This is a genomic window from Limnohabitans lacus (assembly GCF_030053395.1).
In the GTDB taxonomy this organism is placed as follows: Bacteria; Pseudomonadota; Gammaproteobacteria; order Burkholderiales; family Burkholderiaceae_C; genus Limnohabitans_A; species Limnohabitans_A lacus.
Genome location: NZ_JASGBH010000003.1, coordinates 281,109 through 393,830, shown reverse-complemented (window position 1 = coordinate 393,830; position 112,722 = coordinate 281,109). Strand labels below are relative to the sequence as shown.

Here is a 112,722-nt window from a genome sequence, read left to right as displayed (position 1 = left end):
GTTGAATCCAACCCACGGGCAGCAGCAAGCCCACCACCACCACCGCACCGGGGATGGCATAGCCCAGCCCCACCAGTTGGGTGGCGCTGCGGCTCAGGGCGTCGGCACGGGTGCGCACACTGAAGGCCAAAGCCAGGGCCACGCCCACGGCCAGCAGCGCAGTGAACGCCCCCAGACGCAAACTGGTCCAGGCCCATTGACCAAAGCGTGACCAGGGCAACTCGACAGCTTCGGCCCACATGGCGTGGCACAAAATCAACACGGGCAGGACAAAACCCAGCAGCACGGGCAATGCGCACAGCACCCAAGCCAGCACACGCGCGCTTCCCATCAGCTTGACGGCTTGCGCCTCGGAAGCGCCCTGGCGAGAGCCACGCGCCTGGTTGAAACGCATGCGCTTTTGGGCCCGCTGCTCCAGCTGGAGCAGCGCCACCACCACGACCAGCAGCAAGGTCGCCAGCTGGGCAGCCGCGATGCGGTTGTCCATGGCCAGCCAAGCTTTGTAAATGCCCGCCGTGAAGGTCTGGATGCCGAAGTAACTGGACACGCCAAAGTCGGCCAGGGTTTCCATGAGGGCCAAGGCCACCCCTGCAGCCACCGCAGGACGCGCCAGCGGCAAAGCGATCGCGCGGATGCGCCTGGGCAGGGGCGCACCCAGCAGGCGGGCCGCCTCCATCAAGCCACCGGCCCGCTCCACCAAGGCGGTTCGGGCCAACAAATACACATAGGGGTAAAGCGACAAGGTGAACACCAGCGCCGCGCCCCACACGCTGCGCACATCGGGCCATAGCCGCCCTTGCAGACCCAACAGATCTCGCAAGCTCACTTGCAAGGGGCCGCTGAATTGCAAAAAGTCGGTGTAGGCATAGGCCACCACATAAGCGGGCATGGCCAGTGGCAAAAGCAGCAGCCATTCAAAGGTGCTGCGCCCCGGAAAATCAAACAAAGTGACCAAGGCGGCGGTGCACAGGCCCAGCACCGTCACGCCCACAGCGACCATCAGGCACAAGCCCAGCGACGTCAGCGCATAGTCGGCCAGCACGGTGCGCGCCATCTCTTGCAGGATCTCGGCACTGGCCCCGCCCCACTGCCACCAAGAGCCGAGCACGGCCAAAACCGGCAGCGCCAAAATCAGGGCCAGCACGGCAAAGAGCAAAGAGGGGATACCCGGCAAACCACGGGTCAAAGTGCGAAACATACTGCAAGCTATTGTAGAAGCCACGCCCTGTGCTGCTGGGGCTACTCGCCAACAACCGCCTCGGCTGTGGGCCCAACTTGCCTACAATCCAAACCATGTTTCTCTCACTGAACCACCTCGACATCCAATACCCAGGCCGCAATGCGCCCACCGTGCAAGGCATCCAGCTGGGGTTGAGCAAGGGTCAAATTGGGGTGCTGATTGGGCCTTCGGGCTGTGGCAAGACCACCTTGCTGCGCGCCGTGGCGGGGCTGGAGCCGGTGTCGGGCGGCCAGGTGGTGCTGTCAGGCCGGGTGGTCAGCGAGCCGGGGCACACCGAGCCTGCAGAGCAGCGCCGCATCGGCATGGTGTTTCAAGATTACGCGCTGTTTCCCCATCTGGACGTGGCCCGCAATGTCGGCTTTGGCCTGAACCACTTGCCCCGCGCCGAACGCCAGCGACGCGTGAGCGAGGTGCTGGACCTCGTCGGTCTGAAGGGCAGCGAAAAAAGCTTTCCCCATGAGCTGTCGGGCGGGCAACAACAGCGGGTGGCCTTGGCCCGTGCGTTGGCCCCTCAACCTGATTTGCTCTTGTTGGACGAACCCTTTTCCAACCTCGATGTGGACTTGCGCGAACGGCTGGCCCACGAGGTGCGCAACATCCTCAAAGCGGCCAACGCGACCGCGCTGCTGGTCACGCACGACCAGCTCGAAGCCTTTGCCATCGGCGATGTGATCGGGGTGATGCACCAGGGTCAGCTTCAGCAGTGGGACGACGCCTACAGCCTTTACCACCGACCCAGCACCCGCTTTGTGGCCGAGTTCATCGGCCACGGCGTGTTTGCCCCGGCCACCCTGCAAGAAGTCGGCACCCACGTGGTAGTACACACCCCCGTGGGCGATTTGAGCGATGTGGCCGAATGCGCCCTGCCCAACGCCTTTGAAGGCGGCCAGTGCGATGTGCTGCTGCGGGCCGATGACATCGTGCACGACGACGACGCGCCGGTGAAGGCGGAAATCATCCGCAAAGCATTCAGAGGCTCAGAGTTTCTCTACACCCTGCGCTTGGCCACGGGCCAATTGCTGATGGCCCATGTGCCCAGCCACCACGACCACAAGCTGGGCGAGTGGATCGGCATCCGCGCCGAAGTGGACCATGTGGTGACCTTCCAACGCGCCAGCGTTGAGGCGACCCCAAGACCCTGAGCGGCCAGCGGAGGCCGCAAGGTCTCAGGCCTTGTAGGTCTGGATGTCGAATTCCCGTCCCAGATACAGCTCACGCACTTGGGGGTCTTGCGCCACGGCTTCGGGGCTGCCATCGGCCACCAGGCGGCCTTGCATGAGCACCAACACCCGGTCGGCCACGCCAAAAACAGCGTCCATATTGTGTTCGGTGTAGAGCACGGTGGCGCCCGAATCGGCCACTTGGCGCACCAGCGCCATCATGACCGAACGCTCTTCGGGCGCCAGGCCGGCGGCGGGCTCGTCCAGCAATAGCAAGCGCGGAGCGTCCTGCATGTCGGGCCATCCGGCGAGCGCCATGGCCAGCTCCAAGCGTTTTTTGGCACCATAGGGCAAGTCGGCCACCAGGGCGTGACGAAGTGCTTGCAAGTCCATGGATTCGAGCAACGCTTGGGCCGCCTGTGGGCCGCGTTGATCGAGCCGGTCCCACCACGACAGCTGCCCCGCGCAGCGCACCAACTGCAGGTTTTGCAGCACCGTCAGGGCCTCAAACGTTTGCGCCACCTGGAAGGTGCGGGCCACGCCCCTTTGCAGCCGGGCTGCGGGAGGCAAATCCAACAAAGCATGCCCCGCCCAAGTGACTTGGCCGCTTTGCGGCTGTTGTTGCCCCGCCAGGCAGGCAAAGCAGGTTGACTTGCCCGCGCCGTTGGGGCCGATCAAGGCCACACACTCGCCTGCCGCCAGCTCAAAGCTGACGCCATCCAAGGCGCGTACCCCGCCAAAGTGGCGCTTGAGATCCTGCACTTGCAAAGCACTCATGCGGACCTCCTGCGCCAAAATTGGGCTGCTTGCTGCAAACCACCGGCCAGGCCACTGGGGGCCAAGACCATGACCAGCATGATCACCACGCCGAGCACACCGCGCCAATACGTCAGCCCTTGGCCAAGTTCCGCACCGCCCCACACCAACATCGCACTGCCCAGCACCGCGCCCCACAACTGGTGCACGCCGCCCAACAAAATCACCAACAAAGCATCCACCGACGTGGCCACCGAAGCCACCGAGGGGAACACCGCCCCTTTGACTGCAGCCCACAAGCCGCCGGCCAGGCCCGCGAGCGCCGCACTCCAGACAAACACCTGGTAACGCAAAACCGCCACAGGCAGTCCACTGGCGGCCGCCCGCAAGGGGGCATCGCGCAAAGCCTGCAAGGCACTGCCCCGGCTGGACCGGCTGGCCCTGGCCAGCAAGGCCACGGCGACCAGCAACAAGATCGCCAAGGCCAAGCCGAACCAAGGCCTGGCTTCATCCGAGATCAAACGCAAGCCGATCAGGCCGTTGTCGCCCCCCGTGAGCGAGACCCATTGGGTCACGCCCGCCCACACCATCTGCGCCAGCGCCAAGGACAGCATGGCCAAATACACCCCCGACAGGCGCACCACCAACACGCCAAACACGGCTGCAGCCAACAAGGCCACCAGCACCCCGCTGGCCAGCGCCAGCAGCAGGCCCCAACCCCAGCTCAGGTGGGTCAAGGCCGCAGCGTAAGCGCCCAGCGCAAAAAATGCGGCATGGCCAAAGCTGACCAAGCCCCCCAAAGCCATCATCCACTGCAAGCTCAAGCCAAAGAGCGCCATGACCATCACATCCTCGGCCAAGCTTCGGGCGTAGTCGCCCTGCCCGAGTGCCCAGCAAGCGCCCGCCAACAGCAGCGCCCACAGGGCCACACCCAGGCGGCCGCCGGGCGCGTGCGAGAACACCGTCACCGCCTCGCGTTGGTTGGCCTGCACCTGCGCGCCTGCCAGCCCTTGCGGGCGCAGCACCAGCACCACGGCCATGGTCAAAAACACCAGCACCAAGGTGGCCTGCGGCACAAAGCTCACCCCCAGGGCGTGGATCACACCGATCAGCACCGCCGCCGCAAACGCGCCGCCCACGCTGCCCAAACCGCCAGTGACCACCACCACAAAGGTCTCCACCACCACGCTCAAGTCCATTTGCAAGTTGGCCGGCTCGCGCGGCAGTTGCAAGGCACCCGCCAAGCCGGCCAAAGCGCAAGCGAGCATGACCACGCCCAGCATCAAGGGCGCCGGGCTCACGCCCAAGGCGTCGAGCATGTCGCGGTCTTGGGTGGCCGCTTTCACCCGCTGGCCCCACAAGGTGCGCTTGAGCAAGAGGTGAAGCCCCAGCCAGACCAGCGGCCCCAAGAGCAAAGTGAACAGCTGCCAGGTCGGGAAATACGCCTCGCCGATTTCAACCGCCCCCTTGAGGCCGGGAAAACGCGGGGCAAAGACTTCTTCAGGGCCAAAAAACCATTGCATCGCATCGTGCAAGGCCAGGCTCAGCCCAAAGGTGGCCACCAATTGGTAAAGCTCGGGCACCCGCCGCATGCGCCGCAGCAGCAAGACCTCGGCCACCGCCCCCACCAGCGCTGCCACCCAAGCACCCAGCAGCATGGCCCCGGCATAGCCCAGCGCCGAATCACCCAGCTGAGGCCACCAATGGGTGACCGCATGGGCCGACACCAGCGCCCCCAGCATGAAGAAACTGCCATGCGCGAAATTGACGATGCGGGTGACGCCAAAGATCAGCGTCAGCCCCGAGGCCATGAGGAAAAGCGTGGTGGCGTGGCTCAGCCCATTGAGCAGTTGAAGCGCCAAACTGTCCAGACCCAAACCAGCCCCTTTGTTCTCAGACGGTCAACCTATGCCACCCAGTGGGTGAAGTCTTGCGCCTTGACACGAGTGGTCTGGAAGGTGTTGACCAGGGCCGCCTCGTCGGCATAGCCCAGCGCCATGCCGCAGACCACCATCTCGTTTTCACCCGCGCCCACATGGGGCAAGATGATTTTGCTGAAGTTGTTCCAAGCCGCTTGCGGGCAGGTGTGCAGGCCCCGTGCACGGGCGGCCAGCATGACCGACTGCAAGAACATGCCGTAGTCGAGCAAGCTGCCCCGGCCCATCACTTTGTCGATGGTGAAGACCAGACCCACCGGCGCGTCAAAGAATCGGAAATTCTGTTGGTGCTGCGCATGCATGCGGTCTTTGTCGCCCTTGCCGATGCCCAGCACGCCATACAAACCAAAGCCGCACTCACGGCGGCGGTCGATGTAGGGGCTGACCCATTTCTCGGGGTAGTAGTCGTACACCTCGGCGTATTCGGCAGCCAAAGCCGGGTTGGCGCTGATAGCGTCGTGCGCTGCGCAGGTCTTGGCCACCAGTTCATCGCGCTTGGCACCCTGCAAGACATACACCTTCCAAGGCTGGGTGTTGGTGCCGCTGGGCGCGCGGGAGGCCACTTGCAAAACTTCCTCGAGCACGCTGCGCTCCACCGCTTGGGGCAAAAAGGCACGGGCCGAAAAACGGCTCAGGATGGCGGTGTCCACGCTGGCCGCATCGCTCACGCGGGCGCTGACTTGTTGGTCAATGTGGGGAATGCTCATGTCAAGGTCTCCAGATAGGCTTTCAATGCGGGGGGCAAAGGCACGGGACGGCGGGTTTCGCGGTCCACGTACACGTGTACAAAATGGCCTTTGGCCGCACACAGGGGCTCGTCCTGGGCGAACAAGCCCACTTCGTAGCGCACGCTCGAGGTGCCCAACTTGGCCACGCGGATGCCGGCATCGATGGTTTGCGGAAAGGCCAGCGGGGCAAAGTAGTTGCACTGGGTCTCGATGACCAGGCCAATGGTGCTGCCGCCGTGGATGTCGAGCACGCCTTTTTCAATCAGGGTCGCGTTCACCGCGGTGTCGAACCAGCTGTAGTACACGACGTTGTTGACATGACCGTAAACGTCGTTGTCCATCCAGCGGGTGGTGATGGCGCGAAACGCTTTGTAGGCATCGCGGCTTTCGGGCTGAGGTTTGGCAGGCGTGTTCATCGCCTGAGATTGTGCCAGCGTTGCCAGTAGCCCAAGGCCACTTGCCAGGTCTGCATTTGCACCTGCACCGTGGTCTCGATGTCGTGGCCATAACCGCCGCCCATGCACATGACCACCGGCAAGCGCCGCTGCCAGGCCCAGTCCATGACCACACGGTCTCGCGCCTGCATGCCGTCTGCGCTGAGTTTCAAGCGCCCCAGCCGGTCGCCCTCGTGCGGGTCGGCCCCCGCCAGGTAAATCACCAGCTGCGGGTCAAACCGGTCTTCAAGCGTTTGCAAGGCTTGGTGCAAGGCCTCCAAATAAGGGGCATCGGTGCAGCCGTCGGGCAGACCCACGTCCAGATCACTGGGCTCCTTGCGGAAAGGGAAATTCTTTTCGCCGTGCAGGGACAAGGTGAAGACGGTGGGGTCGTTGGCAAAAATCGCGGCAGTTCCGTTGCCCTGGTGCACATCCAGATCGATCACCGCCACATTCATCTTCTGGCGCTCAAGCCGCCAGGCCTCGGTCTGCATCAAGCGGGCCGTGACGGCGATGTCGTTGAACACACAAAAACCGCCCCCCTTGTCGGCAGAGGCGTGGTGGGTGCCCCCGGCCAGATTGCCCGCCACGCCCTGCGCCAGGGCATCTCGGGCTGCGGCCACGCTGGCGCCCACCGAACGGCGGGCCCGCTCGGCCATGGCGGGGCTCCACGGAAAACCAATCTCGCGCTGAACGGCGGGGTCGAGGCTGCCCGTGGCCACGCCCTGGATGTAGTCCGGGGTGTGCACCAGCGCCAGCTCGCCTTCGCTGGCGGCGGGGGCCTCGCGCATCACCACGCCGGGCAGCTCTTGCGTGAGCCGGTCGCGCAGACGGCTGTACTTGCGCATCGGAAAGCGGTGGCCTTCGGGCAAAGGCAAGACAAAGTGATCGGCGTAATAAGCGTGCATGGCGTTCCAAGGACAGCGCCCGATTCTAGAAAACGCTCTCTAAACTGCATGAAAGACGGTCTGTACCCCTTGCAAACCCCGGGACAAACCCTAAAATTCAAACCATGCTGCACTGCAACAAAGTTGTACGGCCCCGGCCAGTTTCGGCGCAGTCCCTTTGAAACTTTTATTGGAGATTCTCATGATGACCGCTGAACAAATCGTCGCCTCGCACAAAGCCAATGTGGAAACCCTGTTTGGTTTGACCGCCAAAGCCTTCGAAGGCGTGGAAAAACTGGTCGAGCTGAACCTGACCGCTGCCAAGGCTGCGTTGGACGAGTCCGCCAACAACACCCAAGCCGCTCTGAGCGTCAAAGACGCCCAAGAGTTGCTGGCCATGCAAGCCAACCTGTTCCAGCCTTTGGCTGAAAAGACCGCCGCTTACAGCCGTCACCTGTATGACATCGCTTCCGGCACCGGTGGCGAATTCACCAAAGCTTTCGAAGCCCAAGCGGCCGCTGCTCAAAAGCAGTTCGCCACTTTGGTGGACAGCGCCGCACAGAACGCCCCAGCCGGCTCCGAGCAAGCTGTGGCCATGATGAAGGGTGCCGTGACCGCTGCCAACACCGCTTTCGAATCCGTTCAAAAAGCCGTCAAGCAAGCCACAGACCTGGCTGAATCCAATTTGGCAGCTGTTTCAGCTGCCGCTCCGAAAGCTGGCAAGAAGAAGTGATTTTTCACAGGCGGCAGGTTTTGCAAGGACTTGTCGCTTGATTTGCAAGTTGTCTCCTCGGATCCTTTTGAATTTCATCTGGGAAACAGGGATCCCTTCAAGGGCTGATCGCAAGATCAGCCCTTTTTTTATGCCTTGGCAAGAGTCGCCTTCGCGGTACGAACCTTGACGGGCTGATCGCTCTGCCCGCTCATCAATACCCGACTTCAAAGGCCGCCAAACGCTCCTTGAGTTTGGGCAACTGCGCCAGCATGGCGACCCGGCCCGCCTCGATGGACCGGCGACGGGCGCTGAAATCGGCGCTTTTGACCCCAGACAGCGCCGGACGGATGACCACATCGGCCTCTTTGAGCGCCAAGGTGTTGATGCTCTTGCCCATGATGGTGAAGGTCTGCATCAGAATCTGAAAGGTGTCGTCCGCTGGATTACCCTCTGGGTCACTGGAGATGTCCACCGCGATCACAAAGTTGGCACCCATCTCGCGGGTCTGGTGCACCGGCACCGGGGCAACCAAACCACCGTCGACGTATTCACGCCCCCCGATGCGCACCGGCTGAAACACCGCCGGCACCGCGCTCGAAGCCCTTACGGCCGAGCCGGTGTTGCCCCTGCGGAAGGTGATGGCTTCGCCGCTGCGCAAATCGGTGGCCACAATGCCCAGCGGGATTTTCATCTGCTCCAGGCTGCGGCCGCCCACCTGGTGGTTGACGTACTTGGCCAGGGCTTCACCCCGCAAAGCGCCCCGGTTGAGCAAAGGCACCATCCAATCGGTGATCTCGGCTTCTTCCATGGTCTCCGCCGCTTTGCGCAGCTCGGGCACAGTTTTGCCACTGGCATACAGCGCCGCCACCAAGCTGCCGGCTGAAGTGCCCACCACATGGCTGGGCCGCAAACCGGCTTCTTCCAAGACCTGGATCACGCCCACATGGGCGAACCCCCTGGCGGCCCCACCACCCAGCGCTAACCCCAAATGCACGGGCTTGCGTGGGGGTGCAGGCTGCACCACCACAGACGGACTGCCCACAGGTGCGCTGATGACGGGCTGACTGGTCGGCACATCCGGGCTGACGGCCACCGGGCTCACGCTGGCGCACCCACTCAAAACCAAGGCGCTCACCAACGCGCCGAGCATGCCCAAACGGCATGTCCAGGCTTTGTTCTTCTTCATGACTTCCCCAAATTCCAAAAAGTTATTGATAATGATTCGCATTTGAGATAAAATTCTCTCACTGAAATTAAAAAAATTGAGAGCATCACCATGCGCCTCCTGACTTCCGCCATCGCCGTGTCTTGCCTGATCGCCTCATCTTTGGCGTTTGCGCAGGACAGAGTGGTCAACATCTATTCCGCCCGCCACTACCCGACCGATGAAGCGCTGTACAGCGACTTCACCAAAGCCACCGGCATCAAGATCAACCGCGTCGATGCCGACGATGCGGGTATTCTCGCTCGCCTGAAAGCCGAAGGCTCGGCCTCCCCTGCGGACGTGATTTTGCTCGTGGACGCCGCCAGACTTTGGCGAGCCGAGGTCGATGGCCTTTTCCTGCCCATCAAATCCAAGCCCCTGGAAGACGCCATTCCCGCCAACTTGCGCGCCAAAGCGGCGGACAACGGGGGCAACGCTTGGTTTGGGCTGTCCACCCGCGCTCGCGTGGTGGTCTATGACAAGCTCAAGTTCAGCAAGGCCGATGTGGACAGCTACGAAAAGCTCGCCGACGCCAAATTCAAGGGCAGTTTGTGCATCCGTTCAGGCTCTCACCCCTACAACCTGAGCCTGTTTGGCGCCATGACCGAGCACCTGGGCCCAGCCAAAACCGAAGCCTGGCTCAAAGGCTTGGTGGACAACATGGCCCGCAGCCCCAAAGGCGGTGACACCGACCAGATCAAGGCTGTGGCCGCAGGCGAGTGCGGTGTGGCGGTGACCAACACCTACTACCTGGCGCGCATGATGCGCTCGGCCAACCCGGCCGACAAAGCCGTGACCGAAAAAATCGGCGTGGTCTTTCCCAACCAAAGCAGCTGGGGCACCCATGTGAACGTGGCCGGTGGCGCTGTGGCCCGTTATGCCAAGAACAGCGACAACGCCATCAAGTTCCTCGAATACCTGGCCAGCCCCAGCGCCCAAAACCACTTTGCCAATGGCAACAACGAGTGGCCGGTGGCCAAGGGCGTGAGCTTTGACAACCCGGCCCTCAAAGCCATGACCGGCGGCAGCTTCAAAAGCGAGCTGATCCCGATCAGCGCCGTCGGCATGAACCAGGTCAAGGTCCAGCAGATGCTCGACCGCGTCGGCTTCAAGTAAACCCCTCATTTTTCAGCAGCCAGCCATTCACCCCGGACCTGCCGGGGGTGATAGCCAGCCATCGCCTTTTTCCTCGAAAACCTCGGTTTTCGACCGCCTTGGATTGGACATCACCATGCACACCACCTCTGCCAAAAACACCTTTTTGCCTCTGGCCGCACTCATGCTGGCGGGCGCCGTCAGCCCCACCGCGCAAGCCCAATCCGAACGGGAGATGGGCACGGTGGTCATCAAGGACACCCGCATCGAAGACGCCAAAAGCGTGCTGCGCGTGCGTGACACCGAAATCGGCAAAGGCCGCCAAGCGCTGCGCGACATTCCACAAACCATCACGGTGATGACCGAGCGGCTGATGAACGACCGCAACCTGGACGACTTCCGCGAAGTGCTCAAAACCACCGCGGGTGTGACCTTTCAGGCGGGCGAGACCGGCGAAGAAGATGTGCGCCTGCGCGGCTTCTCGCTGGGTCAGGCCGGCGACATTTATGTGGATGGCCTTCGCGACGCACCACTGATCGAGCGCGACACCTTCAATCAGGACCGCGTCGAAGTGCTCAAGGGCTCGGCCTCCATGCTGTTTGGCAAGGGCTCCACCGGCGGCGTGGTCAACCAGGTCAACAAAGCCCCCCAACTGATCGAGCAGCACGAGATGAACCTGACCGTGGGCAGCGGCAACCAGAAGCGTTTGACGGGTGATTTCAACTGGGTCACCGGTGAAGATGCGGCTTTTCGCCTGAACGCCATGACGCACCAAGCCGACAACTGGGGCGCCAAGGTGGACAAGAAAGGCATTGCGCCGACTTTCCGCTGGGGCATTGGCCACCGCGATGAATTCAGCGTGGGTCTGTACCACCTGGAAACCAACGGTCGCCCGCTCTACAACCACCCTTGGTTCATCCAGAGTGGCGTCATCGTGCCCACCTTGCCCGCCCGGAACTACTACGGGCTGGCCAGCGACTCCCTGCGCACCGAAAGCACCTACGGCACTTTCAGCCATGTGCACCGCTTGGGCGCCGACAGCCAGATCAAGACCCAGCTGCGTCATGGCCACTACGAACGCGACCTGTGGGCCAGCGCCATCGCGTTTGTCACGCCGATCAGCAGCTTGTCGGACATCACGGCCAGCACCGCGCTCAAGCGCACACCCAAGGGCCGTGTGGGCGTGAGCGATTTGACCCAGTTGCAAAGCGACTACTCGGGCAAGCTGCAAGCTTGGGGCCACACGCATCAACTGATCTCCGGCGTGGACGCTTACCGCGAAGACGCCCAGCGCAACCAAAGCTTTGCCGGTACCGCATCGGGCTTGACCACCACCGTGGGCACGCCCAACGACGGTGCCTGGCGTGCCGACACGCGGGGCAGCGCCTCCATGAACACCTTCAAGGCCCAGGGCTTGGGGGTCTATGCGCAAGACACGGTTGAGCTGGTGCCGCACATCAAATGGGTGGCGGGTTTGCGCTTTGACCATTTCCAGGGCGACTACCGCGACCCCAGCGGGAACCGCTTTGCCATGAGCGAAAACCTCTGGAGCCCGCGCACCGGCTTGATCTTCCAGCCGAACGATCTGAGCAGCTACTACGTCAGCACGGGCACCTCGTACAACACTTCGGGCGACACCTACCAGTTTGCCCTGGGCAGCTTTGCAGAGGGCGGGGCCAATGCCAAACTGGCCAACACCCCGCCCGAGAAAAGCCGCAACCTCGAGTTGGGCGGCAAGTGGGAAATTTTCAACAAAAAAGCCTCGCTGGGCGTGGCCCTGTTCCACTCCGAAAAATACAACGAACGCAACACCGACCCCGACGCCGCAGCGGCGCAAATGCTCTTGTCGGGCAAGCGCCACGCCAGCGGCATGGAGTTCAATCTGGCCGGACGCATCTCGCCGAAATGGGAAATTTTCTACAACCACACCTGGATCCCAAGCGCCCGCATTGACGAGAGCAACATCACCAGCGGAAACGCCCAGCGCCTGGGCGATCGCCCCGCCCTCACCCCCAAGCAAAGCGCCAGCCTGTGGACCAGCTACCTGCTGAGCAGCCAATGGCGCATTGCAGGTGGCCTGAACCACCGAGGCGCGCAATCGCCCGAAGGCAACCGCAACGTGGTGGCCGCCGCCTTCACCACGGTGGATGCCATGGCCGAATACAGCTTCAGCGAGTCCACCACGCTCAAGCTGAACCTGAGCAACCTGAGCAACAAGCGCTACGCCGACACCCTGTACCGCGGCTTTTACGGGCCAGGCGCGCCACGCACGGTGCAGCTGTCGCTGAAAACACTTTTCTAAACCCTGTTCTGAGGCCCCCTCATGCTGCTGCACTTGCCCCACATCTTGAGCTCGCAAGAGCTGGCCACGGCCCGCCAGCAGCTGGGCGATGACGCCCCCTGGACAGACGGCCGCAGCAGCGCGGGCCCGCAAGCCTTGAGCCAGAAAAACAACCAGCAATTGCGCCAGGACAGCGATGCGTCCCACAGGCTGCAAGCCATGGTCCTGCAGGCCTTGCAGCGCGAACCGATGTTTTTGTCGGCTGCACTGCCCAAGCGGATTTTCAATCCCCTCTTCAACCGCTACGGCGGGCAGACCAAGCACTATGGCTCGCACATCGACGGCGCCGTGCTGCGCAGCGCCAACACGGGCGAATGGGTGCGCAGCGACTTGTCGTGCACCCTGTTCTTGTCTGAGCCCAGCGACTACGAGGGCGGCGAACTGGTGATCGAAGACGCCATGAACAACGCGGCGGCGGCGCAGCGCCTCAAATTCGCCGCCGGCGATCTGGTGCTCTACCCCAGCACGCATGTGCACCAGGTGGAGCCGGTCACGCAGGGCGTGCGATTGGCCAGTTTTTTTTGGATCGAAAGCATGGTGCGCAGTGGCGAGCAGCGGCGCATCTTGTTTGATCTGGACATGAACCTGCTCAAGCTGCGCCAGCAACTGGGCGAAACCGAGGAAACCACCGCGCTGACGGGGGTCTACCACAACCTGCTCAGGCAATGGGCCAGCACATGAAGCGCATCGCCAACCTGCAGGACCACGAAGACGCCGCACGGGCCGTGCTGGACGATGGCGCTTGGGCCTACTTCTCTGGCGGGGCGGCCGATGAAATCACGCTGCGTCGCAACCCCAAGGCTTGGCAGCAATGGTCGCTCGCGCCGCGTGTCTTGCAAAACCTGCGGGGTGGGCACACCCATTGCCAACTGCTGGGTCAAACCTGGCCCTTTCCCTTGTTGGTGGCCCCCATGGCCTTGCAATGCTGGGCGCACCCCGATGGCGAAGCGGCCATGGCTTTGGCCGCCGCCAGCCAGCAATGCGGGATGGTGCTCAGCCACCAAACCAGCACCGACTTGCACACCGTCGCGCAGCTGGCCTTGAAAGACCCCGAGCGTGGCCCACTGTGGTTTCAACTCTACGCACACGGCGACCGGGGCGCACTTCTGGACCTGATCCAACAAGTGGAAACTGCGGGCTATGAGGCTCTGGTCCTGACCGTGGATGCGCCGGTCAGCGGCGCGCGTGACCGCGAGCGCCGCCATGCGCATTCACGTCCAGCCCACATCCGAGCGGTGCACGCGCAAGCTGCGGCGTCGGGTGCAGGCTTGTGCCAAGGCCTGGCCGACAGTGCCCCCACTTGGGACGATGTGGCCTGGCTGCAAAGCCACACGCGGCTGCCCATCTTGCTCAAGGGCGTGACCCACCCGCTGGACGCAAAGCAAGCCGCCAGCCTGGGGCTGGGCGGACTGATCGTGAGCAACCATGGCGGGCGCATGCTCGACACCATGCCCGCCACCGCAGATCTCTTGCCCCGCGTGGCCGATGAAGTGCAAGGCCAGATGGCACTGTTGGTCGATGGCGGCATCCGGCGCGGCACCGACATCTTCAAAGCGCTGGCTTTGGGCGCGGATGCGGTGCTGGTCGGTCGCCCTTGCATTTACGGCCTGGCCCATGCCGGGGCGCAAGGCGTGGCCCATGTGCTGCGCCTGCTGCGCGATGAGTTTGAAATTGCCTTGGCTTTGTCGGGCTGCGCCACCTCACAAGCCATCACTCGGCAACACCTGTGGGCCAGCACGCCATGAAACAGCCCGCCAATTCACCGCAGCCCCACTTGGCGGCACCAAAAATCAGCGGCAGTCGACCAGACGTTCCCGTTTACAACAGCCAAAACTTGTTTGCCGCTGGCTCTGTGATCTACATCGACCACCAAGGTGAGAGATACCGCCTGCAACTGACCCGCCAAGGCAAGTTGATCTTGACCAAGTGACAAGCAAAAAAGCCGAACTGCAAGCAGTTCGGCTTTGCCTTTTCGGCCTGAACGATCAGGAGCGGATCAAGTGGTCAAAGGCGCTCAATGCCGCCTTGGCGCCCTCGCCCGCAGCGATCACGATCTGTTTGTACGGCACCGTGGTGCAGTCGCCCGCCGCGAACACGCCCGGCAAATTGGTGTGACCCTTGGCGTCCACCACGATCTCGCCGAATTTGGACAGCTCGACCGTGCCCTTCAAGAACTCGGTGTTGGGCACCAAGCCGATTTGCACGAACACACCGGCCAATTCGACATGGTGCTCGGTGCCGGTCGCGCGGTCACGATAGCGAATGCCATTGACCTTGCTGCCGTCGCCGGTGATCTCGGTGGTCTGGGCGTTGGTGTGCACCGTCACATTGGGCAGGCTGTTGAGCTTGTTCACCAATACGGCGTCGGCTTTCAATTGCTCAGCAAACTCGATCACGGTGACGTGTTCGACGATACCGGCCAGGTCAATCGCCGCTTCGATGCCGGAGTTGCCGCCGCCAATCACCGCTGTGCGCTTGCCCTTGAACAGCGGGCCGTCGCAATGCGGGCAGTAAGCCACGCCCTTGTTTTTGTACTCGGCTTCGCCGGGCACATTCACATTGCGCCAGCGGGCACCGGTCGACAAAATGACCGTTTTGGCCTTGAGGGTCGCGCCGTTTTCCATCTGAATGTGCACCAAACCGTCAGCCCCAGCCGGGGTCAGTTTGTCGGCGCGTTGCAAATTCATGATGTCCACGCCATAGTGGCGCACCTGCGCTTCCAGAGCCGCAGAAAACTTGGGGCCGTCGGTCTCGAGCACCGAGATGTAGTTTTCAATCGCCATGGTGTCGTTGGTCTGACCACCGAAGCGCTCAGCCGCCACACCCACGCGGATGCCTTTGCGGGCCGCGTACACGGCAGCCGCAGCACCTGCAGGGCCACCGCCCACGATCAGCACTTCATAGGGGTCTTTAGCGTCCAACTTGGCCGCTTCGCGGGTGGCCGCGCCCGTGTCGAGCTTGGCCACGATTTCTTCCACGCTCATGCGGCCGGAGCCGAACACCTGACCGTTCAAGAACACCATGGGCACGGCCATGATCTGGCGCTCTTCCACTTCCTTCTGGAAGGCGCCGCCTTCGATCACGACGGTTTTGACCTTGGGGTTGAAAATGGCCATGAGCGACAAGGCCTGCACCACGTCGGGGCAGTTGTGGCAGCTCAGGGACATGTAGACCTCGAAGCTGAAGTCGCCGTCCAAGCCTTTGATCGCGTCAATGACTTCGGGCTCGACCTTGGGTGGGTGGCCACCGGTCCACAGCAACGCCAACACCAACGAGGTGAACTCGTGGCCCAGGGGCAAGCCTGCGAAGCGCACGCCTTGGGTTTCACCCTCGCGGGCCACCACAAAAGACGGTTTGCGAGCGTCATTGCCGGAAGTGTCGAGTGTGACCTTGTCCGACAGGCCCACGATGGTTTCCAACAAACTCTTCATGTCGGTGCCGGTTTCGCTGTCGTCCAGCGAGGCGATCAGTTGGATCGGCTGGCGCAGCAAGCCAAGGTATTGTTGCAATTGGGTTTTGAGGGTGTCGTCGAGCATGGTTTTCTCCTGTTTCAGGCTGCACACATCCAGGGCCTCGCTTGTGGCAGGGCCTCAGAAAAAAGGGTTTGGGGGGAATCGTTGAGGACAACGCACACCAAGCTTGTGGCCTTGTTGCGCTGTGCTCAACGCCCTGCGTGGCAGGGGTTGTAGGAGCTTGCCCTGCAAGCGATCAAGGGGCAATCGCCAGCGGGGCTGGCTCCTACAAAGAGGCTGCTGGCAGGATCAGATCTTGCCGACCAGGTCGATGGAAGGAGCCAAAGTCTTGGCGCCCTCTTTCCACTTGGCGGGGCACACTTGGCCGGGGTTGGCGGCGGTGTACTGGGCAGCGGTCAGCTTGCGCAGGGTTTCGGACACGTCACGTGCGATTTCGTTGGAATGGATTTCCAGAGTCTTGATGGTCAACTCGGGGTTGATGATGAAGGTGCCGCGCAGTGCCAGGCCTTCTTCTTCGATGTGCACGCCAAAAGCGCGTGTCAGGGCGTGTGTAGGGTCACCGACCAATGGGAACTTGGCTTTGCCCACAGCAGGCGAAGTCTCATGCCACACTTTGTGCGAGAAGTGGGTGTCGGTGGTGATGATGTACACCTCGGCACCGGCTTTCTGGAATGCAGCGTAGTTGTCAGCTGCGTCTTCGATTTCTGTAGGGCAGTTGAAGGTAAAAGCAGCGGGCATGAAAATCAGCACGTTCCACTTGCCTTTGAGGCTTTGCTCGGTCACTTCGATGAACTTGCCGTTGTGGAAGGCTTGGGTTTTGAAGGGCTGAACTTGCGTGTTGATCAGGGACATGGTGTTTCCTTAGGTTGGTTGAAAAAAACTATCGAATGAGAAAACTCATTGGGTTGAATCATAAGTCGAATCAGCCGCCTCCCGCGAGACAACGCCATTGGAAGTTTCAATGACGGTCATAGCCACAGAACTTTCTCAACGAGGCCAAACTGACGAACGCAAGGCGGCGATGGCCATCAAAAGCCAAGCCAATATCCAAGCGCTGCCGCCCCAGGGCACGGCAAAGCGCAAGGCATCAAAGCCCCATACGCTGCGGGCATAGATGTTGAAACTGAACATCACCGTCCCGGCCAGCATCAGTCCACCTGAGGCGAGCAACCAACGTGAGGGACCGCGCCAGCCCAGCGCCAAGCCCACCACCACCAAACCCAGCGCGTGAAACTGCTGCAGCTGCAGCGCCGACTGCACCATGGCCGGAATGCCACCCGCAAAGACTGGCAAATGGGCGAAAGCGGCGCTCAAAGCCACGCTCAAACCGGCACTGACGGCCCCGGCAAACACAAAAATTCTGGCGGACATGCGGCAAAGCTCCTAAGCATTGAACTGCCGCATTCTCGCCCAGGCACGCAAGGCCCCTCACACCAAAGGCCGTCGGTATCCGCCCGACTGACCACGCGGCGACAGGACCACTTGCCACAACTGGTTGTCCCGCGCCCTGAACGTGCCTGCACAGCACAGCAGGTAATAGCGCCACATGCGGTAAAACCGCTCGCCGTACGTGGCCGCCAACTGGGGCCACGCTGCTTCAAACCGCTCGTGCCAAGCCATCAAGGTCTTGTCGTAATCGGCTCCCAGGTTGTGCCAGTCTTCCAGCACAAAATCACGCTCGCTGACCTCTGTGATGTCCGATGCCGCCGGCAATGCGCCATTGGGAAAGATGTAGCGCTCGATCCAGGGGTCAATCGCATCGCCGGATCGGTTTTTGCCAATGGTGTGGAGCATCAACAAACCGTCACTGCGCAAGCTGCGGTGGACCAGGTCAAAAAAACTGCGGTAATTTTTAGGGCCCACGTGCTCGAACATGCCCACCGAGGCCACTCGGTCAAATTGCTGTGCGCCCTGCAGATTGAACTTTCGGTAGTCGCTCAACTCAAAGCGCACTGGCAAGTTGCCAGCCTTTTCCGCGCCCCAGCGGGCTTGCTCTTTGGAGACCGTCAGGCCCAAGCACCGCACCCCGTAATGCTGGGCAGCAAACAGCATCAGACTGCCCCAGCCGCAGCCAATGTCGAGCAAGGACATGTCTGGGCGCAGCTGCAGCTTTTGGCAAATCAAATCGAGTTTTGCTTCCTGCGCGGCCTCCAGCGTCCTGGCCGTCGCCCAGTATCCGCAGCTGTAGGCCATGGACGGGTCCAGCATCGCCTCGTAGAGGTCATTGCCCAAGTCGTAAAGAACTTCGGCCACGTGCCAGGCGCGGTGTTCGGACTGCAAGTTCGTCAAACGCGCCTTCAAAGACGCCCAGATCCAGCCCGCCCGCCCCACCTGCTGGTCCAGCCGCGCCGCCAAAACGCGTGCGATGAACTCGTCCACCGCCCCGCAGTCCCACCAGCCGTCCAGGTAACTCTCACCCAGTCCCAAGCTGCCTTGCGTCAGGATGCGGTCAAAAGTGGCCGGGTGGTGCACCTGAATGTCCCAAGACCGGTTGCCGCCCACCGCGATCCCGGCGGTGGCCAGCAGCTGGGTGGCTCGGCGCCAGTTCTCGTCGTCGTGCGCCAAGCGCTGCTCACCCCACACCAAGCTGCTGTCCATGATGGTCTCCTGTCGTGTTGTGCCAAAGCCCATGCTGGCCCTGAGCCAGCCTTCCCACAATCCACCCTTGGATGTAGCGCGGCTCATGGAAAACCGTTAATCGATGAGCGCCCATCTGTCCGTTGGGGGTTCGAATGTGCATAATTGACGTTTACGTAACGTCAACCGAAACAGGAGTGAGACATGGACATTCAAGGCAAGGTTTTCATCGTCACCGGCGGCGCATCGGGCCTGGGTGAAGGCACCGCCCGCATGCTGGCGGCCAACGGCGGCAAGGTCGTCATCGCCGACATGCAAGCCGAAAAAGGCGAAGCCATCGCCAAGGAACTGGGCGGCGCCTTCGTCAAGTGCGATGTGAGCAACGAGGCCGACGGTCAGGCCGTGGTGGCCCAAGCCGTGGCCATGGGCAAGCTGATGGGCCTGGTCAACTGCGCCGGCATCGCCCCCGCCGAAAAAACCGTGGGCAAGAACGGCGCACACAGCCTGGCCGTTTACACCAAGACCATCATGGTCAACCTGGTGGGAACCTTCAACATGATCCGCCTGGCGTCTGAGGCCATGTGCAAAAACGAACCCGAAGCCACCGGCGAGCGCGGCGTGCTGATCAGCACCGCCAGCGTGGCCGCCTACGACGGCCAGATCGGTCAAGCGGCTTACGCCGCATCCAAAGGCGGCGTGGTCGGCATGACCTTGCCCATTGCCCGCGACCTGTCGCGCAACGGCATCCGCAACATGACGATTGCCCCCGGCATCTTCGGCACGCCCATGCTGTTTGGCATGCCCCAAGAAGTGCAAGACGCGCTGGCTGCCGGCGTGCCCTTCCCCAGCCGCCTGGGCACCCCCCAGGACTACGCCAAACTGGCCAAACACATCATCGAAAACGACATGCTCAACGGCGAAGTCATCCGCCTGGACGGCGCGATCCGACTCGCACCGAAGTGATCTGAGCCAATGCCTAACGCGACAGGCCCTTCGGGGCCTGTCGCCGTTTTGAAGCTAGCATGCAGTGAAACGGAGGCCTCATGAACAAAACCCTTTCCTTGAGCTTGATCAGCCTGGCGCTGCTTGGCGCTTGCACCTCGCCATCACCGAACGCCCCCTTGCGCTACAGCGTGCCCGAGCAGCCCGAAGCCGCCAGTGGCGTGACCGCCAAGCCGGGTTGGGCCTATGGCCGTCAGGCGGTGGCGGCGGCCAATCCGCTGGCCACCGATGCGGGTTTGCAAATCTTGCGTGCTGGAGGTTCGGCGCTGGACGCGGCCATTGCCGTGCAGATGGTGCTGGGCTTGGTGGAGCCGCAGTCGAGCGGCATTGCGGGCGGGGCTTTTTTGTTGCACTTTGACGGGCAAAAAGTCACGGCCCACGACGGCCGCGAAACCGCGCCCGCCACCGCCCAGAGCGACCTGTTCTTGGGCGCAGACGGCAAGCCACTGCCATTTGACGAGGCCGTTCTCAGTGGGCGCTCGGTGGGTGTGCCCGGCGCCTTGCGCATGCTCGAAGCGGCGCACCGCCAGCATGGCCAGCTGCCTTGGGCGCAGTTGTTCACACCCGCCATCACTTTGGCCGAGCTTGGCTTCAAGGTCAGCCCGCGACTGCACACGCTGCTGCAAACCGACCCCCACCTGAAAAAAGACCCACTGGCGGCCCGTTTTTTTTACACCGCTGAGGGGCAAGCTTGGCCGGTGGGCCATGTGCTGCGCAACCCCGAATACGCCCATGTGCTGCGCCGCATCACCAACGAAGGCAGCCTTGCCCTGCACGAAGGCCCAGTCGCCCAGGCCATCGTGCAGCGGGTTCAGTCGCCGCCACGCCCGGGCAGCCTGAGCCTGCAAGACCTGCGCGACTACCGGCCCCGCGAGCGCGAGGCGCTGTGCTTTGACCACACGGCCCAGGCGCGGGCCTTGCGCATTTGTGGCTTTCCGCCGCCGTCTTCGGGGCAAATCGCCATCGGGCAGATCTTGGGGATGCTGTCCCGAGCGAGCGCCCAGGGGCCTGAGTTGGCGGGCGGCCTGCCCTCCCCCGACTTTTTGCACCGCTACACCGAGGCATCGCGCTTGGCCTTTGCCGACCGAGCGCAATACGTGGCCGATCCGGACTTTGTGAGTGCCCCCGCTGGCGACTGGCGCAGCCTGCTGGCCCCCGCCTATTTGGCGCAGCGCAGCCAACTCATCGGTGCGCAGTCCATGAAGTTGGCCACACCGGGTCAACCTTCGGGCACCGCCACGTCGTGGGCGCCCATGCCCGCACAAACCGAATACGGCACCAGCCACATCAGCGTGGTCGATGCCAAAGGCCGCGCTGTGGCCATGACCACCACCATTGAAGCGGCCTTTGGCGCACGCCGCATGGTGACGACCGACCCTGCGCGCCCGGGCGGCTTTTTGCTCAACAACCAATTGACCGATTTCAGCTTTGCCCCAGCCGATGCGCAAGGCCGCCTGATCGCCAACCGGGTGGAGCCCGGCAAGCGCCCGCGTTCGTCGATGTCGCCCACCCTGGTGTTTGACCCAGCCACCGGCCAGTTGCTCATGAGCGGCGGCAGCCCTGGCGGGGCCCTGATCATCCACTACACCGCCAAGCTGCTCACAGGCACCTTGCATTGGGGCCTGAACGCCCAACAAGCGGTGAGCCTGCCCAACTTTGGCTCGCTCAATGGCCCCACACTGCTCGAATCCAAAGGCTTTCCGAGCAGCACGGTGGATGCCCTCAAAGCACGCGGCCACGACGTGCGCGAAATGGAAATGACCAGCGGCTTGCAAGCCATTGAGCGCACGCCCAGCGGCTGGTTTGGCGGCGCAGACCCGCGCCGCGAAGGTGTGGTGCTGGGCGACTGACGTTAGCCCAAGGCTCAAGAAAAACGGCAGCCGAGGCTGCCGTTTTTTTGGGGGCGGGCTGTTTGCCCGCATAGATCAGTAAGCCTGACCCAACTGGCCCAGGATGGCTGGGTTTTCCAAGGTGGAGATGTCTTGCGTGATCTCTTCGCCTTTGGCCAGCGAACGCAGCAGGCGGCGCATGATCTTGCCGGAACGGGTCTTGGGCAAGTTCTCACCGAAGCGGATGTCCTTGGGTTTGGCGATCGGGCCGATTTCTTTGGCGATGTGGTCGCGCAATTGCTTGGCGATCGCTTTGCCTTCGTCGGTGTTGGGCAAGGCGCGCTTGAGCACCACAAAAGCGCAAATCGCTTCGCCGGTGGTGTCGTCAGGACGGCCCACCACAGCGGCCTCGGCCACCAGCTCGGTGCAGCTCACCAGTGCCGATTCGATTTCCATCGTGCCCATGCGGTGACCGGAGACGTTCAGCACATCGTCGATGCGGCCGGTGATGGTGAAGTAACCGGTTTTCTCGTCACGGATCGCGCCGTCGCCAGCCAAGTAGTACTTGCCCTTGAAGTCTTCAGGGTAGTAGCTCTTCTTGAAGCGCTCGGGGTCGCCCCAAATGTTGCGGATCATGGATGGCCATGGGCGCTTGACGACCAAAATGCCGCCTTGTCCATTGGGCATGTCGTCGCCGGTTTCGCTCACGATGGCGGCCTGGATGCCAGGGAAAGGCAGTGTGCAAGAACCTGGGACCATGGGGGTCACGCCAGGCAGCGGGGTGATCATGTGGCCACCGGTTTCGGTTTGCCAGAAGGTGTCCACGATGGGGCAACGGCTGCCGCCCACGTGCTGGTGGTACCACTCCCAAGCGGCAGGGTTGATCGGCTCGCCGACCGAACCCAACAAGCGCAGGCTGGAGAGGTTGTAGCTCTTGGGGTGCACAGCGTCGTTGGCTTCTGCGGCCTTGATGAGCGAACGGATGGCCGTGGGCGCGGTGTAGAAGATCGAGACTTTGTGGTCTTGGATCATCTTCCAGAAGCGGCCTGCATCAGGGTAAGTGGGCACGCCTTCGAACACGATCTCGGTGCCGCCCAAGGCCAAGGGGCCGTAGGTGATGTAGGTGTGGCCGGTGACCCAGCCGATGTCGGCCGTACACCAGAACACGTCGTCAGCCTTCAAGTCGAAGGTCCACTTGGTGGTCAGCGCCGCGTGCAGCAGGTAGCCGCCTGTGCTGTGCTGCACACCTTTGGGTTTGCCGGTGGAGCCGGAGGTGTAAAGCAAGAACAGGGGGTGCTCAGCACCGACCCACTCAGGCTCGCAGGTGGTGGCTTGTTGATCGGCCACATCGGCCATCCACAGGTCACGGCCTGCGGTCATGGCGATGTCGGCGCCCGAGCGCTTGACGACCAAAACGTTCTTGATGGCTTCGCAGCCGCCCAGGGCGATGGCTTCGTCCACGATGGATTTGAGGGGCAGCAGCTTGCCGCCGCGCACCTGGTTGTCAGCAGTGATCACGGCCACGGCGCCGGTGTCTTCGATGCGGTCGCGCAGCGACTGGGCGGAGAAGCCGCCGAACACCACCGAGTGGGTCGCGCCGATGCGGGCGCAGGCTTGCATGGCGGCCACGCCTTCGATGGACATGGAGATGTAGATGACCACGCGGTCACCTTTTTTGATACCCAAAGATTTGAGTGCGTTGGCGTACTGGCAGGTTTTGGCCAGCAGCTGGCTGTAGGTGACCTTGGTCACTTCACCGCCGTCGGCTTCAAAAATGATGGCGGTCTTGTCGCCCAAGCCTTTTTCGATGTTGCGGTCCAGGCAGTTGTAGGACACGTTCAAGGTGCCATCTTCAAACCATTTGAAGAAAGGCGCATTGGATTCGTCGAGCACCTTGGTGAAAGGCGTCTTCCAGGTGATCAGCTCTTTGGCCAAACGACCCCAGTAGCCCTGGTAATCGGTTTCGGCTTCTTTGCACAAAGCTTCATAGGCAGCCATGCCTGAAACATTTGCGTTTTTTACAAACGCTTCGCTGGGTTGGTACAGGGCATTGGCACTCATCAGAAATGTCTCCTCAATGACAAAAAACGTGTTTGACTGCCGCAAATGTCGACGGTAGCTCTTACTTAGCACTGACTGACAACAGCCTTGCAAGGTAGAACGTCTTTCCGACGCCAAGGCTACTAAAATCTGAGGTTTACCAACCGCACGGTCATCACGACGGATCCCACATGTCCAAACCGACACAGACTGGCCATCGCGCCTTGCGCCCCCTGCCCAATTTCATCTTTGCCAGCCGCTGGTTGCAGCTGCCTTTGTACCTGGGCCTGATTGCCGCTCAAGCGGTCTACGTCTTCCATTTTTGGGTCGAGCTGGTCCACTTGCTGGAAGCCGCATTTGGCAACCAACACGCCCTGCAAGCCTTGATCAGCAGCATTGGCTACAAAGCCGACACCTCCATCACCAGTCTGAACGAAACCGTCATCATGTTGGTCGTGTTGGGCCTGATCGACGTGGTCATGATCTCCAACCTGCTCATCATGGTGATCGTGGGCGGTTACGAAACCTTTGTCTCGCGCCTGGACCTTGACGGCCACCCCGACCAGCCTGAGTGGCTCAGCCACGTGAATGCCTCGGTGCTCAAAGTCAAGCTGGGCACGGCCATCATCGGCATCAGTTCGATCCACCTGCTCAAGACTTTCATCAACGCGGCCAACTACGACGAAAAAGTGCTGATGTGGCAAACCATCATCCACATCGCCTTTCTCCTGAGTGCGATCGCCATCGCTTGGGCAGACCGCTTGATGTCGCACCACGACAAAGCCGCGCATTGAACGCTTGATTTCCTGATTTATTGACTCTCCACTGGATCACCACACCATGACCACCCTGATCAAACAAGACGACCTGATCGAATCCGTCGCCGCTGCGCTGCAGTACATCAGCTACTACCACCCCGCTGACTTCATCTCGCATTTGGCCAGCGCCTATGAACGCGAGCAAAGCCCCGCAGCCAAAGACGCCATCGCGCAGATCCTGACCAACAGCAAAATGAGCGCCTATGGCCATCGCCCGATCTGCCAGGACACCGGCATCGTGAACGTGTTCCTCGAAGTCGGCATGGACGTGAAGTTCGACGGCTTCACCGGCAGCCTGGAAGACGCCGTCAACGAAGGCGTGCGCCGTGGCTACAACCACCCCGACAACATGCTGCGCGCATCGGTCGTGTCTGATCCGCACTTCAACCGCAAGAACACCAAGGACAACACCCCCGCGGTGATCTTCACCAAGATCGTCCCCGGCCACCATGTGCATGTGACCGTGGCGGCCAAGGGCGGCGGCAGCGAGAACAAGTCCAAAATGATCATGCTCAACCCCGGTGACAGCATCGTCGACTGGGTGCTCAAAACCGTGCCCACCATGGGCGCTGGCTGGTGCCCGCCCGGCATGCTGGGCATTGGCATTGGCGGCACCGCCGAAAAAGCCGTGCTCATGGCCAAGGAAAGCCTGATGGACGACCTGGACATGTACCAACTGCTCGAAAAATCCAGCAAAGGCGAGAAGCTCGACCAGGTTGAAGAAATGCGCCTGGAGCTGTACCACAAGGTCAACGCCTTGGGCATTGGCGCTCAAGGCTTGGGCGGCCTGACCACCGTGCTGGACATCAAGATCAAGATGTACCCCACCCACGCTGCCAGCAAGCCCGTGGCCATGATCCCCAACTGCGCGGCCACACGCCACGCACACTTTGTGCTCGACGGCTCAGGTCCCTCCTACCTCGAAGCGCCCTCTCTGGACCTGTGGCCCAACGTCGGTTGGACAGCCGACACCGAAAAGAGCCAGCGCGTGGACCTGAACACCCTGACGCCCGAGCAAGTGGCCGCATGGAAACCCGGCCAGACTTTGCTGCTCAACGGCAAGATGCTCACAGGCCGCGATGCGGCGCACAAACGCATCCAAGACATGCTGGCCAAGGGCGAGCCCCTGCCCGTGGACTTCAAGAACCGCGTGATCTATTACGTGGGCCCCGTGGACCCCGTGGGCGACGAGGCCGTGGGCCCCGCAGGCCCCACCACCGCCACCCGCATGGACGGTTTCACCGAAATGATGCTGGCCAACACCGGCCTGATCGCCATGATCGGCAAGGCCGAGCGCGGCCCGGTCGCCATCGAAGCCATCAAAAAGCACAAGTCGGCATACCTCATGGCCGTGGGCGGCGCGGCTTACCTCGTGTCCAAAGCCATCAAGCACGCCAAAGTGGTGGGCTTTGCCGACATGGGCATGGAAGCCATTTATGAATTCGATGTGGTCGACATGCCTGTCACGGTGGCGGTCGATGCGGGCGGCACCAGCGCCCACATCACCGGCCCTGCTGAATGGCAAAAGCGCATCGCCACAGGCGAGTTCAAAGGCATTGGCGTGACCGCTGCCTGAATGTGATGCGGCGGTGACCCGCAAGTCAACGCCCTCACCCGATTCATGACCGAATCCCCCATCGGCGTTTTTGACAGCGGCATCGGCGGCCTGAGCGTGCTGCAGGCCCTGCAAGCCGAGCTGCCCCACGAACACTTTGTGTACTGGGCCGACAGCGGTCATGCGCCCTATGGCGAAAAAAGCGATGTGTTTGTGCGCCAGCGCAGCCTGGCCATCGCGCGTCATTTGGTCGAGCAGCACCGCATCAAGGCCTTGGTGGTGGCCTGCAACACGGCCACGGCGGCGGCCATCCACGAGCTGCGTGTGCAATACCCGCGATTGCCTTTGATTGGGGTCGAGCCGGCCTTAAAGCCGGCCGTCGCATTGAGCCAAACCCGGCGCATCGGCGTCATTGGCACCCGGGGCACTTTGGGCAGCGACAAGTTCCACCGCCTGCTCTCCAGTCTGCAGGGGCAAGCCGAATTTGTCGTGCAGCCCTGCAATGGCTTGGCGCTGGCCATTGAAGAAAGCACGCACACGGCTGTCAGCGCACAGTCCTCCGAAAAAATCTCCGCCCTGCTGCGCAACTACACAGGGCAAATGGGCACGTTTGGCTCAGCTGCGGGGCAAATGGACACGCTCGTGTTGGGGTGCACCCATTACGTGTTTGCGCAAAACGAATTGCAAAGCCTGCTGGGCCCGGGGGTGCAACTGGTGTCCACCGGCGAGCCCGTGGCACGCCAAACACGGCGCTTGCTGGAAGCTGCTGGGCAATTGCGCCAGGGGCCATCGCCTTTGGCGGCATCAGCACGTTTGACGCTCATGAGCAATGGCGAATTGAGCGGCTTGCAAGCGGCGGCATCGCGCTGGTTGCAGCTGCCCCATTCGGCCTGTCACAAGGCCGATCCGAGGGTCTGATCAGGTCTCAGCCTGTCCCAGCGCCATTCGGCGTCCACGCGCCACATTCACGGGCATCAGCAAGATCAAACCCAGCACGAACAGCAGCGAGGTTGAACCAATGGCCAAGCGCTGGTTGCCACCGCTGAGCCAGGTGATGAGGCCATAGCTCAAAGGACCCAATATGCTGGCCAGTCGGATGGCAAAAGTCCACAGACCAAAAAACTCACCCAAACGTGCAGGAGGCACCATCAAGCCCGCCATGGCCCGGCCAGATGACTGGCTCGATCCCATGCACACACCGGCGATGGCCGCAGCCCACCAAAACACTTCTTTGGTGCTCGACAAGGCGGCGATCACGCAGGTCAAAATCCAGCCCAGCAGCGTCAAAGCCAGCGCCAGTTTGTGGCCAATGCGGTCTTGCGCATAGCCAAACACAAAGGCTCCCACAAAGGCCGCGATGTTGAGCACGAAGATCAGCACCATGGTCTCTTGCGGCTGAAAGCCAATCACCTGCTCGGCATAAATGGCCGCCAGCGAAATCGCCACCGCCACGCCTCCTTGGTAGGCCACGGCACAAGCCATCAAACGGGTGAAGTCTTCGTAGGGGCGCGCATCTTGCAGCGTCTGCTTGAGCTGCTTCAGGCTTTGGAACAGGCCCACCACGGGCGCATGGGGCTGCAGCGGCGAGTGTTCTTTCATCAAGGCAAAGGTCACGCTGGCGGCCAAGCCATAAACGGCGGCCGTGATGAGCATGGTGATGGGCACAAACTGGCTGCCGCTTTCGCCCCGCGCTTGCGCGGCCAACACATAGGCCAAGCACACGCCCAAGGTCAACATGCCGCCGATGTAACCCAGCGCCCAGCCCCAACCGCTGACGCGCCCCATGGCTTCGGGTTTGGCCAACTCGGGCAAGAAGGAGGCCGTCAAGGACTCCCCGAAAGCGTAAAAGGTGTTGGACAAAATGAGCAGGCCCAAGCCCAAGGCCACCTGCCCTGGCCCCACCAATGCCAAGGCTGCGGTGCTCAACACACAAGCAGCGGTCACGGCCATCAGCAAACGTTTTTTGCCGGCCGTGCGGTCTGCCCAAGCGCCGAGCCCAGGCATGGTGAGCATCACGATGGCGTAGGAGATGCTCAACCCCACCGTCCAGGCCAGTGTGGCCCATGACGCGCCCTGCGCCACACCGCCCACAAAATAGGCGGCGAACACCGCCGTGATGACCACGGTGGTGTAGCCGGAGTTGGCGAAGTCGTACATGGCCCAACCGAAAACCTCTCGAAGTCGAACACCGGGGTTCAGCGCATCACTTGAGAACAGGGCTTTCATGGCGGGGGCTTTCCGTGAAAGTGTCAGTGCAAGTGCCGGGGTCGGCGGTTGCCGCCACCATGGCCGCTGCCGCCCGAACCTTTAGGCGGTTTGCCGATGTCGAGGGAGCTGACCAGGTTGTCAAAGCGCTGGCTGAACAATTTGTCGATTTCCGAGACAACGCCGCCGAGCTCGGCGCCATCAAAGTGCCGCTCCATCATGTTGATCACATCGTGCACCAGCAAATCGCGCTGCGCTTGCATGATGGCGCCGGGGTCCGGACCGACAAACAGCATCACGAAATCGTCACGAGACTCGCCGCCGTTGGCTTCGTCCTCGTCATCGAAATCGGTGTCATAGAAAGTGACCTCGATCTGGGTGCCTGCGGCAGACAGTTCATTGAGGTTCATGCACAGGTCGTCCAGGACCATGCGGAAATCTTCATCGCCGCGCACCGTCCAGCACATGTGCAGGACATGGGTGTTCACATCAAAACGGATGCCAGGCTCTTCCTCGTAGAGGCTCAGCGAACCTTCACTCAAGGTGCGTGCGCCTGCGTAGTGCCAAAGCGGCTTGAGCGCTTCTTGCACGGCTTTGAGGTCGGTGCCGGGTTTGATCGGCACATCACCATGCACGTGGATCTCAAACGGTGCGTTGTCGTGGTTCATGATGATGCTTTGCTAACGGTGGTGCCCCGAGCCGGAATCGAACCGGCACGCCCCTTTTACGGAAGCAACGGATTTTAAGTCCGGTGTGTCTACCAGTTTCACCACCGGGGCTGGGTCTCTATTGTGCCTTGATAAAGCGACTTTTCCGGGTTCAGCCCATCTGTAAATTGAGCATCGCCAAGACGTAAAAAGACACGACAGCGATGTAGCCCACCAGCCAGAACAAAGAGCGGAACTTGGCTTTGTCTTTCAGGTAACAAGCCACGTAAGCCACGCGCGCAGCGGTGAAGAGCAAACACAGCAAATCCACCACCATGGGCTCGACGCCGGTCAACAAGGCCAGCACCACGCCCACGGCAAAAAACGGGAAGGCCTCCAAGCAGTTGGCTTGCGTCGCGTTGGCGCGTGCGCGGTAGCCCGTTTGCTGCGTCATCCATTCGCGGGGGTTGTGGTTGTCATAGCCTTTGGCGCCAGCTTTGGCGATGCCCGCACAAATCACGGGCATCAAGCCTGCTACCAAAATCGCCGCATAAGAAGTGATCATCTTTGTCTCCTTGTGAACATCCATGGCCAACAGGGCCTCAAGCACCAACAAAAAAGCCACTGAATTTCAGTGGCTTGGCATTCAGATCGACAACGAAGTCGAATCCGAAAGAATCAACCGCCTTTTTTGGAGCGCTTGCCAGGGTTCTTCTTGCTGCGGGTGGCAACGCCACGCTCCAAGCTCACGCGCTGGCCGCGGCCGTGGGTGCGCAATGTCACGCCGGGCAATGCTGGCAGTGGAGGTGTGAATTTACGATCTGCTTCGGTAACGATTTTGTTGCCCATCTCTGGCTCCAGGAAAATAATGCAAAGCGTTATTAAGCCACAAGAATGTGCTGATTTTCGGGACTGACAAGCAATCAGCACAATCGCCCTGCCCTAATATCTTTGGGTGTCACCCGCTGGCTGGACAAACCGACCCTGTATGCACCACGATGGGCCTCATTCACCCACCCAGCAGAGGGCACCCCATGAGCACACCCACATTTGAGAGCTTCACAGACCAATCCTTGGACGAAGGCTTTGACGAAATCATTGTCCGAGAATGGGCGCCGCAACTGGAACTGGCCACCCACACCCACCCCTTTGACGTCAGCGCCTACGTGGCCCGAGGCGAGTATTGGTTGACGGTGGGCGATCAGGTCAAACACCTCAAAGCCGGAGACTTCTTCAGGCTGGCACGGGATGTGCCCCACGCTGAGCTCTACGGCGCGGAAGGTGCCACGGTGTGGGTTGCTCGGGCCAATTGATTCAGCCCAATATAGAAGCCGCCACAGCTTGCGCTGTAGCGGCTTTGTTTTTGGAGGCGCGACCCAGAGTCGAACTGGGCTAGACGGATTTGCAATCCGTTGCATAACCGATTTGCTATCGCGCCAAATCTCGAGAAATTTTACAAAAAAGGGAAGCTTTGGGCTTCCCTTTTTGCTGAAAGACGTTGGTACTTCTTTCAATGTTTGGAGCGGGAAACGAGGCTCGAACTCGCGACCTCAACCTTGGCAAGGTTGCGCTCTACCAACTGAGCTATTCCCGCATTTGCAAGACTCAAATTATACATCGCTTGTCTTGTCTTTTGGAGACATGAAAGCCTTAATTTGAATTTTTCTGGAGGCGCGGGCCGGAGTCGAACCGACCTACACGGATTTGCAATCCGGTGCATAACCGCTTTGCTACCGCGCCAGATTTCAAGAGAGCAAACGCCTGAAAAAAACCGACAAAAAAGGGAAGCATTTGCTTCCCTTTTTGGCTGAAAGATGTTGGCACTTCTTTCAATGTTTGGAGCGGGAAACGAGGCTCGAACTCGCGACCTCAACCTTGGCAAGGTTGCGCTCTACCAACTGAGCTATTCCCGCGTAACAGTGAATTCAGCATTGTATGCTTTGTTCGCTGCAATAATAGAATTATAGCGCCATTTCCCACCCCTTTTGGACAGAGGCAGGAAATTTTGCATCAATGTTTCACGGCTTCGGCTTTGGGGCTGGCAGCAACAGCCGTGACCGCTGCAACCTCTTCCTCGCTCAAGGGCACGGGCTTGGCTTCCAGGGCCACGTCCAGCACCTGGTCGATCCACTTGACGGGCACGATCTCCAGACCATTCTTGACGTTCTCAGGAATGTCTTGCAAGTCTTTGACGTTGTCTTCGGGGATCAACACGGTCTTGATGCCACCCCGCAAAGCGGCCAGCAGCTTTTCCTTGAGACCGCCAATGGCGGTGACTTCCCCACGCAGGGTGATCTCGCCGGTCATGGCCACATCGGCGCGAACGGGAATGCCCGTCATGGCAGAGACCATGGCCGTGGTCATGGCCGCACCGGCGCTCGGGCCGTCTTTGGGCGTGGCGCCATCGGGCACGTGGATGTGCAGGTCTTTCTTTTCAAAGACTTCGTCCTTGATGCCAAGCAGTCGTGAACGGCTGCGCACCACGGTGCGAGCCGCTTCCACCGACTCTTTCATCACATCACCCAAAGAACCCGTGCGGGTGATGACACCTTTGCCGGGCATCAAGGCCGCTTCGATGGTCAGCAGATCGCCGCCCACCTCGGTCCAAGCCAAACCGACCACTTGGCCGACCTGGTTCTTTTGCTCAGCGCGGCCGTAGCTGTACTTGCGCACCCCCAAGAATTCATTGAGGTTGTCCACCGTGACTTGAACCTGTGGCTTCATCTGCTTGAGCAACAAGGCCTTGACCACCTTGCGGCAGATCTTGCCCAGCTCTCGCTCGAGCGAACGCACACCGGCTTCGCGGGTGTAGTAACGCACCACATCGCGAACAGCATCTTCGGTCACATTCAACTCTGCGGGCTTGACGCCGTTGTTCTCCAATTGCTTGGGCAACAGGTACTTCATGGCGATGTTGGTCTTTTCGTCTTCGGTATAACCCGACAGGCGAATGACTTCCATGCGGTCCAGCAAAGCCGATGGGATGTTCATCGAGTTGGAGGTCGCCACGAACATCACGTCGCTCAGGTCAAAGTCGACCTCGACGTAATGGTCGCCAAACGTGTGGTTTTGCTCGGGGTCGAGCACTTCCAGCAAAGCACTCGATGGGTCACCCCGGAAATCGGTGCCCAACTTGTCGATCTCGTCCAACAAGAACAAGGGATTCTTGGTTCCGACCTTGTTCAGGTTTTGCAGCACCTTGCCTGGCAAAGCGCCGATGTAGGTGCGGCGATGGCCGCGAATTTCGGCCTCGTCACGCATACCGCCCAAGGCCATGCGCACGTACTTGCGACCCGTGGCTTTGGCGATCGACTGGCCCAGCGAGGTCTTGCCCACGCCGGGAGGCCCCACCAAGCACAAGATGGGGGCTTTGACCTTGTCCACGCGTTGCTGCACAGCAAGGTATTCCAGGATGCGGTCTTTGACTTTGTCCAGACCGTAGTGGTCCTGATTCAAGACGTCTTCGGCATTGCCCAGATCGTGCTTGAGCTTGGTCTTTTTGCTCCATGGCAAGCCCGTCAGAACCTCCAAGTAGTTGCGCACCACCGAGGCTTCGGCCGACATGGGCGACATCAGCTTGAGCTTTTTGAGTTCGCCCTCGGCCTTTTTGCGGGCCTCGGCCGACATCTTGGCGGTCTTGATCTTTTTCTCGATCTCTTCGATGTCCGCACCCTCTTCGCCTTCGCCCAGTTCTTTCTGAATGGCTTTGACCTGTTCGTTCAGGTAGAAGTCGCGCTGGTTCTTCTCCATTTGGCGCTTAACGCGGCCACGGATGCGCTTGTCCACGTTGAGGATGTCCACCTCGTGTTCAAGCTGTGCAAACAGGTTTTCCAAGCGGGCTTTGATGCTGGCCAAATCCAGCACTTGCTGCTTGTTTTCAAGCTTGAGCGGCAGGTGTGCGGCGATGGTGTCGGCCAAGCGGCCTGCATCGTCAATGCTGGAGATCGAAGTCAGGATCTCGGGCGGGATTTTCTTGTTGAGTTTGACGTACTGATCAAACTGCTGCATCACGGCGCGGCGCAGGGCTTCGATCTCGCTGCTGGGCTCGGACTGCTCGGCAGCAGGCTCCACGGGCGTGACCGTGGCCACAAAATGGGCCTCGCCGTCCACGATGGATTTGACCATGGCCCGTTGCTGGCCTTCAACCAGCACCTTGACGGTGCCGTCGGGCAACTTGAGCATTTGCAAAATGGTCGAGACGCAACCGACATCGAACATGTCGTCGATGGCCGGTTCGTCCTTGGCGGCGGTCTTTTGGGCCACCAGCATGATGCGGCGCTCGGCAGCCATGGCCGATTCCAAGGCCTTGATGCTCTTGGGTCGCCCCACAAACAGAGGAATCACCATGTGAGGAAACACGACCACATCGCGCAAAGGCAACATGGGCAGTTCGATCGGGGTGGGCGGCAAAGGTGTGTGTCCAGACATGGTGTCCCTCGGTTCAATTAGCTGCACATGGATGCTGTTCCAGCGATTTCAACCCGTGGCGTGGCAGGGGTATTGATCGCCGGGTCACACATGGGGTTCAGGCCTGTTTGGCCGACTCGCGGTAAACCAAAAGTGGTGGCTTGTTGTCGTCGATGGCGGACTCGTCCACCACGACCTTTTCGACGTTGACCGCATTGGGCAACTCAAACATGGTGTCGATCAGTGCTTGCTCCATGATGGAGCGCAGGCCACGGGCGCCCGTTTTGCGGGCCAGCGCCTTGCGGGCGATGGCGGTCAGGGCATTGGGGCGCACTTCCAGCTCAACGCCTTCCATGGCCAGCAATTTGGTGAACTGCTTGACGACCGCATTCTTGGGCTCAGTCAGGATCTGCACCAAAGCGTCTTCGGTCAACTCGGCCAGCGTGGCCACCACGGGCAGACGACCGACCAACTCAGGAATCAGGCCGAACTTGATCAAATCCTCGGGCTCGACTTCAGTGAACACTTCGGTCAAAGAACGCTGCTTCTTGCTTTTGACAGTGGCGCCAAACCCAATGCCGCCCGATTCGGTGCGGCTTTCGATGACCTTTTCCAGACCGGCGAACGCGCCACCGCAAATGAATAAGATGTTGGTCGTGTCGATTTGCAAAAAGTCTTGGTTGGGGTGCTTGCGGCCGCCTTGTGGGGGGACGCTGGCCATGGTGCCTTCGACCAACTTGAGCAAGGCTTGCTGAACACCCTCACCCGACACGTCGCGCGTGATGGAGGGGTTGTCCGACTTGCGGGTGATCTTGTCGATCTCGTCGATGTAGACAATGCCACGCTGGGCACGCTCAACGTCGTAATTGCAAGTCTGCAACAACTTGGCGACGATGTTCTCGACGTCTTCGCCCACGTATCCAGCTTCGGTCAAGGTGGTGGCATCGGCCATCACAAACGGCACATCCAACATGCGGGCCATGGTCTGGGCCAGCAGCGTTTTGCCCGAACCCGTGGGGCCGATCAGCAAGATATTGCTCTTGGCCAGCTCGACATCGTCTTTCTTGGCGCCGTCTTTGTGCTTGAGGCGTTTGTAGTGGTTGTACACCGCCACGGCCAAACTGCGCTTGGCTTTGTCTTGACCAATCACGTAGTTGTCGAGGTTGGTTTTCAAGTCCAGAGGGGTGGGCAAACCGTCTTTGGCGGCATCGGCCACGGTGGTGGTGGCCAGTTCATCGCGCACGATGTCGTTGCACAAATCAATGCATTCGTCGCAGATGAAAACCGACGGACCTGCGATCAGCTTTTTGACCTCGTGCTGGCTCTTGCCGCAAAAGGAGCAGTACAGGTTTTTTTCAGTGCTTGAGCCTTTTTTATCGGCCATAAAAGTTGCCTCGGAATCCGGATATTCGTCAATGATAACGAAAGAAAAACGGCGCTCACCTCGCAAGGTAAACGCCGTCAGATTGTGCGCCGGTCAAACCGGCTGCCATCAGGAGCGCTTGGAGATCACCTGATCGACCAAACCATAGTCTTTGGCCTCATCGGCAGACAGGTAATAGTCGCGCTCGGTGTCCAACTCGATCTTCGACAGCGGCTGGCCGGTGTTTTCGGCCAAGATCCGGTTCAGATGAGCACGGGTTTTGACGATTTCGCGTGCCGCGATTTCGATCTCGGTGGCCTGACCACGGGCACCGCCCAAGGGCTGGTGGATCATGATCTTGGAGTTGGGCAGCGAAAAACGTTTGCCCTTGGCGCCCGAAGACAACAAGAACGCGCCCATGCTCGCGGCCATGCCGTTGCACAGCGTGGACACATCGGGCTTGATGAAGTTCATGGTGTCGTAAATCGCCATGCCGGCGCTGACCGAACCGCCAGGCGAGTTGATGTACAGCGAGATGTCCTTTTCAGGGTTTTCGCTCTCCAAGAACAGCAACTGGGCCACGATCAGGTTGGCCATGTGGTCGTTGACCTCACCCACCAAAAAGATCACGCGCTCCTTGAGCAGACGCGAATAGATGTCATAGGCGCGCTCGCCACGGCCCGATTGCTCGACGACCATGGGCACCATGCCCAAATTTGTGATGTCCAGTGCGCTCATCTTTTCTCCAAGAATTTCTAAGGTGACTTTAACCCGAGTTTCAAACCCACCAATGAGATGGGGCTTGTCTGCCTGACTGCAAGCCCGGCACAAGCCCCATTCTTCAGTGGTTCAAAGACCGATCAGCCTTGTTGGCCCATCAGCTCTTCGAAAGAGATGGCCTTTTCGCTGACCTTGGCTTGTGCCAAGACGAAATCGGACACATTGCTCTCGATGACCACGGCTTCGACTTCAGCCAAACGCTGGTTGTCACTGTTGTACCAACGCACCACGTCTTCAGGACGCTCGTAGCTGGCGGCCAGCTCTTCGATGTGGGCTTTGATCTGCTCAGGCTTGGCATGCAAGGTGTTGCCACGCACGACTTCGGCCACCACCAGGCCCAAGCGCACGCGCTGCTCGGCTTGAGGACGGAAGATGTCGTCAGGGATAGGGGCCTTGTCAGCGTCCTTGACACCGCGCTGCTTCAAATCGGCGCGGGCGCCTTCTTTCAAGCGCTCGATTTCGGACTGAACGATGGACTGGGGCAGATCCAGTTCGGCCTTGGCCACCAAAGCGTCCATGGCGGCTTGCTTGTTGCGGGCCAGCAGGCGGAATTTCACTTCGCGCTCGAGGTTTTTGCGGATGTCAGCGCGCAGGCCTTCAACGGTGCCATCGGCGATGCCCAAGGACTTGGCCAAGGCTTCGTTGACTTCGGGCAGGTTGGCGGCTTCGAGTTTCTTGACGGTGACCAGGAAGTCGGCGGTTTTGCCAGCGACGTCTTGACCGTGGTAGTCAGCGGGGAAAGCCAAGGGGAAAGTCTTGCTTTCGCCGGACTTCATGCCGCGCACAGCGTCTTCGAATTCTTTAAGCATCTGGCCATCGCCCAAGATGAACTGGAAGTCTTCGGCTTTGCCGCCGGAGAACACTTCACCGTCGATCTTGCCTTCGAAGTCGATGGTGGCGCGGTCGCCGTCTTGCGCAGCGTCAGCTTGTGCGCGCTGAGCGAAGGTGCGGCGCTGCTTGCGCAAGATGTCCACCGTCTTGTCGATGGCCGCGTCAGAGACTTCCGCCGTCAGTTTTTCAACTTCGGTGTCGGCCAGGTTGCCGAGCTTGACTTCGGGGTACACCTCGAAAATGGCTTCGAAATTCAGCTCGCCTTCAGGCGCGCCTTCTTTTTCAGAGATGCGGGGCTGGCCAGCGACACGCACTTGGGCTTCGTTGGCGGCCACAGCAAAAGCCTCACCGACTTTGTCGTTGAGCACTTCGTACTGCACCGAGTAACCGTAGCGCTGGGCCACAACGTTCATGGGCACTTTGCCGGGACGGAAACCGTCCATCTTGACCGTGCGGGCCATTTTCTTCAGGCGTGCATCGACCTCGGACTGGATGGCCGTCACAGGCACAGTCAGGGTGATCTTGCGTTCCAGCTTTTCAAGGGTTTCAACAGTCACTGTCATCGTCGTTCTCGGTTAAATGAATTTCTCTCATGCCACAGGGTTGCCCCAGTGACCCAAAGTCGGTTGGTGCGCGGGGCGGGACTCGAACCCGCACAGTGTTGCCACCGTCAGGACCTAAACCTGGTGCGTCTACCAATTTCGCCACCCGCGCGGATCCAAACAAAAAGGGCGAACAGGTCGGGATGGATGCCACCCGCAGACCTGACCGCCCGTTTGAAATCGGTCAACTTTCTATTTTAGCCGTTCCCAACCCCGTTTTCGGGGCCGGTCGGTGCTGGTTTTCCCCGCTTGGGGTGGGGTTTCAAACGCTGGCCAAGCGATCCGCAGGTCGCGGCACACGGAACCAGGCGGCGTACATGGCCGGCAGCGCCAGCAAAGTCAGCGCCGTGGCCACGATCAAGCCGCCCATGATGGCCACCGCCATCGGGCCCCAAAACACGCTGCGCGACAGCGGGATCATGGCCAGCACCGCTGCGGCGGCCGTCAACACGATGGGACGCAAGCGGCGCACGGCAGACTCCACAATCGCCATCCAGGGCTCCACCCCCGCAGCGCGGTCCTGCTCGATTTGGTCGATCAAGATGACCGAGTTGCGCTGGATCATGCCCATGAGCGCGATCACGCCCAGCAGTGCCACAAAGCCAAACGGCCGGTTCAGCGCCAGCAAAGCCGCCGCCACACCCGCCATGCCCAAGGGTCCGGTCAAAAACACCAGCACCGAACGGCTGAAGCTTTGCAGCTGCAGCATCAAGAGCGTGAAGGTGATGAACAGCATGATGGGCACACCCGCCGCAATGGAGGCGGAGCCTTTGGAGCTTTGCTCCACGGCGCCAGCCACCTCGATGCGGTAATCGGCCTGACCTTGGGCCAGCCACTCGGCCTGGAGCTTTTTCAACTCCGGCTGCAGCTGGGCCGTCACCGTGGCCCCTTGCACGCCCTCAGAGATGTCCGATTGCACCGTGATGGCGTATTGGCGACCTTCGCGCCACATCACGCCCGGCTCCCAGCCCAGCACGGGCTTGGCAATTTGCACCAGCGGAATCGATTTGCCCGAAGCGGTGGGCACGTAGGCCAGACCCAAGTCCGACAAGGCATCGCGCTCTTGAACCGGCTGACGCAAGACGATGTCGATCAATTTGTCGCCATCGCGGTACTGCCCCACCGGCGAGCCCGACAACAAGGTGCGAGAAGCCTGAGCAATGGACTGGCTGGTCACCCCCAAGGCGCGGGCCTTGGCTTGGTCCACTTCCAGGCGAACGGTTTTGACCGACTCGTTCCAGTTGTCATTGACACCCCGTGTGCTGGGGTTGCGGCGCATGACCGCTTTGACTTCTTCGGCCTTTTGGCGCAAAGCCGCTGGCTCGGTCCCGACCACGCGGAACTGCACCGGATAAGGCACAGGTGGCCCGTTGGGCAGCAACTTGACCCGGCCACGCACCTCGGGAAACTCCTGCGCCAGCAAGGCCGGCAGCTTCACGCGCAGGCTTTCACGCGTCTTCAGATCCTTGGGCAAGACGATCAGTTGCGAGACGTTGGTTTGCGGAAAAACCTGGTCCAAAGGCAGGTAAAAACGCGGCACGCCCGAGCCCACCCAAGTGGTCACCGAGCTGACGCCCTCTTCTTGCGCCAGGCGCTTTTCCACCCGTTTGGCCACCTCTTCGCTGGCCACAAAAGGCGAGCCTTCGGGCAACCACAGGTCCACCAAAATTTCGGGGCGGCTGGAGTCAGGGAAGAACTGCTGCTGGACCTTGCCCATGCCCAGGATGCCCAGGGCAAACAAGGCGATGGTGATGCCAATCGTCTTCCAGCGGTGCGTCACGCACCAAGTCACCCATTGGCGGAAGTGCCTGTAAAACGGCGTGTCGAACATTTCGGCCGAGTCATGGTGCGCACCCGCCACCACATGCGCTGGCGGCTTGAGCAGCCAAGCGCCCAGGTAAGGCACAAAGTAAACCGAAGCCACCCAGCTGACGATCAGCGCAATCACCGTGACCGCAAAGATGGCAAAGGTGTATTCGCCCGTGACCGACTTGGCGATGCCAATCGGCAAAAAGCCTGCCGCCGTGATCAAGGTGCCCGTGAGCATGGGCATGGCCGTGAGTTCGTACGCAAAGGTGGCCGAGCGGAACTTGTCGTAGCCCTCTTCCATTTTGCGCACCATCATCTCGACCGCGATGATCGCGTCGTCCACCAGCAGGCCCAGCGCAATGATGAGCGAGCCCAGCGAAATTTTGTGCAGGCCAATGCCAAAGTAATTCATGGCCAAAAAGGTCACCGCCAACACCAGCGGGATGGTGATGCCCACCACCAGCCCCGGGCGGATGTCGAGCGTCCAGCGGCGCCACAACGGGTTGTGCCCTGGGCGCTTGTGCAAGCCCAGCGCCAAGAAGCTCACCGCCAAGACGATCACCACCGCCTCGATCAGCACCTTGATGAACTCGTTGACAGATTTGGACACGGCCGAAGGCTGGTCTTGGATCTGCGTGAGCGTCAAGCCCACGGGCAAGCTGGTTTCAATGTCCTTGATGCTCGCTTGCAAGGCGTGGCCCAAAGCGATGATGTCGCCGCCCTTGGCCATGCTCACGCCCAAGCCAATGACTTCTTGCCCCTCGTGGCGCACCTTGACCGACGGAGGGTCCACATAGCCACGGCTGACCTGGGCAATGTCCGACAAGCGAAGTTGTGACCCCGAAGCACCTCGGATCGGCATGGCGCGCAAATCGTCCAGGTTCTGGAACTGCCCGCCTACGCGCACCTGCACCACATCGCTGGGCGACTGGATGGTGCCGGCGGATTCCACCGCGTTTTGTTGACCCAACTGGGCCAACACAGCGCCCATGTCCAGGTTCATCTGAGCGAGCTTTTTCTGCGAAATCTCGACGAAAACTTTTTCGTCTTGCACGCCAAACAATTCGACCTTGGCCACATCGCGCACACGCAAAAGCGTTTGGCGCACACGGTCAGCCTGCAACTTGACTTCGGCTGGTGTGAACCCTTCGCCGCTCAGGGCGTAAATCACCCCATAGACATCGCCAAAGTCATCGTTGAAAAACGGCCCCACCACGCCCAGGGGCAAGGTGGCGCGCATATCCCCGATTTTTTTGCGCACGGTGTACCAAACCTGGGGCACTTCGCCCGGCTTGGAGTAGTCCTTCAACTCCAAAATGATTTGCGATTCGCCAGGCTTGGAGTAGCTGCGGATCTTGTCGGCGTAAGGCACTTCTTGCAGGGTGCGCTCGAGCTTGTCGGTCACCTGCTCGGCCACTTGCTGGGCCGTGGCCCCGGGCCAATAGGTGCGCACCACCATGGCTCGGAAGGTGAAAGGCGGGTCTTCGTCTTGCCCCAGCTGAAAGTAAGACGACATGCCCAGCACCATGAGCGCCACCATCAGGTAGCGCGTGAGGGCCGGGTGCTCCAGCGCCCAGCGCGAGAGGTTGAATCGGGTATTGGTCTCTTGCATGGGGCTCACCGCTTGGCTGGCTGTTCAGCAGGCTGGGCGGCCGCGCCGTATTCGCTCACCTTTTGACCAGCGGTCAGCACATGCACACCCGCACTCACCACCTTCTGGCCAGGCGTCAGGCCCGACACAATGGCCACTTGGTTCCCTTCGATCGGACCCACTTGCACGGCTTGCGAGCGCACGCTCATGCTGGCCGGATCAAACACCCACACTGCCGTGGCATTCCCATCCTGGCGCAAAGCGCTGGTGGGCAGTTGGATGGCCGCGGCCTGACTGCCTGGCAACTGGCCCGCCAACACGTTGACGGTGGCCCCCAAAGGCAGCTGTTCGGCTTTGTCCAGCGCCAGCTTGACCAGGTAGGTCCGAGTCACCGGATCGGCACTGGCGCCCACCTCGCGCACACGGCCCTGCAAGACTTGACCTGTGCTGCTGAGCACGGCCTGCATGGCCTGCCCAGGCTTGATCGCCAAAACAGCTTGTTCAGACACCGAAAACACCGCATCGCGTGGGCCGTCGTGGGCCAGGCGCACCACGGGCTGGCCTGCGGCCACCACCTGACCGATTTCGGCTTCGATGCCCGTCACGACACCGGCGGTGGTCGCATTGAGCTGGGTGTAATTCGCTTGGTTGGTCTGGGACTGGGCCTGCGCTTTGGCTTGGGTCAGGGTCGCTTCTGCGGCCTTGAGGGTGGCTTCGCGACGCTCCAGTTCTGCGCCACTGATGAAGTTTTGCGCCTTGAGCGATTCGTAGCGCTTGAAATCGGACAGGGCCAAGTCCCGCTGGGTTTGTGCCGCGCTCACTTGGGCCATGGCCGCTTGGGCGCCCAGTTGGTAATCTTGCGCATCGATTTGCGCCAGCACCTGACCGGCATTCACGCGCTGGCCCACCTCGGCTTGGCGCTGGACCAATTTGCCGCCGACCCGAAAGCCCAAACGCGATTCGATGCGGGCGCGCACCTCGGCGGCGTATTCGCCTTGCACGTTCAGCGCCGAGCCGCCCACGGTCAACAACTTGACCGCGCGAATCGGCTCTTGGGCAGCTTCTTGACGGGAACAAGCCGACAAAGCCAAAGCGACACCAACAGCGGCGATGGCGCTCATCGGCCAGCCCGAACGGCCTCTGGTGACGTGGGTGGAGTGGTGATGCATGACTTCGTCCCTGAAAAATTAATGACTGACTGGTTAGTAATCTAATCAAAGCGATGATCTGTGTCAAGCGACAATAGGGATTGACCATGCCCAAAAACGCCCTTTTGACCCGCGACCAACTGCAGCTTTTGCGCGGTGTTTCGCGCTCTTTTTACCTGACGATCCGACTGCTGCCTGCCGCTTTGCAAGGCCCTATCGCGGTGGGCTACCTGCTGGCACGCGCGACCGACACCGTGGCCGACACCACCCACATGCCTGCAGCCGAACGACTGGACTTGCTGCAAGGCTTGGCTGCCAGCTTCGATACCTTGGCAACGCTGCCCACCGCGCTGCAAGACCAAATCAAAACCTTTGCCCAGCGGCAAAGCGACCCGCACGAACAAGCCCTGATGCACGCCCTGCCCGCTTGCCTGCAACTGATGCAAGACCTGAGCACGCCTGACCAGCGCAGCGTGCGCTGGGTGCTGGGCCACATCACACGCGGGCAGGTGCTGGACGTCGAGCGCTTTGGACAAGGGCCAGCAGCATTGATGACCGAAGCAGCCCTGGACGACTACACCTGGCTCGTGGCCGGATGCGTGGGCGAGTTCTGGACCGAGCTGTGCGAGCGCCACCTGCCCGGCTTTGCCACCCAAAGCGCAGACGCCATGCGCCTGGCGGGCCGCGCCTACGGCATGGGCTTGCAACGGCTGAACATCCTGCGCGACGCCGGGGCCGACTTGGTTGCTGGCCGCTGCTACCTGCCCGAAGAACGCCTGAGCCCCTTGGGCCTGAGCCCAGAGCGCCTGATCACGGCCGCACGCACGGGTGACGCGGCCACGCTGCAGCAACTGGCCCCCTTGTGGAGCGATTACCTGCAGCAAACCCACCAGCAACTGAGCGAAGGCGTGCACTACAGCCAGTGCCTGACCAGTCGGCGCCTGCGCTTGGCCTGCGCCCTGCCCGCCTTGATCGGTGCGCGCACCGTGGCCCTGTTGCGCCAAGCCGGCCCACAAGCGCTGACCCAACGCGTGAAAATGCCGCGCCACGAAATGCGTACCTTGCTGTGGCGATTGCTGTGGCGACTGGCATCGCCCGATGCCGTGGCCCGAGAATTTCAGCACCTCTCGCAGTGAGACAATCCCAGCCCATGAGCCCGCAAGACTACGTCCAGCAAAAAGCCGCCGCCTCGGGCAGCAGCTTTTATTACGCCTTCCTCTTTCTGCCGGCCGAGCGCCGCGCCGCCATCACCGCGTTTTATGCCTTTTGCCGCGAAGTGGACGACGTGGTCGATGAAATCAAAGACTCCAGCGTGGCCGCAGCCAAGCTCGGCTGGTGGCAAAAAGAAGTGCAACAAGCCTATGCCGGCCAGCCCAGCCACCCGGTCATGCAGGCGTTGATGCCGCACACCCAGCCCTTTGGCATCGAAAGCCGCCACCTGATGGCCGTGATCGACGGCTGCCAGATGGACCTGAACCAGACCCGCTACTTGGACTTTACGGGCCTCACAACTTACTGCCATTTGGTGGCTGGCGTGGTGGGTGAAGTCGCCGCCCGCATTTTTGGCCAGACCGACGAGGCGACCACGGCTTACGCGCACAAGCTGGGCCTGGCCTTTCAGATGACCAACATCATCCGTGACGTGGGCGAAGACGCCCTGCGCGGACGCATCTACCTGCCGCTGGACGAGCAGCAACGCTTTGGCGTCAAAGCGCAAGACCTGATGCAGCGCGACTATTCAGACCGCTTCACTGCGCTGATGAAGTTCCAAACCGACCGTGCACACGCCCTGTACGACGAAGCCCTGGCACTGTTGCCTGCGGCCGACCGCCGCGCCCAAAAGCCGGGCCTCATGATGGCCAGCATCTACCGCACCTTGCTGCGTGAAATCGAAGCCTCGGGCTACCAAGTGCTGCACCAGCGCATTGCGCTCACGCCGCTGCGCAAGCTGTGGCTGGCGTGGAAGATGCAGGCGCTGGGTCGGTTTTGAAGCGACCTCAGTGGGCACCCTCTGACCCTGAAACTTGAGTCCATCGCCAACAGGGGCTCAAAGGCACGCGCCTACTTCAAGCCTCGCGCCTGAGCCTGCGCTGGCCGAACCAAACAAAGTTTGAGCCAAGCCGACACCGCTGGGTATTGCGCCAGCAGCGCAGCGGCTGGGCGCACCCAGCTGGCGACGCAAGCCACGCACACATCGGCGACGGTGAAACGGTTAGCGGCCAGGTAAGCCTCGCCTTTGGCGTTTTGGGCTTGCAGGTGGGCTTCGAGCACGGCCAACGGCACTTTCAATCGGCTTTCCGCTTTGTCGGCCAACTCGGGTTTGCGCTGGTCTTCGGGCATGGCCATGCGGTGCATCAGCACGGTGAGCGCATCAGATTCCAGCTCGGACACGGTCCAAAAACTCCAGCGCAAGGCCTCGGCCTCTTCGCGGGGCGTGGCAGGCGCAATCGTTTGGCCGTCAGCCTTGCCGTGCACGCGGGCAATGTAGAGCGCGCAAGCCATGCTTTCCCAAACGGTGACTGCGCCTTCGGGGCGCTCGTCGATCAGCGCCGGAATGTGGCCGTTGGGATTGATCGCCAAAAACTCCGGCGTGCGGGTGGCGCCACCGGCATAGGGCGTAGAGACGAGTTCAAACGGCACGTCCAGCTCCAAAGCCGTCCACAAGGGGCGTTGTGCACGGGATGCGCCGATGCCGTAAATTTTCAAAGTCATGTTGGTCTCCTGTTGGGTCGGTCGAAGTGGGCTGTTGCCTGTAGCTTGGCGGTTCAGCGCCAACGCTGTGTCATCCGGAACGAATGTCGGTGCTGAAGCCGCCGACCTACAAATGGTGCTCAAGTGGGTCGAAAGCTTCAGCTGCCACTTGGGTGGTTTCAGCGCAGGCACTTGTCGTGGCTGAAGCCAACGATCTACGCCAAGTATTCAGGCCAGCAAGCACACAGTTGGTGCAAGTCTCGCACCTCCAGGTGCGGGCGGGTGTCTCCGTGGCTCCAGTCGTGGCCTTCGCGGTTGAGCCAAGCCACTTGCATGCCTGCGGCCAGCGCCCCCACGCAATCGGCGTGGGCGTCGTCTCCGATGTGCAAGACTTCGTGCGGGGCCACGCCTGCGGCCTGGGCACCGGCCACAAAGACCCGCAAATCCGGCTTGGCCACCCCCATGGACTTGGCGCTGACACTGGCATGAAAGTGCTGGCCAATGCCCACGCGGTGCACATCGGCGTTGCCGTTCGACAGCGCCACCACCGGGTAGCGCTGGCTCCAGAACGTCAAGGCGGGCAGCGCATCGTCAAACAAATCGACCCGCTGGCGTTCGGCAAAAAAGACCTCAAACGCGGGCTCGGCCAAGTGGCCCGGGTCACCGGCTTGCAGCATCAGCGCGCGGATGGCCTCTAGCCGCAAGAATGACAAATCGTGTGCCCGGTCGGCGTGGCGGGCGTTGATCTCGGCGCGCACGGCTTTTTTGACCTCGGCTTGGCCAGACAGCGCCGCTGTGGCGGGCGCGTGCTGCGTCAGCCAGTCGGTCAACACCTGTTCAGCGCGGTGAATGGTGGGCCAGACGGGCCACAAGGTGTCGTCCAGATCGAGGGTAATGGCGCGGATGCGGGAAATATCAAGCATGGTGAGGGAGAATACCCGACATGGCATTCAACAAAGAACCCTCCTTCCAGCATGGTCAGGCCGCCAAAACGGCTGTTCTGTATTGCAACCTGGGCACACCCAGTGCACCCACCGCCCCTGCATTGCGCAAATACTTGGCCGAATTTTTGGGCGACAGCCGCGTGGTCGAGATCCCCAAACCCATCTGGTGGCTGATCCTGCACGGCATCATCTTGCGCGTGCGCCCCAAGAAATCGGCCGCCAAATACGCCAGCATCTGGACCGAAGGCGGCTCGCCCCTCAAAGTTTTCACCGAACAACAGGCCCAGTCATTGGGCACCGCCCTGCATGAGCGCGGCCACAGCGTGACGGTGCGTTACGCCATGCGCTACGGCCAGCCGTCCATCCCCGAGCAACTGGACGCCCTCAAAGCCGAAGGTGTGCAGCGCGTGCTGATCGTGCCTGCTTACCCGCAATACAGCGGCACGACCACGGCCAGCGTGTTTGATGCGGTCTACCGCTGGGGCCTGAAAACCCGGCTGGTGCCGGAGATGCGCTTTGTCAACCGCTACCACGACGACCCGCGCTACATCGCCGCGCTGGCCCAAACGGTGCGCGAACACTGGGCCACCCACGGCCAAGCCGAGAAGCTGGTGATGAGCTTTCACGGCGTGCCCGAACGCACCCTGTACCTGGGCGACCCATACCACTGCGAGTGCATGAAAACCGGCCGCTTGCTGGCCGAGGCGCTGGGCCTGTCCAAAGACCAGTACAAGCTGACTTTCCAGTCGCGCTTTGGCAAAGCCAAGTGGCTGGAGCCCTACACCGAGCCCACGCTGATCGCCCTGGCGCAGCAAGGCGTCAAAAAAGTCGACGTGATCTGCCCGGGCTTCACCGGCGACTGCTTGGAAACGTTGGAAGAAATCCAGCAAGAAGCGCAAGAAGCGTTTTTACACGCCGGCGGCGAAGGCTTCAGCTACATCCCCTGCCTGAACAACCATGCGCAGTGGATCGAGGCGTTGGCCGACATCAGCCTGGGCCACATGCAGGGCTGGGATTTGTCAGCGCCCGACGAAAAGGCACTTCAGGCCAGCCGGGCTCGGGCTTTGGCGGCGGGATCGCAAGTCTGACGTTCAGAGCTGCGCTGACTCACTGAGAGAACGCGCAAGACTGCAGCTGCTGCAGGGTCACAAAGTCCAAGGCACGCAGGTGCGTGGACTCCAAAACCACGGGCGGGGCGAGGCCGACATCAAAGGCCTCTTTCCAGCGCAAAGCGCATAGACACCATCGATCGCCCGGCTTCAGGCCCTTGAACCGGTATTCAGGGCGGGGGGTCATCAAGTCGTTGCCGCGCGACAAGGAATACTTCAGGAATTCATCCGTCATGCGTGCGCAGATGACATGCGAGCCGGTGTCGTCTTCCTGCGTGTTGCAGCACCCGTCCCGAAAATAACCGGTCAGCGGGTCATAAGAGCAGGCCATCAGCGCTTGCCCGAGCACGTTCAAAGCTTCTGTTTGCATGTTGATTTATTCCATAAGGTGGGAGCGGGCTCAGACATTTCATGCCCGGCACAAGTGGCCGTCGGAGAGCCACTCAAGCCGCGCCGTCGTTTTTGACTTTCACAGGCTCTTCAGCCGGAAACGAAGGCTTTGAAAGTGCCTGCGGGTCTGGGAAACACATTTTTTCGCCATCCCATCTTTGGCCGCACCAGCAATAGCCATCGGGGTTGATGATGCAAGTGCCTGTGCCGCAGCAGCGTTCGTCTTCCATGGTTTGCTCTCCTTTGGTCACCGCACAATCGGTCTGGCAATGTCTCACAGACCACGAAACACCGCTGCGTCAAGGGTTAAGTCAGCCCATCAAATAGCCGTGCGCCACCAACGCCGACCTGACCTGCTCTGGGGATTCAAAGCGGATGGCTTGCCAACCGTGCTCATGGGCGGCGTCGATATTGTGTTGCACATCGTCGATGAACACAGGCTGGCCGCGCAATGGCCAACGCGCTTGCGCGGTGGCAAAGATATCGGGCAATGGTTTGATCTGCTGCACATGCGCTGAAAAGATGCCGCCCTCAAACTGACTGAAAAACGGGTTCACCCGCACCAGATGTTCGGCATAGCCTGCAGGCATATTGGACAGGTAATACAGGCGGTGGCCTTGCGCTTTCAGCTCGTGGATCAAGTCCACCGTGCCTTGCATGGGCAGCAGGTGCGTGGGGATGCTGGCGATCAAGTGGCGCACATCGGCCTCGGCCAGCCCGGTGCGCTTGGCGATGCGCTTCGCCAGCGGCTCGGGCTCGATGCGGCCCAAGTCAAACTGCGCCCAGTCGGCGTCGGGGTGAAAGGTCTGAAAAATCTGGCTGGCCCACTCACGGGCCTCGGCTTCATTGCGCACCTGCTCGGGGAAAAACTCTTGCAGCAGCACCAGCGGCTGCCAGCGGAACACCACACCGCCCAGATCGAACACCACGTCTTGGCTCATGACTGCACTTTCATTCAAACCGCCACCACCGAGACACCACGACCCGGCAAGCTGAGAGCCAGCACTTGGCCGATGCGCCAGTCGCGCTCAACCTCGGGCGAGACCACAAACACCGGGCCCAGCGCGGTGTCAAAGCTCAGCTCCACAAAGCTGCCCAGGTAAGACCATTGCTTGAGCTCGGCAGACAAGCTGCCCTGCAAGGTTTCACTGCCCAGCAGTTCGCGCCCAACCAACCAAGCTTCGGGCCGCACCGCTGCACGCACCGCGCCTGGGGCCACCGCATGGCGTGGCAACAAGCGAAGAGGACCCACCTGCACCGAACCATCGGCCAGCGATTGGCCGTCAAACAGCACCGCCTCGCCCATGAAGCCGGCCACAAAAGCCGATGCGGGCCTTTCGTACAGGTCTTGCGGCGTGCCCGCTTGGGCGATGCGTCCGGCCTCCATCACGATGATCTGGTCGCTCACGGCCAGGGCTTCGCTTTGGTCGTGTGTGACGTAGGCCACCGTCAAGCCCAAGCGCTGCTGCAGGTGACGGATTTCGTCCCGCATTGAACGGCGCAGGCGAGCGTCCAGGTTGGACAGTGGTTCGTCAAACAGCAAAACCGCGGGCTCCAACACCAAGGCGCGGGCCAAGGCCACGCGCTGCTGCTGACCGCCCGACAGTTCACTGGGCAAGCGCTCTTCGTAGCCCGCCAGCCCCACCAGAGCCAGGCTTTTTTGGGCCCGCTCCAAGGCTTCGGTTTTGTGCACACCGCTCACGTCCAAGCCATAGCGCACGTTGCCGATCACATTCATGTGGGGGAAGAGCGCGTAGCTTTGGAACACCATGCTCACATTGCGCTCGGACGGGCCCAGGTGCGTCACGTCCACGCCGTCGATCACGATCTGCCCGCCTGTGGGCGCTTCCAGCCCGGCGATCATGCGCAAGGTGGTGGTTTTGCCGCAGCCCGACGGCCCGAGGATGGTGGCGAGGCTCCCCTTGGGCACGACAAAGTCGATGCCCTGCACCACCAGCGGCGAGTCAGCCCCGCCATAGCGTTTGGTGACTTGTTTGAATTGAATGCCCATCGCGTTAAACCTTTGTTTCTTGCTGCAGCGCGGCACGTCGCCCCAGCTGCCGCTGGCCCACCAGCTTTTGAATGCCCCAGGTGATGACCGACATGAGCACCATGAGCACCGTGCAATATGCCAACGCCACGCCATAGTCGCCATTGCCCACGCGGCCAATGATGTAGGTGGTGGCCAACTCATACTGCGCCGTGACCAAAAAAATCACCGCCGACACCGTGGTCATGGAGCGCACAAAGCTGTACACCAGCGCCGCCACCAGCGCGGGCTTGAGCAGCGGCAGCACCACCCGGCGCAACGTGGTGAGCGTGCTGGCCCGCAGCATTTGCGAGGCTTCGTCCAGCGAGCGGTCCAGCTGCTTGAAGGCCGCCGTGCCAGCCCGCACGCCAACGGGCAAGTTGCGGAACACAAAACACAACACGATGACCAAACCAGTGCCCGTCAGTTCCACCGGCGGCACGTTGAAGGCCAGGATGTAGCTCACGCCCAGCACCGTGCCCGGAATGGCAAAAGTGAGCAATGCAGAAAACTCAAACGCCGCCTTGCCCCGGAACTCGGTGCGGGCCAGCAGCCAGGCCATGAGCAAGCCCGAGCCCGCACAAATGGGTGCGGCCATGGCCGAGAGGCTGAGCGTGGTGAACAGCGACTTCCAGGCTGTGCCCGCAAACACCCAGCCAAAGTCACCCATCTGCACGTCGAAGGCCGTCTTGAAATGCGCCAGTGTGAAGGTGAAGTCGCGCCCCCAGGTCTGCACAAAGCCGCCGGCAAAGGCAAACAAATACACCACCACGGTGAACAAGAGCCACGGCCCCGCCACGCCACGGCACACGCGCAGCACCGCTGGCGGCAAAGCCATGGCCACACCCGCATCGCCCTTGCCCGAAACGGTGGTGAAACTGCTGCCCGAGAGCACCCGGCGCTGCACCAAAAACACCGCCAGCGCAAAGCCCGTCAGCACCAGCGCCAGCGCGGCCGCCATGCCGGGGTCCATCGCCGCGCCCACGATGGCAAAGAAGATCTCGGTGGACAGCACCGCGTACTGCCCGCCCACGATGATGGGGTTGCCAAAGTCGGCCATGCTTTCGATGAAGCCCACCAAAAACGCGTTGGCCAAGCCGGGTTTGAGCAAGGGCAGCGTCACCGTCCAGAAGGTCTTCATGCGGCTGGCCCGCAGGGTTTGCGCGGCCTCTTCCATGCTGGGGCTCACACCCTGCACCACACCGCGCATGATCAAGAAGGCTATCGGCGTGAAGGCGAACATCTGCGCCAGCCAGATGCCAAACACGCCATAAAACCAGCGCCCGGGCTCGATGCCCAAGGCCCACTCCAAACCCTGGTTGAACAGACCCGCACGGCCAAACAAAAGAATCAAACCCAAGCCCACCACAAAGGGCGGCGTGATGATGGGCAGCATGGCCAAAATGTTGAGCGGCTTGGCCAAGCGCGTGCCGCCCCGCTCAGCCCACAGGGCCAGAAAAGTGCCCATGATGGTGGTGCCAGTGGCGGTGATGAAGGCCAACCACAAGGTGTTCCAGGCCACGCCGCAGCGCCCTGCCCCCTGCACACAGCCCAGACCCCATATGCGCTCGGTGGCCACGCGGTCCAGCAGGTGCACCATGGCATAGGCTCCGATCTCGTCCACCCAAGCGGCCACCAAAGAGCGCAGCACCGGGTAGACCACAAACAGCGCCAGCAAAGCGCTGCACAGCACCACGGCAGCGGCCACGAACACATCGCCACGAAACGCGCCCAGCCGCGCCAGCGCCGCGCCCAGCAAAACCACCAAGCTGAGCAAGACCACGGCAGCGCCCCAGCCCATGCCGTATTGGCCGGTGGGCAAAGCACCCCACAAGGCTTCCAGCGACTCGAAGGACCAGCCCGTGGCCCCAATGACGAAGCCACTGCCCAGCAAGCCCAACAGGCCTATCAAGCTGCCCAACAGCAGCAGCCCGCCTTGTGCACGGGCAGGCCAAGGCCGCGCTACGGCCAGGCCGCATAGCAACAAACCCACCAACCCCGACCACAACCAAGGCCGCCCATGCTGCGCCGCCTGGACCCAGCCACTGGCCGTTTCGGCCCCGGCCCAGATACCGGGCAGCGCCTCGACCAAAGACATTTGTTGCAGGAAATACCAAGGCAGCAGCGCGAAGCTCAACAAGCCCAGCAGGACCCACGCTTGCAAAGCGCGTTGTAAACGGAGCGCAGGATTCATCTCAAGCAGTCATTCAACGAGGCAGGCTGTTGACGTCTTTTTCCCAGCGCTGGATCAGGCGCTTGCGCTCGGCCGTCTGGCCGTATTTGGCGTAGTCGTAGTGGATCAGCTTGATCTTGCGAAAGTCCGGCACACGCGGGTCGACCTTGGCCTCTTTGTGGGATGGCAGCTGAAACTGCAAGGTGGCCGCCGCCAGCTCTTGGGCCGACGGGGTCAAGGCCCATTCGTAAAACTTCTTGGCGGCCTCCAGGTTGCGGCTGCCGCGCACGATGGACATGGAGCCGATCTCAGCGCCCGTACCGTCGGCTGGGGTGATGGTCTCGATGGGAAAGCCTTGGGCTTTTTCACCGGGGCCGTCGTGCACAAAGCTGATGGACACGGCCGTCTCGCCCCGCGCCACCGCCTTGATAGGGCCGGTGCCAGAGCGGGTATAAGTGCCGATGTTTTTGTGCAGGCCCTTGAGGTACTCAAAGGCTTTGTCTTCGCCCATGAGCTGCACCAGCGTGGCGATCATGGTGTAGGCCGTGCCGCTGGATGCTGGGTTGGCTGACTGGATTTCGCCCTTGTATTCGGGCTTCAGGAGGTCGCCCCAGGTCTTGGGCACGGGCAGTTTTTTCTTGGCCAGCAGCTCGGTGTTGTAGCCAAAGCCCAGTGGGCCAGAGTAAATGCCCACCGTTTTGTAGCCCGATTGCGCGGCTTGCTTTTGGGCCCAGTCGTGCAGCTTGGGCAGCGTGGGCGATTTGTATTCGAGGCTCAGGTTTTGCTCGGCCGCCTGCAGGTGGGGGTCACCGGTGCCACCAAACCAGATGTCGGTTTTGGGGTTCGCTTTTTCTGCGGCCAGCTGGGCAATCGCCTCGCCCGAGCCCTTGGCGGTCATGTTGACCTTGATGCCTTGGCTCTTTTCAAAAGTGACCGCAATCATGCTGCACCAGGCCGCTTGGGCCGAGCAGATGATGTTGACCTCGCGGTTTTGGGCTTGTGCGCCTGTGGCGATCATGGCCACACAAGGGATCCACTTGAAAAAACGCATTCACGACTCCGGAACTGAAATGCCATTGTCCTTGCAAAACGCCCTTCAGTTCAGCGTGGAAATACCCATGCTCAATCGCCCGCGATGAAGCGCTGCACCCACTCCATTTGCTGCAACACATTCAGCGCGGGGGCGTGGCCACAACCGGGCACCTCGATGTGCTTGAGCAAGCCCAAGGCACCCGGGCCACGCCTGCGCATTTCGTTGACCGTCTCGGGCAGGACCAGGTCCGATTGCGCGCCACGCAAAAGCATCACGGGCAGCTTGAGCGCGTCGTAGTGGTTCCAGATCAGGTAGTCGTTGGGATGCGCCGTGAACTGCATCACCATGGCCGGGTCGTAATGCGGCGTGACGCGCCCATCGGGCAAGCGGCGGGTTGATGTTTCGGTCAAGCGACGCCACTGCGCATCGCTGAGCCACCCATAGGGTTTGTAGACCTGGCGCAAAAAGGCTTCGAGTTCGGTCACCGTGGCAAAGGCCGGGGGCGTGCCCGCATAGGCTTTGATGCGGTCGATCGCTGCCTGGGCCAGCTCAGGTGCGTTGTCATTGAGCGTGAGGCTGAGGATGCGGTGCTTCAAAGTGGGTTCCAGCAAGCCCGCCGCGCACAGCGTGCCAATGGCCCCGCCCATGGAGGTGCCGACCCAGTGCACAGCGCGCAGCTGCAGGCTGTCGATCAGTTCGCGGGCGATGCGGGCGTAAAACGCCAAGCAATACTCTTGCTCGGGGGCGCTGCTCCACTGCGACAGGCCTCGGCCCACCGTGTCGGGGCAAATCACGCGCCAGCCGCGAGCACTCAGGTGCGTGGCCAGCTCGTCCATGTCGCGGCCTGTTCGGGCCAGCCCGTGCCAGGCGATCACGGTGCCTTTGTCGGCCTTGCCCCAGTCGGTGTAATGGATTTCAAGCCCAGCGCAGGTGATGTAGTTGGATGTGAACGTCATGTCAGCCTCATGCCTGTTTAGACGATGCCAGGGCCCGCAGTGCGGCGCGGGTGCGCAAGCGGCCCACCACCCCGGTCGGAAAGTAATAGACCGACAGCACAAACAGCAGACCCAGCCAGAGCAGCCAGCGGTCGGGCGAGAGCAATGCCGACAGCAAAGGCAGGGCAGCCGTGGCCTCGCTGCCCAGTCGAAGCAAGTCTTGCAAATAGCTTTGCGCCAGCAAGAACAGCACCGAGCCGATGGCCGCGCCATAGATGGTGCCCATGCCGCCAATCACCACGATCAGCAGCACGTCCATCATGATTTCAAAACTCAGCGAGGTGTCCGGCCCGTTGTAACGCAGCCAAAGCGCCAGCATGGCACCGGCCACACAGGCATACAGCGCCGACAACACACTCGACAGGGTGCGGTACACCACCACGCGGTAACCAATCGCCTCGGCGCGGAATTCATTTTCACGAATGGCTTGCAGCACGCGGCCAAAGGGCGAGTTGACGATGCGCAGCAGCGACAACAGCATTCCCACAGCCAGCACAAACAACAGGTAGTAGCAGAGCAAACGCCCATCCAGCGACACGCCGAGGAAGGGCTCTTCGCTGAACTCGGTGCTGGGCAAGAGCAGCTCGGGCAGCTTGAAGCTCAGGCCATCTTCACCGCCCGTGAAATCGGACAACTGCGAGGCCAGCGTCTGAAAAGCTGCCGCCACGGCCAGCGTGATCATGGCGAAAAAGATGGCCCGCACGCGCAGTGAAAACAGGCCAATGGCCAGAGACAACACCAGCGTGAGGGCCAGCGACAAAGCAAAGCCTGCGGCCAAAGCGCCCCAGGTCGGCCCCCAGGTGTTTGAAGAGATGGCAATGCCATAAGCGCCGATGCCAAAGAACATGGTGTGCGCAAAGCTGACGATGCCGGTGTAGCCCAAGAGCAGGTCAAAGCCCGCCACCAGCACCACAAAAATCAGCACCTTGGCCGCGACCGACAAGGCCTTGACACCGGGGAACAGAAAAGGCGCAAAGGCCAGACCTAGCAAGGTGAGGGCCAGCAAGACGGCCAGCAGGCGGCTGCGCGGCTGGTCGTTGGAAATCAAACGGTTGAACATGTCCGGACTTTCAACGGTTGGCCACGGGGTACACACCCTGCGGACGCCACAGCAGGATGCCTGCCATCAGCGCGATGTTGGAAAACAGCGCCAACTTGGGGGCCAGAAAGCCGGTGTAGTTGGCCATCAGGCCCACCAGCAAAGCCCCGATCAGCGCCCCACCCGTGGAGCCCAGCCCGCCGATGATGATGACGATGAAGATCAACACATTGACCTGTGCGCCCATCTGCGGCACCACGTTTTGCTGGTAAAGGCCCCACATGACGCCGCCCAGCCCGGCCAGCGCGCTGCCCACCACAAACACACCCACAAACAGGCGGCGGATGCGGTAGCCCAGCGACTCGACCATCTCGCGGTCTTGCACACCCGCGCGAATGAGCAGGCCGATCTTGGTGCGGCCCAGCACCCACATTTGCGCGACAAACACGGCCAAGCCCACAGCCACGGCCAACAGGCGGTATTTCTCGATGGCCGCATCGCCCCAAAACACCGATCCTCGCATGGCTTCGGGCAAAGGCAAGGCGATTTGCAGCGGCCCCCAGATGACCTTGATGAGTTCCTCACCAATGATCATGCCGCCCATGGTGATCAGGATCTGCTTGAGGTGCTGGCCATACACGGGCCGCACGATGAAGCGCTCAAACGCCAGGCCCACAGCGGCGGCCACGGCCATGGCGATCAACATGGCCGGCAGCACCGCCACCATGTTGCGCCACCACTCGCCCGAGCCGGTCCAGTCGCCCATGGCGCCCAGCACACTGGTGGCCACAAAAGCGCCCAGCGCGATGAACAGGCCGTGGCCGAAGTTCAGCACGTCCATCAGGCCAAACACCAGCGTCAGGCCCGAGGCCATGATGAAGATGATCATGCCCATGGCCAGGCCCGCCACGGTCAGCGTGAGCCAGGTCGAGCCCGACCCGATCAAGGGCCAAGCCAACAGCGCCAACACAGGCACCAGCAGCAAAGGCCGGGTATCGATGTCTTGCAGGAATTTCATAAAGCCAGTCCCAACAAGGATTGCTGCAATGCCGTGTCTTCGGCGAGCGCCTGCATGCGGCCCGCGTGCACCACACGGCCGTTGTCCATCACGGCCACGGTGTCGCCCAGCTGCTGGGCGAAGTGGATGTTTTGTTCCACCAACAAAATCGTCACGCCGCTGGCCTTGAGTTGCTGGAAGGCCTCGATCATGTTCTGGATGATGGCAGGGGCCAGGCCCTTGCTGGGCTCGTCGATGATCAGCAGGTCACGCGGCTCCACAATGGCCCGCGAGACGGCCAGCATCTGCTTTTGCCCGCCGGACAATTTGCCTGCCGGGTGGTTCCAGAACTTCTCCACCGCGGGGAACAGTTTGAAAATCCACTGCAAACGCGCCTCGTCCATCTGCGCCGCATGCTGTGCGTTGCGGGCGGCCAGCAGCATGTTTTCTTTCACGGTCAGGTCCGAGAAGATGCCCATGTTTTCAGGCACATAGGCGATGTTCTTTTGCGCAATCGCAGGGGTATTCAGCTGCGTGATGTCTTCACCGCCAAAGGTGATGCGCCCTAGCGAAGCCTGCCACAGGCCCATGATGGTGCGCAGCGTGGTGGTCTTGCCCGCGCCGTTGCGGCCCAGCAGCATGGTGAGTTCGCCACGCGGCACCACCAAGTCCACGCCGTGCAGGATGTGGTACGCCCCGATGTGCGTGTGCACGCCTTCGAGGGTTAACAGGTTCTGGCTCATGCGGCCTCCCTGGCTTTGCCCAGATAGGCCTCTTGCACGATGGGCGACGTGATCACCTCGTTCGGCTCGCCATCGGCCACCAAAGCGCCGTTGTGCAGCACGATGATGCGGTCGGCCAACTCGCGCACCACGTCCATCTTGTGCTCCACCAACAAAATGGTTTTGGTCTTGTCCTTTTTGAGCTGCCGGATCAAATCCAGGATCACCGGCGCTTCGTCGTGGCTCATGCCTGCGGTGGGCTCGTCAAACATGTAGACCGAGGGTTCAAGCGCCATGAGCAGCGCCACCTCCAGCTTGCGCTGGTCACCGTGCGGCAGGCTGGCCACCGGAGCATCTTGCTGCGCGGTCATCGACACGGATTGCAAAATCTCCACAGCGCGGTTCGTCAAAGCCGCGTGATCGCTCCAGATGCTCCACAGGTTCAGGCCCCGGCGGTGAGCGCCCTCTTTCGTGGCCTGCACGGCCAAGCGCACGTTCTCGAGCACCGACAGGTTGGGGAACAGATTGGTCAGCTGAAACGCCCGGCCCAAGCCTGCGCGGGTGCGGGCCGAGGCGCTCAGGCCGGTCAACTCGCGACCGTTCAGGTGCACAGCACCTGCCGAGGCAGGCAACTGCCCCGAGATCAGGTTGAAGTACGTCGTTTTGCCCGCCCCGTTGGGGCCGACGATGGCGGTCAGCGTGCCGGGTTCAAAGCGGCAGGAGACCGCATTGACGGCCACATGACCGCCAAACCGCACGGTCAGGTTTTGGGTTTCAAGCATGTGATCAGTTCAAAAAAGGGCGAACCCGTCAATTCAAAAGAACGTGATTTTTGTAGGTCGGGGCTAAAGCCACCGACCTACGCGCCATAGCCACACATTTGTAGGCGCTTGCCCTGCAAGCGATAACTGAACCACCACATGGATTCATCGCCAGCAGGGCTGGCTCCTACCCGCTCACCGTCTGTGGGCGCTAGGCCTGCAAGCGAGCAGCAAACGCCGCATCGCGAGCAGGCAGGCCCTCAAGGTCAACGCTTGTTGCGGATCGGCACGTTCATTTCTTCAGGCTTGATCTCGCGGATCAGCTCGGGCACGCCCCAGGCGAAAGCCGGGTCCACTTTGATCTTGAAGTGGTACATGCTTTGCATGGCTTGGTGGTCTTCCTTGCGGAAGGTCATCTTGCCCTTGGGCGTGTCAAAGCTCATGCCTTCCATGGCGCCGATCAGCTTGTTGGCGCTGGTGTCACCGTTGGTTTTCTTCAATGCTGTGACCAAGGCCATGGCCGACGAGAAGCCGCCAGCGGTGAAGAAGTCTGGCGGCGTCTTGAACTGGGTGTAGTGCATCGACACCATCGCGTCGTTCACCGGGTTCTTGGGCATCCCGAAGTAGTAGTAGGCCGCGCCTTCCATGCCCGGGAACTGCTTGTAAGACACCATCGCAGGCAAGATGTTGCCGCCCGTGGCGATCTCGATGCCGTAGCGCTTCAAGTCCATGTCGGCGATCTTGAAGGGGTTGCCACCGGCCCAGATGATGAAAATGATCTTGCGGCCAGGCTGACCTTTGAGCTTGTCGATCATGCGCTGCGCACCGGCGGTGAAGTCGGTGGTGGCAGGCGGCAGGTACTCTTCGTGCACCAGCTTGGATTTTTTCAGGGCCTCCTTGAAGGCCTTGACGCCGTCACGGCCAAAAGCCGAGTCTTGGGCCATGGTGACGATGCTCACGCCATCCTTGTCCACCGCCACGGCGTTGGCAATCGCGTCCTGGCTGCTGTTGCGGCCGGTACGGAAGATGTATTTGTTCCACTTGTCACCGGTGATGGAGTCGGCCACGGCGGGCTCGACCAGCAAAATCTTTTTGTACTCTTCAGCCACGGGCAGCATGGCCAAAGCCACGGGCGAAGCGGTCGGGCCCACGGCCAGGTCCACTTTGTCGTCGCCGTAAGCAGCGGCCAACAGGTTCTTGCCCAGGTCAGGCTTGCCCTGATCGTCTTTTTCGATCACCACAATCTTGCGACCACCCACGGTCATGGTGCCACCCGTGGCGTAGTCCAAGCCCATCATCAAACCGACTTGGGTCTGCTTGCCATAGGCCTCCAGCGGGCCGGTCTTGCTGTAGATGTGGGCGATTTTGATGTCTTTGCCCTGGGCCATGGCGGCGGGGGCGATGGCGGCACAAACGCTGAGTGCGGCCCAAGAAATGAGGTGTCGACGGATCATGCAGGTCTCCTGAGTAGTGCTAGTGCAAATGTATCTTTGCACAAGCCGTGCCAGGAGGCCAGTCACCGAGGTGATGGGCTAAGTGCTTGTCAGCGCTGGAAATTGAAGAAAGGTCTTGCCATGATGCCCCTGATGAGCGTCCATTTATCAGACATCCAAATGTATTTATTTTAAACAAACGCCCAATATATAGACAATCAATCCAGTCTTTGGTAAAGCTTGGCCCGCGACATGTCCAGCAACTTGGCCGCCGCGACTTTGTTGCCAGAAGTGGCTCGCAAAGCCGCCTGAATGGCTTGGGCTTCCAATTCACGCACCTGCTGATTCAGCGGCCTGAGCAAGGCCTGTTGATCCGCTACTCCGACAGCTCGCTCTGAAGCGCTCACCGCATGGGGCGCCTCAATATGGGCCAAGCCCGAGGCCTGCAAAACCACTGCCGCCGCTTCGTCGTCGATCACCGCGCCTTCGCCTCGCAAGAGCAGCTGCTCGATCACGTTGCGCAGCTCGCGCACATTACCGCGCCAGTGCTGGGCACAAAGCAGCGCCAGGGCCTGCGGCGTGAATTCCGGATGCGGCAGGCCATTGCGCAGGGCCAGCTCCTCGGTCATCACCTCCAGCACCGCAGGGATGTCGCTGGCGCGGTCCCTCAAAGGCGGCACGCGCAAAGGCAGCACGTTCAAGCGGTAATACAGGTCTTCGCGAAAGCGCCCTTCCCTCACCAGCTGCACCAAGTCACGTGAGGTGGCCGCGATAACGCGGGCATCAAAATGCTCCAGCCGGTTGGAACCCAAAGCTTCGAATTCGTTTTCTTGCAAGGCGCGCAAAAGCTTGGCTTGCAGGCCCAAAGGCATGTCGCCAATCTCGTCCAGGAACAAAGTGCCACCATCGGCCAGCTTGAACTTGCCCACCCGGCCCTTGCGGTCCGCACCCGTGTAGGCGCCCGGCGCGACACCAAAAAATTCGGCTTCGAGCAGCGTTTCAGGCACCGCCGCGATGTTGATGCTCACCAAAGGACCCCGTGCGCGCGGCGATGCGGCATGGATGGCGTGGGCCAGCAATTCCTTGCCGGTGCCTGTCTCGCCCAACAGCAAAACAGGGCTGCTGGATTGCGCTGCCCGGCGTGCCTGGCGCTTGAGGTCGGACACCACCGCACTGCTGCCGACGAAGCTGGCAAAGCTGTGTTTGGCCTGCCGCAAGCCCGCGTTGGAGCGGCGCTGCACCGCCAAGGCATCACGGGCTTCGTCAAGCTCGCGCTGCATGAGCGCGAACTTGGCCATCAAGGGCTGGAGGTTCGATTGCGGCTGGTCAAACAAAACCACGCCCAAAGCCCCAATGACCCGGCCCGCATCGTCACGCAAGGGGTAGCGGCTGACCACGAAGGTGCCGGCCTTGTTGGTCAGCAAATCGATCAGGATGGGTTTGCCGGTTGCCAGCACCTGGTGCATCAAGGTGTTTTGAACGACCGCTGAGACGGTTTGCCCCACAAAATCTTCTTCGCGGGTGAAACCCAAGGCGGGCAAAAACCGGCGGTATTGGTCGTTGATCCAAACCACACGGCCAGAACGATCCACCAGCAACATCCCTTCGCTGGCATTGGCAAAAACATCAAAAAGAGAGCGTGCCGCCAGATTCAGGATGCTTTGCGCATCTTTGGGCAGGTCGGTCAGCAGTTCCGAAGGTGAAGATGGCATAGGTTCATTCTAAGGGTGGGGTCTGAGAACGACCGCTTCTGCGACTCGACAGTGCCACACTCACTGAAGAGCATACTTTTGAGCGCACCCCAGAGGCCAGCGCAAGATGGATACGCCAATTGGCGTATATCCCATGATGTAAAAGAAATTAACATCAATTCATGAATTTCGACGATTTCAGAGGCCATGTCTATTTGATCGATGACGATCCATCGATCTGTCGCAGTCTGGCGTTCACACTCAGTTCGTCCAATTATTCTGTCCAGACTTTCGACAGTCCCCAGGCCTTCTTAAAAGACTCCCTGCCGATTTCACCCGCAGTGATTTTGTTGGACATGCGCATGCCCGGTATGACAGGCACCGAGTTGCAAAATACCCTGCTCCAAAGCGGTCGAGAAACGCCCATCATTTTCATCAGCGGGGAAAGTCAACCCTCCGAAATCATCAATGCCATGAAACATGGGGCCATTGATTTTCTGCTCAAGCCCTTCAGCATGGAATCGCTGATGACGGCCATTGAAAATGGCTTGAACAAGGACCGTGCCCGCCAACAGCAATTGGTGCGCGTCATGGACATTCGGCAACGGTTCAGCCGCTTGACTGAAAAAGAGCAAGAGATTTGCCGATGGATGATCAAAGGCTACGGCAACAAGGAAATTGCAGAGCTCAATGGATCGGCCCCCTCCACCGTCAAACTCCATCGCAGCCGCGTGCTCGACAAAATGGGTTGCGAGACCCTGCCTGAGCTGATCGAGTTGTCGATCGATGACAAACGCCGGATCTTCGAAGTCTTCGGCTGAACATCCCCGCTCCAAATGGTGGCAAGGCTCTCATCGATGCCCCCTACGCGCTTGAATTTTTCTTGAATGGCCTGGATTGGCGCAGGATCCTCATGCCATGGGACAAGATGCGCGCCATCCACAGGTTGGGCTCATCAGCCACCCGCAAAGTCGCTGTTCTTGATCAATCATGAAAGCTTCCCTCAAAACAATGCCGCAACTCATGCCCTAAATAGTTGTAGCCCGTCTCCAAGGGGGTGACGATGGTGCACTCTAGGCGCCGGGTATTCCAATAAGCGCAGGCCATCGGGCGCGAGGTGGGCGTGACTGGAATCCCCGTGATGCGTGCGCAGTACTCATACCCGTCTGCCCTCACCAGGTATTTGACTTTGGGCTCAGGGATGGTCCTCTTGGCCAAAGCAGCTGGCATGAAGCGCACCTGATCAACCACTGGCGGCTGCAAGGTTTGGCAAGCGCCCAACCCCAACAAAGCGCAGCAGGCAATTGAACGCACAAGCATTCGAGCGACGAAGGGGTTCCCAGAGGTCTGCAAGTTCATTGACCTGTCATGCAGCGAACAAACAAATGCCCCAGCTGCGAATGCGTGGTGCTGTTGGTGGTCACGATGGTGCAAGAAGCATTCTTGCGATGCCAGTACACACAACCCTCCGGACGCGCAAAAAAACCATCCTTGGGTTGCGCCTGTTCGCAGAAGGTTTGTGCATTCGGCCTGACCAGCCACGACACCACAGGCTCAGAAATGGTCCGTTGCTCTGAGGTGGGTGGCTTGAAAATCGAGAAATCGAGCAAGCTATCCGCTCGTGCTGCGAGACCGAAAAAAGCACCCATGACCGTGAGACCTGCGAAAGTGACCGAAAGGAGCTTGTTTTTCATACCTCAACACCACATCCTTTGTTGAGTCACCAAGAAATGAAACCGACATCCAAAAAGATATCGGAGTATCTTGAATGAAATTCTTCAAAATCAAATAACCCATTTGGCTTACACCCAATGATCAAAACCATCAATTTGTAATTTGGGTCCCCGTGACGATCTTTTATAGTGTCCGCATGCATGTTTCACAAGATTCCCTCGCAGGCCCCTTACAGGGTCTGAAGGTCGTTGAACTCGGCCAACTCATCGCCGGACCCTTTGCGGCCAAGACGCTGGCCGACTTTGGCGCAGACATCATCAAGATCGAGCCGCCAGGCAGCGGCGACCCGCTGCGCCAATGGCGCTTGCTCAAGGATGGCACCTCCATCTGGTGGCAAATCCAGTCGAGGAACAAGCGCTCTGTGGCCTTGGATCTGAAAGAGCCACAAGCCCAGGACATCGTCCGGCAATTGGTGCAAGACGCCGATGTGCTGATTGAAAACTTCCGCCCCGGCGCCATGGAAGGGTGGGGGCTGGGTCCCGACGCCTTGCAGGCCATCAACCCGCGACTGATCATGCTGCGCATCAGCGGCTATGGACAAACCGGCCCCTACCGCGACAAACCTGGATTTGGCGTGGTGGCCGAAGCCATGAGTGGCCTCAGGCACCTGACGGCCGAGCCTGGCCGAGTGCCCGTGCGTGTGGGCATCAGCATTGGCGACACCCTGGCCTCACTGCACGGCGTGATCGGCATCTTGATGGCGCTGCACGAACGCCAGCGCAGCGGCCAAGGCCAGGTGATCGATGTGGCGCTCTACGAAGCTGTCTTCAATTGCATGGAAAGCCTGCTGCCCGAATACAGTGCTTTTGGTGCCATCCGGCAGCCCGCCGGCAGCGCCCTGCCCGGCATTGCCCCCACCAACGCCTACCGCTGTCAGGGCGATGCCTATGTGTTGGTGGCAGGCAACGGCGACAGCATCTATAAACGTTTGATGCATGCCATTGGCCGCGATGATTTGGGCCAAGACCCAGAACTCAAGGACAACGCCGGTCGCGTCAAACGTGTACAGGAAATCGATGGCGCCATCGGCGCCTGGACGGCAGAACGCGACATTCTGGAAGTGCTCAAGGTATTGGACACGGCGGGCGTGCCCGCTGGACGCATTTACAACGTGGCCGATATCGCGGCCGACCCGCACTACCAGGCGCGCGGCATGATCGAAAAAATCGACCTCGACGATGGCACAGAACTGTCACTGCCCGGCATCGTGCCCAAGCTCTCACGCACCCCAGGCGGACACCGGCGCAATGCCCCCAGCATTGGCCAAGACACGGATGCCGTGCTGCAAGAAATGGGACTCAAAGCCGATCAGATCCAAGCGCTGCGCGACAAGGGCATCGTGGCCTGACCTCAAGGTGAGGCGAATTTCAGCGCACGCTCGAAATAGCCCAGCTCCAGGTATTTGCCGGGCTCTGGGGCAACGCCGCCCCACTGCCCCTCGATCTCAGCACGCAGCGCCAAGGCATTGCGAAATCCAGCCATGTCAAACCGGCAATCGCGTGCGAGCCCATATCCAGGCTGGATCAAACCCTCGTAGCTTCGGCTGGCGACCTCCTCGCTCAGGTTCAGTCTCTTGCGAAGCACGGCAATCACCTCTGCGCGGTTAGCGGGGTCAAGGGTCATTCGGCAGCCCTCGATGTAAGCGGCCAAATACCGCTCAAGCGCACCACTGTTTGAATGGGCCCAGGAACGCATGGCAATGGGCGCGATCGCCTGGTAAGGCCCGTAAATGTCTTTGACCAAGCCAAAGCTTCTCGCCCCTTGGCTTTGCGCCAGGTAAGTCCACGGCGGGTTCAGCATGCCCACGGCATGGTCTGGGCTCTGTGAAAACGCTTTGATCCGGCTTTCTGTACCGCCAATGGGCAATAGACGGTAATCGCGCCCATCGATGAGGCCTGCATTTTTCAAGATCTTGCGCGCCACCAGTGCGTAGGCGGTGTTGGGTGCATCCACCACCATCGCCTTGCCGCGCACATCAGCCAGCGTGCGGATCTCAGGGCGAACAAACAGCTCCAGCAAGCCGCTGTCGCCACCCCCGACAATCACCGCATCCACTTTGGCCACCTCGACCATGGCCACGGCATTGTCAGCGGCCGTGTGCGCGATGTCGCTGCGGCCCGCAGCCAGTCCAGCACGTTGTTCAGAAGAGTTGGGCGTGAACTGCAATTCGATGCGGAGGTTGCGCTTGGCGTAGGCACCCTTTTCTTCGGCCATGTAGATGGGAATATTCGTGGCACTGCGAAAGACATTCACGCGAAGCGTGGCAGGGTCATTCGCGGGGGGCTTCGAAGCGGTCCCGGCACAACCGACCAGCCATGCAGAAGTCGCCAGCATCAGAAAAGACGTGAGCTTGAATGTCATCGTGTCGCCTCTTTAAAGAAAAAACCACAGAAAGTATGGAAGGGGCTCGTGCTGATTTCAAGTGATCAAGTAGCCACCATCCACAGGTAACACCACACCCGTCACAAATTTCGCCTCAGGACTGGCCAAAAATAGCACAGGCCCAACCAGGTCATCGGGCGTGCCCCACCGCTTCATAGGCGTTCTGGCCATGATGGGGGCCGAACGCGCCGGATCGTCTTGAAGGGCCTGGGTCAGCGGCGTGGCGATCCAGCCAGGCGCAATCGCATTGACACGAATTCCCTGCTCCGCATAAGCGATGGCCAATGATTTCGTCAGCTGAGCGATGCCGCCTTTGCTGGCGCTGTAAGCCGGCACGAGCCCACCGCCAAAAAAGGACAGCATCGAGGCCGTGTTGACGATGGAGCCACTCTTGTTGGCCAACCCTTGGCGGGCTGCCGCGCAAAGCCGCAGGGTCCCGACGAGGTTGATGTCCAGCACCTCTTCGAAGACCTCCGGCTCATGCTCCTGACCGCGGCGGATGATGCCGGCGCAATTGACCAGCACATCCAAGTCACCGAGCTCAGAGACCAACTGGGTCACTGCAGCCCCGTCACGCACATCCAATTGGACAAACCTCACCGTTGTGGGTAGGCGGCCCATGGCCGCATGAACCTCGGCCTCGGTAGCGCCCGTTGCTGTGACGGTATCGCCTTGCTTAGCAAAAGCCCGTGCGATGGCCTCACCAATGCCGCTGCTTGCGCCTGCGACCAAGACATTGCGTGGTGTCTTCATGATGGAATGCCGAGAGTTGAGCTGATGCTTAATTTACCTGAGCACCAAACCAAGGGGTGTCACATCAGCTCCAAAGAAAAAGCCCGTGAGACGAATCTCACGGGCTTTGCTCTGGCGGAAACGGAGGGATTCGAACCCTCGATGAGGCTCTACACCCCATACTCCCTTAGCAGGGGAGCACCTTCGGCCACTCGGTCACGTTTCCAGTGGGTCAAATTATAGCTTAGGCTTGATCCAGATCGAAGGCTTTGTGCAAAGCACGCACGGCCAATTCCATGTATTTTTCGTCGATCACGACCGAGGTCTTGATTTCGGATGTGGAGATCATCTGGATGTTGATGCCCTCTTCGCTCAAGCTGCGGAACATCTTGCTGGCCACGCCGACATGGCTGCGCATGCCGATGCCAACGATCGACACTTTGCAGATCTTGGCATCGCCAGACACTTCGGTCGCACCCAGGCTGGGCAAGACTTTTTCTTTGAGCAAGTCGATGGTCTTGGCGTAGTCGTTGCGGTGAACGGTGAAGCTGAAGTCGGTCTTGCCGTCTTTGCTCAGGTTCTGGATGATCACGTCCACTTCGATGTTGGCATCGGCCACAGCGCCCAGAATTTGGTAGGCAATGCCAGGCTTGTCGGGCACACCCAACACGGAGATTTTGGCTTCGTCGCGGTTGAAAGCGATGCCGGAAACGACGGCTTGTTCCATTTGTTCGTCTTCCTCAAAAGTGATCAGGGTGCCAGAGGCGGCTTCTTCGTTGATGTCGATGTCCCAGGGCGTGAAGCTCGAGAGCACGCGCATGGGCACTTTGTATTTGCCCGCAAATTCGACCGAGCGGATTTGCAAAACCTTGGAGCCCAGCGATGCCATCTCCAGCATTTCTTCAAAGCTCACGGTCTGCAGGCGACGCGCTTCGGGCACCACGCGGGGGTCGGTGGTGTACACGCCGTCCACGTCGGTGTAGATCAGGCATTCGTCCGCTTTGAGGGCGGCAGCCACGGCGACAGCCGAGGTGTCGGAGCCGCCACGGCCCAAAGTGGTGATGTTGCCTTGCTCGTCCACCCCCTGAAAGCCCGTGATGATCACGACTTTGCCAGCGTTCAGGTCCGCGCGCACACGCACGTCATCGATGGACTCGATGCGGGCTTTGGTGAAAGCGCTGTTGGTCTTGATGGGGACTTGCCAGCCGGCGTAGCTCACCGAAGGCTGGCCTTCGGATTGCAAGGCGATGGCCAACAGGGCCGACGATGCTTGCTCGCCAGTCGAGGCCAACATGTCGAGTTCGCGGCTGTACGAGGTGTCGGGTTTGGCGGGTGCCAATTCTTTGGCCAAGCCGAGCAAGCGATTGGTCTCGCCGCTCATGGCGCTGGGCACCACCACGATCTGGTGACCCGCACGCGCCCATTTGGCCACGCGCTTGGCGACATTGCGGATGCGCTCGGTCGAGCCCATCGAGGTGCCGCCGTATTTGTGAACGATCAAAGCCATGTGAAGTTTTAAAGAGAGGGAATTTGCGCCGAAATCACTTTCAGCAAAACCCTAGATTGTAGCCTTCGGCCTGACACTGAATTGACCCCATATGCCCGCTGGCCCCATTCAGGCGGGCAACCAGATCAATACGGGACCTTGGCGGACAACATGCCCTGACCCCACTTTGATGTTCATTTTGTGCCCTCGGGTCGTGCAAGCGGCCACCTGGCCGAGCAGTTCGTGCAGTTGCGCCGCAGAGGGGGTGGTGCCGTGCACCAAGCGAAGCCAATGGCGCAACACCAATGCCTGCCGAGCGCGGCTGAGGCTTTGAAGAACACGAATTTCAGGCGGATCGCCCACCAGAGCCAGGTCCTGTTCGGCCACTTCGTTGAGCACCTCTTGAGCCTGCGCAGCGTGCGTAGCACTGCGGGCGAAAGTCTCTCTGAACGCCGGTAAAGCTTCTTGCAAGACTGGCAAGACCCGCGCACGGATGCGGTTGCGGGTGAACTGCTCGTCGCGGTTGGTCGGATCCTCCACCCAGGACTGGCCTCTTTGGTGCAAGTACTCACGCAAGTCAGCCCCTGGCACAGCCAGCAAAGGACGATGCCAACTCAAGCCCAAGCGCTGCCAGTGCGCAGGCATGCTGGCCAGCCCCGGCAAGCCAGCCCCGCGCGACAAGGCGATCAGCAAGGTTTCGACCTGGTCGTCGGCATGCTGGGCCACCGCCACATCGCGCACTTCGGGCCATGCGGTGGTGACCGCATCGGCCAAGGACAGGTAACGGGCCTGACGGGCGGCATCTTCGGGGCTTTGGCCTGGGGCATGCCCAGCTTGAACACGGCGCACCTGCAAAGGCACACCCAAGCCATCACACACCCGCTGGCAGTGCCGCTCAAAATCATCGGCGGCCGCTTGCAGGCCATGGTGGATGTGGACCGCCCTCACCTGCCCAGGCCAGCGCTCGGCACAAGCCAAAAGCAAGGCGGTCGAGTCCGCACCGCCACTGAAGGCCACTGCAAAAGGAAGGCCCGGGCTGAAATCAGCCAGGGCCTGTTCGAGGGTTCGAGCCATCTGTGCGAAAGCCTTGTGGCTCGCTTGCCGGTGTTACTTGCCGGCTTTGGTGTCGGTGAAACGACCGTAGCTGTTGAGGCGCTCGTAGCGACGCTCTTGCAACTCTTTGGGCTTGAGGTCAGCCAATTGGCGCCAGGCATCGCCCAAGGCGCGTTTGAGCAAGGCGATCATTTGCTCGTGGTCGCGGTGGGCGCCGCCCACGGGCTCGCTGACGATCTTGTCAACCAAATTCAGCGCTTTCAGGCGGTGGGCCGTGATGCCCAAGGCTTCGGCGGCCAGCTCGGCTTTTTCGCCGGTCTTCCACAGAATCGAGGCGCAGCCTTCGGGGCTGATCACCGAGTACACCGAATACTGGAGCATGAGCACCTGATCTGCCACCGAGATGGCCAATGCACCGCCGGAGCCACCTTCACCAATGATGGTGGTGATGATCGGCACTTCCAGCTGGGCCATCTCGAAAATGTTGCGGCCAATCGCCTCGGACTGGCCGCGCTCTTCAGCGTCGATGCCGGGATAGGCCCCAGGCGTATCCACAAAAGTGAACACGGGCAGTTTGAATTTCTCGGCCGTCTTCATCAGGCGCAAGGCCTTGCGGTAGCCCTCGGGCTTGCTCATGCCAAAGTTGCGCATGGTGCGCTCTTTGGTGTCGCGGCCTTTTTGGTGGCCCAGCACCATGCAAGCCTGGCCGTTGAAGCGGGCCAAACCACCCACGATGGACAGGTCATCGGCAAAGTGACGGTCACCGTGCATCTCGACAAAGTCGGTGAAGATGCCGTTGATGTAGTCCAGCGTGTAGGGGCGCTCAGGGTGACGCGAGATTTTGGTGACTTGCCATGGGGTCAAGTCGCTGTAAATGTCCTTGGTCAGTTGCTGGCTTTTCTTGCTCAGCTGATCGATCTCCAGGGTGATGTCCACCGCTGACTCGCTTTGCACATAGCGCAGCTCTTCGATCTTGGCTTCGAGTTCGGCAACGGGTTGCTCAAAGTCGAGAAATGTTCTTTTGGCCAAGTTTGACTCCTCTGTTCATCAACGGGCGGACAGCACGTCCTGCCCTCAATACGCCACTGGAACCGGGTCCAGCGAGCGCCAAATATACCAAGTTGCCACCGTGCAATACGGGCTCCAGGCCTGGGCCACCTCGCGGGCATCGCTGCGGCTGACCGGCTCGCCCGAGAAATAGTTGCGGCTGATGCCGTTGATCAGACCCACATCGTCAAGTGGCAGCACATTGGGCCGCATGAGGTGGAAGATCAAAAACATCTCGGCCGTCCAGCGACCAATGCCACGGATGGCCACCAACTCCTCAATGATGGCCTCGTCGTCCATCGCTTGCCAGTCTTTCACGTGCACGGTGCCATTGCTGAAATGCAAGGCCAAGTCGACCAGGTATTCCACCTTGCGGGCCGACAGGCCCGCCGCACGCATGTCGTCCACCTTGAGTTTGAGCACGGCGGCGGGCGTGAGCTTTTTGGTCAGCAGCGAGAATTTGTCCCACACGGTTTGGGCGGCTTTGACCGAAATCTGCTGGCCCACGATGGAGCGCGCCAAGGTCACAAAAGCATCGCCCCGCGTTTCCAAGATGGCATTGCCAAACTGGGGGATCAGCTTTTTCATGACCCGGTCTTTTTTGGCCAGGTGCGCGCAGGCCAGCGCCCAGTACTCGGGCGTGACGGGGCTGACCGTTTTGGACGCAACGCTCACTGAGCGGCCTCCCAGGTGGTGCCGGTGGCCGAGTCTTTCAAGACAATGCCCTGCGCCAGCAAATCGTAGCGAATGCGGTCGGCCTCGGCGAAGTTTTTCGCCTTCTTGGCATCGGCCCGTGCCTGAATCTGCGCCTGAATGGCGGCTTCATCCAAGCCCGCGCCGGACTGCAGGTAAGCGGTCGGCTCGGTTTGCAGCAAGCCCAGCAAGCCACCCAAGGCCTTGAGCAGGCCCGCACGCTCGGCTGACTGGCTGCGGTTGACCTCGCTGGCCAACTCAAACAACACCGCCACCGCATCGGGGGTTCCGAAGTCTTCGTCCATGGCCGCTTTGAAGCGTGCAGCCATCGGATCGACCCAGTCGATGCGCACATCGGCCGGTGGCACCGCTTGCAACGCGGTGTACAGGCGCTTCAAGGCCCCCTTGGCGTCGTTCAAGTGCACATCGCTGTAGTTCAGCGGGCTGCGGTAGTGGCTGCGCACCACAAAGAATCGCACCGTCTCGGCATCAAATTCTTTGAGCACATCACGGATGGTGAAAAAGTTGCCCAAACTCTTGGACATTTTTTCGTTGTCCACATTGATGAAGCCGTTGTGCATCCAGGTGCGGGCAAAAGGCTGGCCGTTGGCCCCTTCACTTTGGGCGATTTCGTTTTCGTGGTGTGGGAACTGCAAGTCGGCACCACCACCGTGAATGTCAAAGGTCTCGCCGAGCAATTGGCAAGCCATGGCCGAGCACTCGATGTGCCAGCCGGGGCGGCCTGATCCAAATTCGCTGTCCCATTTACAGTCAGCCGGCTCGGTGGCCTTGGCGCTCTTCCACAACACAAAGTCCAGCGGATCGAGCTTGCCGCCCTCTTCGGCGTTCACGGCCACGCGTTCGCCAGCATTCAACTCGTCAAGCGACTTGCCCGACAACTTGCCGTAGCCAGGGAATTTGCGCACCGCATAGTTCACATCGCCATTGCCCGCGCGATAGGCCAAGCCTTTTTGCTCCAAGGTGCCGATCATCGACAGCATTTGGGGCACAAAGTCGGTGGCGCGGGGTTCGTGCTGGGGGCGCTCGATGCCCAAGGCATCGGCATCCTGGTGCAGCGCGTCGATCATGCGGTCGGTCAGGTGGCGGATGGTTTCACCGTTTTCCAAGGCGCGCTTGATGATCTTGTCGTCGATGTCGGTGATGTTGCGCACGTAAGTGACCTTCAGGCCACTGGCTTTGAGCCAGCGCTGCACCACATCAAAAGCGATCATCGACCGGGCATGGCCCAAGTGGCACAGGTCATACACCGTCATGCCACACACGTACATGCGCACATGGCCAGGCTCGGCGGGCGTGAACTTGGACACCGCACGGGTGAGTGTGTTGTAAATGCGCAGACTCATGACAAATCAGGGAACGTTCGGAAAACAAAAGCCACCATGCTGCGCCTTCGGCGCGCGGTCAAATCAATGCTGGAAATCGGACACATGGATGGCTGTCGTACACGTGGACAGCGGCTTGAACAAGCAAGGCCAAAAACAGGGCCTCCGCTACAATGGCCGTCAGTATAGCCTTGCCAGGCCTCTCTCGGCTGTTTTCAGCTCCCCCTGACCCACTCCTGATTGCTGCATGCGTCCTCTCATTTCTTTGGCTTTGTCTTGCGCCCTGATGGCGTTCAGTGCCGGAGCTTGGGCCGACCTGTACAGCGAGGTCAACCGCCTCATTCAAACCGGCCAATGGGACAAAGCCCAAAAGCAGGCCGAGGCCCGACTGAAAACCGCCCCCACCGATCCGCAGATGCGTTTGCTGCTCAGCCGCATTCAGGACGCGCAAGGCCAAACCCAAGCGGCCATGGAAACGTTGCAGGGCCTGACCCAATCTTTTCCGGAATTGCCCGAGCCGCACAACAACCTGGCGGTTTTGCTGTCCCGGGAAAACCGGCACGCTGAAGCCTTGGCTTCTCTGCAAGCGGCCGTGCAGGCCCGCCCTGACTACGCGATGGCCCTCGAAAACATGGGCGATGTGTATGCCGCATTGGCCAGCCAAGCCTATGGCAAAGCCTTGCAAATCACCCCGAACATGCGCCATATCCAGAACAAACGCGCCGGCATTGACCAAATGCTCAAATCCGCGCCCTGAGCCCGCTTGAAACCATGAACATCTCTCGCTTTTTTGCCGCATGCGCCCTGGCCACAACGGTTTTGACCAGCGCTTTACTGCCCCCCAGCGTTCAGGCCCAGACCCAAAGCGTGAGCAAAGTACGTATCAGCACCTCGGCAGGTGACATCGAGGCCGAGCTTTACGCCGACAAAGCCCCCCGCACCGTGGCCAACTTTTTGCAATACGTCAAAGACAAGCACTACGACGGCACCATTTTTCACCGCGTGATCGCCAGCTTCATGGTCCAAGGCGGCGGCTACGACGCCAAGTACCAGCAAAAGCCCACCCGCGCACCCATCGAACACGAAGGTCGTAAATCCTTGGCAGCGGGCCTGCGCAACAGCACCGGCACATTGGCCATGGCCCGCACGGGCGATCCGCACTCGGCGTCTTCGCAGTTTTTCATCAATGTGGTGGACAACGCTTTTCTGGACCCCACACCGATTCCCGATGGCGATCCGGTGGCCAAATTTGAATACCAAGGCCGCGTGTACGAAAACGTCGCCCGCTCACAACTGGTCAACGCCCCACAGCTGTTTGGCTACACCGTTTTTGGCAAAGTCACGTCCGGCATGGACGTGGTCCAAAAAATCCGCAACACGCCCACGGGCGCAGGCGGACCCTTCCCGAGCGATGTTCCCAAAACACCGATCGTCATCCAATCCATCACTTTGTTGAAATAAGACCATGAGCAATCCTCAAGTTGAACTGCACATCGCCGGCCATGGCGTGATCACCCTCGAACTGGACGCCGAAAAAGCCCCCAAGTCGACCGCCAACTTCTTGGCCTATGTGAACAAAGGCCACTACAACAACACGATTTTTCACCGTGTGATCCCCGGCTTCATGGTCCAAGGCGGCGGCTTTGAGCCCGGCATGGAACAAAAGCCGACCGACGCGGCCATCGAGAACGAAGCCAACAACGGCTTGAAAAACGACAACTACACCGTGGCCATGGCCCGCACCCAAGCGCCCCACTCCGCCACGGCACAGTTCTTCATCAACGTGGCCGACAACGGCTTTTTGAACCACACCGCCCCTTCGCTGCAAGGCTGGGGTTACGCCGTGTTTGGCAAAGTGGTCAAGGGCACCGAAGTGGTCGACCAGATCAAAGGTGTCAAAACCGGCCGCAAAGGCTTCCATGACGACGTGCCCAAAGAAGACGTCATCATCGAAAAGGCTGTCGCGCTGTAAGGCCAGCCCGCCATGCACGCGCTGCCCCCAACGCCGGCCATCGGCCAGCTCAAAGCGCCCGCGTCATGGCAAACCGTGGACCTGATCTCGGACCTGCACCTGCAAGCGTCCGAGACGGCCACCTTTGAGGCCTGGCGCCACCACATGGCCACCACGCCCGCCCAAGCCGTCTTGATGCTGGGTGATTTGTTTGAAGTCTGGGTGGGCGACGACGCTGTAGCCCATGATCCTTTTTGGCAGCAATGCGCCGCGGTTTTGCAACAGACCGCCCCCAACCACCATGTGGGCTTCATGCCGGGTAACCGGGATTTCCTCGTGGGCCCTGCTTTTTTGGCGGCCTGCGGCGTCCACGCGCTGAACGACCCCACCTTGCTGAGCTGGGGCGATCAACGCATCTTGCTGAGCCACGGTGACGCCCTTTGCCTGGGCGACACGGCCTACCAAAGTTTTCGCCAGCAAGTGCGCTCGGCAGCTTGGCAATCTGAATTTTTGGCCAAGCCACTGAACGAGCGCCTGGCTTTGGCCCGCGCCATGCGCACGCAAAGCGAATCGCAAAAACAAAGCGGCATGGATTACGCCGATGCCGACACCGCCCTTTGTGTGCAATGGCTGTCGCAGGCCCAGGCCAATCGGCTGATCCACGGCCACACGCACCGCCCTGCCGACCACCTGCTGGGTGACGGCCTCAAGCGCCAGGTCTTGAGCGACTGGTCATTGGACCATGCGCCCATGCGCGCCCAGATTTTGCGGCTGCATGCGGATGGCAGTTCAGAGCGCATCGACTGGCGCTGAACCACCTCGCACCATGCAAAAGGCCGCTCACTGAGCGGCCTTTTGACTTGTCAAAACGCCTTACGGCATGGGCATCAACGGCGCAAGAGGTTCTTCAGAACGTTTTGCAAACGACGTGCCGTGTTGGCCTCATGCGGACCAGACAAAACCTGGGCCACATCCTGACCCCAAGTTTCAGCGGGGCCTGGCTGGTTGCGCTGGGTCAGCAACTGCAGTTGCAAAGCGCGGCGCTCGTTCAGGTGCTCGGCGGGCGTGGGGACCTCGGCAGCCATCTCCAGACGCAACAAGGCGGTCGCAGCCGGTGCTGCGGCTTGGGCACTGACGGCTTGTGTCCAGGCCTGACGGGTCGCGGCATTGATGGCCTTGCCCAACTCGTGCGCGCTGGGCAGTGCATCGGCTTGGCGGTCTTGCCACGCGCTCATCAGGCGGGTCAAGGTCTCGCCATGGGCTTGGGCGGCCAGCTTGCGCAGCGACATCTCGGCGCGTTCCATGGCCTCGCGCTGGGCGCGGAAAGCGGTATCGCCCAAGCGGGGGGCGCGTTCGCCACGGTCTGCGAAATCGCCACGCGGGAAACGGTCACCACGCTCGCCCGTGCGGGGGCCGCGATCGCCGGTGCGACCAGGACGGTCGCCTGTGCGATCACCTGGACGAGCGTTGCGCTCACCAGGGCGGCCATCGCGGCGACCATCACGCCCTGCCGGGGCTTCGGTTTTCTTCTGACCGGGGCGGTCATCGCCGCGCACGGCCACCACGGGCTTGGCCGATTTGGGGGCGACCACGGGTGCGGGCGCCGCTTGTTCTTCAGCCGATTCGGCCACAACCTCTACCGCATCTGCGGCATCCGCACTTGGTGCATCGCTGGAAGCATCAGTTTCTGCAGAAGCTTGCGCGCTGGCTTCGGGCACTAACGCTTCAGCCGTTTCGACCGCAGCTTGGGCAGCCGGAGCGGCTTCTTGGGCGTTGGCCTTGTCGGCCGCCTCTTGGGCTTGGCCACGCAATGCGGCGTCCAAAGCCGCCATGGCGGCGCGGATCTTGGCCGCATCGCCGCTGGCGTTGGCGGCATCCAAAGCCTTGGAGGCTTCGATCACGGCGCGGTCGCGGGCGCTCAGTGCACCCGCAGCTTGCTGTCGTTCGGCACCTTTGCGCTGGAAGGCTTCGTCCAAAGGCGCACGGAAGACTTCCCACAATTTTTGCTCGGTCTTGCGGTCCAAAGGCACCGCTTGGGCTTCGGTTTGCCAGCGTTGCTGCAAAGCTTTGACCGCATCCACACGCAAGGGGGCAGCGCTCATGTCTTTGGCTTCGGCGATCAAGGCCTGACGGCGCTCGATGCTGGCTTTTTGGGCACCATCCACGCGGGCTGCGGCGGCTTTGATGGTGGCTTTCCATTGCGACTGCATCTCGGCGAAAGACTTTTCGCTCAAGTGACCGGCATTGCGCCATCGCTCGCCAAACTGGTGCAAGGCTCGCAACTGAGCACGCCAATCGCTGCTCTCGGCATTGGCCACGGTCCAGGCTTTGACTTCTTCCATCAAAGCGACGCGTTGGGCGCGGTGAGCAGCCGATTCCTGCTTGATCTGATCCAGCCAGGTCTGCACGGCTTTGTAGGCTTCGTTGCAGGCAGCATCAAAACGCTTCCACAAGCCGTGGTTGGGCAAGCCGCCTTGGTCGGTCTGCTTCCAGCTTTCGCGCAGTTGGCGCAGGTTTTCCTGCATCTTGCGACCACCCATGGCGGGTGTCTTATCCTCACCCAACAAGGCTTCGGCCTTGCTGACCAGTTCCAAACGGATCTGGTCAGCGCGCCAGCGCTGCCAGCCTTCGAGCTCGCCTGCCGCGGTCAATGCGGCGTGCACGCGGGCGTCGAGTGCGGTGTCCAGATTTTTGCCATGGGTCTTGAGTACAGCGCGCAAAGCCACTGCTGCACCAGCGCTGGCTTTGCCGTGGCCTTCGGTGACTTCTTTTTCAACGGCTTCGAGCACTTCGGTCACAGCGGCTGTGGCCTGCTCACGCATGGCTTGACGCTGGGCCGGGTCGATCTTGGGTTTGGCGGCCTTGGGGGCATCGGCAGGTGCTGCGGCTGCGGCTGCGGCTGCGGTTACGGTCTCGCCACGCAGGCGGCGAATCTCATCGGCCCACACCGGCACGGGAGGCAATGGGGCTGCGGCATCGGCTTGCGCAACGGCTGCCAGGGTCAGGGCTGCGGAGAAACCATCCCACACGGCTTGCAGCTGGCTGCGAGCGGTTTCGAGCTGACCCGGATATTTCAGGTCCACGCTGGGCCATACCGCGTTGTGCGTGAGCGCATCGGCCTGGGCTTGCCACTGGGCCACATCGGCATGCAGGCCGGTTTGGCCCGATTGCGCTTCGGTCAAGGGCTTGGTTGACAACACTTCAATGCGCTGGGCCAGCAAGACAGCCGCTTCGCGCTGCACCATCACTTGGTGCTGAAGGTCTTCCACGCCTTTGACCACTTCGGCCAAACGGAGCTTCAAGCTGGCCAAAGGTTCACGCGACAGGGGTGCGCCAGCCTTGGCCGCATCACGCTGCCAAGCCAGGGCATCGGCAATGTTCAGACGAGAGGCTTGCAACATTTGCTCAGCCTTTTGCGCCCAGTCGCTGGCCAGGGCTTCTTGACCATGGGCGCGTTTGATTTCGTCGATTTTTTCCTTGAGGATCTTGGCGACTCCTTTGTCGCGGGAAGACAGTTCGCGGTAGACATCGTGCATGAGGGCTTCCGAGGGTTCGGTCAACAGCCATTCACGCAAACGCGCACCGCGCTCGCCCGAAGTGGCGGCAGAAAAAGCCCCACCGGTCAGTTGGTCAAGGGATGCGAGGTCAAGGGGCTTGGAAGAAGTCACGGTCAAAACGCTTTAAAAAATACAGCACATGCCAAACACGGCATCACGGTCTGACTCAGGAAATGAGCCACACCTTTCAACCGGTATTTTCGCCGGTAATTGACTCGCGCCCTGCGAAGCAGCGCAATCGCCTGCAATCTCTGCGCAAGACCGCCATGCCAAGCCTTGTTTATACCCAATCGAAGCATTCAAATTCAAATGATATTCTTGACGGGTTATGAATTATTCCTAGAATTCTTTCGATTCTCACAAATATCACGCATTTGTTCTGCACCTCTTTCAAAGCATGCAGACAACCGAACGACAAAGCGTCCAGCTTTGTCCCTGACATCAACCCCACCGTGAGGCGGCAAAGCCTGTGCATTGCACAGTCGCCATTTCCATGACTGCAAATGCCCCACTTACACGCCTTTGGCTGGTTCTTCGAACCTTGGTCAAAGACGTGCGCGACGGGTTCATCGAAATCAGCCGCCACAGCCTGGCCCTGGTGGGGCTGGTGGTGGTGGCGGTTACTTTGACCTTCGTGGCCCGCCCCGGCTTGCAATTGACCGTCAATGAGTTGGTGCTGGGCTGGCTTGAAATGCGCCAAGCCGATTCAATGGACCCGCCCACCAACGACGCCGCTTACCGATCGACAGCCACCTCGGTCAAGGGCCTGCCGAAAAACCAACTGGCCATCACGTATTGGCTCAGTCGCCGTTACAGGGTGTCGCCTGAGCCGATTGCCGCTTTGGTCACCGAGGCCTGGGTCGTGGGTGAGCGCAGCCAGATCCCTCCCACGTTGTTGCTGGCCATCATGGCGATCGAATCCAAGTTCAATCCTTTCACGGCGGGCACCCAAGGCGCCATGGGGCTGATGCAAATCGATCCCGCCGCACCACGCCATGATTTCTCCCCTTTTGGCGGAAGACTGGCCGTGTTTGACCCTGTGACCAACCTGCGAGTGGGCGCCCGCCACTTGCAAGATTTGATCCGCCAAAGCGAATCCATTGAAGAAGCCCTTCGGCAATATGCGGCAGCCTCGGGTCAAAGCGATGAAAACCTCTACGTTGAACGCGTGCTCAACGAACAGAAATTACTGGAAAAAATGCTTTGATGCCGTCACCGCGATGCGGTCCTGGCGGTGCTGAGCATGCCGCAAAGTGGCAAAAACTGACCGTCACCAAACCGGTCTCGGCTACACTCAAGGGGTGCGCAACTGGCGATAGGAGTGTTGACCCTCGATGAGGCAGCCCACTCTGACGTGGACCGTGGTGACCCCTTGCATAAGACTCACCCCAAACCACTGGGAAGCGCGCAGCCCCCAAGGCGGCCACGCTGGCCCCGACATGGGTTTTCAGCCGTTCGCCTGGGCAGCCCTTGTCAACAACACCTTTGTTTGAGCCAAGGTTCCATCTCTTTTGAAGGACTGCCATGTACGACCGCAACATTCTGATTGAACAAGCCGACCCCGAAATTTTCGCCGCCATCCAGGCCGAAAACGCGCGTCAGGAACACCACATCGAGCTGATCGCCAGCGAAAACTACGCTTCGCCCGCCGTCATGGCCGCACAAGGCTCGCAGCTCACCAACAAATACGCCGAAGGCTACCCTGGCAAGCGCTACTACGGTGGCTGCGAATTCGTCGACATCGCCGAGCAACTGGCCATAGACCGCATCAAACAGATCTTTGGTGCCGACTGCGCCAACGTGCAGCCGCACTGCGGCGCATCGGCCAACGAAGCCGTCTTCCTGGCGTTCCTCAAACCCGGCGACACCATCATGGGCATGAGCCTGGCCGAAGGCGGTCACCTGACCCACGGCATGCCGCTGAACATGTCGGGCAAATGGTTCAACGTCGTGAGCTACGGCCTCGACAAAAATGAAGCCATCGACTACGACGCGATGGAAGCCAAAGCCCGCGAACACAAGCCCAAGCTGATCGTCGCAGGCGCTTCGGCCTACTCCCTGCACATCGACTGGGCGCGCTTTGCCAAAGTGGCCAAAGAAGTCGGGGCGATCTTCATGGTTGACATGGCCCACTACGCAGGCTTGATTGCGGCTGGCGTGTACCCCAATCCCGTGCCCCACGCGGACGTGGTGACCTCGACAACCCACAAGAGCTTGCGCGGCCCACGCGGCGGCATCATCTTGATGAAGGCCGAGCACGAGAAAGCCATCAACAGCGCCATCTTCCCTGGCCTGCAAGGTGGCCCATTGATGCACGTCATTGCGGCCAAGGCCGTGGCTTTCAAAGAAGCGCTGGCGCCTGAGTTTAAGGCCTACCAAGCCCAGGTGATCAAGAACGCCCAAATCGTGGCCGAGACCCTGACCCAGCGCGGTTTGCGCATTGTGAGCGGCGGCACCCAAAGCCACGTCATGCTGGTGGACCTGCGCGCCAAGGGCATCACCGGCAAGGAAGCCGAAGCCGCTTTGGGCGCTGCCCACATGACGATCAACAAAAACGCGATCCCGAACGACCCCGAAAAGCCGTTCGTCACCAGCGGCGTGCGCATCGGAACTCCCGCCATGACCACCCGTGGCTTCAAGGATGAGGAAGCCCGCATCACGGCCAACCTGATCGCTGACGTGCTGGACAACCCCAAAGACGAAGCCAACATCGCCGCCGTGCGCGCCAAGGTCAACGCCTTGACCGCACGTTTCCCGGTCTACAAGTAATCTGGAAACACAGCGATGAAATGCCCCTTCTGCGGTCACCTCGAAACCCAAGTGGTTGAAACACGGTTGGCCGAAGACGGGGGCTTCATCCGGCGTCGCCGCCAGTGCGGCGCCTGTGAAAAGCGCTTCACGACCTACGAGAAACCTGAAGTCACCTTCCCGGCCATCGTCAAAAAAGACGGTCGGCGCATCGAATACCAACGCGACAAACTGCGCGCCAGCCTGAACTTGGCCCTGCGCAAGCGCCCAGTCAGCACCGAACAGGTGGATGGGGCCATCGAACGCATCGAAGAAAAACTGCTGGCCCTGCCCAGCCGCGAAGTCGCCTCCAACCGCATAGGCGAGTTGGTCATGCGCGAATTGAAAAAGCTCGACAAAGTGGCCTATGTGCGCTTTGCCAGCGTGTATCGCAGCTTTGAAGACATCGACGACTTCAAGACCCTGGTGGACGAAGTTCGCTGATCCGTTCAGCACGTTTGAGGCGTATAAGTCTCGACACGAGGCCTGCCCAGCGGATTGACCACCACTTGCCAACCCTTGGGTGATGCCGGCAAACAAAAGCGCCACGTGCCCGCCATGAATCCGCCATTGACCGTCTGGCTGCGCCCCAGAGCTCCATAAGAAAAATAGGCTTCAGCGGTGTTGCTGACATTCAGGCGTGCAGCGCTCCACAACGCTTGCTTGACCTCCAGCAAGGGCTCATCAGGCTCTCTTCGGGCATTGCCATTGGCATCCACAAACACGAGCCAACCTTGCTGCCAGTTGTCCGACGCGTCGCACTCGACATCGCTAGCACGGGGGCACAGCGTCACGGTTTGTTGCCTTCGCAAAGCTTCAGAGCGCGCCAAAGACATGCTGTTGAAAAAGCTTTCAGCCAAGGACTGCAACCGATGCTGCTGTCGCAAAGAGGCCAGTGATGGCGCGGCCAATGACACCAACACAGCCACAACAGCGAGCACCACCAGCACTTCCAAAAAGCTAAAGCCACGGTGTCGAACGAATGGCGATTTTTTCTTTTTAAACACATTGTTCCTCCCGCAGGAAAGATTAATGCACTGCCCACTACTTGCCAAGACCTGTACAAGGGATGACAGGCCATTCACAATGCGTAAAAAAGATTCAGGGAGGAGGCCCGCATGCGCCGTGCAGGAATGGACGCGTCAACGCCACGACTGGCCCGAGGTTGGACGCTGAGCGAGTTGCTCATCAGCTTGTCACTCATGAGTGTCTTGGCGGCAGTGGCAGTGCCGACTTACCAACAACAGCAACGACAAACCAGACGCAGTGATGCGCAGGTGGCACTGCAGCAACTGCAATTTGAACAAAGCCAGTGGCGCAGCACGCATGAAACTTATGCGCCGTCATTGGCTGACTTAGGACGCGCCCACAACCTCTCTGCGCAAGGGCATTACCAAATCCGCATCAGCCAATCGAGCGCCCAAAGCTACACCCTGGAGGCGCACGCCCAAGGTGGTCAAGCCCATGATCAATCCTGCAGCCCCATGCGTTTGACATGGCAAGACAGTGGCACAGTCATCCTGAGCGCGGGGATCCATCCCAGCAGTGATCCAGACCGTTGCTGGCGGCAATGAAGATGAAAAAATCCCCCCAGCAAAGCGGTGAAACGCTCATGGGCCTGTTGGTGGGCCTGGCCATCGGGCTTACCGTCTTGGCCGCGGGCACCCTGATGCTGGCGCAGCTGATGCAAGGACATCGTCGCAATCTGCAAACCAGCCACCTGCAACAAGATCTCAGGGTGGCCATGGACTGGATGGCGCGTGAACTGAGACACGCCCAATATTCCGCAAAAGCTTGGCAGACCCGCTCGCCCACCCGCTGCATCGATCCTTTTTGCGATGACTCAAAAGACTCCGATGGCTACGAAGACTTCAGTATTTTGAAAGACTGGATCGATTTCTCCTTCGACAGGAACCACAACGGGGAAAAAGACGACAATGAATGCACGGGGTTTCGATTGGCCGACAACGCCGTCATGGTCAAACGATCATGCAAGGACGGTGGTCAATGGCAACCAATGACCAGCCCCCAGAACATCGTCATCACAGACATGCATTGGGAACTGTTGTGCACCTTGACCCAAGGCTGGTTTCACCGATCGGTTCGCCTCTCGGTCTCCGGACACTGGCCAGGAAACGCATCTCAAAAAATCAGCTTGGAGCAGACGATCGAACTTCGAAACGATCTGCCTGCTGTGGTCCAAGAAAAGTTTTGCACATGAAGCCTACTTTGATGCGTGCACAAACTTCAGGCGCTATCACCTTGTTGATGGCCACTGGCTTGGTCTTTCTGGCCGCATTGGCCACTCTTTACAGCAGCCGCAGCGTTTTGATGGACAAGTTGGCAGGCCACAACCATTTGGAGGCACAGCGCTCGCAGATGGCCGCGCAATCTGCCTTGGCTTGGGCGCAATCGGACATCGCGATGCGCTCGCCGCAATGGTTGCAAGTCTTCGCAAGTCCTGCCAACTGCCCCGCGGACAGCAGGACACCTCATTGGCAATGTGTGGGGTTGCAAACGCCGTCACACCCTGAAATGCCAGACCATCTGAACACAGTCACCTTGGTGCGTGATCTGATCATGTCGCCGCATGTTGTCCAAATCAGAGCACGAACTTCGTCCATCTCAAGCAAAAGCCAAGCCTCGGTCCGCGAAAGTTTGTTCATCCCTGTCATCTCGCCAGCACCTGACAATGCCCCCAATGCAGGACTGATCATCAATGGCTGTCTGAGTGAGGCAACTGGTGCCAATATCCAAGTGTGTCCATTGACCTCCAGCAAGGGGAAAATTTGCGTCGACAATGCCGTTGCATCTGCCATCCAAAGCCATTACGTGGTGGATACCAACCGCAACGGCAGCATCTCCACCTCAGAAAAAACCGCCTGCATGGCCTTGAGCAGCCAGAGTTTGCCGGGCGGCGGCAGCCGAAGCGGCCCTAACTCTGCAAGCTCTCGCACGCCCTGCAACAAAGCGGCTTGGCGCAGCGTATTGGGCGACATCAGCGCGCAACAACTGCAAGCATGGTCTGCCGCCCAAGAAGCCAACGGCCTGTCAGCTTGGAGCACCCCGCAGCGCACGGTTTACTGGATCGACAGCCCCGCCGATTGGACCTGGAGTGTCGGCTCGGCCGAAGTGCCAGCGGTCTTGATCTTTTCGAGTCAGGCCTGCGCGGTGCGCTGTCCTCGCATCAGCGCCAATGCACACATCCACGGCAGCGTGATCCTGGATGCGGGGTGCGACGATGAAAAAATGCGCGGCTGGAAAGGTGGCTGGATTGAAGGTCAACTGGTGGTGGAAGGTGGCATCCCCGAGTGGCAATCGGGCATTGTTTGGGCACGTCATTACGGGCGCGATGCCTACATCCTGAACTGGCCCGATGGCATCGACACCTCCAGGGTTCAACGCATCAATGGAAGTTGGTCTGAATGAGCCATCACACCCGATCGGAAGCAGGCATGGCTTTGATCGAGGCCTTGATGGCCTCAGCCGTCCTGGGCATCGGCATGCTGGGCGCCATCCAGCTGGCACTGACGGCGTTTCAAGCATCTCAAGACAGCCGCCAACGCGCAGTGGCCCAAATGCTCGCTCAAGAGGCCATGGACTGCGCAACGGTCAACCGAGGGGCATGCACTTTGCCAACGGTTGTGAACACAGCGTCGACGCGCTTCACCCGTCAGATCAGCACCACGCCACGCGGCAGCGGCGACCTCTTCGATGTGAAAGTCACTGTGTCTTGGCCATCCACATGGGCAGCCAAGACAACATCAGGCACTTCTGAAGTGGCCATGGATTGGCACAGCAGTTATGCTCAAGTCCCGACTTGGGTTGGCGTATCCTTGCCCTGAACTGTTGCTTATTCACCGTGACTTCTACCGATCTGATCTTCGACCCTGTAACCCAGCCCCCCATGCATCGTGCACTGGCATTGGCGCAGCAAGCTTTGTGGCTGACCTCGCCCAACCCCCGTGTGGGCTGCGTCATCACCGCGCCCGACGGCACCGTGCTGGGCGAAGGCCACACCCAACGCGCAGGCGGGCCGCATGCCGAGGTGATGGCCTTGCGTGATGCCGCTGCGCGCGGCCACAGCGTGCAAGGCGCTACCGCCTGGGTCACGCTGGAGCCTTGTGCACACCAAGGCCGCACGGGGCCCTGTTGCGAAGCGCTGGCCGCTGCGGGCATCGGGCGCGTGGTCGCGGCGATCACCGACCCCAACCCCCAAGTGGCCGGTCAAGGCATGGCGCGATTGGCTGCAGCTGGCGTGCAAACCGAAACGCTGGATTCGCGCAGTGACGAAGCCCAACAAGCCCGCGAGCTGAACGTCGGATTTTTCAGCCGCATGGAACGTGGACTGCCCTGGGTGCGCATGAAAATCGCCGCCTCACTGGACGGCCAGACCTCGCTGCAAAACGGCCAAAGCCAGTGGATCACCAGCGAAGCCGCACGCACCGACGGCCATGCTTGGCGGGCGCGTGCCTGCGCGGTGCTCACCGGCATTGGCACGGTGCTGGAGGACAACCCGCGTCTGGACGTTCGGGGCCACAACACCCCTCGCCAGCCGCATTTGGTGATTGTGGACAGCCGCCTGGAAACCCCCTTGGACGCGCGTCTGTTCGACACGCTCAGGACAGGCGATCAAGCTCGGCAGATCTGGATTTACAACGCCGCCAAAGGTCTTGAAGCAAAACGTGCGGCCTTGCAACAACAAGGCGCCACCGTGATCGACATGCCCGGCCCTGGCGGCAAGGTCGATTTGGCCGCCATGCTGCGCGACTTGGCCCAGCGGGAAATCAACGAGTTGCATGTCGAAGCCGGTCACAAGCTCAACGGCTCTTTGATCCGCGAAGGCTTGGTGGACGAATGGTTGGTGTATTTGGCCCCTCAACTGCTGGGACCGGGGCAAGGCATGGCCAATTTGCCGGCCCTGACGGACTTGAACGGTGCCGTGAAATTGGCCTTCCACTCCGTAGCGCAGATCGGGTCGGATGTGCGATTGCTGCTGCGCCGCAGCTAGACGTCCACGGGACAGACCCGAGCCGCCTGCCACCATCACAATCAAGGTCTTATTGCCGGAGCCCTGAATTGAACCTCGCCCATTTGCTGCAACGCCAAGCCCGCATGGACGCCCTGCGGCCTGCCATCTTGCATGGCACCGAAGTGGTGGCCACCTACGGCCAGTGGGCTGAGCGCTGCGCCCACCTGGCGGTGCAGTTTCGAACGGCAGGCTTTCAGCCGGGTGACCGCGTGGCCCTGTTCATGCGCAACCATGTGCGTTACCTCGAAATCGTCTTTGGCGCCTGGTGGGCCGGTTTGGCGGTGGTGCCCATCAACGCCAAACTGCATGTGCGCGAAGCGCAATGGATCATCGACAACGCCCAGGCCCGCTGGGCCTTTGTGACGGCCGACATCACCAGCGAGGCTGGTGAAAACCTCACCGGCTTGGAGCACGTGATCGACGTGGACAGCGACGAAGCCAATGACTTGTGGCAACTGCCTGCAAGCCAGCAAGACACCCCCATCACCGACCGCGGAGCCGATGACTTGGCCTGGTTGTTCTACACCAGCGGCACCACCGGCCGCCCCAAAGGCGTGATGATCACGCACCGCAACCTGATGACCATGGGGCTGGGTTATTTCTGCGATGTGGATACGATTGATGCGCACGACACCATCGCCTACGCCGCGCCCATGTCGCACGGCGCAGGCATTTACGCCATTCCGCACCTGATGGCCGGCGCTCGGCACATGGTGCCGCCGTCGGGCGGTTTTGATCCTGCCGAGCTCTTTAACTTGGGCCAGCAAGTCGGGCCGCTGACCATGTTTGCCGCGCCCACCATCGTCAAAAGACTGGTCGACCATGCCCAGGCCCAAGGGCTGTCAGAGCATGCTTGCGGCCAATCCTTCAAGACCGTGGCCTATGGGGGCGCGCCCATGTACGCGGCCGACATCCAACGGGCTCTGCGCATCATGGGGCCGCGCTTTGTGCAAATTTACGGCCAAGGCGAAAGCCCCATGGTGGGTACAGCCTTGTCGCGGCACCACCTGCAAGACACGGCGCATCCACGCCACTTGCAACGGCTGGCGTCCATAGGCGTGGCGCAAACCCCAGTGAACATCCGAGTGACCGATGCGCAAGGCCGAGACTTGCCCCTGGGCGAGGTGGGCGAAGTGCTGATCCAGGGCGACAGCGTGATGGCCGGCTACTGGCGCAACCCCGAGGCCACGGCCCAAGCCATTCAAAACGGCTGGCTCTTCACCGGCGACATGGGTTGCCTGGACGCCGACGGCTTTTTGACCTTGAAAGACCGCAGCAAAGACATGATCATCAGCGGCGGCTCCAACATCTACCCCCGCGAGATCGAAGAAGTGCTGCTGCATGCCCCCGGTGTGGCCGAAGTGGCGGTGGTCGGTGCACCGGACCCTGAATGGGGCGAGGTGGTGGTGGCTTTTGTGGTGCCACAAGCGGGGCACAACCTTGACACCGCCGCGCTGGACGCGCTGTGCCTGCAAGAAATCGCCCGCTTCAAGCGACCCAAACGCTATGTCTTGTTGGACGCTCTTCCCAAGAACAACTACGGCAAGGTGCTCAAGACCGAGCTGCGACGGCAGCTGGCCTGAGAGGGTCTTTCAAGGACCATGTCGGGGCTGCAACCCTTCAAAAATTCAAGGTCTTTACACCTTGAGACGTCCCCAGCAAACACACCTGCGCTTTTTGCCATGCAAAAACGCCCACCGTCACCACGCCGGGCCACTGGCTGACTTCGGTCTCGAAGGCCACGGGGTCGGTGATCTTCAGGCCTTTGACGTCGACGATGTGTTGGCCGTTGTCGGTCACCAGCGCTTGCCCGTCTTTCATGCGTACCACCGCACGCCCGCCCATGGCCGCGAATTGGCGCATCACACGGGCCGTGGCCATAGGGATGACTTCCACGGGCAAGGGAAAGGCGCCCAGGGCGTCCACCAGCTTGCTCTCGTCAGCGATGCAGACAAACTGCTTGCTTTGGGCTGCCACGATTTTTTCGCGGGTGAGCGCGGCACCGCCGCCCTTGACCATGTGCCCCTGGTGGTCGATCTCGTCCGCGCCGTCGATGTAGACCGACAGGCTCTCGACCTCGTTGCTGTCGAACACCGGAATGCCCAAGGCCTTCAATCGCACGGTCGACGCTTCGGAACTGGAAACCGCCCCTTTGATCTGGTCCTTCATCGTGGCCAGCGCGTCGATGAATTTGTTGACCGTAGAGCCGGTGCCCACACCGACGATCTCGCCGGGAACAACGTATTTCAGGGCCGCTTGGCCCACCAGGGCTTTGAGTTCGTCTTGGGTCATGGGGTCAGATCTGAATGGAAAAGGGAACGTGGGCGGAGGTTTGAGACAATGGGACCCATGTCTTCAAAGCCTTCGATGACCGGAATTATCCAATGTCCCTGATCCCTTACGCCCTCGCCCGCTCCTTTTTGTTCAAGATGGACCCCGAAGAGGCCCACGAACTGACCATCGAGGGTCTGGCCCGCACCCAGAACACACCGCTGGACCGCGTCTACCGCCAGCCCTTTGTGGCCCAGCCCATCACGCTGGCCGGTTTGCAATTCCCCAACCGCGTGGGCCTGGCCGCTGGCCTCGATAAAAACGCCCGCTGTATCGACGGCCTGGGCGCCATGGGCTTTGGCTTTGTCGAAGTCGGCACTGTCACCCCCAAGGCGCAGCCGGGCAATCCCAAGCCCCGCATGTTCCGCCTGCCTGAAGCCAATGCGCTGATCAACCGTCTGGGCTTCAACAACGATGGGCTGGATGCCTTCATCGCCAACGTCAAACGTTCCAAGTTCCGCCAGCAAGGCCGACTGCTGGGCTTGAACATCGGCAAAAACGCCGCCACGCCCATTGAAAACGCCACTGACGATTACCTGATTGCGCTGGCGGGCGTGTACCCGCATGCCGACTATGTGACGGTGAACATCTCCAGCCCCAACACCAAGAACCTGCGTGCGCTGCAAAGCGATGAAGCGCTGGATGGCCTGCTGGGTACCTTGGTCGCACGACGCGAAGAGCTGGCCGCAGAACATGGTCGCCGCGTGCCCATGTTCCTCAAAATCGCACCCGATCTGGACGAGATGCAAGTGAGCGTGATCGCCGCCACTTTGCAAAAACACGGCATGGACGGCGTGATCGCCACCAACACCACGCTGGCCCGCGGCGCAGTGACAGGGTTGCCGCATGCCGAAGAAACCGGTGGTCTTTCAGGGGCACCAGTTTTTGAGGGCAGCAACCGCGTGATCCGCCAGCTGCGTGCAGCTTTGGGCAAGGACTTCCCCATCATCGGTGTGGGCGGCATCCTCAGTGGCCACGACGCGATCGCCAAAATCGAAGCCGGTGCCGACGTGGTGCAGATCTACACGGGCCTGATCTACCAAGGCCCAGCGCTGGTCACGCAAGTGGCAAGCGCACTGCAGCAAATGAAGCGTTGAAGCAAAAAGCCCTGGGGCTACAGGCCAAGCCCCGTGCGCTCAGTCCTTGAAATACACCAGCTGGTGCGTGCTCGCCAGCAGTTGGCCTTCGGGACTCCAGAGTTCGCCCGTCTGGTCGAAATAGCCGTGGCGGTAATTCAGGGCTTTGGCCACGCCCAGCACGTGGCGCGTGCCCACCTGCGCAAGCAAGGCGCTGTCGGCGTGGAAATAGGTGGTGAGAGAGACCGTGCCAATCAAGGCGCGGCGGCGGCGCCGGACGAAGATGCGCGGGAAAAAGCTGTCGCTGATGGCTGCGAGCGAGGCGAAGTCCATCGGCCGCTCGGGTTCATCACGCACCCAAAGGGTGGAGCGCGAGTGGGTTTGCTCTTGTTCGTCGAAAGCCGAAGGAAAAGCGCCTTCGACAAAACGCATGTCGTAACGCTGTGGCCAAGCGGGCATGCCCTTCACGGGCATGCGGGGCATGGCTTCAGGTGCAGGCACATTGGCAGGCATCACGGCCTCCACATCCGACCAGGTCTCGCGCCGCACGGCAAACACCGCCGTAGCGGTGGCCACCACGCCATCGGCTTGGTGGGCTTCGATGATCCAGTGCTGGGTCGAGCGGTTGGTGCGCACAGGCCGCGCCACAAACCGGATGCGCCCATCGGCCACCGGGGCCGCAAAGTTGACCGTGAGCGCCACCGGCTCGCCCAGGCGCTCGGGGTGCAGCATGGCCGACTGCAGCAACTGCGCCGAGGTGGTGCCACCAAAAGGCCCGACCATGTTGGCGTAGGCCGGATGGGTCGCGCCTGTGAATTCGTGGGGTGCGTTGTGGACGGCACAGGCGTGCAGGTCAATGGCTTCGTCGAAAGGGTGCATGCGCGTGATGATAGGCGCGCCCAGACACACTGCACTGTCCCAAAAGCGATCAGGCCAGGCGTGCGCAAACCTCTTCGGCGATCGCCAACGAACTGGTCAAGCCTGGCGACTCGATGCCCAGCAGGTTCACCAGACCAGGCACGCCGTGCTCGGACGGGCCCTGGATCATGAAGTCAGCAGCCACCTCGTCAGGGGCATTGATCTTGGGGCGCATGCCCGCGTAACCGGCTTGCAAAGCCCCATCGGCCAAATCAGGCCAGTACTTGCGAACCTCGGCATAAAAAGCATCGCCCCGGCGCGGGTCCACTTGCAAGTCTGAAGGGTCATCAACCCATTGCACGTCTGGCCCAAATTTGGCCTGACCACCCAAATCAAGCGTCAGGTGCACGCCCAACCCGGCCGCTTCGGGCACGGGGTAAATCAGCCGCGAAAAGGGCGCCTTGCCCGCCAGCGTGAAATAGTTGCCTTTGGCGTAATGCGCGTGCGGCAGCAGGTTGTGATCCAACCCGTCCATACCCCGCGCCAACGCCACGGCGTTCAAGCCAGCGGCGTTGACCAGCACTTTGCAAGCCAACTCGGTACCGTCTTGTGTGGTCACGCGGATCGGGTGTGTGGCGGTGCCGTGCTGGAGTCCGATGTGCTGCACGGGCGAAACCAGCGCCAGCAAACCGCCTGCGTTCTCCATGTCACCTTGCAGGCTGAGCATCAGGCCGTGGCTGTCCACCACACCCGTGCTTGGCGAGAGCAACGCCGCTTCGCAGGCCAGTGCGGGCTCCAATGCTTTGGCCTGAGCAGCCGTGATTTTTTGCAAATCGTGAACACCGTTGGCTGCCGCCTTGGCCACGATGCTGTCCAGCGCCTGAACCTGCTCAGGGCGAGTGGCCACGATCAGCTTGCCCAGCCGCTGGTGAGCGACGCCGCGCTCGGCACAGTAGGCGTACAGCAGACCCTTGCCTTGTACGCACAGGCGCGCTTTGAGCGAGCCTGCAGGGTAATAAATACCCGCGTGGATGACCTCGCTGTTGCGCGAACTGGTGCCCGTGCCGATCGCGTTTTCGGATTCCAGCACCATGACCTCGTAGCCCGCCAGCGCCAGCGCCCGCCCCACAGCCAAGCCGACCACGCCGGCCCCGATCACAACCGCATCGATTTGTTCCACAGCCACCTCACACGTTCAGGGTATCCATCCGATTGTGGCCGATGACCCTGCAGGCCCATGCCAAGCGACTGACACCCGCAAGACAGACACTTGCAGCGCGCACGGGCAGACTGCCAAGCATTCAACAAGGAGACCTTTTCATGTCGCTGTTCAATCTCAAAGGCAAAGTCGCCATCGTCACCGGCTCCAGCCGAGGCATTGGCCGATCGATTGCGCACCAACTGGCCAAGCAAGGCGCCAAAGTGGTCGTTTCAAGCCGCAAACAAGACGCCTGTGAGGCCGTGGTCAAAGAGATCCAGGCCGCAGGCGGAGAAGCCATGGCGATTGCCGCCAGCATCTCCAGCAAAGAACAGCTGCAAAACCTGATCGAGCAGACCCGTGCGGCTTGGGGCTCGATCGACATTTTGGTGTGCAATGCGGCCACCAACCCCTATTACGGCCCCGCCACGGGCATGAGCGATGAGGTGTTCGACAAAGTCATGCGCAACAACGTGCTGTCCAACACCTGGCTGTGCAACATGGTCTACCCCGACATGAAAGCCCAAAAAGACGGCGCCATCGTGATCATCTCGTCGATTGGCGGTTTGCATGGCTCGGCCGTGATTGGCGCCTACAACATCTCCAAAGCCGCCGACATGCAACTGGCGCGCAATCTGGCCGTCGAATGGGGCCCCGACAACATCCGCGTGAACTGCGTGGCACCGGGCTTGATCAAGACCGACTTTGCCAAAGCCTTGCACGAAGACCCGGTCCTGAGCACGAAGTACAACAACGAGACCCCCCTGCGCCGCATGGGCGAGCCCGACGACATTGGCGGCGTGGCGGTGTTCTTGGCCAGCCCCGCAGGGCAGTACGTCACAGGACAAACCATCGTGGCCGATGGCGGGATGATGATTCGCTGACGCTGTGCGGAAGAACTCACCCCTGGCCCATCATCTGGGCCGGGGAGCTCCTGTGCGGCGCGACTGGCCGAACTTTTCAACTGCCCGTTTGTGCCTGCACACGTTTGCGGGCAATGGCGGATACACCTTGCTCGTTGAGCATCCACTGCACCGGTTCAGCCGACAGTTGCACCGCCAAACGGGTGGCATGCCACTGCACCTCGCAAGCAGGTGATTTGCCCATCAACGCCAACACCCAAGGCGGCATGAGATCAAAAGCGCATTGCAAGACCAGCGTCATCCAGGGTTTGTCGTGCAAAGCGGTGGGGTAGGTCTGAATGACATCCAAAATTTCTCGGGCACGCGCATCAAAACGGAGCACCTCCGCAAAACCCCTCAACTCGGATTGCGTGCGGGCATAGGTCACAGGCAAGTCCACTGCACCCAACAAATGCCCCACTTGGGTCATTTCTGAAATGTATTGGTCACACTCTCGCGGCGACAGCGGCTGCCTGGCCAAGTGTTGGTAGGCCCCCAAGAACGAAGCCACCTCAACCAAGTGCACCCACCGAATGAGCTCGGGCTCATTGGCCACGTAAGGCTGGCCCTGCAGGTCGATGCCACGAATGTTGGCGTGGATGGCATTGACCTGGCCAATGGCTTTCAGTGCCATTTCTTGACTGCCATAGGTGGTGGCCGCGACGAAATAGGCTGTCCGGCCCAAGCGAGCTTTGAGATGATGGCGAAAGTCAGAGTGATCCCACACCGCCGCCAGAGCACGCGGATGCAAGGACTGCACCATGAGCGAGGACAAGCCGCCCACCATCATGGCGGTGAAATGGGCGTGCACCCGCCAGGCCATGGACTGCGGGCCAAACAGACCCACATCGCCTGCAGGGCTGGCAAAGTCGTCCAGCGTCGCCTTGGAGCCCGTGATGGCACGTACACGCCCGCCGATCGCGTTGAACGCCAAGGTTTTGAGTGCATGCGCGAAAGTCATTGACGGTGATTTTTGCCGACAAATCTCTTGCAGCGGGGCCACCAGCCCTTCAGGTCAAATTTTCAACCCTCAATCTACGCAAACTCTACTCAAATGCCCAGTTTGAGCAGGAGGACATGGGTTTGAGGGAACATGTGCGCACCCCCTTCGGCAAGACCTTGCGAAACAAGTCCACTATGAAGCCTTCTCAAGCCAGTTCGGGCGTTGTTTTTTGGTTCAGAAACGACCTGAGACTGCACGACAACCCCGCCCTTCAACAAGCCATTGCGCTGGCTGTGCAGCGCCGCACTTGGCTGCTGCCGGTGTATGTGCACGACAACGCGCTGCAACTGACCAGCCCTTGGGGTTTTGTGCGCACAAGCGACCACCGCTTGGCCTGGACCGCGATGGCGGTCCAAGATGTGGCGCAGCAGTTGCTCGCGCTCGGTAGCCAATTGCTGCAACTGAGTGGCGAACCGATCGAGGTGTTGCGTGCGCTCATGACGCAACTGAACGCCAGCACACTGGTGTGCGAAGACATTGCGGCGCCCTATGAGCAAGCGCACATCCAAGGCTTGAAAAAGTGCGGACTCGATGTCCAAGCGGTTTGGCAATCCACCTTGATGGCGCCCGATCAATTGCCCTTTGCGCCGCACGATGTGCCCGATACGTTTTCTTCATTTCGGCGCGAAGTCGAGCGCCACCCGTTCACGCCGGCCAAACCCGTACCAAGGGTCCAAGCCATGCCCGCTCTGCCCGAGCAAGCATCCATCGAAGCACTGGCGGCGCTCTCTGTCGTCCCGAGCACCTGCGCCCCACTGAGTGACCCACGATCGGCGTTCCCTTGGTCACAAGCTGAGTTTCATGGTGGTGAGCGTTCGGCACTGGCCCACCTCGTGCAGTACTGCAGCCGTGGTTTGCCACACAGCTACAAAGCCACCCGCAATGGGCTTTACGGGTCCGACTACTCCACCAAGTGGTCACCTTGGTTGGCCACCGGAGCCTTGTCTGCGCGTCAGGCTTGGGCCGCTATCCAAGCCTTTGAGTCGCAGCAAGGCGCCACTGAAAGCACCTATTGGATCGGATTTGAGTTGCTCTGGCGTGACCACTTCAGATGGCTTCACCTCAAGCACGGTGAGCGCATGTATCGGCGGCGCGGCTTGTCGGACGCGCCAATCCAGCCACGCGAGAACAATGCCCGCGGCTTTGAGCGCTGGCGCACTGGCCAAACGGGCCATGCACTGATTGACGCGGGCATGCGCGAACTCAACGCCACAGGCTACACATCCAACCGCCTGCGGCAAAACTTGGCCAGTTACTTGATTCATGACCTGCGCTGCGACTGGCGTGCGGGTGCCGCTTGGTTTGAATCGCAACTGATTGACTTTGACGTTTACAACAACCAAGGCAATTGGCTGTACCTCAGCGGTCGAGGCACCGACCCCAGAGGCTCCAGGCGCTTCAATCCCGATAAGCAGGTACTGGACTATGACGCTGACGGCGCTTACCGTGAGCTCTGGCTTTAAACGCTGTTTTGACCACCCATCTTTCCTCAACTGCTGGAGCCATGGCCTTCATGCGCATGAACTCACACACCCTTCTCGCTTTGCTGCTTGGACTTTTAGGAACGGAAACGGCCATGGCCATTGAAGAACCGACTTACGACACGATCGTCTCGCAAGCGCCTTTTGAGCTGAGGCACTACGCGTCCACCCTGATCGCCCAAGCCGTGGTCAACGGCGACATGGACGCAGCGAGCAGCAAAGGCTTTCGCCTGATTGCCGATTACATCTTTGGCAACAACCTGGCAGCAGACACAGGGCAAGCAGCCAAAATTGCCATGACCGCACCCGTGACCATGGCGCCCCAGTCCGCCAAAATCGCGATGACGGCCCCTGTCACCATCGAGCCGCAGTCTGGCGACACCAGCCTTGCAGGAGCCCATACATGGCGCATCCATTTCGTGATGCCCCGCCGCTACACGATGGCCAACATCCCCAAGCCCAACAACAGTGCGGTGACCTTGCACGAACTGCCGCGCCAATACATGGTGGTGCACCGTTACTCGGGCTTCAACACCGTGGCACGGGTGCAGGAGAAAACCAAAGAGACATTGGCCTGGGCCAAGCAACAATCCCTCCAAGTGATCGGCACACCGCAACTGTCACGTTACGACCCCCCTTGGACATTGCCCCTGTTCAGGCGCAATGAAATCATGGTGGAAGTGGCCGCACCCTGAACACCCGCACGCCCACGGCGCATGAACGTTCCAAGCCTTGAAGAAGGCCCCAAAAACAAAAAGCCCGCACAGCGGGCTTTTTGACGTGAAGGAATCTTCGATCAGCCGAAGTTCTTCTCAGCAAACGACCAGTTCACCAAGTTGTTCAGGAAAGTCTCCACGAACTTGGGACGCATGTTGCGGTAGTCGATGTAGTAAGCGTGTTCCCACACATCGACGGTCAACAAAGCGGTGTCGCCTGTGGTCAAAGGGGTGCCAGCGGCGCCCATATTGACGATGTCCACCGAGCCGTCGGCTTTCTTCACAAGCCATGTCCAGCCCGAGCCGAAGTTGCCCACGGCGCTCTTGACGAAGGCTTCTTTGAACGCGGCGTAGCTGCCAAACTTGGCGTTGATGGCTGCAGCCAGTGCGCCTGTGGGCTCACCGCCGCCTTGGGGCTTCATGCAGTTCCAGAAGAAGGTGTGGTTCCAGATCTGGGCAGCGTTGTTGTACACGCCACCGCTGGACTTCTTGACGATTTCTTCGAGGCCCATGTTCTCGAATTCGGTGCCTTTTTGCAGGTTGTTCAGGTTCACGACGTAAGCGTTATGGTGCTTGCCGTGGTGGAACTCCAATGTTTCCTGGCTGTAGTGAGGGGCCAAAGCGTCGATCGCGTAAGGCAGTGCGGGCAAGGTGTGTTCCATGATGGGATCCTCTTGTTGTTGCGGTTGAAAACTTGTACCGGTGCATTTTAGGGGCATGGGCATCCCCCCTTGGTGTTGCGGGTCACTGAGGGGCATCCTCCCAGCGCGTTACACAGGGCCCGTGCCCCCAGCTTCATGGGGATCCGCCCGGAAATCAGCCATCGGCCCCTGACTCGGTTCAATGGGTGGCGATGCCCATCAACCCTTCACCAGCAAAGGCACTTCGCCATCGGCCAAGGTGGCCTGAACGCTCTGCCCAGGCTGAAATTGCGCAGCCTTGGTCAGCGCATGGCCGTTTTCATCGCTGAGCCAGGCATAACCACGGTCGAGCACGCGGTGCGGGTCCACCGAAGACAGGCGCAAAGCGGCGCGCTCCAGGCCTTGTGCACGTTGCGCAAGCTGCTGGCCTCGGTTGAATCCCAAACGGTCATGGAGCCGTTCCAACCGGTGAACGCCGCCTGTCAGCTGGCTTTGCACACCCGATTGCAAGCGACTGGCCAAACGATCGAGCCATTGGGCGTGTTGGCCCAGCACCGCTTGCGGGCGACTCAGCCGCGCAGCGACAGCGGCCAAGCGCTGACTCTGGCGGTCTTGCTGACGCGCCAAGCCCACACCCAAGCGCGTGGCCACACTGTCCAGACGCTGAGCGTGCCGGTCTTGCTGGCGCAACAAGCCGCGGTTCAGCCGGTTTTCCTGGTCCGACAGCGCTTGCAGTGCCACACCGCGGTCGGCAGCGGCCATCTCAGCGGCGGCGGTGGGGGTGGGGGCACGCACATCCGCCACAAAGTCGGCGATGGTGAAGTCGGTTTCATGGCCCACGCCACAAACCACAGGCACCGGACTTTGAGCAATGACCCGGGCCAGGTTTTCGTCGTTGAAGGACCACAGGTCCTCCATCGAGCCGCCGCCGCGCACCAGCAAGATCACATCCACCGGCGGCGCAAGGGGGTTGTCTTCGGCGGTCAGGGCGTACATGTTCTGCAAGGCTTGCACCAAAGTGGCGGCGGCCCCGGCACCTTGCACCAGGGCTGGCGCCATCAAGACCGGAATGTGGGGCACCCGTCGCTGCAAGGCGGTCATCACATCGTGCCAAGCGGCCGCGCCCAAGGAGGTCACCACCCCAATGGCACGAGGCTGTTCAGGCAATGCACGTTTGTGGATCGGATCGAACAAGCCTTCGGCTTCAAGCTTGGCTTTGAGGCGCAAGAACTGCTCGAACAAAGCGCCCTGCCCTGCGCGCTCCATGGATTCGACCACCAATTGCAAGTCGCCCCGGGCCTCGTAGACGCCCAGGCGGCCTCTGACTTCCACCAACTCGCCATCTCGCGGTGAAAAACCCATCAGGCTGGCGGCACGGCGGAACATGGCGCAACGGATTTGGCCGGTGTCATCCTTGATCGAGAAATAACAATGACCACTGGCTGCGCGTGAGAAGCCCGAAATTTCGCCGCGGACCGCGACAGGATTGAATTGAGCATCCAGACTGTCAGCCACGGCGCGGCACAGCGCAGAGACTGTCCACGCACGAGGCTTCAATTCGTCAAAATTGCTCATCAATGTCGATTTCATAGGGTTTAGAAGACCATTTTGATTGCCATGCGGCATCACTGCAAGGCTCAGTACTCCACAAGTCAGCTGCAGCGGCACTCAACGGCACACTTCGAACAGGACCACGCGCACCACCGCTCCAAGTCATTGATTTAATTGGTTATTTTTTGAAAATTCAGAGAAAACCCTGATAAACCACAGGAAACTCAAGTATTCAAACCTGTTCTCGCAGACAAGTTTTGCACAAAGTTATCCACAGAAAAAAGAGTCTTCAGGCCGAACTGCAGCCATGAACAATTCGACGGCCCCCTTCGTCCATAATCTCAAACGTTTGCGACCTTTGTCCATCAGGAAGGAATTGTTTTGTTGTCCATCATACAAGCCGCAGGTTGGCCCATCTGGCCTTTGATTCTGTGCTCCATCTTGGCCGTGGCATTGATCCTTGAGCGGCTTTTTCAGTTGCAAACCAACAAGGTCTTCCCCCCCAAGGTGATGGAGCAAGCCATGGAGGCCACACGGCGCGGTTTTCCAAGTGAGGAAAGCCTGCACCAGCTCGAGAGTGCCGGCCTTTTGGGGCCGGTGCTGGCCAGCGGATTGCGATGCCTTCAAAAAAATCCGCAAGCCAGCGATGAAGATGTGAAAACCAGCATGGAGATGTCTGGCCGCATCGCTGCGCATCACTTAGAGCGTTATTTGCCCACCTTGGGCACGATTGCCTCCGTGGCGCCACTGTTAGGTTTGCTGGGCACCGTGGTCGGCATGATTGAGATTTTTGGAGCATCCACACCCGCAGCCAACCAACCCGCTCAATTGGCGCATGGCATTTCCGTGGCCTTGTACAACACGGCATTCGGCTTGATTGTGGCCATTCCGACCTTGATGTTCTGGCGGTATTTCAGGGGCATTGCGGATCGCCACCTTCTGGCACTTGAAGTTTCAGCGGAGCGTTTTGCACGCCATGTGGTTCAACTTCGCAACTGAGAAAGTGCATTGTGAATTTCAAGAAAAATCGGCGAACCCCTGAGCCCGAAATCAACCTGATCCCTTTCATTGACGTGCTGTTGGTGGTGCTGATTTTCTTGATGTTGACCACCAGTTGGTCGCGACTGACCGAGATCAACCTCAACTTGCCGTCGGCGGATGCCCAAAAACAAACCGAACGCCCGAACCAAATCATTTTGAGCGTCACGGCCCAAGGCCAATACGCCATCAACAAATCCCCCGTAGGCGGCAGCTCGGTCAGTGCCTTGACGGCCTTGTTGATCCCCTTGGCCACCAAAGACGCCACTTTGGTGATCAGCGCTGACGCCATGGCCAGCCACCAATCGGTGGTCAATGCCATGGAAGCAGCGCGTCAAAGTGGTTTATCGCAAATCACTTTTGCAACCCAGTCCAGTGAGTCTTCGGGCCCCTAAGGCATGAACCTGTCCCACTGGTTTCGGCTGCACCTGCCCCAGGTTTGGCTTCGCCGCGGACCGATCGCTTCGATCTTGTGGCCTTTGTCTTGGCTGTATGGCGGGTTGACAGCGCTGCGAAACCTGGCCTACCGATTGGGTCTTTCGCCCACCCACCGACTGCCGGCCTTGGTCATCGTGGTAGGCAATGTGGTGGCCGGCGGCGCGGGCAAAACACCCATGACGATCGCGCTGGTCAAACACCTGATGGCCCAGGGCTTGCGTGTGGGCGTGATTTCACGTGGACATGGACGGCAAACCCGCAACACCCGCGCCGTGACCGCTGACAGCTTGCCGCAAGATGTCGGCGATGAGCCCTTGTTGATCCACCAAAGCACAGGGGCTCCCGTCTGGGTGGGGGCTTTGCGTGCAGCGGCTGGGCTTGAACTTCTCAAAGCCCACCCCGATGTGCAAGTCCTGGTTTGCGACGACGGGCTCCAACACTTGGCCCTGGCACGCGACATCGAAATTTGCGTCATGGACGAACGCGGTGTTGGCAATGGCTGGCTGCTGCCAGCCGGCCCCCTGCGCGAAACCTGGCCTCGGACGGTGGATTTGCTGGTCCACACCGGGTCATCGACTGTGACAGGGGGCTTTCAGGCACACCGGCAATTGGCCGACCATGCGCTGACTTGCGACGACCAAGAAGTGCCGCTGGCCTGCTTGAAAAACCAGCCTCTACAGGCCGTGGCCGGTCTGGCCAGGCCAGAAGCCTTCTTTGAAATGCTGCGCCAAAGCGGTTTGCAACTGAGCACCACCCTGGCCCTGCCTGACCACCACGACTACAGCGACTGGAAAAGCACGGAACCCGGCTGCACCTGGCTGTGCACCGAAAAAGACGCCGCCAAGCTGTGGCCACACGAACCCACGGCATTGGCCGTGCCTCTGCAGGTGTCCCCTGAAAGCCGCTTTTGGGAGGCGCTGGACGCCTTGGTGGCGCAGCGACTCCAACGCTGACAGCCGAGCGGCCACCCCGCTGTGGCCGTTATCATTGGCACATGGATACCAAACTGCTTGAACTGCTGGTCTGCCCGGTCACCAAGGGCCCCTTGAACTTCGACCGTGAGAGCCAAGAACTGCTGTCTCGCAGCGCCCGATTGGCCTACCCCGTGCGCCATGGCATTCCCATCCTGCTGGAAAACGAAGCCCGCACCTTGAGCGATGAAGAGATCGCCAAACTGGCCGCCGATCGCCCCTCACTCTGAGTTCAAGCCATGACAGATGCCCTTCTGCCCACGGGATTCACCGTGGTGATTCCGGCACGCATGGCTTCGAGCCGCCTGCCTAACAAACCCCTGGCCGACATTGCCGGCCTGCCCATGGTGGTGCGTGTGGCCCAACGCGCCCTGCTGTCCAAAGCCCGCCACGTCGTGGTGGCCGCCGATGACGAACGCATCGTGCAAGCCTGCCAAGCCCATGGCATTCAGGCCCTGCTCACGCGCCAAGACCACGTCAGTGGGAGCGATCGTCTGGCCGAAGCTTGTGAGTTGCTGAAATTGGCCGACGATGCCGTGGTGGTGAATGTCCAGGGCGATGAGCCCTTGATACACCCCGTGCTGATCAACGATGTGGCCGATTTGCTGATGCAACGGCCCGAAGCCAGCATGAGCACGGCCGCCCACGCGATTGCCCTGCTCGAAGAATTCACCAACCCCAACGTGGTCAAAGTGGTGCTCGACGCGCGGCAAATGGCCCTGTATTTCAGCCGCGCGCCCATTCCGTGGTGGCGTGATGGCCAGGCCCCGGGCGGCTTCAAGGGCTTGCCCAGCCCAGCACCGCTGCGCCATGTTGGCATTTACGGCTACCGGGCAGGCTTTTTGCGCCTGTTTCCCCGGTTGCCGCCGGCTCCCGTCGAAACCATGGAATCGCTGGAACAGTTGCGCGCCATGTGGCACGGTCACCGGATTGCCGTGCACATCACCGATGAGGCCCCCGGCCCCGGCGTGGACACCCCCGAAGATTTGGACCGCGTGCGCGCCCTTTTGGCGGCGTAAGCCAGCTTTGAGGCTCGCGTGATATTCTCAAGAACAATCGTCAGGCCCACCTGACCACCAAAATTTCAAGCTACAAGGACTTCCCATGAGACTGATTCTGTTGGGCGCACCCGGCGCCGGCAAGGGCACACAAGCCACTTTCATTTGCCAGAAATACAACATCCCTCAAATCTCCACCGGCGACATGCTGCGCGCAGCCGTCAAGGCAGGCACCCCTTTGGGTCTGCAAGCCAAAGCCGTCATGGAGTCCGGCGGTCTGGTCAGCGACGACCTGATCATCAACCTGGTCAAGGAACGCATCGCCCAGGCCGACTGCGCCAACGGCTTCCTGTTTGACGGCTTCCCCCGCACCATCCCTCAGGCCGACGCCATGAAGGCGGCTGGTGTCAAGCTCGACTACGTGCTCGAAATCGACGTGCCTTTTGACGCCATCATTGAACGCATGAGCGGCCGCCGCTCGCACCCGGCTTCGGGCCGCACTTACCACCTCAAGTTCAACCCACCCAAGGTGGTAGGCATGGACGACGTGACCGGCGAGGCTTTGGTTCAACGCGCCGATGACCAAGAAGAAACCGTGAAAAAGCGCCTCGATGTGTACAGCGCTCAGACCCGCCCCCTGGTGGACTACTACTCCAACTGGGCCAAAGCCGATGCGGCCGCTGCCCCCAAGTACCGCGCCATCAGCGGCACCGGCAGCGTGGAAGACATCACCGCACGTGCTTTCGCAGCACTGGCCAACTGATCCCAAACGCTCACTTGCAAAGCCCGGTTCGCCGGGCTTTTTCAATGGCGTGCACGCTTCAAACCGCTGTTTTGCGATGCAAGGCCAGCATCAAACTGATGCGTGCCTTCAGTGGGCTCAAGCCCGCCATGTCTGGCCAAGCCGAGTGCTTGCCAACAATTCGCCCCTCTTGGCAACGCGTGCTGCTTCGCACTTGAACGCCTTGTTTCTGTGCATCTTCTAAAGCGGCTTGCACCGCGTGGTGCACCGTGCCATTGCCCGAAGCAGCCACCACCAAACCTGCCACGCCGGACTGAACCAAGGCATCCACCACGCGGCGACTTGCACCGGCATGGCTGAGCACCACATCCACCACGGGCCAATGGCTCACATCATTTTCCAAAAAATCTTTTGAAAAATCGATGTCGCTCGGGGCGTCATCCTTGCTGTGGGTTGCAGACCAACACACCTGGCCCTCTGACACCCAGCCCCAAGGACCGGCATCGCCCGAACTGAAGGCATCCAAACGGTAAGGATGGACTTTTTGAACATGGCGGGCACTGTGGATCAGACCCGCGCACACCACACTGACGCCTGCGGCCTGGGCCTGAGCACTCACAGCGAAGGCATCGCGTAAATTTTGCGGGCCATCGGCCTCGTCAGAGCTGGCCGGGCGCATGGCGCAGACCATCACCACGGGTTTGTGGGGGTGCAAGACCGCCTGCAAAAACCAAGCGGTTTCTTCGATGGTGTCGGTGCCATGGGTGATCAGCAAGGCGCCCACATCAGGCTGTGCCAGCCAATGCGCGCAACGTTGAGCCAACAGCTGCCACGTGGCGTGATCCATGTCCTTGCTGTCGAGTTGGGCCACCTGCTCGAGCACCAACTGCCGGCCATTCAACAGGTTTTCAAGGTCTGGCAATGCGGCCGTCAGCTGCGCCACGCCCAGCTGAGCTGCGGTGTAGGCCACCTGCTCTGAGGCGCTGGCGGCAGTGCCAGCAATGGTGCCGCCTGTGCCCAAAACAACCACTTTTTCAATTTTTTTTGCCTGACCCACTTGCACAGCCCCAAAAACTGGTTAAAAATACAGTCACTGGATGAAAAAACAGTTTCACCCCACTTCTCAAGGAAGACGCCATGATCGACAGCCCCAAACTCACGCCCCGGCAGCAAGAAATTCTGGAACTCATCCAGAGCACCATTGCCAACACCGGCGCGCCACCCACTCGGGCTGAGATCGCCAACGTTTTGGGCTTCAAGTCGGCCAATGCTGCAGAAGAGCACCTGAAGGCCTTGGCCCGCAAAGGCGCCATCGAACTGGTCAGCGGCACCTCGCGCGGCATTCGTCTCAAGGGCGGTTCACGCAGCAGCCTGCGGGCCCCGTCCGATCTGTTCAGCCTCACCCTGCCCGGCCTGGCCCAACTGAGTTTGCCACTGATCGGACGCGTGGCCGCCGGTTCACCCATTCTCGCCCAAGAGCATGTGGACCGAACCTACCAAGTCGAAAGCACCCTGTTCAGCGAACAACCCGATTACCTCTTGCGTGTGCGCGGCATGTCCATGCGCGACGCAGGCATCATGGACGGCGATTTGCTGGCCGTCAAATCCACCAAAGACGTGCGCAACGGTCAAATCGTGGTGGCCCGCCTGGGCGAAGAAGTCACCGTCAAGCGTTTGCGCAAAACGGCCCACGGCATCGAATTGCTGCCCGAAAACCCCGATTACCAGACCATCGTGGTCAACCCCGAAGAACCCTTCGACATCGAAGGCCTGGCCGTGGGTTTGATCCGCAACACCTTGCTCATGTAAGGCCCTTTTCCGACGGCCATTGCACCAGGTGGCGGGCGCTGACGGTTTGAACCAACAGCCCTGATGCAATTGGCTTTTTCAGCAATCCTGCCTGTGTCCAACCTCCATGCTTTTGAAAGGTTTCACATGGGAATCGCTCTTCTTGCTCTTTCAGGTCTGTTTCAAGGACTGACTTCGTTTCACCGTGCTGCCCCCGCTCCACGCCAGCGGCCAGCTGTTCGCGTACACCCGGCCTGGACGGTGCGCCGCCCCAACTGCCCCACCATGGCCGGCGTCCTTGCAGCCAAAAAGCCTGTAGCCCAAGCCCCGACATTGCGCGTGTTGCGGGTGGCCGAATCAGAACCACGTTCCGACTGCGCCGGCCGCATGGTGATCTCAGGTCGCATGGCCGATGTCTGTGCAGAGTTGGACCGATTGGTGGCCATGGAAGCTGCACAAGGCCGCCATTGAACGCTCTTTGACGGCGCAAAGGCTGCCCGGACCCAAGCTGAGCGTTCTGCCCCAGGGCATGGGGCAGAACTTCAAGGCAAGAATTCAGCAAATGGTCTGATCAGACCACTTGCCCACCTTCAGCGCAAGGCACAATGGAGGGATGAACATTGTGATCCTCGACGACTACCAGGATGCGGTCCGCAAACTGGACTGCGCTAGCAAGCTTGAAGCCTTCCCAGCCAAGGTTTACACCAACACCATCAAAGGCATCGGTCAGCTGTCGGTGCGCCTGAAGGACGCCGATGTGATCGTGCTCAACCGTGACCGCACCGACATCAACCGAGCCTTGGTGGAAAAACTCCCCAAACTCAAATTGATTGCACAAACCGGTCGCGTTGGCAGTCACATCGACCTGGCAGCCTGCACTGAACGAGGTGTGGCTGTGGCTGAAGGCGTGGGTTCTCCCGTGGCACCGGCTGAGTTGACCTGGGCCTTGATCATGGCCGCCTCTCGCCGTTTGCCCCAGTACATCAGCAACCTCAAGCATGGTGCTTGGCAACAATCTGGTCTCAAATCCAGCGCCATGCCGGCCAACTTTGGTTTGGGCACTGTGCTCAAAGGCAAAACCTTGGGCATTTGGGGTTACGGCAAGATCGGCCAACTGGTCGCAGGCTACGGCAAAGCTTTTGGCATGACAGTGAAAATATGGGGGTCTGACGAATCGCGGGTTCGTGCCGCGCGAGATGGCTTTGAGGCATCCAGCAGCAGAGAAGCCTTTTTTGAAGAATCGGATATTTTGAGTATTCACCTGCGTCTGAATGAAACCACCACCGGCATCGTGAAAGCAGACGATCTGAGTCTGATGAAGCCCACGGCTTTGTTTGTGAACACATCCCGCGCTGAACTGATCGAATCCAATGCCTTGATCAGCGCTTTGAACCGTGGCCACCCAGGCCTGGCTGCGATCGACGTGTTCGAATCCGAACCCATCTTGCAAGGTTCAGCCTTGCTGCGACTGGAAAACTGCATTTGCACACCGCACATCGGGTACGTCGAGAAAGACAGCTACGAGATGTATTTTGGAGCGGCCTTTGACAATGTGGTGAATTTCATCAAAGGCACACCCACCAACATCGTCAACCCTGGCGCTTTGCAAGTCAGGCGCTGAGTTTTGAACACCGGTTCGCGCATGCGCCAGCGACTGCCCCAAGTCCTTTGGCCCATGATGTTTGGCAACGTGGTGATCGGCACCGGCGTCATGATGGCCGCCGGCACCCTCAACGACATCGTCGCCTCTCTTTGGGTATCGGTCAGCACGGCTGGCCAATTGATCTCCAGCAGCGCCTTGCTCGTCTGCTTTGGCGCCCCGCTGTTGGCCGCCGTTGTGGCCGGTTGGGACCGTCGCAAACTCTTGGTGGGCAGTTTGCTTTGGTACGGTCTTTGGCATCTTCTGGCGGCACTGGCGCCGGGCTTTTACAGCCTGCTCGGCTTTCGCGCCATGGCCATGGTGGCCGCAGCCATCTTCACACCGCAGGCGGCCTCTTGCATTGGATTGCTGGTCAAGGAGCAACAAAGAGGCCAGGCCATGACCTTCGTGTTTTTGGGGTGGTCTGTGGCTTCGGTGCTGGGCATGCCATTGGGAGCCTGGATCGGCGGACACTACGGCTGGCGTTGGTCCATGGGCCTGATTGCCGCGTTGTCCTTGCTCGGTGCTGCTTGGCTGTGGCGGCAAATGCCAGCCAAAGTCTTGCCCCCAGCCCTGTCAACTGCTGCCTGGCGGCAGACACTGTCCTCACGCACCATCTGGGTCACATTGAGTGTCACCATGATGTTTGCTGCCGGCCAGTTTGTGCTTTTCAGCTACCTGGCGCCCTATGTCAAAGAGCGCTTTGATGTCAGCCCGTCCGAGTTCAGCCTGATGCTGTTGGCCTATGGCAGCATGGGTTTTATCGGCAATGCGCTGCTGTCACGCTTCATTGACCGCATCGGGGCTTCTCGCTGCATCTTGATTTCATTGTCTTTCATGTGCCTGTGCCTGCTGATCGCTCCTGGGGTCTCAACCGCTGCGGGGATGGCTGTTGCACTGTGTTTTTGGGGCCTGGGAGGCTTTTCTTCCAACTCAGCACAGCAGGCGCGATTGGCTGGACAAGCACCCTGGCTGGCATCGGCCTCTATTTCATTGAACACATCGGCCATGTACGCGGGCCAAGCTATCGGTGCAACCGTGGGAGGTTGGACGATTGTTCACCAGGGGATGAGCGCTTTGCCCTTCGCAGGGCTCATGGGACTGCTTGGCGCCATCGGGCTGAGCCTGCTGGCCACACATTTCGCCCAAACACATCCCTTACGCCAACCTGAAAAGCCCCCAATCTGAGGCCATAATGGCCGTCTCGCCGGCAGGTTACAAAGCCGTTACCGCACGGACCGCCTCGGCGTTTTTCTGATCCCGTTATTTGCAAGCATCCACTATGACTCTCGCATTTTCCAAAGTCGCCATCATTGGCGCCGGCGCCATGGGCCGGGGCATTGCCCAAATCGCAGCACAAGCCGGCAGCCAAGTCTGGCTGTACGACACGCAAGCCGAAGCCATTCAAAAAGCACGCGACGCGGTGTTCCAGCAATGGGACAAGCTCCAGGAAAAAGGCCGCTTGACGCCTGAAGCCGTGGCGGGTCACAAAAGCCGTTTGCAGGGCGCCACCAGCATGCAGGACTTGGCCGAATGCGAGTTGGTGGTCGAAGCCATCGTTGAAAAACTCGACATCAAAAAGAGCCTGTTCACCGAATTGGAGAAAGTCCTAGCCCCCAGCGCGGTCTTGGTGACCAATACCTCGTCACTCTCGGTCACGGCCATTGCAGCGGCCTTGCAGCGCCCCGGCCAGTTTGCCGGCTACCACTTCTTCAACCCTGTGCCGCTCATGAAAGTGGTCGAGGTGATTGCCGGCTTGAAAACCGACGCCGCGGTCTGCCAACGCCTGTCCGACTTTGCCCGCCAGATGGGCCACACGCCCGTGCAGGCCCAAGACACCCCGGGCTTCATCGTCAACCACGCCGGCCGCGGCTATGGAACTGAAGCCCTGCGCATCGTGAGCGAAGGCGTGGCCGATTTCGCCACGATCGACCGCATCTTGCGCGACCAGGTCGGCTTCAAGCTCGGCCCCTTCGAGCTGTTCGACTTGACCGCTCTGGACGTGTCGCACCATGTGATCGAATCGATCTACCACCAGTATTACGAAGAGCCCCGCTACCGCCCCAACGTGATCACCGCCCAGCGCTTGGCCGGTGGTGTGGTCGGCAAGAAGGTCGGCGAAGGCTTCTACAAATACGTGGACGGCGCAGCCCAAGTGCCCGCCGAGCCCGCCGTGCCTGTGGTGGACAACATCCCCCCTGTCTGGGTCTCACCCCGCGCAGCACGCCGCATGGAATTGTTGCAATTGCTCAAAGACCTGGGCGCCAAAATCGAAACCGGTGCATCGCCCTCGCCTGAAGCACTGACACTCGTCGCGCCCTTGGGCTTTGACATCACCACCGTTGCCGTGGTCGAACGCCTGGATCCAGCCCGCACCGTGGGCATCGACATGCTGATCGACGACGCAGCCACCAAGCGTCGCGTGCTGGCGGTCAACCCCGCCACCCGCGCTGACATGCGCGATGCAGCGCATGCATTGTTCGCACGCGACGGCAAAGCCGTCTCGGTCATCCGCGACAGCGGCGGCTTCATCACGCAGCGCGTGGTCGCCACCATCGTCAACATCGCCTCCGACATCTGCCAGCAACGCATCTGCACCCCCGAAGATTTGGAAACCGCCGTCACCTTGGGCCTGGCCTACCCCATGGGTCCTTTGGCCATGGGCAACCGCTACGGCCCAACCAATGTGCTCGAAGTGCTCTTCAATCTGCAAACGGTCTATGGCGATCCACGCTATCGCCCCAGCCCTTGGTTGCGCCGCCGCGGTGCCATCGGCTTGTCGCTGATGCACACCGAAGACTGATCTTGGTGGGGACAGAACTTCGGATCTGTCCCCAGCGCTTAGAGGAACACACATGACCGCACAACTGCTCAGCACCAGCGAAGGCCAAACCCTGGTCTTGACCCTCAGCAACCCCGAGTTTCGCAACGCCTTGGGCCCAGAGATGTACGCCGCAGGCGTCGAGGCACTCAACGTGGCCGAGTCCAGCGCCGATGTGCGCAGCGTGGTGATCACCGGGGCCAACGGCATCTTCAGCGCGGGCGGCAATTTGCAGCGTTTGCAAAACAACCGCCAGCTGCCGCCGGAGCACCAAGCGCAAAGCATCGAAGGTCTGCACAACTGGATTGAAGCGATCCGCACCTTTCCCAAGCCAGTGATCGCCGCCGTTGAAGGCCCTGCCGCCGGCGCTGGCTTTTCGCTGGCCTTGGCCTGCGACATGATCGTGGCCGCGCGCAACAGCGTCTTCGTCATGGCCTACAGCTCGATCGCTCTGTCACCCGATGGCGGCGGCAGCTGGAGCTTGACGCGTGCCGTGCCGCGCCAGCTGGCCACCGAGTTGCTGATGTGTGGTGAGCGCATTGGCGCAGAACGCTTGCAGCAATTGGGCGTGGTCAACCGCTTGAGCGATGCGGGGCAAGCCCTGCAATCGGCCTTGCAACTGAGCGCTCAACTGAACGCCCGCGCACCCAATGCTTTGGCCAGCATCAAAGAACTTTTGTCGGATGCAGACACCAGCAGCTTGAACGCGCAATTGGCCCGTGAGCGCGACAACTTTGTACGAAACTTACATCACAATAACGCCGGCATCGGCATCGCTGCGTTCTTGAACAAGCAAACCCCGCAATACGAGTGATCGCCTGGTCCCCCAGGCGACAAAAATCCCATTCCCAGTCACTGAAAAGACAGCCCATGGACGAACCCATTCTGACAATGGAAGAAAGAGAAGCGATCAACAACGGTCGCTGGTTTTCAACCCTTTCACCATCGCTTCGGCACGACATACTTCGATGCGCTTACGTCAAACGATTCAAGGACGGCGACATGCTCGCTGCTCGGGGCGATCCGCCCGAGCAGTGGATCGCCTGCGCCAAGGGTGCGGTGCGCGTGAGCTCGACCTCGGTCTCGGGCAAGCAAATCACATTGACCTACGTGGAGCCGGGCATTTGGTTTGGCGATGTGTCGATCTTCGACGGGGATCGCCGCACGCACGACTGCTATGCACACGGCGAGACGACCACCTTGAATGTGGCCAAGGCCGACTTCAAGAAAATCTTGTCGCAACACGTGGAGTTCGCCGAAGCGATGCTGCGCTTGCAATCGCGTCGCATTCGCCAGCTCTACGGTTTGGTGGAAGACCTCAACACCTTGCCACTGCGTGCACGCTTGGCCAAGCAACTCAACCACTTGCTGCGCAGCTACGGCACGCCCAGCTTGTCGGATGCCAAAGCCATTCGCATCAGTTTGCAACTGGCGCAGGAAGAACTGGCGCAGCTGCTGGGGGCATCGCGCCAGCGGGTCAACCAGGAACTCAAACAAATGGAACGCGAGCACATCATCCGCATCGAGCCGGGTGGTCTGGTTGTGTTGGACCGCGAGGGCTTGTTGGCCATCGTGAACGCGGATCACTGAACCGCTATTCTTTTCAATCACCGCTGAGAGCAGCGGAAACGGGTGCCCCATGAGTGCTTTTGATCATTTCGTGGGGACCCGGCCTGTCACGGGCTCCCACGCCTTCGACATCTCGGCCTTGGAAGCTTGGCTCGCTGCCAAGCTGCCTGGCTTTGCTGGCCCATTGAGCGTGGAAATGTTCAAGGGCGGCCAGTCCAACCCCACCTACAAGCTCATCACGCCATCCAGGCAATACGTGATGCGTGCCAAACCCGGCCCCGTGGCCAAGCTGCTGCCCTCAGCGCATGCCATCGAGCGTGAATTTGCGGTGATGCAAGGCTTGCACGGTACCGATGTGCCCGTGGCCCAAATGCATGTGCTGTGCGACGACGAGTCCATCATCGGCCGCGCCTTTTATGTGATGGAGTTTGTGCAAGGCCGTGTGCTGTGGGACCAGTCCCTGCCCGGCATGAGCACGGCCGAGCGCGGCGCCATCTACGACGAGATGAACCGCGTGATGGCCGCCTTGCACAAGGTCGATTTTGCCAAGCAAGGTCTGGCCAGCTATGGCAAACCCGGCAACTACATCGAGCGCCAAATTGGCCGCTGGAGCAAGCAATACGTCGCCTCCATCACCCAACCCATCCCCGAGATGGACAAGCTGATGGCCTGGTTGCCCGAGCACATCCCCGCCAGCGCCAAAGACGACTCGCTGGTGAGCATCGTGCACGGCGACTACCGTCTGGACAACCTGATGTTCCACGGTTCAGAAGCGCGCGTGCTTGCTGTTCTCGACTGGGAACTGTCCACCTTGGGCCACCCCCTGGCCGACTTCAGTTACCACTGCATGGCCTGGCACATCAAGCCCGGCACATTCCGCGGCATCGGCGGCCTGGACTTTGCGGCTTTGGGCATTCCCTCCGAAGCCGAGTACATCCGCCGCTATTGCGAGCGCACCGGTTTCACCACCCCCGAGGCTTTGGCCAAGGACTGGAACTTTTACCTGGCCTACAACATGTTCCGCATCGCGGCCATCTTGCAAGGCATCGCCAAGCGTGTCGAAGACGGCACCGCATCGAGCGATCAAGCCAAAACATCTGGCGCCGGCGCACGGCCCATGGCCGAGCTGGCCTGGCAATTCGCCTGCCAAGCCTGATGACCTTTTTTTCACCCGCCCCTCACTTCAAGGAGACAGACCATGGATTTTGAATACACCCCCAAGGTCAAAGACATGCAGGCCCGATTGCTGGCATTCATGGACGAACACATTTACCCCAACGAAGCGAGGTTCTTTGAAGAGATCGCTGAAAACCGCGCCAAAGGCAACGCCTGGATCCCCACCAAGATCGTGGAAGAACTCAAGCCCAAAGCCCAAGCCGCTGGTCTGTGGAACCTGTTTCTGCCCAAGTCCAAGCGTGCACCGCAAGGCCTGTCGAACCTTGAGTACGCACCGCTGTGCGAGATCATGGGCCGCGTGCCTTTTGCCGCTGAGATCTTCAACTGCTCGGCACCCGACACCGGCAACATGGAAACGCTGGAGCGCTACGCCAGCGAAGAACTCAAAGACGAGTGGCTCGAGCCCCTGCTGCGCGGCGAAATCCGCTCGGCCTTCTTGATGACCGAGCCCGATGTGGCCTCCTCGGATGCCACCAACATCGAATGCGAGATCCGCCGCGATGGCGACGACTACGTCATCAATGGCCGCAAGTGGTGGTCGTCCGGTGCCGGTGACCCACGTTGCGCCGTGTACATCGTCATGGGCAAGACCAATCCCGATGCCGGTCGCCACGAACAGCAATCGATGATCGTCGTGCCCGCCAACAGCCCAGGCGTCACCGTGGTGCGCGCTTTGTCGGTGTTCGGTTATGACGACGCCCCCCACGGCCACATGGAAGTGATCCTGAAAAACGTGCGCGTGCCGGCCAGCAACTTGCTGCTCGGCGAAGGCCGTGGTTTCGAAATCGCCCAAGGTCGCCTTGGCCCTGGACGCATTCACCACTGCATGCGCACCATTGGCTGCGCTGAACGTGCGCTGGAATTGATGTGCAAACGCCTGAACAGCCGTGTGGCCTTTGGCCGTGAAGTGGCCCGTCAGACCGTCTGGCAAGAACGCATCGCCGAAGCCCGCTGCATGATCGAGCAAGCTCGCCTGTTGACGCTCAAAGCCGCCTACATGATGGACACCGTGGGCAACAAGGTCGCCAAGGCCGAGATCGCCATGATCAAGATCGTGGCCCCGCAAATGGCTTGCCAAATCATCGACTGGGCCATCCAGGCCCACGGCGGCGGCGGCGTGTCGCAAGACTTCCCGCTGGCCTATGCCTACGCCCACCAGCGCACTCTGCGCCTGGCCGACGGTCCAGACGAGGTGCACCGCAACTCGCTGGCCAAGCTGGAGCTGGCCAAGCACCTGCTCATGCCCGGCGAAGTGGAGATGCCGGTCACACGCGGCAGCTGATTCACCACAAGCCCCCGCGCAAAACGGCCTGTTGCACATCGGTGTGGCAGGCCGTTTTTTTGCGATCATCCCCCTTTTGACCTCTTTGGAAAGCCTGAACCCATGATCGATCTGTACACCTGGCCCACACCCAATGGCCACAAAATCCACATCATGCTCGAGGAGTGCGGCCTGCCCTACAAGGTCCATGCCATCAACATCGGCACCGGCGACCAATTCAAGCCAGCCTTCCTCAAGATCAGCCCCAACAACAAAATCCCCGCCTTGGTGGACTCGGATGGGCCAGACGGCAAACCCATCGCCTTGTTCGAATCGGGCGCCATCTTGCTGTATCTGGCGGCCAAAACCGGCAGGTTCTTGCCGCCAAGTGACCGCGCCAAATACGATGTGCTGCAATGGCTGATGTTCCAGATGGGCGGCTTGGGCCCCATGTTGGGACAGGCCCACCACTTTCGCATCTATGCCCCCGAGAAAATCGACTACGGCATCAACCGCTACACCAACGAAGCCAAGCGCCTGTACGGTGTGCTGGACAAACAGCTCAAAACCCATGACTGGATTGCGGGCGGCGACTACTCGGTGGCCGACATGGCCATCTTCCCTTGGCTGCGCAGCTGGCAAAACCAGGGCATCGATTGGGCCGACTTCCCGCACGTCAAAGCCTGGTTTGACCGCATAGCCGAGCGCCCTGCGGTGCAAAAAGCCGTGCAGGTTTTGGCCGATGCGCGCAAACCTTTGCTGGACGACAAGGCCAAAAAGGCCCTGTTTGGTGCTTCTCAGTACAAAAAACGCTGAAGTTTTTTGAGCCCCCAGCCAAGATGGGGGCATTTGCTGGTTAGAATAAGCGCAGTCGGAGCGTAGCGCAGCCTGGTAGCGCATCTGCTTTGGGAGCAGAGGGTCGCGAGTTCGAATCCCGCCGCTCCGACCATTTCTCAAGACCCGTGAGGGCACTGAACATCAAAGGCCCGTCAGGGCCTTTTTTGTTTTTACAACTGTCCGTAGCTCAGTTGGATAGAGCAACAGCCTTCTAAGCTGTGGGTCACAGGTTCGATTCCTGTCGGACAGGCCACCCCTCCCCGCACCCGTCCCCGGCCCAGGCAAGAAAGATGCGTTTTTTTGCATCTCCCGCCCCGGAACCCGGGAATCCCCCTAGGCAAGGCCATGATTCTTGTGCAACATAATGCATGACGCAAGCATTTTTCCTCCGCTATGCTTTGCTTGTGCGCGCCTCGATCCGGCTGACGCCCCCTTGATTTGCATGACCTGGAGACCTTTGAAATGACCCAACCAACATCCCGCCGCCAAATGCTCGGCCAAGGCGCCGCCCTGGTGGGCGCTGCATCCACCGGACTTTTGCTGCCGCCAAGCGCACTGGCCCAAACCGGCAAGATCCGCGTCGGCTTCATGCTGCCCTACACCGGCACCTTTGCCCAACTGGGCGTGGCCATCGAAAACGGTGTGCGCATGGCCATCAACGAGCAAGGGGGCAAGCTCGGCGGTCGTGAGATCGAGTGGTTCAAGGTCGATGACGAATCCGAGCCCTCCAAAGCCATCGAAAACGCCAACAAACTGGTGCAACGCGACAAGGTCGATGTGCTGATCGGCACTGTCCACTCGGGCGTGCAAATGGGCATCCACAAAGTGGCCCGCGACAGCGGCGTGATCAGCCTGATCCCCAACGCAGGCGTGCACATTGCCACCCGCGCCCAGTGCGCCCCCAACGTGTTCCGCACCAGCTTTTCCAACAGCCAGCCGACCATGGCGCTGGGCGAAGCCATGGTCAAGCGCGGCCACAAAAAGGCGGTCTGGATCACCTGGAAATACGCCGCTGGCGACGAGGCCTTTGAAGGCTTCAAAGAAAGCTACACCAAGGCAGGCGGCACCATCGTCAAGGAATTGGGCCTGCCCTTCCCCAACGTCGAGTTCCAAGCTTTGCTGACCGAAATCGCTGCGCTCAAGCCTGATGCTGTGGCCTGCTTCTTCGCTGGTGGTGGCGCGGCCAAGTTCCTCAAGGATTACGCTGCTGCAGGCCTCAAAGGCAAGATCCCGCTGTATGGCTCGGGCTTCCTGACCGAAGGCGTGCTCGATGCCGCCGGCCCCGCAGCCGACGGCGTGCTCACCACGCTGCACTACGGTGACGGCATCGAAACCAAGCGCAACAAAGAGTTCCGCTTGAACTACGCCAAAACCTTCAAGATGCAGCCCGATGTGTACGCCGTTCAAGGCTACGACACCGGCTTGCTCTTGGTGCAGGGCGCCAACGCGGTCAAAGGCGATGTCAGCAAAAAAGCCGACATGATCAAGGCCATGGAAGTGGCCGTGATCGACAGCCCCCGTGGCAAGTGGACCATGAGCAAGGCCCACAACCCAGTGCAAGACATCTACCTGCGCGAAGTGTCCAGCAAAGAAAACAAAGTCATCGGCGTGGCCGCCAAAGCCCTGGCCGACTCTGGCGCCGGCTGCCGGATGTAAGACACTCTAGGCTTGTCTGAACGGCAGGCCCTTCTCGTGAACGGCGGACTGGTTCCGCCGTTTTCACACCCGCTGCGCAAAGACCCACCCCAATGGACCTCGTCAATTTCTCCATCCAGCTGCTCAACAGCGTCCAGTACGGATTGCTGCTGTTCATGCTGGCCGCTGGCCTCACGCTGATCTTCGGCATCATGGGTGTGGTCAACCTCGCGCATGGCAGCTTCTACATGCTGGGTGCTTTTCTGGCCTGGTCCTTGTCGGGCCTGCTGGGCAGCTTCACGCTGGCCATCATCGTGGGCACGGTGCTGTCGGTGGTCTTTGGCCTCTTGCTTGAGAAGTTGCTGTTCAAACACTTCTACCACCGCGACCACCTCGACCAGGTGCTGCTGACCTTTGGTCTGATCTACGTGTTTGAAGAACTGCGCTCCATGGTCTGGGGCGACGATGTGCACGGTGTGCAAATCCCTGAAGCCCTGTCGGCCTCCATCGCATTGACCGACACGCTGTCTTATCCGGTGTACCGCCTGTTCATGTCGGGCGTGTGCCTCTTGCTGGCTTTGGCTCTGTACCTCTTGATCTCGAAAACCCGCTTGGGCATGAAGATCCGCGCGGGGGCTTTCAACCACGAAATGACCGAAGCCCTGGGTGTGAACATCAGCCTGATCCACGCGGTGGTGTTTGCACTGGGCGTGGGCTTGGCGGCCATTGCCGGCATGATCGCGGCGCCGATTTCCAGCGTCTACCCCAATATGGGCTCGCAAGTGCTGATCATGTGCTTTGTGGTCGTGGTCATTGGCGGTATCGGCTCGGTACGCGGCGCCTTGATCGCTGCACTGCTGGTGGGCCTGGTGGACACCTTTGGCAAAGTCCTGCTGCCCCAAGTCTCGGGCATGCTGGTGTATGTGCTCATGGCCGCGGTGCTTTTGTACAAGCCCGAGGGCCTTTTCAAACAATGAGGCCATCATGAGCGCACCCCAAACCCATCTGGAAATCTTGCCGCGCAGCGTGCAGCTGCTGCTCGTGCTGGGCCTGGCGGCCCTGATCGCCTTCCCT

At 60.5% G+C, this 112,722-nt stretch carries 110 protein-coding genes and 9 tRNA genes (2 of these 119 running past the window's edge); 57 read left to right on the top strand and 62 right to left on the bottom strand.

Going from position 1 to position 112,722, the window contains the following annotated elements:
* Positions 1-1,198: the 5' portion of an ABC transporter permease gene (locus tag QLQ16_RS06485; RefSeq protein WP_283223864.1), read on the bottom strand. 437 nt of this gene lie to the left of the window's left edge; 1,198 of the gene's 1,635 nt are visible here — the first part of the coding sequence; it begins with the start codon at positions 1,196-1,198; its stop codon lies beyond the left edge, outside the window.
* 95 nt (positions 1,199-1,293) lie between these two features.
* On the opposite strand from QLQ16_RS06485, the gene QLQ16_RS06480 reads away from it, so the two are divergent.
* The gene (locus QLQ16_RS06480; protein ID WP_283223863.1) at positions 1,294-2,382 is read left to right on the top strand and encodes an ABC transporter ATP-binding protein; all 1,089 of its coding nucleotides are present in this window, start codon (positions 1,294-1,296) and stop codon (positions 2,380-2,382) included.
* Positions 2,383-2,406: 24 nt separating this feature from the next.
* Here QLQ16_RS06480 and QLQ16_RS06475 read toward each other — a convergent pair whose 3' ends face one another.
* From QLQ16_RS06475 to QLQ16_RS06455, 5 genes are read right to left on the bottom strand one after another with little or no spacing between them, the layout of a single operon-like run.
* The gene (locus QLQ16_RS06475) at positions 2,407-3,177 is read right to left on the bottom strand and encodes an ABC transporter ATP-binding protein (protein ID WP_283223862.1); all 771 of its coding nucleotides are present in this window, start codon (positions 3,175-3,177) and stop codon (positions 2,407-2,409) included.
* Positions 3,174-5,033, bottom strand: coding sequence for an ABC transporter permease (locus QLQ16_RS06470; RefSeq protein WP_283223861.1), 1,860 nt, complete (start codon positions 5,031-5,033; stop codon positions 3,174-3,176). Before QLQ16_RS06470 ends, QLQ16_RS06475 begins: the two co-directional genes overlap by 4 nt.
* A gap of 29 nt (positions 5,034-5,062) precedes the next feature.
* Entirely contained in the window at positions 5,063-5,800 is a 738-nt protein-coding gene (locus tag QLQ16_RS06465) for a nitroreductase (RefSeq protein WP_283223860.1), read from the bottom strand.
* A complete protein-coding gene (locus tag QLQ16_RS06460) occupies positions 5,797-6,237 on the bottom strand; it encodes an acyl-CoA thioesterase (RefSeq protein ID WP_108322830.1) in 441 nt (146 codons plus the stop codon). Before QLQ16_RS06460 ends, QLQ16_RS06465 begins: the two co-directional genes overlap by 4 nt.
* Entirely contained in the window at positions 6,234-7,163 is a 930-nt protein-coding gene (locus QLQ16_RS06455; protein ID WP_283223859.1) for a histone deacetylase family protein, read from the bottom strand. The genes QLQ16_RS06460 and QLQ16_RS06455 overlap by 4 nt, the downstream gene beginning before the upstream one ends.
* Positions 7,164-7,344: 181 nt before the next feature.
* Here QLQ16_RS06455 and QLQ16_RS06450 point away from each other — a divergent pair, with 181 nt between their 5' ends.
* Positions 7,345-7,875, top strand: a complete 531-nt coding sequence (locus QLQ16_RS06450) for a phasin family protein (RefSeq protein WP_283223858.1) — start codon at positions 7,345-7,347, stop codon at positions 7,873-7,875.
* Between the two features lie 193 nt (positions 7,876-8,068).
* Here QLQ16_RS06450 and QLQ16_RS06445 read toward each other — a convergent pair whose 3' ends face one another.
* Positions 8,069-9,043 (bottom strand): patatin-like phospholipase family protein, encoded by a 975-nt coding sequence (locus QLQ16_RS06445; protein ID WP_283223857.1) that lies wholly within the window; start codon positions 9,041-9,043, stop codon positions 8,069-8,071.
* A 90-nt stretch (positions 9,044-9,133) separates the two neighbouring features.
* Between QLQ16_RS06445 and QLQ16_RS06440 the strand changes: the two genes are divergently transcribed.
* The 5 genes from QLQ16_RS06440 to hemP all read left to right on the top strand — a co-directional run bounded on the left by QLQ16_RS06440 (position 9,134) and on the right by hemP (position 14,427).
* Positions 9,134-10,177, top strand: a complete 1,044-nt coding sequence (locus tag QLQ16_RS06440) for an extracellular solute-binding protein (protein WP_283223856.1) — start codon at positions 9,134-9,136, stop codon at positions 10,175-10,177.
* A 115-nt stretch (positions 10,178-10,292) separates the two neighbouring features.
* Positions 10,293-12,458: a TonB-dependent receptor gene (locus QLQ16_RS06435; protein ID WP_283223855.1), complete on the top strand. Its 2,166-nt coding sequence runs from the start codon at positions 10,293-10,295 to the stop codon at positions 12,456-12,458.
* A 21-nt stretch (positions 12,459-12,479) separates the two neighbouring features.
* Complete coding sequence (locus tag QLQ16_RS06430; protein WP_283223854.1) at positions 12,480-13,178, top strand: Fe2+-dependent dioxygenase; 699 nt, start codon at positions 12,480-12,482, stop codon at positions 13,176-13,178.
* Positions 13,175-14,242: an alpha-hydroxy acid oxidase gene (locus QLQ16_RS06425; protein ID WP_283223853.1), complete on the top strand. Its 1,068-nt coding sequence runs from the start codon at positions 13,175-13,177 to the stop codon at positions 14,240-14,242. Before QLQ16_RS06430 ends, QLQ16_RS06425 begins: the two co-directional genes overlap by 4 nt.
* Positions 14,239-14,427, top strand: a complete 189-nt coding sequence (hemP, locus tag QLQ16_RS06420; protein WP_283223852.1) for a hemin uptake protein HemP — start codon at positions 14,239-14,241, stop codon at positions 14,425-14,427. Before QLQ16_RS06425 ends, hemP begins: the two co-directional genes overlap by 4 nt.
* Before the next feature lie 55 nt (positions 14,428-14,482).
* Here hemP and ahpF read toward each other — a convergent pair whose 3' ends face one another.
* The 4 genes from ahpF to cfa form a co-directional block, all read right to left on the bottom strand.
* Positions 14,483-16,033, bottom strand: a complete 1,551-nt coding sequence (gene ahpF / locus QLQ16_RS06415; RefSeq protein WP_283223851.1) for an alkyl hydroperoxide reductase subunit F — start codon at positions 16,031-16,033, stop codon at positions 14,483-14,485.
* A 225-nt stretch (positions 16,034-16,258) separates the two neighbouring features.
* Positions 16,259-16,822, bottom strand: coding sequence for an alkyl hydroperoxide reductase subunit C (ahpC, locus tag QLQ16_RS06410; RefSeq protein WP_283223850.1), 564 nt, complete (start codon positions 16,820-16,822; stop codon positions 16,259-16,261).
* Positions 16,823-16,957: 135 nt separating this feature from the next.
* Positions 16,958-17,341 (bottom strand): DUF423 domain-containing protein, encoded by a 384-nt coding sequence (locus QLQ16_RS06405; protein ID WP_283223849.1) that lies wholly within the window; start codon positions 17,339-17,341, stop codon positions 16,958-16,960.
* A 57-nt stretch (positions 17,342-17,398) separates the two neighbouring features.
* Entirely contained in the window at positions 17,399-18,655 is a 1,257-nt protein-coding gene (cfa, locus tag QLQ16_RS06400) for a cyclopropane fatty acyl phospholipid synthase (protein ID WP_283223848.1), read from the bottom strand.
* A 96-nt stretch (positions 18,656-18,751) separates the two neighbouring features.
* Between cfa and QLQ16_RS06395 the strand changes: the two genes are divergently transcribed.
* Both QLQ16_RS06395 and QLQ16_RS06390 read left to right on the top strand, forming a co-directional pair.
* Positions 18,752-19,510: a 3-hydroxyacyl-CoA dehydrogenase gene (locus QLQ16_RS06395; protein WP_283223847.1), complete on the top strand. Its 759-nt coding sequence runs from the start codon at positions 18,752-18,754 to the stop codon at positions 19,508-19,510.
* Positions 19,511-19,590: 80 nt separating this feature from the next.
* On the top strand, positions 19,591-21,399 hold the full coding sequence (locus tag QLQ16_RS06390) for a gamma-glutamyltransferase family protein (RefSeq protein WP_283223846.1): 1,809 nt from the start codon (positions 19,591-19,593) through the stop codon (positions 21,397-21,399).
* Between the two features lie 75 nt (positions 21,400-21,474).
* On the opposite strand, the gene acs is transcribed toward QLQ16_RS06390, so the two are convergent.
* On the bottom strand, positions 21,475-23,439 hold the full coding sequence (gene acs / locus QLQ16_RS06385; protein ID WP_283223845.1) for an acetate--CoA ligase: 1,965 nt from the start codon (positions 23,437-23,439) through the stop codon (positions 21,475-21,477).
* 170 nt (positions 23,440-23,609) lie between these two features.
* Between acs and QLQ16_RS06380 the strand changes: the two genes are divergently transcribed.
* From QLQ16_RS06380 to murI, 3 genes are read left to right on the top strand one after another with little or no spacing between them, the layout of a single operon-like run.
* On the top strand, positions 23,610-24,212 hold the full coding sequence (locus QLQ16_RS06380) for a TIGR00645 family protein (RefSeq protein WP_283223844.1): 603 nt from the start codon (positions 23,610-23,612) through the stop codon (positions 24,210-24,212).
* A 46-nt stretch (positions 24,213-24,258) separates the two neighbouring features.
* On the top strand, positions 24,259-25,812 hold the full coding sequence (locus tag QLQ16_RS06375; protein ID WP_283223843.1) for a fumarate hydratase: 1,554 nt from the start codon (positions 24,259-24,261) through the stop codon (positions 25,810-25,812).
* 45 nt (positions 25,813-25,857) lie between these two features.
* Positions 25,858-26,709, top strand: a complete 852-nt coding sequence (gene murI, locus QLQ16_RS06370) for a glutamate racemase (RefSeq protein ID WP_283223842.1) — start codon at positions 25,858-25,860, stop codon at positions 26,707-26,709.
* Here murI and QLQ16_RS06365 read toward each other — a convergent pair whose 3' ends face one another.
* The 5 genes from QLQ16_RS06365 to QLQ16_RS06345 form a co-directional block, all read right to left on the bottom strand.
* Positions 26,710-28,017 (bottom strand): MFS transporter, encoded by a 1,308-nt coding sequence (locus tag QLQ16_RS06365; RefSeq protein ID WP_283223841.1) that lies wholly within the window; start codon positions 28,015-28,017, stop codon positions 26,710-26,712.
* Positions 28,018-28,040: 23 nt separating this feature from the next.
* On the bottom strand, positions 28,041-28,664 hold the full coding sequence (locus QLQ16_RS06360; protein ID WP_283223840.1) for a DUF6806 family protein: 624 nt from the start codon (positions 28,662-28,664) through the stop codon (positions 28,041-28,043).
* A 19-nt stretch (positions 28,665-28,683) separates the two neighbouring features.
* Positions 28,684-28,775, bottom strand: a tRNA-Leu gene (locus tag QLQ16_RS06355).
* A 40-nt stretch (positions 28,776-28,815) separates the two neighbouring features.
* Positions 28,816-29,208 carry an MAPEG family protein gene (locus QLQ16_RS06350; RefSeq protein WP_283223839.1) on the bottom strand — a complete coding sequence of 131 codons (393 nt, stop codon included), beginning with the start codon at positions 29,206-29,208 and terminating at the stop codon, positions 28,816-28,818.
* A 113-nt stretch (positions 29,209-29,321) separates the two neighbouring features.
* Entirely contained in the window at positions 29,322-29,492 is a 171-nt protein-coding gene (locus QLQ16_RS06345; RefSeq protein ID WP_199222242.1) for a hypothetical protein, read from the bottom strand.
* Positions 29,493-29,677: 185 nt separating this feature from the next.
* Between QLQ16_RS06345 and QLQ16_RS06340 the strand changes: the two genes are divergently transcribed.
* Positions 29,678-29,956: a cupin domain-containing protein gene (locus QLQ16_RS06340; RefSeq protein WP_283223838.1), complete on the top strand. Its 279-nt coding sequence runs from the start codon at positions 29,678-29,680 to the stop codon at positions 29,954-29,956.
* A gap of 51 nt (positions 29,957-30,007) precedes the next feature.
* On the opposite strand, the gene QLQ16_RS06335 is transcribed toward QLQ16_RS06340, so the two are convergent.
* From QLQ16_RS06335 to QLQ16_RS06285, 11 genes are all read right to left on the bottom strand, one after another.
* Positions 30,008-30,081, bottom strand: a tRNA-Cys gene (locus tag QLQ16_RS06335).
* Positions 30,082-30,161: 80 nt separating this feature from the next.
* Positions 30,162-30,237 (bottom strand) — tRNA-Gly (locus tag QLQ16_RS06330).
* A gap of 72 nt (positions 30,238-30,309) precedes the next feature.
* Positions 30,310-30,383, bottom strand: a tRNA-Cys gene (locus QLQ16_RS06325).
* 97 nt (positions 30,384-30,480) lie between these two features.
* Positions 30,481-30,556 (bottom strand) — tRNA-Gly (locus QLQ16_RS06320).
* Positions 30,557-30,653: 97 nt separating this feature from the next.
* Complete coding sequence (lon, locus tag QLQ16_RS06315; RefSeq protein WP_283223837.1) at positions 30,654-33,071, bottom strand: endopeptidase La; 2,418 nt, start codon at positions 33,069-33,071, stop codon at positions 30,654-30,656.
* 97 nt (positions 33,072-33,168) lie between these two features.
* Positions 33,169-34,434, bottom strand: a complete 1,266-nt coding sequence (gene clpX, locus QLQ16_RS06310) for an ATP-dependent Clp protease ATP-binding subunit ClpX (RefSeq protein WP_283223836.1) — start codon at positions 34,432-34,434, stop codon at positions 33,169-33,171.
* A 108-nt stretch (positions 34,435-34,542) separates the two neighbouring features.
* A complete protein-coding gene (clpP, locus tag QLQ16_RS06305) occupies positions 34,543-35,151 on the bottom strand; it encodes an ATP-dependent Clp endopeptidase proteolytic subunit ClpP (protein ID WP_108322854.1) in 609 nt (202 codons plus the stop codon).
* Between the two features lie 122 nt (positions 35,152-35,273).
* Complete coding sequence (tig, locus tag QLQ16_RS06300) at positions 35,274-36,587, bottom strand: trigger factor (RefSeq protein ID WP_283223835.1); 1,314 nt, start codon at positions 36,585-36,587, stop codon at positions 35,274-35,276.
* Between the two features lie 64 nt (positions 36,588-36,651).
* Positions 36,652-36,738: transfer RNA gene (locus QLQ16_RS06295), tRNA-Leu, on the bottom strand.
* Between the two features lie 150 nt (positions 36,739-36,888).
* The gene (locus tag QLQ16_RS06290) at positions 36,889-40,047 is read right to left on the bottom strand and encodes an efflux RND transporter permease subunit (protein WP_283223834.1); all 3,159 of its coding nucleotides are present in this window, start codon (positions 40,045-40,047) and stop codon (positions 36,889-36,891) included.
* Positions 40,048-40,052: 5 nt separating this feature from the next.
* Positions 40,053-41,195: an efflux RND transporter periplasmic adaptor subunit gene (locus tag QLQ16_RS06285; protein WP_431310384.1), complete on the bottom strand. Its 1,143-nt coding sequence runs from the start codon at positions 41,193-41,195 to the stop codon at positions 40,053-40,055.
* Positions 41,196-41,281: 86 nt separating this feature from the next.
* Here QLQ16_RS06285 and QLQ16_RS06280 point away from each other — a divergent pair, with 86 nt between their 5' ends.
* Positions 41,282-42,310 (top strand): squalene/phytoene synthase family protein, encoded by a 1,029-nt coding sequence (locus tag QLQ16_RS06280; RefSeq protein WP_283223833.1) that lies wholly within the window; start codon positions 41,282-41,284, stop codon positions 42,308-42,310.
* A gap of 14 nt (positions 42,311-42,324) precedes the next feature.
* Positions 42,325-43,164, top strand: a complete 840-nt coding sequence (gene hpnD, locus QLQ16_RS06275; RefSeq protein ID WP_283223832.1) for a presqualene diphosphate synthase HpnD — start codon at positions 42,325-42,327, stop codon at positions 43,162-43,164.
* Between the two features lie 71 nt (positions 43,165-43,235).
* Here hpnD and QLQ16_RS06270 read toward each other — a convergent pair whose 3' ends face one another.
* A complete protein-coding gene (locus QLQ16_RS06270; protein ID WP_283223831.1) occupies positions 43,236-43,886 on the bottom strand; it encodes a glutathione S-transferase family protein in 651 nt (216 codons plus the stop codon).
* 194 nt (positions 43,887-44,080) lie between these two features.
* Entirely contained in the window at positions 44,081-44,788 is a 708-nt protein-coding gene (locus QLQ16_RS06265; RefSeq protein ID WP_283223830.1) for an HAD family hydrolase, read from the bottom strand.
* 20 nt (positions 44,789-44,808) lie between these two features.
* On the opposite strand from QLQ16_RS06265, the gene hemH reads away from it, so the two are divergent.
* The gene (hemH, locus tag QLQ16_RS06260) at positions 44,809-45,897 is read left to right on the top strand and encodes a ferrochelatase (protein ID WP_283223829.1); all 1,089 of its coding nucleotides are present in this window, start codon (positions 44,809-44,811) and stop codon (positions 45,895-45,897) included.
* A 19-nt stretch (positions 45,898-45,916) separates the two neighbouring features.
* Here hemH and QLQ16_RS06255 read toward each other — a convergent pair whose 3' ends face one another.
* From QLQ16_RS06255 to QLQ16_RS06195, 13 genes are all read right to left on the bottom strand, one after another.
* On the bottom strand, positions 45,917-46,288 hold the full coding sequence (locus QLQ16_RS06255; RefSeq protein WP_283223828.1) for a DUF2237 family protein: 372 nt from the start codon (positions 46,286-46,288) through the stop codon (positions 45,917-45,919).
* A gap of 73 nt (positions 46,289-46,361) precedes the next feature.
* Positions 46,362-46,538 (bottom strand): hypothetical protein, encoded by a 177-nt coding sequence (locus tag QLQ16_RS06250; protein WP_283223827.1) that lies wholly within the window; start codon positions 46,536-46,538, stop codon positions 46,362-46,364.
* Between the two features lie 81 nt (positions 46,539-46,619).
* A complete protein-coding gene (locus QLQ16_RS06245; protein ID WP_283223826.1) occupies positions 46,620-47,249 on the bottom strand; it encodes an HAD family hydrolase in 630 nt (209 codons plus the stop codon).
* A gap of 14 nt (positions 47,250-47,263) precedes the next feature.
* Entirely contained in the window at positions 47,264-48,319 is a 1,056-nt protein-coding gene (locus QLQ16_RS06240; RefSeq protein ID WP_283223825.1) for an ABC transporter ATP-binding protein, read from the bottom strand.
* 4 nt (positions 48,320-48,323) lie between these two features.
* A complete protein-coding gene (locus QLQ16_RS06235) occupies positions 48,324-50,531 on the bottom strand; it encodes an ABC transporter permease (RefSeq protein WP_283223824.1) in 2,208 nt (735 codons plus the stop codon).
* A gap of 13 nt (positions 50,532-50,544) precedes the next feature.
* On the bottom strand, positions 50,545-51,528 hold the full coding sequence (locus QLQ16_RS06230; protein ID WP_431310388.1) for an ABC transporter substrate-binding protein: 984 nt from the start codon (positions 51,526-51,528) through the stop codon (positions 50,545-50,547).
* Positions 51,529-51,632: 104 nt separating this feature from the next.
* On the bottom strand, positions 51,633-52,499 hold the full coding sequence (locus QLQ16_RS06225; protein ID WP_283223822.1) for an alpha/beta fold hydrolase: 867 nt from the start codon (positions 52,497-52,499) through the stop codon (positions 51,633-51,635).
* Between the two features lie 7 nt (positions 52,500-52,506).
* Entirely contained in the window at positions 52,507-53,598 is a 1,092-nt protein-coding gene (locus tag QLQ16_RS06220; RefSeq protein WP_283223821.1) for a branched-chain amino acid ABC transporter permease, read from the bottom strand.
* Positions 53,599-53,608: 10 nt separating this feature from the next.
* Positions 53,609-54,595 carry a branched-chain amino acid ABC transporter permease gene (locus tag QLQ16_RS06215; RefSeq protein WP_283223820.1) on the bottom strand — a complete coding sequence of 329 codons (987 nt, stop codon included), beginning with the start codon at positions 54,593-54,595 and terminating at the stop codon, positions 53,609-53,611.
* Positions 54,592-55,317 (bottom strand): ABC transporter ATP-binding protein, encoded by a 726-nt coding sequence (locus QLQ16_RS06210; RefSeq protein ID WP_283223819.1) that lies wholly within the window; start codon positions 55,315-55,317, stop codon positions 54,592-54,594. Before QLQ16_RS06210 ends, QLQ16_RS06215 begins: the two co-directional genes overlap by 4 nt.
* On the bottom strand, positions 55,314-56,078 hold the full coding sequence (locus QLQ16_RS06205) for an ABC transporter ATP-binding protein (protein WP_283223818.1): 765 nt from the start codon (positions 56,076-56,078) through the stop codon (positions 55,314-55,316). The genes QLQ16_RS06210 and QLQ16_RS06205 overlap by 4 nt, the downstream gene beginning before the upstream one ends.
* 245 nt (positions 56,079-56,323) lie before the next feature.
* Positions 56,324-57,511 carry a substrate-binding domain-containing protein gene (locus QLQ16_RS06200; RefSeq protein ID WP_283223817.1) on the bottom strand — a complete coding sequence of 396 codons (1,188 nt, stop codon included), beginning with the start codon at positions 57,509-57,511 and terminating at the stop codon, positions 56,324-56,326.
* Between the two features lie 197 nt (positions 57,512-57,708).
* Positions 57,709-59,202: a sigma-54 interaction domain-containing protein gene (locus tag QLQ16_RS06195; protein ID WP_283223816.1), complete on the bottom strand. Its 1,494-nt coding sequence runs from the start codon at positions 59,200-59,202 to the stop codon at positions 57,709-57,711.
* Positions 59,203-59,363: 161 nt separating this feature from the next.
* Between QLQ16_RS06195 and QLQ16_RS06190 the strand changes: the two genes are divergently transcribed.
* Positions 59,364-60,002 carry a response regulator transcription factor gene (locus QLQ16_RS06190; protein ID WP_283223815.1) on the top strand — a complete coding sequence of 213 codons (639 nt, stop codon included), beginning with the start codon at positions 59,364-59,366 and terminating at the stop codon, positions 60,000-60,002.
* 163 nt (positions 60,003-60,165) lie between these two features.
* Here QLQ16_RS06190 and QLQ16_RS06185 read toward each other — a convergent pair whose 3' ends face one another.
* Both QLQ16_RS06185 and QLQ16_RS06180 read right to left on the bottom strand, forming a co-directional pair.
* Positions 60,166-60,411: a hypothetical protein gene (locus tag QLQ16_RS06185; RefSeq protein WP_283223814.1), complete on the bottom strand. Its 246-nt coding sequence runs from the start codon at positions 60,409-60,411 to the stop codon at positions 60,166-60,168.
* 125 nt (positions 60,412-60,536) lie between these two features.
* The gene (locus QLQ16_RS06180) at positions 60,537-60,875 is read right to left on the bottom strand and encodes a hypothetical protein (RefSeq protein ID WP_283223813.1); all 339 of its coding nucleotides are present in this window, start codon (positions 60,873-60,875) and stop codon (positions 60,537-60,539) included.
* A gap of 176 nt (positions 60,876-61,051) precedes the next feature.
* Here QLQ16_RS06180 and QLQ16_RS06175 point away from each other — a divergent pair, with 176 nt between their 5' ends.
* On the top strand, positions 61,052-62,263 hold the full coding sequence (locus QLQ16_RS06175; protein WP_283223812.1) for a CaiB/BaiF CoA transferase family protein: 1,212 nt from the start codon (positions 61,052-61,054) through the stop codon (positions 62,261-62,263).
* 2 nt (positions 62,264-62,265) lie between these two features.
* Here the strand turns inward: QLQ16_RS06175 and QLQ16_RS06170 are convergent, their stop codons facing one another.
* The 8 genes from QLQ16_RS06170 to cysS all read right to left on the bottom strand — a co-directional run bounded on the left by QLQ16_RS06170 (position 62,266) and on the right by cysS (position 69,672).
* A complete protein-coding gene (locus QLQ16_RS06170; protein ID WP_283223879.1) occupies positions 62,266-63,249 on the bottom strand; it encodes an ABC transporter substrate-binding protein in 984 nt (327 codons plus the stop codon).
* An 84-nt stretch (positions 63,250-63,333) separates the two neighbouring features.
* Positions 63,334-64,050: an SDR family NAD(P)-dependent oxidoreductase gene (locus QLQ16_RS06165; RefSeq protein WP_283223811.1), complete on the bottom strand. Its 717-nt coding sequence runs from the start codon at positions 64,048-64,050 to the stop codon at positions 63,334-63,336.
* A 112-nt stretch (positions 64,051-64,162) separates the two neighbouring features.
* A tRNA-Ser gene (locus tag QLQ16_RS06160) sits at positions 64,163-64,255 on the bottom strand.
* Between the two features lie 18 nt (positions 64,256-64,273).
* On the bottom strand, positions 64,274-65,536 hold the full coding sequence (locus tag QLQ16_RS06155; protein ID WP_283223810.1) for an aspartate kinase: 1,263 nt from the start codon (positions 65,534-65,536) through the stop codon (positions 64,274-64,276).
* 108 nt (positions 65,537-65,644) lie between these two features.
* Entirely contained in the window at positions 65,645-66,589 is a 945-nt protein-coding gene (tilS, locus tag QLQ16_RS06150; protein WP_283223809.1) for a tRNA lysidine(34) synthetase TilS, read from the bottom strand.
* A gap of 33 nt (positions 66,590-66,622) precedes the next feature.
* On the bottom strand, positions 66,623-67,597 hold the full coding sequence (locus QLQ16_RS06145; RefSeq protein ID WP_283223808.1) for an acetyl-CoA carboxylase carboxyltransferase subunit alpha: 975 nt from the start codon (positions 67,595-67,597) through the stop codon (positions 66,623-66,625).
* Between the two features lie 45 nt (positions 67,598-67,642).
* A complete protein-coding gene (locus tag QLQ16_RS06140; RefSeq protein WP_348534178.1) occupies positions 67,643-68,290 on the bottom strand; it encodes a DNA-3-methyladenine glycosylase family protein in 648 nt (215 codons plus the stop codon).
* Entirely contained in the window at positions 68,287-69,672 is a 1,386-nt protein-coding gene (cysS, locus tag QLQ16_RS06135) for a cysteine--tRNA ligase (RefSeq protein WP_283223807.1), read from the bottom strand. Before cysS ends, QLQ16_RS06140 begins: the two co-directional genes overlap by 4 nt.
* Positions 69,673-69,898: 226 nt before the next feature.
* On the opposite strand from cysS, the gene QLQ16_RS06130 reads away from it, so the two are divergent.
* The 4 genes from QLQ16_RS06130 to QLQ16_RS06115 are packed head-to-tail and all read left to right on the top strand — an operon-like array spanning position 69,899 to position 72,415.
* Positions 69,899-70,408 (top strand): tetratricopeptide repeat protein, encoded by a 510-nt coding sequence (locus QLQ16_RS06130; protein WP_283223806.1) that lies wholly within the window; start codon positions 69,899-69,901, stop codon positions 70,406-70,408.
* 14 nt (positions 70,409-70,422) lie between these two features.
* Positions 70,423-71,112 (top strand): peptidylprolyl isomerase, encoded by a 690-nt coding sequence (locus QLQ16_RS06125; RefSeq protein WP_283223805.1) that lies wholly within the window; start codon positions 70,423-70,425, stop codon positions 71,110-71,112.
* Positions 71,113-71,116: 4 nt separating this feature from the next.
* On the top strand, positions 71,117-71,623 hold the full coding sequence (locus QLQ16_RS06120; RefSeq protein ID WP_283223804.1) for a peptidylprolyl isomerase: 507 nt from the start codon (positions 71,117-71,119) through the stop codon (positions 71,621-71,623).
* Between the two features lie 12 nt (positions 71,624-71,635).
* Complete coding sequence (locus QLQ16_RS06115) at positions 71,636-72,415, top strand: UDP-2,3-diacylglucosamine diphosphatase (RefSeq protein ID WP_283223803.1); 780 nt, start codon at positions 71,636-71,638, stop codon at positions 72,413-72,415.
* 74 nt (positions 72,416-72,489) lie between these two features.
* Here the strand turns inward: QLQ16_RS06115 and QLQ16_RS06110 are convergent, their stop codons facing one another.
* Positions 72,490-75,276, bottom strand: coding sequence for a DUF349 domain-containing protein (locus QLQ16_RS06110; protein ID WP_283223802.1), 2,787 nt, complete (start codon positions 75,274-75,276; stop codon positions 72,490-72,492).
* A 56-nt stretch (positions 75,277-75,332) separates the two neighbouring features.
* Between QLQ16_RS06110 and QLQ16_RS06105 the strand changes: the two genes are divergently transcribed.
* The 4 genes from QLQ16_RS06105 (at position 75,333) to nrdR (ending at position 78,390) form a co-directional block, all read left to right on the top strand.
* The gene (locus QLQ16_RS06105) at positions 75,333-75,491 is read left to right on the top strand and encodes a hypothetical protein (RefSeq protein ID WP_283223801.1); all 159 of its coding nucleotides are present in this window, start codon (positions 75,333-75,335) and stop codon (positions 75,489-75,491) included.
* 161 nt (positions 75,492-75,652) lie between these two features.
* A complete protein-coding gene (locus tag QLQ16_RS06100; RefSeq protein WP_283223800.1) occupies positions 75,653-76,366 on the top strand; it encodes a transglycosylase SLT domain-containing protein in 714 nt (237 codons plus the stop codon).
* 317 nt (positions 76,367-76,683) lie between these two features.
* On the top strand, positions 76,684-77,928 hold the full coding sequence (gene glyA, locus QLQ16_RS06095; RefSeq protein ID WP_108311288.1) for a serine hydroxymethyltransferase: 1,245 nt from the start codon (positions 76,684-76,686) through the stop codon (positions 77,926-77,928).
* Positions 77,929-77,943: 15 nt separating this feature from the next.
* Complete coding sequence (nrdR, locus tag QLQ16_RS06090) at positions 77,944-78,390, top strand: transcriptional regulator NrdR (RefSeq protein WP_283223799.1); 447 nt, start codon at positions 77,944-77,946, stop codon at positions 78,388-78,390.
* Positions 78,391-78,395: 5 nt separating this feature from the next.
* Here nrdR and QLQ16_RS06085 read toward each other — a convergent pair whose 3' ends face one another.
* Positions 78,396-79,031, bottom strand: coding sequence for a GspH/FimT family pseudopilin (locus QLQ16_RS06085; RefSeq protein WP_283223798.1), 636 nt, complete (start codon positions 79,029-79,031; stop codon positions 78,396-78,398).
* Positions 79,032-79,064: 33 nt separating this feature from the next.
* Here QLQ16_RS06085 and QLQ16_RS06080 point away from each other — a divergent pair, with 33 nt between their 5' ends.
* The 6 genes from QLQ16_RS06080 to QLQ16_RS06055 all read left to right on the top strand — a co-directional run bounded on the left by QLQ16_RS06080 (position 79,065) and on the right by QLQ16_RS06055 (position 84,561).
* On the top strand, positions 79,065-79,520 hold the full coding sequence (locus QLQ16_RS06080) for a type IV pilin protein (protein ID WP_283223797.1): 456 nt from the start codon (positions 79,065-79,067) through the stop codon (positions 79,518-79,520).
* Between the two features lie 50 nt (positions 79,521-79,570).
* Positions 79,571-80,167 carry a PilW family protein gene (locus QLQ16_RS06075; RefSeq protein ID WP_283223796.1) on the top strand — a complete coding sequence of 199 codons (597 nt, stop codon included), beginning with the start codon at positions 79,571-79,573 and terminating at the stop codon, positions 80,165-80,167.
* Positions 80,164-81,375 (top strand): hypothetical protein, encoded by a 1,212-nt coding sequence (locus QLQ16_RS06070; RefSeq protein WP_283223795.1) that lies wholly within the window; start codon positions 80,164-80,166, stop codon positions 81,373-81,375. Before QLQ16_RS06075 ends, QLQ16_RS06070 begins: the two co-directional genes overlap by 4 nt.
* On the top strand, positions 81,372-81,791 hold the full coding sequence (locus tag QLQ16_RS06065; RefSeq protein ID WP_283223794.1) for a type IV pilus modification PilV family protein: 420 nt from the start codon (positions 81,372-81,374) through the stop codon (positions 81,789-81,791). The genes QLQ16_RS06070 and QLQ16_RS06065 overlap by 4 nt, the downstream gene beginning before the upstream one ends.
* Positions 81,792-81,853: 62 nt before the next feature.
* On the top strand, positions 81,854-82,957 hold the full coding sequence (ribD, locus tag QLQ16_RS06060; RefSeq protein WP_283223793.1) for a bifunctional diaminohydroxyphosphoribosylaminopyrimidine deaminase/5-amino-6-(5-phosphoribosylamino)uracil reductase RibD: 1,104 nt from the start codon (positions 81,854-81,856) through the stop codon (positions 82,955-82,957).
* Positions 82,958-83,025: 68 nt separating this feature from the next.
* Positions 83,026-84,561: a class I adenylate-forming enzyme family protein gene (locus tag QLQ16_RS06055; RefSeq protein WP_283223792.1), complete on the top strand. Its 1,536-nt coding sequence runs from the start codon at positions 83,026-83,028 to the stop codon at positions 84,559-84,561.
* Positions 84,562-84,598: 37 nt separating this feature from the next.
* Here QLQ16_RS06055 and rpiA read toward each other — a convergent pair whose 3' ends face one another.
* Entirely contained in the window at positions 84,599-85,270 is a 672-nt protein-coding gene (gene rpiA, locus QLQ16_RS06050) for a ribose-5-phosphate isomerase RpiA (RefSeq protein ID WP_283223791.1), read from the bottom strand.
* A 92-nt stretch (positions 85,271-85,362) separates the two neighbouring features.
* Here rpiA and QLQ16_RS06045 point away from each other — a divergent pair, with 92 nt between their 5' ends.
* A complete protein-coding gene (locus QLQ16_RS06045) occupies positions 85,363-86,406 on the top strand; it encodes a quinone-dependent dihydroorotate dehydrogenase (RefSeq protein ID WP_283223790.1) in 1,044 nt (347 codons plus the stop codon).
* 39 nt (positions 86,407-86,445) lie between these two features.
* On the opposite strand, the gene QLQ16_RS06040 is transcribed toward QLQ16_RS06045, so the two are convergent.
* The gene (locus QLQ16_RS06040; protein WP_283223789.1) at positions 86,446-87,264 is read right to left on the bottom strand and encodes an acyl-CoA thioesterase; all 819 of its coding nucleotides are present in this window, start codon (positions 87,262-87,264) and stop codon (positions 86,446-86,448) included.
* Between the two features lie 49 nt (positions 87,265-87,313).
* The gene (locus QLQ16_RS06035) at positions 87,314-88,423 is read right to left on the bottom strand and encodes an NAD(P)/FAD-dependent oxidoreductase (RefSeq protein ID WP_283223877.1); all 1,110 of its coding nucleotides are present in this window, start codon (positions 88,421-88,423) and stop codon (positions 87,314-87,316) included.
* Positions 88,424-88,563: 140 nt separating this feature from the next.
* On the opposite strand from QLQ16_RS06035, the gene QLQ16_RS06030 reads away from it, so the two are divergent.
* Positions 88,564-89,325, top strand: a complete 762-nt coding sequence (locus QLQ16_RS06030; RefSeq protein ID WP_283223788.1) for an SDR family NAD(P)-dependent oxidoreductase — start codon at positions 88,564-88,566, stop codon at positions 89,323-89,325.
* A 76-nt stretch (positions 89,326-89,401) separates the two neighbouring features.
* Here QLQ16_RS06030 and QLQ16_RS06025 read toward each other — a convergent pair whose 3' ends face one another.
* Positions 89,402-90,304, bottom strand: coding sequence for an oxygenase MpaB family protein (locus QLQ16_RS06025; protein WP_283223787.1), 903 nt, complete (start codon positions 90,302-90,304; stop codon positions 89,402-89,404).
* A gap of 176 nt (positions 90,305-90,480) precedes the next feature.
* Between QLQ16_RS06025 and QLQ16_RS06020 the strand changes: the two genes are divergently transcribed.
* Both QLQ16_RS06020 and QLQ16_RS06015 read left to right on the top strand, forming a co-directional pair.
* A complete protein-coding gene (locus QLQ16_RS06020; RefSeq protein ID WP_283223786.1) occupies positions 90,481-91,809 on the top strand; it encodes a DASH family cryptochrome in 1,329 nt (442 codons plus the stop codon).
* Between the two features lie 113 nt (positions 91,810-91,922).
* Complete coding sequence (locus tag QLQ16_RS06015) at positions 91,923-92,522, top strand: SOUL family heme-binding protein (protein WP_283223785.1); 600 nt, start codon at positions 91,923-91,925, stop codon at positions 92,520-92,522.
* A 101-nt stretch (positions 92,523-92,623) separates the two neighbouring features.
* On the opposite strand, the gene QLQ16_RS06010 is transcribed toward QLQ16_RS06015, so the two are convergent.
* Together QLQ16_RS06010 and xseA are read right to left on the bottom strand one after the other, a co-directional pair.
* Complete coding sequence (locus QLQ16_RS06010) at positions 92,624-93,205, bottom strand: superoxide dismutase (protein ID WP_283223784.1); 582 nt, start codon at positions 93,203-93,205, stop codon at positions 92,624-92,626.
* Between the two features lie 198 nt (positions 93,206-93,403).
* Positions 93,404-94,759, bottom strand: coding sequence for an exodeoxyribonuclease VII large subunit (gene xseA, locus QLQ16_RS06005; RefSeq protein WP_283223783.1), 1,356 nt, complete (start codon positions 94,757-94,759; stop codon positions 93,404-93,406).
* 357 nt (positions 94,760-95,116) lie between these two features.
* Here xseA and QLQ16_RS06000 point away from each other — a divergent pair, with 357 nt between their 5' ends.
* From QLQ16_RS06000 to adk, 6 genes are all read left to right on the top strand, one after another.
* Complete coding sequence (locus QLQ16_RS06000) at positions 95,117-95,734, top strand: MotA/TolQ/ExbB proton channel family protein (protein ID WP_283223782.1); 618 nt, start codon at positions 95,117-95,119, stop codon at positions 95,732-95,734.
* An 11-nt stretch (positions 95,735-95,745) separates the two neighbouring features.
* Complete coding sequence (locus QLQ16_RS05995) at positions 95,746-96,168, top strand: ExbD/TolR family protein (RefSeq protein ID WP_283223781.1); 423 nt, start codon at positions 95,746-95,748, stop codon at positions 96,166-96,168.
* A 3-nt stretch (positions 96,169-96,171) separates the two neighbouring features.
* Positions 96,172-97,164 (top strand): tetraacyldisaccharide 4'-kinase, encoded by a 993-nt coding sequence (lpxK, locus tag QLQ16_RS05990; protein ID WP_283223780.1) that lies wholly within the window; start codon positions 96,172-96,174, stop codon positions 97,162-97,164.
* Between the two features lie 41 nt (positions 97,165-97,205).
* On the top strand, positions 97,206-97,412 hold the full coding sequence (locus tag QLQ16_RS05985; RefSeq protein WP_283223779.1) for a Trm112 family protein: 207 nt from the start codon (positions 97,206-97,208) through the stop codon (positions 97,410-97,412).
* 9 nt (positions 97,413-97,421) lie between these two features.
* Complete coding sequence (kdsB, locus tag QLQ16_RS05980; protein WP_283223778.1) at positions 97,422-98,201, top strand: 3-deoxy-manno-octulosonate cytidylyltransferase; 780 nt, start codon at positions 97,422-97,424, stop codon at positions 98,199-98,201.
* Positions 98,202-98,286: 85 nt separating this feature from the next.
* On the top strand, positions 98,287-98,943 hold the full coding sequence (gene adk / locus QLQ16_RS05975; protein ID WP_283223777.1) for an adenylate kinase: 657 nt from the start codon (positions 98,287-98,289) through the stop codon (positions 98,941-98,943).
* Positions 98,944-99,001: 58 nt separating this feature from the next.
* On the opposite strand, the gene QLQ16_RS05970 is transcribed toward adk, so the two are convergent.
* A complete protein-coding gene (locus QLQ16_RS05970; RefSeq protein WP_283223776.1) occupies positions 99,002-99,952 on the bottom strand; it encodes an asparaginase in 951 nt (316 codons plus the stop codon).
* Positions 99,953-100,059: 107 nt separating this feature from the next.
* Here QLQ16_RS05970 and lexA point away from each other — a divergent pair, with 107 nt between their 5' ends.
* The 15 genes from lexA to QLQ16_RS05895 form a co-directional block, all read left to right on the top strand.
* Complete coding sequence (lexA, locus tag QLQ16_RS05965; RefSeq protein WP_283223775.1) at positions 100,060-100,731, top strand: transcriptional repressor LexA; 672 nt, start codon at positions 100,060-100,062, stop codon at positions 100,729-100,731.
* Between the two features lie 264 nt (positions 100,732-100,995).
* Positions 100,996-101,181 (top strand): hypothetical protein, encoded by a 186-nt coding sequence (locus QLQ16_RS05960; RefSeq protein WP_283223774.1) that lies wholly within the window; start codon positions 100,996-100,998, stop codon positions 101,179-101,181.
* A 142-nt stretch (positions 101,182-101,323) separates the two neighbouring features.
* A complete protein-coding gene (locus QLQ16_RS05955; protein ID WP_283223773.1) occupies positions 101,324-102,331 on the top strand; it encodes a D-2-hydroxyacid dehydrogenase family protein in 1,008 nt (335 codons plus the stop codon).
* A 3-nt stretch (positions 102,332-102,334) separates the two neighbouring features.
* Positions 102,335-103,537, top strand: a complete 1,203-nt coding sequence (locus tag QLQ16_RS05950; RefSeq protein ID WP_283223772.1) for an MFS transporter — start codon at positions 102,335-102,337, stop codon at positions 103,535-103,537.
* 94 nt (positions 103,538-103,631) lie between these two features.
* Positions 103,632-105,152: a 3-hydroxyacyl-CoA dehydrogenase gene (locus QLQ16_RS05945; RefSeq protein ID WP_283223771.1), complete on the top strand. Its 1,521-nt coding sequence runs from the start codon at positions 103,632-103,634 to the stop codon at positions 105,150-105,152.
* Between the two features lie 52 nt (positions 105,153-105,204).
* Positions 105,205-105,984 carry an oxepin-CoA hydrolase, alternative type gene (locus QLQ16_RS05940; protein WP_283223770.1) on the top strand — a complete coding sequence of 260 codons (780 nt, stop codon included), beginning with the start codon at positions 105,205-105,207 and terminating at the stop codon, positions 105,982-105,984.
* Positions 105,985-106,040: 56 nt separating this feature from the next.
* The gene (locus QLQ16_RS05935) at positions 106,041-106,760 is read left to right on the top strand and encodes a Crp/Fnr family transcriptional regulator (protein WP_283223769.1); all 720 of its coding nucleotides are present in this window, start codon (positions 106,041-106,043) and stop codon (positions 106,758-106,760) included.
* Between the two features lie 49 nt (positions 106,761-106,809).
* Positions 106,810-107,895 (top strand): phosphotransferase, encoded by a 1,086-nt coding sequence (locus QLQ16_RS05930; protein ID WP_283223768.1) that lies wholly within the window; start codon positions 106,810-106,812, stop codon positions 107,893-107,895.
* A 42-nt stretch (positions 107,896-107,937) separates the two neighbouring features.
* Positions 107,938-109,197 (top strand): acyl-CoA dehydrogenase family protein, encoded by a 1,260-nt coding sequence (locus tag QLQ16_RS05925; protein WP_283223767.1) that lies wholly within the window; start codon positions 107,938-107,940, stop codon positions 109,195-109,197.
* 102 nt (positions 109,198-109,299) lie between these two features.
* Positions 109,300-109,992 carry a glutathione S-transferase family protein gene (locus tag QLQ16_RS05920; protein WP_283223766.1) on the top strand — a complete coding sequence of 231 codons (693 nt, stop codon included), beginning with the start codon at positions 109,300-109,302 and terminating at the stop codon, positions 109,990-109,992.
* 56 nt (positions 109,993-110,048) lie between these two features.
* Positions 110,049-110,125: transfer RNA gene (locus tag QLQ16_RS05915), tRNA-Pro, on the top strand.
* A gap of 64 nt (positions 110,126-110,189) precedes the next feature.
* A tRNA-Arg gene (locus QLQ16_RS05910) sits at positions 110,190-110,266 on the top strand.
* Positions 110,267-110,475: 209 nt separating this feature from the next.
* The gene (locus QLQ16_RS05905; protein ID WP_283223765.1) at positions 110,476-111,669 is read left to right on the top strand and encodes an ABC transporter substrate-binding protein; all 1,194 of its coding nucleotides are present in this window, start codon (positions 110,476-110,478) and stop codon (positions 111,667-111,669) included.
* A gap of 92 nt (positions 111,670-111,761) precedes the next feature.
* Positions 111,762-112,625: a branched-chain amino acid ABC transporter permease gene (locus QLQ16_RS05900; RefSeq protein WP_283223764.1), complete on the top strand. Its 864-nt coding sequence runs from the start codon at positions 111,762-111,764 to the stop codon at positions 112,623-112,625.
* A gap of 7 nt (positions 112,626-112,632) precedes the next feature.
* A protein-coding gene (locus tag QLQ16_RS05895) for a branched-chain amino acid ABC transporter permease (protein ID WP_283223763.1) crosses the window boundary here: on the top strand, positions 112,633-112,722 show its start. The gene runs 921 nt beyond the window's last position; 90 of the gene's 1,011 nt are visible here — the first part of the coding sequence; it begins with the start codon at positions 112,633-112,635; its stop codon lies beyond the right edge, outside the window.

Bases quoted from the DNA above. Each gene is read 5' to 3' on its own strand.
- QLQ16_RS06245 (WP_283223826.1), bottom strand. From the start codon at position 47,249: ATGAGCCAAGACGTGGTGTTCGATCTGGGCGGTGTGGTGTTCCGCTGG.
- adk (WP_283223777.1), top strand. From the start codon at position 98,287: ATGAGACTGATTCTGTTGGGCGCACCCGGCGCCGGCAAGGGCACACAA.
- QLQ16_RS05920 (WP_283223766.1), top strand. From the start codon at position 109,300: ATGATCGATCTGTACACCTGGCCCACACCCAATGGCCACAAAATCCAC.
- QLQ16_RS06065 (WP_283223794.1), top strand. From the start codon at position 81,372: ATGAGCCATCACACCCGATCGGAAGCAGGCATGGCTTTGATCGAGGCC.
- QLQ16_RS06130 (WP_283223806.1), top strand. From the start codon at position 69,899: ATGCGTCCTCTCATTTCTTTGGCTTTGTCTTGCGCCCTGATGGCGTTC.
- lpxK (WP_283223780.1), top strand. From the start codon at position 96,172: ATGAACCTGTCCCACTGGTTTCGGCTGCACCTGCCCCAGGTTTGGCTT.
- QLQ16_RS06105 (WP_283223801.1), top strand. From the start codon at position 75,333: ATGAGCCACACCTTTCAACCGGTATTTTCGCCGGTAATTGACTCGCGC.
- QLQ16_RS06285 (WP_431310384.1), bottom strand. From the start codon at position 41,195: ATGCATCACCACTCCACCCACGTCACCAGAGGCCGTTCGGGCTGGCCG.
- QLQ16_RS06040 (WP_283223789.1), bottom strand. From the start codon at position 87,264: ATGCACCCTTTCGACGAAGCCATTGACCTGCACGCCTGTGCCGTCCAC.
- acs (WP_283223845.1), bottom strand. From the start codon at position 23,439: ATGAGTGCCAATGCCCTGTACCAACCCAGCGAAGCGTTTGTAAAAAAC.
- hpnD (WP_283223832.1), top strand. From the start codon at position 42,325: ATGAGCCCGCAAGACTACGTCCAGCAAAAAGCCGCCGCCTCGGGCAGC.
- tilS (WP_283223809.1), bottom strand. From the start codon at position 66,589: ATGGCTCGAACCCTCGAACAGGCCCTGGCTGATTTCAGCCCGGGCCTT.
- murI (WP_283223842.1), top strand. From the start codon at position 25,858: ATGACCGAATCCCCCATCGGCGTTTTTGACAGCGGCATCGGCGGCCTG.
- QLQ16_RS05940 (WP_283223770.1), top strand. From the start codon at position 105,205: ATGACCGCACAACTGCTCAGCACCAGCGAAGGCCAAACCCTGGTCTTG.
- QLQ16_RS06450 (WP_283223858.1), top strand. From the start codon at position 7,345: ATGATGACCGCTGAACAAATCGTCGCCTCGCACAAAGCCAATGTGGAA.
- QLQ16_RS06215 (WP_283223820.1), bottom strand. From the start codon at position 54,595: ATGAAATTCCTGCAAGACATCGATACCCGGCCTTTGCTGCTGGTGCCT.
- QLQ16_RS05935 (WP_283223769.1), top strand. From the start codon at position 106,041: ATGGACGAACCCATTCTGACAATGGAAGAAAGAGAAGCGATCAACAAC.
- QLQ16_RS05930 (WP_283223768.1), top strand. From the start codon at position 106,810: ATGAGTGCTTTTGATCATTTCGTGGGGACCCGGCCTGTCACGGGCTCC.
- cysS (WP_283223807.1), bottom strand. From the start codon at position 69,672: ATGAGTCTGCGCATTTACAACACACTCACCCGTGCGGTGTCCAAGTTC.
- lexA (WP_283223775.1), top strand. From the start codon at position 100,060: ATGATCGACAGCCCCAAACTCACGCCCCGGCAGCAAGAAATTCTGGAA.
- QLQ16_RS05955 (WP_283223773.1), top strand. From the start codon at position 101,324: ATGAACATTGTGATCCTCGACGACTACCAGGATGCGGTCCGCAAACTG.
- QLQ16_RS06465 (WP_283223860.1), bottom strand. From the start codon at position 5,800: ATGAGCATTCCCCACATTGACCAACAAGTCAGCGCCCGCGTGAGCGAT.
- QLQ16_RS06265 (WP_283223830.1), bottom strand. From the start codon at position 44,788: ATGCTTGATATTTCCCGCATCCGCGCCATTACCCTCGATCTGGACGAC.
- ahpF (WP_283223851.1), bottom strand. From the start codon at position 16,033: ATGCTCGACGACACCCTCAAAACCCAATTGCAACAATACCTTGGCTTG.
- hemH (WP_283223829.1), top strand. From the start codon at position 44,809: ATGGCATTCAACAAAGAACCCTCCTTCCAGCATGGTCAGGCCGCCAAA.
- tig (WP_283223835.1), bottom strand. From the start codon at position 36,587: ATGACAGTGACTGTTGAAACCCTTGAAAAGCTGGAACGCAAGATCACC.
- QLQ16_RS06235 (WP_283223824.1), bottom strand. From the start codon at position 50,531: ATGAATCCTGCGCTCCGTTTACAACGCGCTTTGCAAGCGTGGGTCCTG.
- clpX (WP_283223836.1), bottom strand. From the start codon at position 34,434: ATGGCCGATAAAAAAGGCTCAAGCACTGAAAAAAACCTGTACTGCTCC.
- QLQ16_RS06045 (WP_283223790.1), top strand. From the start codon at position 85,363: ATGTCCCTGATCCCTTACGCCCTCGCCCGCTCCTTTTTGTTCAAGATG.
- QLQ16_RS06180 (WP_283223813.1), bottom strand. From the start codon at position 60,875: ATGAAAAACAAGCTCCTTTCGGTCACTTTCGCAGGTCTCACGGTCATG.
- QLQ16_RS06250 (WP_283223827.1), bottom strand. From the start codon at position 46,538: ATGGAAGACGAACGCTGCTGCGGCACAGGCACTTGCATCATCAACCCC.
- QLQ16_RS05900 (WP_283223764.1), top strand. From the start codon at position 111,762: ATGGACCTCGTCAATTTCTCCATCCAGCTGCTCAACAGCGTCCAGTAC.
- QLQ16_RS06240 (WP_283223825.1), bottom strand. From the start codon at position 48,319: ATGGGCATTCAATTCAAACAAGTCACCAAACGCTATGGCGGGGCTGAC.
- QLQ16_RS06115 (WP_283223803.1), top strand. From the start codon at position 71,636: ATGCACGCGCTGCCCCCAACGCCGGCCATCGGCCAGCTCAAAGCGCCC.
- QLQ16_RS06125 (WP_283223805.1), top strand. From the start codon at position 70,423: ATGAACATCTCTCGCTTTTTTGCCGCATGCGCCCTGGCCACAACGGTT.
- QLQ16_RS06070 (WP_283223795.1), top strand. From the start codon at position 80,164: ATGAAGCCTACTTTGATGCGTGCACAAACTTCAGGCGCTATCACCTTG.
- QLQ16_RS06030 (WP_283223788.1), top strand. From the start codon at position 88,564: ATGTCGCTGTTCAATCTCAAAGGCAAAGTCGCCATCGTCACCGGCTCC.
- QLQ16_RS06445 (WP_283223857.1), bottom strand. From the start codon at position 9,043: ATGAAGAAGAACAAAGCCTGGACATGCCGTTTGGGCATGCTCGGCGCG.
- QLQ16_RS06195 (WP_283223816.1), bottom strand. From the start codon at position 59,202: ATGCCATCTTCACCTTCGGAACTGCTGACCGACCTGCCCAAAGATGCG.
- QLQ16_RS06365 (WP_283223841.1), bottom strand. From the start codon at position 28,017: ATGAAAGCCCTGTTCTCAAGTGATGCGCTGAACCCCGGTGTTCGACTT.
- glyA (WP_108311288.1), top strand. From the start codon at position 76,684: ATGTACGACCGCAACATTCTGATTGAACAAGCCGACCCCGAAATTTTC.
- QLQ16_RS06100 (WP_283223800.1), top strand. From the start codon at position 75,653: ATGACTGCAAATGCCCCACTTACACGCCTTTGGCTGGTTCTTCGAACC.
- QLQ16_RS06345 (WP_199222242.1), bottom strand. From the start codon at position 29,492: ATGGGCAACAAAATCGTTACCGAAGCAGATCGTAAATTCACACCTCCA.
- QLQ16_RS06390 (WP_283223846.1), top strand. From the start codon at position 19,591: ATGAACAAAACCCTTTCCTTGAGCTTGATCAGCCTGGCGCTGCTTGGC.
- QLQ16_RS06455 (WP_283223859.1), bottom strand. From the start codon at position 7,163: ATGCACGCTTATTACGCCGATCACTTTGTCTTGCCTTTGCCCGAAGGC.
- hemP (WP_283223852.1), top strand. From the start codon at position 14,239: ATGAAACAGCCCGCCAATTCACCGCAGCCCCACTTGGCGGCACCAAAA.
- QLQ16_RS06425 (WP_283223853.1), top strand. From the start codon at position 13,175: ATGAAGCGCATCGCCAACCTGCAGGACCACGAAGACGCCGCACGGGCC.
- QLQ16_RS06270 (WP_283223831.1), bottom strand. From the start codon at position 43,886: ATGACTTTGAAAATTTACGGCATCGGCGCATCCCGTGCACAACGCCCC.
- QLQ16_RS06480 (WP_283223863.1), top strand. From the start codon at position 1,294: ATGTTTCTCTCACTGAACCACCTCGACATCCAATACCCAGGCCGCAAT.
- QLQ16_RS06080 (WP_283223797.1), top strand. From the start codon at position 79,065: ATGCGCCGTGCAGGAATGGACGCGTCAACGCCACGACTGGCCCGAGGT.
- QLQ16_RS05925 (WP_283223767.1), top strand. From the start codon at position 107,938: ATGGATTTTGAATACACCCCCAAGGTCAAAGACATGCAGGCCCGATTG.
- QLQ16_RS06230 (WP_431310388.1), bottom strand. From the start codon at position 51,528: ATGATCGCCACAGGCGCACAAGCCCAAAACCGCGAGGTCAACATCATC.
- QLQ16_RS06405 (WP_283223849.1), bottom strand. From the start codon at position 17,341: ATGTCCGCCAGAATTTTTGTGTTTGCCGGGGCCGTCAGTGCCGGTTTG.
- xseA (WP_283223783.1), bottom strand. From the start codon at position 94,759: ATGAGCAATTTTGACGAATTGAAGCCTCGTGCGTGGACAGTCTCTGCG.
- QLQ16_RS06280 (WP_283223833.1), top strand. From the start codon at position 41,282: ATGCCCAAAAACGCCCTTTTGACCCGCGACCAACTGCAGCTTTTGCGC.
- QLQ16_RS06460 (WP_108322830.1), bottom strand. From the start codon at position 6,237: ATGAACACGCCTGCCAAACCTCAGCCCGAAAGCCGCGATGCCTACAAA.
- QLQ16_RS06375 (WP_283223843.1), top strand. From the start codon at position 24,259: ATGACCACCCTGATCAAACAAGACGACCTGATCGAATCCGTCGCCGCT.
- QLQ16_RS05960 (WP_283223774.1), top strand. From the start codon at position 100,996: ATGGCCGGCGTCCTTGCAGCCAAAAAGCCTGTAGCCCAAGCCCCGACA.
- QLQ16_RS06170 (WP_283223879.1), bottom strand. From the start codon at position 63,249: ATGCTGGCGACTTCTGCATGGCTGGTCGGTTGTGCCGGGACCGCTTCG.
- kdsB (WP_283223778.1), top strand. From the start codon at position 97,422: ATGACAGATGCCCTTCTGCCCACGGGATTCACCGTGGTGATTCCGGCA.
- QLQ16_RS06395 (WP_283223847.1), top strand. From the start codon at position 18,752: ATGGACATTCAAGGCAAGGTTTTCATCGTCACCGGCGGCGCATCGGGC.
- ribD (WP_283223793.1), top strand. From the start codon at position 81,854: ATGCATCGTGCACTGGCATTGGCGCAGCAAGCTTTGTGGCTGACCTCG.
- QLQ16_RS06430 (WP_283223854.1), top strand. From the start codon at position 12,480: ATGCTGCTGCACTTGCCCCACATCTTGAGCTCGCAAGAGCTGGCCACG.
- QLQ16_RS06210 (WP_283223819.1), bottom strand. From the start codon at position 55,317: ATGAGCCAGAACCTGTTAACCCTCGAAGGCGTGCACACGCACATCGGG.
- QLQ16_RS06225 (WP_283223822.1), bottom strand. From the start codon at position 52,499: ATGACGTTCACATCCAACTACATCACCTGCGCTGGGCTTGAAATCCAT.
- QLQ16_RS06120 (WP_283223804.1), top strand. From the start codon at position 71,117: ATGAGCAATCCTCAAGTTGAACTGCACATCGCCGGCCATGGCGTGATC.
- QLQ16_RS06155 (WP_283223810.1), bottom strand. From the start codon at position 65,536: ATGGCTTTGATCGTTCACAAATACGGCGGCACCTCGATGGGCTCGACC.
- QLQ16_RS06020 (WP_283223786.1), top strand. From the start codon at position 90,481: ATGAAGCCTTCTCAAGCCAGTTCGGGCGTTGTTTTTTGGTTCAGAAAC.
- QLQ16_RS06190 (WP_283223815.1), top strand. From the start codon at position 59,364: ATGAATTTCGACGATTTCAGAGGCCATGTCTATTTGATCGATGACGAT.
- QLQ16_RS06350 (WP_283223839.1), bottom strand. From the start codon at position 29,208: ATGATCACTTCTTATGCGGCGATTTTGGTAGCAGGCTTGATGCCCGTG.
- QLQ16_RS06340 (WP_283223838.1), top strand. From the start codon at position 29,678: ATGAGCACACCCACATTTGAGAGCTTCACAGACCAATCCTTGGACGAA.
- QLQ16_RS06010 (WP_283223784.1), bottom strand. From the start codon at position 93,205: ATGGAACACACCTTGCCCGCACTGCCTTACGCGATCGACGCTTTGGCC.
- QLQ16_RS06025 (WP_283223787.1), bottom strand. From the start codon at position 90,304: ATGACTTTCGCGCATGCACTCAAAACCTTGGCGTTCAACGCGATCGGC.
- QLQ16_RS06015 (WP_283223785.1), top strand. From the start codon at position 91,923: ATGGCCATTGAAGAACCGACTTACGACACGATCGTCTCGCAAGCGCCT.
- QLQ16_RS06360 (WP_283223840.1), bottom strand. From the start codon at position 28,664: ATGAACCACGACAACGCACCGTTTGAGATCCACGTGCATGGTGATGTG.
- QLQ16_RS06200 (WP_283223817.1), bottom strand. From the start codon at position 57,511: ATGATCCGTCGACACCTCATTTCTTGGGCCGCACTCAGCGTTTGTGCC.
- QLQ16_RS05905 (WP_283223765.1), top strand. From the start codon at position 110,476: ATGACCCAACCAACATCCCGCCGCCAAATGCTCGGCCAAGGCGCCGCC.
- QLQ16_RS06175 (WP_283223812.1), top strand. From the start codon at position 61,052: ATGCATGTTTCACAAGATTCCCTCGCAGGCCCCTTACAGGGTCTGAAG.
- rpiA (WP_283223791.1), bottom strand. From the start codon at position 85,270: ATGACCCAAGACGAACTCAAAGCCCTGGTGGGCCAAGCGGCCCTGAAA.
- QLQ16_RS06185 (WP_283223814.1), bottom strand. From the start codon at position 60,411: ATGCCAGCTGCTTTGGCCAAGAGGACCATCCCTGAGCCCAAAGTCAAA.
- QLQ16_RS06165 (WP_283223811.1), bottom strand. From the start codon at position 64,050: ATGAAGACACCACGCAATGTCTTGGTCGCAGGCGCAAGCAGCGGCATT.
- clpP (WP_108322854.1), bottom strand. From the start codon at position 35,151: ATGAGCGCACTGGACATCACAAATTTGGGCATGGTGCCCATGGTCGTC.
- QLQ16_RS06475 (WP_283223862.1), bottom strand. From the start codon at position 3,177: ATGAGTGCTTTGCAAGTGCAGGATCTCAAGCGCCACTTTGGCGGGGTA.
- QLQ16_RS06440 (WP_283223856.1), top strand. From the start codon at position 9,134: ATGCGCCTCCTGACTTCCGCCATCGCCGTGTCTTGCCTGATCGCCTCA.
- lon (WP_283223837.1), bottom strand. From the start codon at position 33,071: ATGTCTGGACACACACCTTTGCCGCCCACCCCGATCGAACTGCCCATG.
- QLQ16_RS06380 (WP_283223844.1), top strand. From the start codon at position 23,610: ATGTCCAAACCGACACAGACTGGCCATCGCGCCTTGCGCCCCCTGCCC.
- QLQ16_RS06255 (WP_283223828.1), bottom strand. From the start codon at position 46,288: ATGCAAACAGAAGCTTTGAACGTGCTCGGGCAAGCGCTGATGGCCTGC.
- ahpC (WP_283223850.1), bottom strand. From the start codon at position 16,822: ATGTCCCTGATCAACACGCAAGTTCAGCCCTTCAAAACCCAAGCCTTC.
- QLQ16_RS06435 (WP_283223855.1), top strand. From the start codon at position 10,293: ATGCACACCACCTCTGCCAAAAACACCTTTTTGCCTCTGGCCGCACTC.
- QLQ16_RS06220 (WP_283223821.1), bottom strand. From the start codon at position 53,598: ATGTTCAACCGTTTGATTTCCAACGACCAGCCGCGCAGCCGCCTGCTG.
- QLQ16_RS05945 (WP_283223771.1), top strand. From the start codon at position 103,632: ATGACTCTCGCATTTTCCAAAGTCGCCATCATTGGCGCCGGCGCCATG.
- QLQ16_RS06205 (WP_283223818.1), bottom strand. From the start codon at position 56,078: ATGCTTGAAACCCAAAACCTGACCGTGCGGTTTGGCGGTCATGTGGCC.
- cfa (WP_283223848.1), bottom strand. From the start codon at position 18,655: ATGAGCCGCGCTACATCCAAGGGTGGATTGTGGGAAGGCTGGCTCAGG.
- QLQ16_RS06290 (WP_283223834.1), bottom strand. From the start codon at position 40,047: ATGCAAGAGACCAATACCCGATTCAACCTCTCGCGCTGGGCGCTGGAG.
- nrdR (WP_283223799.1), top strand. From the start codon at position 77,944: ATGAAATGCCCCTTCTGCGGTCACCTCGAAACCCAAGTGGTTGAAACA.
- QLQ16_RS05985 (WP_283223779.1), top strand. From the start codon at position 97,206: ATGGATACCAAACTGCTTGAACTGCTGGTCTGCCCGGTCACCAAGGGC.